This is a genomic window from Kitasatospora sp. NPDC086009, assembly GCF_044540385.1.
In the GTDB taxonomy this organism is placed as follows: Bacteria; Actinomycetota; Actinomycetes; order Streptomycetales; family Streptomycetaceae; genus Kitasatospora.
The window spans coordinates 56,173-144,634 of record NZ_JBITSA010000018.1 but is presented as its reverse complement, the minus strand read 5'-3'; the positions used below and the strand labels follow the sequence as shown (position 1 = coordinate 144,634).

The window sequence follows — 88,462 nt, the reverse complement described above, 5'->3', positions numbered from 1 at the left end:
GCCACGACACCCCCAACGGTTGGACGGACGGACGCCACCGCACATCCAACCGCTGGCACCGCCAACCCGGCGAACTTTCCCGGTCAGAGCACTAGTTCGAAGTGACGGCGGGGATGTGAACGCCGACCATCTCCTCGATCGAACCGCTGCCGAAGGCTGCGACGAAGGCCCGGTAGTCGGCTGGGAATGACGTTCCATGGACCCTCTCCGCCGCACTCCAGTCGACAGCGTCCCCACAGGTGGGCCCGATGCACGACAGCACTTCTCCGATACTCGCCATGGCGGCGATTGCGGCGGACCGATCGTCATTCACGCTACGGCTCCCATAGGGTCGGGGCGTCCTCGCCCATGTTGTGCCATTGTGCATCCTTCAGTCGTACCGGGTTCCGCCCGCCGGATGAGGACAGAACCCGAAGACTGCTCGCAACGTCACACAGGCCCTGGCGGCCATCTCGCTGAGCACGTTCATCTGTAGTCGGCTGGGCACTGCAACGAGTACGCGGACACCGCCCCAGCAATCCTGCCTTCTTCCGAACCGAACTCGGCCTCGCCGCACCCCAATAGCACCTTGGTTTCGGTGAGTTCGCCCGGCCGACACTTCAGGATCTCTGAATCACGGAAGATCGGCTTCGACTTCGCCTACGAGGCCCCGCTGCTGGCGCCGGTCCCGGAGGAGGAGTTCGACGTCGGGCTGACGCTGACGCCGCGGGTCGACAAGACCTCCCGGGTCACGGTCCGTCAGAACGAGTACTCGGTCCCGGCCGCGGTCTTGGAGCTGACCGGCGCCAGGTTCGATGTCATCGCCTTGCGTTACTGAGGTTTTCAGGGTGGAGTCGGTGGGGTGAGCGGCAGGCCGGTGCCGGCCAGGCATCCATCGATAAGGGCGGGTCGAAGTTGGATGTGTCGCAGTCCGCGTCGGAGAGTGCGGGTGAGATGATCCGGATCGGTGAAAGCGGTGTTCGCCGTCGGGCCGCGACGCAGGAGCGACCACAGGCCTTCGACCGGATTGAGGTCCGGTGCGTATGAGGGCAGTTGGAACACGGTGAGCCACTCCTGCTTCGCCGCGTACTGCTTCATGCCGACGGCCAGGTGAGTGTTGAGATTGTCCCAGACCAGGACGATCGGGCCGCCGAGCTGAATGTGAGCACGGACGGCGAGATCGCGGTAATCGGTCCAGGCGAAGCTCTTGCGGGCTCCCTTGAGCGGCATGTGAAAGCGGGGCCGGTAGATCACCCTGCTCTGCTCGCCGGGCTTGTAGCAGCACAGCGCGGCCACCGAGATCCGGCGCCGGGAACGTCCCCGGACCCGGACCACGGGCGTGTGCCCGCGCCGGCCCCAGGTGCGGGCGCGCGGCGGCGTCATCGCGAACCCGGCCTCGTCCTCGAAGACGACCCAGGCTCCGAGCGCCGCCGCGGTGCTTTTACCCGCGGCCACACCTCCTGTTTGCACAGCTCCACCGCGCGCTCGTCCCGCTCGAGCGCCCGGCGGGCCGGGGCCTGCCAGGACCAGCCGTGCCGCTTCAGCAACCGCCATACCGTCGCAATCGACAACGCCATCCGGAACCGGCGGCCGATCACCGCCTGGACCCGGACCAGCGTCCAGCGCTGGTCCTCGTACCCATGGGCGGCCGGACCTCTGCCCAACTCCGCCTCCAGCTCGGCGAACTGGGCCGCCGACAACTTCGGCACGCTCGCCGGACCCGCCGAGCGCAGGGCATCCGCACCACCCTCACGCCAGGACCGCCGCCAACGCTCCACCGACCGCTCGCTGACCCGCAGATCCCGGGCGATCGACGCGGTCTTCTCGCCCGCCTCGAACCGGGTACCGGCCTCCAGCCGCACCTGTTCACGAAACGCCCGCCGCTCAGCGGTCAGGCCCCCACCCTGCGCATACCGCACACCATTGACATACCGCAGGGATCACTACCTGTCACCACCGACAACAGAACGAAAACCTCAGTAGCTTGACAAGTGCAGCATCGAGGTCACCGTCCGGATGATGGGTATCGATGAGGGCACGGTTCGCTCCCTCACTTCGCAGGGCGACCTGATCCCGTCCGCGGCAGCCGGATCGGTGTGGGCGTACCAGGGTGACGCTGCCATGGCTGAGAGGCGGTTCGCAGTATCGTCGCGAGGACGGGGCCGTGGTGGCCGAAGCGGGCGGCGCGGCGGCGGCCCCGGTGACGGTGCCTGACAGGCCGAGGTAGACGCTGGCCAGCGTGACGGACACGAGCTTGCGCGCCGCGGTAGCAGGCCGTTGTCGGGTGGCGACAAGCGGTGGTCCTGCCTGTGGTGCGCCGGTGGTATGCGGCATGCGCGGGGTGGGGGCCTGGCCGCCGGGGAGCCGGCCGCCCACGGCGTCGAGGGCCAGCGGTGGACCCTGGCCCGTGAGTGATCAGTGTGGCTCGGTTTCGAGGGCGAAGCCGTGGAGGAGGGTTCCGGTGGTGTCGGGGTCCTCGAGCATGGGGGTGTGGCCGACTCCGTCGAGGATCTCGATGCGGGCGTGGGGGACTTGGCGGTAGTCCTGGGCGGAGGAGGGCCGCCAGCGGTGGTCCTGGGAACCGAAGACCACCAGGGTCGGCAGGCCGAGGCCGGCGAGCCGGTCGGGGATGGGCCGTTCCTTCAGGTACGCGCTGGACGCCGCGTAGGTCGCGGTGAGGCTGCGGTAGGTCATTCCCCGGACGTCGGCGACGATCCGGTCAGAGATCTTCACGTCGCGGGTGAACGCGGAGCTCAGCGCGGCGCGGATGGTGCCGTCGGTGCGCAGGCGCCAGATGAGTTCCGCCACCACCGGCGTGGACATCAGGTGGGCGGCGAAGCTGTCGCCGATGTACGCGTCTGGCCGCGGGCCGGTGTCGACCAGTGCGATCGCCCCCACCAGGTCGCGGCGCTGCTCGGCCAGCGCGGTGGCGACGGCACCGCCGGTGGAGTGCCCGACGACGGTCGCGCGGTGCACCCCGAGCCGGTCGAGCGCGGCAGCGACCCGGCGCGCCTGCTCCGCCATGCCGTAGCCGCTGGCCGGTTTCGCCGATCTGCCGTGCCCGAGTAGGTCCACCCGCACCACGTGCAGGTCCCGCAGCGCCGGCAGGACCGGGTTCCACCACGCCGTCGAGCCGCCGAGGCCGTGCAGGAGCACCACCGTGGGCGCGTCGGGCGGCCCGTCTTGGAGGACGTGGAGGTCCCCGCCGGGAATGCGCACGATCTGGTCGCCGGAGGCCGCGGCCGTTTCCGTGAGCACGGACACCGTGTTTCCCGCGAGGAGGAGGGCCAGCACGCCGGCGGCCGTCGCGGTGATCCGCCACCGGCGGGTCCGCGCCCGCCGTCTGCGCGGGACGTTGGGTGCCGCGTCCGGGCGGCTGCGGGTGGGTTTGTTCCGCGGGGTGGTCGTCTCGTCCATGGCTCCTCCGTCGGTCGGTGCGGGGTGCCATCACTCTCGCGGTGGCGGGCGCGGGGCGTCTTGGAGAAATGTCGCGCCTCGCACGGTGGTTGATTCCGGTGCCGAGCCGCTCGTACCGTCGGGGTGTGCAACCTTTTGTCCGGATGGCAGACTCCACCGCTGCCTGGGAGATCGCGCGACCGTCGCGGGTGAGCGCGCGGCCCGGTGTCGACATGGCCGGGTTCCGCATTCGGGGTGGCAGCCCGATCGATCTACGGGCCATTCCTCACCCGGCCGTCACCGTGGCTGTCGGATTCGGTGACCGCCCGTTCGACATCGACATCGACGGCGCGGTCGGCCGGATGCGGGCGGAGAGTCTGGCCGCCGGGCTCGGCTTCAGCGCCTTCCAGGTGTGCGCCGAGGACGTCGAGTGTGTGCAGATACGCCTGTCTCCGCTGGTCGCGCACCGTGTACTCGGACTCCCACTCGCGGAGTTGCGCGGGAGCGTCATCGCGCTCGACGACCTGTGGGGCCGTGCCGCGCCGCGCCTGCGGGAGCGGCTCCACGATGCGCGGACCTGGCCGGCGCGCTTCGCGATGATCCATAGGGAACTGATGACCCGGTTCCATGCGGGCAGGGAGGTCGATCCCGAAGTGGTTTGGGCCTGGCGCCGGATCGTCGCCAGCCACGGACAGGCCCGCGTGAGCGAGCTCGCAGGCCGTATCGGCTGGAGCCGGCAGCGCACGTGGTCACGCTTCGGCTCGCAGATCGGCCTGACACCCAAACGCGCCGCCATGCTGGTCCGCTTCGATCACGCCATGCACCGCCTGGTCCGCGGAGACACCCCCGCGCAGGTGGCCGCGGACGGCGGCTATGCCGACCAGTCCCACCTCCACCACGACGTCCGCGCGTTCACCGGAACAACTCCCTCCGCCGCCGTGCGCGAGCCATGGCTGGCCGCCGATGACAGAGCCTGGCCGGCGCGCGACGGCGCGCAGCGCAGGTTCGGGTACTGAGGCTTTCAGGGTGGAGTCGGTGGATCGAGTGGCAGACCGGTGCCGGCCAGGCATCCTTCGATGAGGGCGGTCTGGAGCTGGATGTGTGGCAGGCCCCGGAGATCGGGGTGCCGGTGCTGATGGTCGAGGTCGACCGCTCCGCCATGACGCCGGCCGACGTCGCCGCGAAGTTCCCCCGGTACCGCGAGCTGTTCCACACGAAGGCCCGCGACAACGACCCGGTCCTCGCCGTGAAGAAGCCGGCCGACCGCACGGTGCACTGGTGGCGCCGTACCTGGCTTGCCACACCCGGCCCGGGTACCCGCCGGTAGTGCTGGTCGTCACCGACGCCGGACCGGTCGCCTGCCAACCGCCAGCAGGTCGTCGCGGACCTGTTGGCCCACTGCTGGCGCGGCCGGTGGTGCGGGGAGGTCCGCGGCTACAACGAAGACGGCTGGCGCGCGTACGACGACGCCGTGCCCATCGTCGCGACCACTCTGGAGCTGCTGGCCGCCCACGGGCCGCTCGGGCCGGTGTGGTGGCGGTACGGCCGCTCAAGCCGGCACTACCTTATCGAGGCGCTGGCGCACCCGAACAACCGGGCCGCCTACGACCTGCGCCAGGCCGCCCGCGAGGACGAGGAGCACAAGGCCCACCGCGGGCTGATGGACTCCCTGGTCTGCTCGACTGCGGCGAGGTTCCCGAGGAGGAGAGCACCTGGGAGTACGGCCGTCAGGGACAGGTCGAGTGGACCCGCCGCCCGGGTGGCCGCTGCCGGCCCTGCGACCAGGACCGCGAGGAGCACCTGGGACGGGAGGCCGACGAACAGCGGGAGGCCGCCCGCACGGCCACCGCCGCGCTGCGCCCGTGGGGTCAGGCGGGGAGCAGGAAGAGTTCGTCGGTGTAGCACCAGGCCCAGCCCTCGCCGGGTTCGAGCGATCGGGCGACGGGGTGGCCGTCGGCGGTGTGGGCGTGGCGGTGGGCGTGCTGTCGGGGGGAGCTGTCGCAGCAGCCGACGTGTCCGCAGCTCAGGCACGCCCGCAGGGACACCCAGGTGCTGCCCTCCCGCAGGCAGTCCTCACAACCGGCGGCCGGGTGGGCGGGTACTTCCCGGATCGCGTCCAGGTGCCGGCAGACCGGTTGGACGACGAGTCCCCGGTCGACCGCGACGCGCCATTCGTGCTGGTCCTTCACACCACCCACGGTACCCGGCACCGCTCGGCACCAGCCGCGGATCACCGCGGCCGGTGCCGTCGTGTTGCTTTCCCGGGGGCGGCCATGCCGGCCCGCTGTGCAGCCAGGCTGTGGCTCCGGCCTGCTGCGTCTGGTCGTCGCTGCCGGCCGCCGCCCTGGCGGGGCTGTTCCCTGCTGCCAGGAGCCGTCGCCGCCGGCTGGCACCGGGCTGTCGTGGTCGCCGTGAGGGCGGTCCTCGCCCGGGTGCGGTCCGGGTGGGCGCCGTGTTGGCATCATGACCGGATGACCGCTGCGCTGACCTGGCTCGACCGCACCGACTTCGCGCGTTACGCCCTCCTTCCCGAGCACCTGGTGTGCCGGTGGACCGGGGAGGAGGCCTACGACGCGTGCGGCGAGTACGCGACGGCCCTGCGCTTTGAGGGCCACGACGTGGTGATCCTCGGCGGTGAGCCGCTGCCGGTCACCTGGATCGCGTACGCCCTGGTCTTCGCCCGCTGGTCGTCCGCCGACGACGACCGCTCGCTGCTCCCCGGCGTCGATACGGCGCTGGCCCGCGGCGCCTGGGAGGACGTGGTCACGGTCGAGCTCGGCGGCCGATACGTGCTGACCGACGCCGGCTACGACGGCGAGCGCATCCGCGGACTCGACCACGCCGATCCGCCGGAGCTCCTCCGGGTCACGGTCCCCGCCGGGCGCTATCTGCTCCAGTCGCTGCTCATCCAGCCCGACCCCGAGTCCGAGTACTACCTGGAACGCCTGCTCCCGCTCGGCTGATCAGCCGCCACCCGGTACCGCGGCCGTGTCCGGCGCCCGCTGCGCCTGGCCGGGGCGGTGGCGGTGGTCGGGCTGTTCCCTGCCGCCGGGAGTGGCCCGCCGATCGCCGGCCCCGGGCGGCCCTGGCCGCTGCTCCCGGCCTCCGGCCGGCCGGTCGTGGTGGTGCGCGAGGCGTTCCGGGCTTCGGTGGGATGTCCGCGAACGGCGCAGGGGAGGGTGACCGGGTGTGGGGGCGGTCGTTGCCACGGTATGACCAGTTCCAGGTGTTTTGCTGCTTCTGTTGTCCTTGCCGCCGTCGCGCTGTCGTCGGGCGTCGGCTCGGCGTCCGCTGTCGGGCAGGCCCGGTATCTCACTCCGGCTGTCACCGTCGAGCAGTGTGAGGAGGGTGGTGGCTGGGTTGCCGCGAACATCGCCACGCGTCAGCTGTTCTGCACCGACGGGAAGTTCAAGGACCACCTCGTCAGCTGAACGTCGCGTGGCGCCCTCGCCCGAGGCGGGGCGTTTCGCGTTGCCGCGCGGTTGTGCCGGTGCTGTCCCGGGCCCGCCCTGGTCGCCTCGCCCCCGCGCCCGCCGCGGCTCCTGGCCTGCCGCCTCTGGCTGTGCTGACCGGGGTGGCGGGTGCCTTCCGGTCCTGGCTGCCGTCGCCCATGGCGGGCCCGCCGTCGGGCTGCTCCAGGCGCCGCCAGCAGGTCATGCCTGAGCCGAAGCCAAGCTCTTGGGGCAGGTACTCCCACTGGATGCCGGTGTGCAGCACGAACAGGATCCCGCACAGTGCCTGCCGGTCCGGCACGCGTGGCCGCCCCGGCTTCAGCTTCGGCCGGGTTCGGGCAACAACGGCTCGATCAGCCACCACAGTTCGTCCGACACGATCCACGGACGAGACTCTCTCTTTCCCACGGATGGACTAACGAGCCGATCAACGGACAGTCACACGTCACGAGGCTTCTGTTAGGACCTTTAATAGTGTTCGGTGGCCTGAGCGTCGACAAGGGCTGCGACCTGGGCATGGGAGACCCTCGTCGAGACGCGAGGCGAACAGGCGCTCCAGGCGCCGTGAGCGAAGAGCAACCATCCTGGAATTGTGGCACTGATCACGCTGGTGGTGTCAGTGGACTTCCTCAATACGTCATTGGGCCTACGGCGCTTAAACGTCAAGGGCGTCTCGGGCGTTCTCGGTGAACGTGCGTAGAAGACTGCCGAGCTCATCCAGTGCTTTCTGGGCGCGTCCGGCTTCGAACTCTCCCGGGCGGCCGAAGCGCCTGGCAGCTGTGACGTAGAAATCGATGTCCTCGGTGGCGCGCCCGATGCTCTCCATGACGTCCCGAGCCGAAGCCGCTACATCAGCGGGCCCTTCCACGGCCACCACTGAGGATGCGGCGCGTACCGCCGGGAACTTCTCACTGACGCGTTCCAGAGCCTGTGAAGCGTCGTCAGGGCTGTGCGTTTCCTCCATGAGTGCCATGAGGTCATCAGCCGCGTCTCTATGGGCCGTAACAGCAGCAATGAATGTGCTGTATGCCTCTCGCCGTCCCTGCCGACGCCAATGCTGGTGTTGGGTGCGTCCTTGAGCTCGCCCGGCCAGCCATGTGGATCCCAGGACTCCTCCTGCGCCCAACACGCCCCCGATACCTGCGCCCCACAGAGCAGCGACTCCAGCGTCCATATGCACCATTGTGCGCAGTTGGTTACTGGAAGCTGTGGAGATGGCGCGAGTGGCGGTTGCACCGCGTACCGGCGCCGCCAACCCGAACGGCTCGACCAACGCCATGCACTCCGACGTCATCGGCGCGCTCGGCGTCTTCAAGGTCGCCACCGCCGACCAGCTCCAGCGCCTGCTGCGCCCTCCCGGGCGGCGCGGCCCTGGTCGACCGAGACCGAGTTCCTGCTGCCCGGCGGCAAGCGCAAGGTGCGTCCGGACAGTGTGTGGCAGGCGCCGGGGATCGAGGTGTCGGTGTTGATGGTGGAAGTCGACCGTTCGACCATGGCGCCGGCCGATGTCGCCGCGAGGTTCCCCCCGGGTACCGCGAGCTGTTCCGCGCCAGGGTTGGTGGCAACGACCCGGCGCTCGCCGACCGGGAGAGCGCCGACGGGACGGTGCACTGGTGGCGCCGTACCTGGCCGGTCATACCCGTGCCGGGTACCTGCCGGTGGTTCTGGTCGTCACCGACGCCGGACCGGTGGCTCTGGCCGACCGGTAGGAGGCGGTGACGGAGCTGTCGGTGGAGTGCTGGCGCGGGCGGTGGTGCGGGGAGGTCCGTGACGACAACGGCGACGGGTGGCGTGAGTAGGACGACGCTGTGCCCGTCGTCGCTGCTCCCCTGGAGCTCCTGGCCGAGCATGGGCCGTTCGGGCCGCAGGTACGGGCGTCGGTGATGAAGGAGGCCGGGCCGGGACGGTGTCGGCCGGTGTCCTGGTCGTACAGCCAGTTCCGGGTCTCGTAGTCGCCGTGCCGGTAGACCAGCGGCAGCTGCTCGGCCAGGCCGGCCAGTTCGGTCGACGCGGCCTCGACCAGGGCGAGGCGGTCGTCGGCCAGGTGCGAGGCGAGGTGCTCCAGGCAGTCGGCGGCTTCCTGGGCCTGGTCCTCCAGGTCGGAGCGCACCGCGGCCCGATCGGCGTCGGTGCCGGGCGCGGAGGCGTCGTGCCAGCGGCGCAGCGGGCGTCCGGCGTCCTCATGGAGGGACAGGCGGCAACGGCCCGGTATCCGGCCACCCACGCACCTGTGAGGACCTGGGCGACGGCGTTCACGAGACCGGCCCGCTGCCCCTCCACGTCGATCTTGAGCGGCCAGCCGATGAAGTCGTCGGACAGTTTCGCATCGGGGTTGGGCCCGATGTCGAACTCCAGGCCGCCGAGCTGAACCGCGTACTCGTCGGCCGGAGCAGCCAGAACCGCCGCCAAGAGATCGGTTCCGGTCTGTCGGCCGGCGCCGCAGAAAGATCGCGCAGTAGTCGTTGTCCTCGATACCAGTCATGCGACCTGATCCTGCCCTTCCAACGAGCAATCCGTGGGGGGACCCTGGCACCGGCCCGGACGAGGGCAATCAGCTGGAGTGGGCCGGCGGCGCGCCGTGGCCTGGGTGGTGACCGCGGCGCCGGACGAACGTCACGGGTCCGTGCGCGATGCCCCTCGGCCATGGCGCGCCGTCGGGTGGGAAGCGGTTCAGAAATTGATCCGGGGCTGGAGCCCGGTCCAGGTCTGATTGGCGCCACCGTTGGCACCCCAGGTCACCACCGGGGCGCCGTCGGAGGGGTCGGAGCCCGGTACGTCGAGCACGAGCCCGACGGCGCTGCGCAGGTCGTCGGTCGAGGGCGCATTGACGCCGGGCACCCGCCAGCGCTGGTTCTCGGGCCTGGTCCACCCGGCGCAGTCCCATACGATCACCTGGGTGCCCCATACCGTGCTGGAGGCGGGGACATCCAGGCACTCCCGGGCGTGGACGTTGGCCAGGAGGCCGTTGCTGTTCGCGACCCACTGCTGGTTGGCGCCTCCGGTGCAGGTCCACTGGCGGACGGGGGCGCCCTGGTCGGTGCGCCAGTCAGCGACCTCCAAGCACTTGCCGGTCGCCTGGTTGCGCAGTTCGAAAGCGGGGCTCTGGCGGGGGATCTGCTCGGCGTGGGCAATGCCGGGGGCGGCCACCGGAAGGGCGGTGGCGAGGCCGGCCGCGAGGGCGAACAGGGCGGCGCGGGTGCGGCGTCCGCGGGTAGGGGCGGGATCGGTCACGGCTGTCCTCCTGAGGTGCGGCAGGTGGTGCGGTTGGCCGGGAGAACTGGAAGTCGGTACCAGGACTCCCCAGCGGGATCGAGGTGTTGGACCACCGCAGGCACGGAACGGTTGTGCGGATCGTGAAGAAGGTCATGAACCGTGTGGGCACCAGGATGCGGGTGTGGCCCGCGCTCGATCCGGTCGCCGCCACCATCGACGGCCGTCCGGCCTTCATCGTTGCCGACGTGGAGCGCTGAGAGGGTGTTCGATACCGATTTAGGCTGCTGCGAGGGGTTTCGGGCGGAGGTATTGCCCGGTTCTGAACGTTCCCACACCTGGCCGGAGCCCGTATAAAGGAGGCCGCAGCCGAGCCCGGCGCCCCCCAACGATGGACTCATGGTTCATCTTGGCCCGCACGCCCGCCCGGTCCACGTCCTGCTCCACCACGGCCGCCCGGTCGGCTGGGTCGAGGCCGGGATCCACGATGTCCCGCAGTGGGCCGCGATCCTCCATGGTGGACCCGGTCAGCCGGACCGCTTCGTCCGCGAGTCCCGCCACGGCCAGGTCGCCCTCCACCCCACCGCCTTGGCCGCGATCGCAGCCCTTCGAGGCCGCCCACCGTGACCGCGGCCCCAAGGGCCCTGCCCGCCGGCGCCTGGAGCGACTCGAATCCGCACAGATCGACGGCCTGACCCACGCTCGGCTGCTCCAGAGGCTGCATCGAGCATCCCCCCGCACGTCTTGCAGGGGCGACCGCTCTTCTGGAACGCCGACTCTTAGGACCTCCTGTACGCCCAGGGGTGTTGGAGTGCTGCGCTCGGGTGGCTGCCGAGCCGCAGGACCGGGCCCGCGACCGCAAACCCACCCGGTCAGGGGCCGCCAGCCGAAACTAGGCTTAGGGCCTGTGAACATCCAGACGACTGTCGCCGCCCTGACCGAGGATGCCGAGCGCGAGATCCATGACGGCGCGTGGGTGATCAAGGCGGGGGACCGGCTCCTGGCCCGCAAAGCCGCCGACGCCCTCACCGTAGCCGTCGACATCCCCGCCGACCGTCACAGCCTTCCCGAGACCATGCGCCTGGAAGGCCTGCGCGAGGCCATCGCCGCTCTCGCGATCACCCTGGCCCGTACCCACGGCCACTTCGCCTGATTCCGCGCCGGCGCCGCCAACGCACTCACCCCTGTCCTGAGCTGGCGTTCCCTGCCGGCCGAGCACGGCCACGACTTCAACACCGTCGTCCCCGCTGCGGATCAGTACACCGATGCCGAAGAAGCTGTCCGTCACCTGCACGACGTCCTCCTGCGCATCTCCACCACTATCTGACCCCACGCGACCAGGCCCGGCCGACGCGCCCGTGCCGCCGCCCCAAGGCCCCACTCGCGGGCGTCTGGCAGCACTCGGACCCGAGTTCATCGCCCACCGCGGGCGGCGCTATATCTCTACGCCCACACCACGCCGTGCTCGGCGAGCTGCGCGAGCTGGCCGGGCGTCAACTTCCCCCGACGGGCTGGCTGGTTGTTGGCGCAGGCGCCCAGCGCGGCGACCACTTCGGCCTCCACCTCCCCGCTCCCGTCCGGCCGCTCCGCAGCCTCCAGCACCTCCGTGTGCGCCCGGGGGTGCCCGGGCATGCGCCTCACGCCAGACGAGCGCCGCGAGCGCCGCCCGGCCCTGCTGGAACCGGTCCCCGCGCGACACCGCCCGCTTCGCCTCGGCGGCCTCCTTCGCGGCCACCAGGGCCGGGTCGGCCTCGATGCCGATCGCCGACAGGAGGCCCCGCTGATCGGCCTCCAGGCCGGGCAGGCCGGTGCGCTGCGCGAGGACCCAGTGGCCGAGCTGCTCGCCCTCGAACACCGTATCGACGGGCAGCTGCGCCTGGCCGGCTGACGGGACACCAAGACATCAGCCGGCTGGGGCAATGAGGCAGGTCTCTGACGACTGCCGCAGGTTCGGGGTGGGGCCGATGGCTCCACCCCGTACCCGTCCCGGGAGGGTGGTGTCCGCCGGAGCATGCGGGAGCAGGGCCTGGCCGGGTCATCCCAGCCCTGGCAGGCTTCGCAGTTCGCTGATCTTCAGGAGCCGGGCCAGGCCGACGAAGATGAGCAGCATGGCAACGCCGCCGGCTGCCAGGCTCAGGACCGTTGTCCAGGTGGTCGGTGCGAGCGCGGCGGAACAGTAGTGCGCTGCCAGCCAGCCGGTGCCCGCGGCGGCCGCGGCGGCGGTCGTCAGCCGGCCGTAGGTGTGCAGGACTCTCCTGCCGTCGAGGTGCCCGTTGAGGCGCCGGCGCAGCAGCGTGGCGGTGATGAGCAGTCCGACGGCGTAGGAGACCGCGTAGGAGGCCGCCATTGCGGTGACAGCCCAGCGCGCGGGCAGCCATAGGTGGCAGGCGGTGGCGAGGAGGATGTTCGCGGCGCTGATCCAGAGGGCCATCCAGAACGGTGTGCGGGTGTCCTCGAAGGCGTAGAAGCCGCGCAGGAGGAGGTACTGCGCGGAGAACGGGATCAGGCCCAGGCCGAAGGCCTGGAGCATGTTCCCGAGCGGCCGGGCTGATGCCGCGTCCGCGGCGCCGTGGGCGAAGAGGAGCTGCGCGGTCTGCGGTCCGAAGGCGAGGAAGAAGAACGCGGCGGGGACGATGACGACACCGCTCACCCGCAGGGCGCCCGACAGGTCGGCTCTCATGTCGTCCAGGCGCTGTTCGGCGACTGCCCGGCTCATCCGTGGCAGCAGAGCGGTCACCAGCGAGACTGTCACGATGGACTGCGGCAGCATCCAGATCGTCTGCGCGTAGGTGTAGGCCGAGAAGCCGACGCCGTCGTTGGGCAACGTGGTGTCCGCCGCCGAGGCGTAGCGGGTCACTACGGTGGCGGCGGCCAGGTTGGCCAGCACGAACAGCAACGTCCAGCGGGCGGCGCCGACGCTTTTGCGCAGGCCGGTGCCGCGCCAGTCGAAGCGGGGGCGGAAGCGGAAGCCCGCGGCGCGGACGAAGGGGATCAGGGCGAGCGCCTGGAGGGCGAGGGCGAGCGTGGTGCCGGCGCCGAGCAGCGTCACTTCGGTGGGGGTGATGTCCTGGACCTGCTCGGGTGCGGTCATGAGGCCGAGGTAGACGCCGAACATGGTGATCAGGACGACGTTGTTGAGGACCGGGGTCCACATCATGGCGCCGAACTTGTTCCGGGCGTTGAGCACCTGTCCCAGGATGCTGAACAGGCCGTAGAAGAAGATCTGCGGGAGCAGGAACCGGGCGAAGACGACGGTCAGCTCGAAGGCGGCGTGGTTGTCGGGGGAGTCGCTCTGGTAGAGGCTGATGATCTGCGGGGCGGCCCACACGGCGAGGCAGGTGCCGACGCCGAGCACGCACATCGTCAGGGTGACCAGGCGTTGCTCGAATGCCCGTCCGCCGTCCGGCTGGTCGATTCTGGCGCGGACCAACTGCGGTACCAGGACCGAGTTCAGTGCTCCTCCGATGAGCAGGAAGTAGAGGCTCGCCGGTACGACGTTGGCCTGGTTGTAGGTCGTGGCCAGCAGCCCGGTCCCCAGCGCCCCGGCCTGCAGCACCTGTCTGATCAGCCCGGTCGCCCGGGACGCCATCGTTCCCGCCGCCATCAGCATCGAGGAGCGCAGCAGCCCGCTCTTCGCCTTGCCCGACTTCGCAGCGGCGTGCCGACCCCGGCCCCGCTTCCCCCGCACCCGCGCCGAATCCGGCGTTCCCTCCAGCATCCGACCAACCTACGGCCCGGAGATCACCCGTCCGTACCCCGCCCCCAACCTCCTCCCAGTGGGTCGCAGAGGCGACCGGCGCGCGGGCGCTCCGCGGCCGGCCGAACCGGGTCAGATGCTCTCGTTCACCAGTACCCGTCGGTACTCGGGCGGCGGACTCCGTGACGATCACGGCCAATGCTGCCGGGCTGCCCCACCCACCAACGGAGACCGGGGCAACCCGCCCTACGCCCACTCGACGCCGTGTTCGGCGAGCTTCGCGAGCTGGCCCGGGCCCGACGCCGCGACGACGGAGGCCCCGCCCCGGCACGGGCGGGAGCCACGTCGCCCGGTTCGCGACCGGCCCTTCCCGGGCCCCGTACAGGGCTGCTACGCCCACTCCACGCCGTGGCCAGCTGCGGGGCCGATGTCCTCCAGCAAGTGCCGGGCTTGCTCGCGCAGCTGCGGGGCCTGTTCGGTGGGGCGGGGGCGCCGAGGACTGGTGGAGCATCACGTGTAACACCCGGGGGTGTTCGGCGCGTCCTTGGACCTGTCATGGTGTCGGACCAAGGGATGACGATGAGCCGCAGAAGTGCCGCCCGCCAGGGTGAGGACGCCGACTTCCGGGACTTCGCCCTCGGGCGCTTTGATCAGCTGTACCGCTCGGCCTGCCTGCTGACCGGCGGCGACACCCATCTCGCCGAGGACCTGGTGCAGGAGACCTTGGCACGGATGCATGCGATATGGCGCCGTACGACCTGGCTGCCGGGGATCACCACCAGCAGGCGCATCGACAATCCGGCCGCCTACGCGCACAGCGTCCTGGTCCGCCAGTTCCTCACCCACCGCCGCCGCGGCAGCAGTACCGAGCGGCCGGTCGGCGAACTCCCCGACCTACCCGCCGGCTCCGTGGGCGACAGCGATCTGCGACTCATGCTCCTCAACGCCCTGGCCCGGCTGTCCGACCGGGACCGGGCGGTGCTGGTGCTCCGCTACTGGGAGGACCGCAGCATCGAGGAGGCCGCCGACATCCTCCGCTCCAGCTCAGGATCCGTACGGACGCAGAGCCACCGCGCGCTGCGCAGACTGCGTGCCCAGCTCGGCGACCACCTCGACGATCTCGTCACCCGCTGACGCGCCCTCACCATTCACGGACGGATTGAAAGGCCCATACCCATGGCAGACGAAGACCAGTCGGACCCACGCTTCGAGAGCGGTATCGGCGACGCCTTCTCGGCGCTCGGCCAGAGCTTCCACCCGACGACCGGACCGCGACTCGATGAGGTCACTGCGCGAGGACATTCGCTGCGCCGCCGCCGGATGGCCACTCTCGCGGGCAGCGTCACCGCGCTCGTGGCGATCGGCGTGGGCGGGGTGTTCGCCGTCGGCCACAGCACTCCCGCCCCGTCGGGCGACACCGTCAACACGGCCGCCCTTCCAAGCGTCACCACACCCCCTCCCACGTCACAGAGCACCAGTGCGCAGCCCCCGCAGGCGAACGCCGACCTGCGCCCACCCAGTCCGGAAGCCCAACCCGGAGGCGACGAGATCCTGACCGTCGCCGCCGCTCTGCTGCCCCGCGGGCTCACCGTGGCCGACGCGACTGCGGAGAAGGGCTACGTCAGCTTCAACCTCGATGACGGCCACGGGAAGGCCGAGGTCCAGATCTACGTCGCCAAACAGCCCGCAGGCGCGCCCGACCCCCGCTACGACATCTCCACCACCATGCCCGACGGCAGCAAACTGGTGACCCACCAGCCTCCCCCGAGCACCGGCAGCGACCTGGTCCGCTGGTCGGCGGACATACTGCGCCCTGACGGCACCAGGGTCGTCGTGCAGGCGTTCAACGCCGCGATCCACAAGAGCACAGTCAAGGCCAAGCCCAGCCGCCCCACCCCGCCGCTCACCCTCGACCAGATCACAGCCATCGTGACCGACCCCGTCTGGCAGAAGCACAACGGCAAGTAGTAGCCGACCACGAGGCCCTTCCCCCCCCAGCCCTCGGCTCTGGTCCTGGCCGACGTCCTGCCCGCAGCCTGTGCCTGGTCGCCGCCGGCCCGGTCCTGCTGTTGGCCGTTTTCGAAGCGCCTCATCATTGAGGCTTGAAGGCTGCTGTTCTCGGTCGGGCCTTCGTCTACGAGGGAGGCCCGACCAGCCCTGACCTGCCAACTTCGTTGGTTCACGGGGGTTCGCGGGGGTATCCCGGGAACCCTGTACGTCACCCGTTACGCCCACTCCACGCCGTGCTCGGCGAGCTGCGCGAGCTGACCGGGGCTGAGCTTCGCCCGCCTCGCCTTGGCGTTGTTCAAGAATGAACCCAGCGCCACCTGGTGCACCACGACCTGGTCCTCGCCGCCGGGGCCAGCCTCCACGGTCTCCAACGGTTCACGGTGAAGCCGGGGCACCCGGGGATGACGCTCCCGCTCGACGAACTGGGCGAGCGCGGCGACGCCCTGGGCGAACCTGTCGCCGCGGGACACCTTCGGCTTCGCCTCGGCGGCGGCCTTCGCGGTCACCAACTCCTGGTCCTCCTCGATGCCGATCGCCGTCAGCAGGTCCCGCTGGTCCTCCTCCGGCCTGGAACTGATGACCGCGCTGCGCCCGCCGACCCGGGCGGTGCGTGACGAGGCCACGGACGGGTGGGTGTCGGGGCCGAACCCGGGGGCGCTGGCCGACGTCTACGAGGCGGCGCCGCAGGAGGTGCCGCTCGAGCACCCGGCCGCTCAGGGCTGGACCGGTGGTTTCCTGGACGAGGAGTCGTACCAGTGGATCCGCCCGGTCCAGACGCTCTCCGAGGCGGAGATGGTGCAGCCGTTCGCGGTGGGCATCGACATCAACACCGCCTACCTCGCCGCCGCCGCCCGCCTGAGCGTCGGCCTGTCCGGCCCGGTCCAGGTACGCCAGCCGGCCTTCGACAAGAAGGTGCCGGGCTCCTGGTTCGTGGACCTGCCGCACATCCCGACCGACCCGCGCCTGCCCTCCCCGTTCACCCCGACCGGCCAGCCCCCGACGGGACCCGCCTGGTACACCACCCCGACCGTCGCCTACGCCCTCGAACTCGGCCCCGACGTCCAGCCGATCGAGGCGTACCTGCGCGAGAGCGCCGGCGCCTACCTCGACCCCTGGCACGACCGGCTCCGCGAGGCCTACGTCACCACCATGGCCGAGGCCGGCATCCCCGTCGACAAGGACACCGACGAACGCGCCTTCCTCGCCGCCATGACCGCCCACCGCCTCCTCAAGAGCGCGGGCACCGACCTCGCGGCGCTGCGCACCGCGCTGGCCGCCGAGGGCTTGGGGCACCTGGCGCAGATGAGCGACGACCAGCTGCACGCGGCCGCGTGGCGTCACCACCAGATCGCCATGGTGCTCTCCGCGGTGAAGTCGACGGTGAAGTTCGGGCTCGGCAAGCTGCGCGAGCGCCCGCAGGGCGTCACCTACAAGTCCGGCGAGCCGTGGTCCGCGCTGGAGCGGCCGACCCGGCGCCCGGACATCCGGGCGGCGGTCATCGCCAAGGCCCGGGTGAACATGCACCGCAAGATGGCCAATGTGGCGAAAGCCAACGGCCGTTACCCGCTCGGGGTGAACAACGACTGCGTCGTCTACGCCAGCCCCGGCCCCAGCCCGCTGGACTTCCTGCCGCTCACCGGCGCCGGCCGGGTGCTGCCCGGCACGTTCCGCCTCGGCGCCACCCCCGGCCTGGCGAAGGTCGAGGGCGTCCAGACCATGCTGACCGTCGTCGACTGGCTGGAGCGCGACCAGCCCATCAACCCGGCCCGCCACATCAAGGGCTACGACGCCAACGCCGTCGACGGGAAGTAGGAGCAGACCGTGGAGGAGATCACCGACGCCATCGACCGGGCCGCGCCCGAGCACTTCACCCAGGCCCCGCCGAAGTCCGCACAGGCCCAGATGCAGGCCCTCGTGCGCGCCGCCAAGGGCGACAAGAAAGCCGTCGCCGAGCGCCTGGGCATCGACCCGAACACCGTGCGCCGCTACCTCAAGGGCGAGCGCAAGCACCCCCGCGCCGCACGGCGCGAGGCCCTGCACCGCGAACTGCAGAAGGTGTGGCAGCCCGGCATCCGCCGCCAGGCCCGCAAAAAGGCCGCCAGCACCGGCGGCATCACGGTGGAGGCATGGGCGTACTTCGGCTACACCGCCCCCATCGGCACCACCGACGAGGCCCGGCTGCGGCACCTGACCGTCCACCTCCCCCCGCAGTGGGCCGAGCGCCTCTTCGCCGCCCAGGACGAGGGTGCCAGCGACCAAAAGATGCGCGAGATCATGGCAGAGGGATTCCAGGAAGTGTATTTCAAGGACGGCGGACGCGCCCGGGGACTGGAAGTCGAATTCACCGGAATCCAGGCCATCGACGTCCAGTATTGAGTACCCGATGAGGAAAATAGCGTGAACCATGTGGGCTCGTTCCCGGCATTGGAGCTGCCGGGAACGAGCCCACACCCTTCTGCCCTGCTGGTACCTCGATGCCCGCTCACTCCCCGTCCTGGATGTCGTCCGAGCTGACCTCGTCGCCGTTCGACTCCCCCTCCATCGCGTCCGCGCTGTCTGCGTGCGGCCAGCCGGAAGCGGTTACAGCAATGACCGGTGCGAGTGAGTAGGTAGGCATGGCGGAGGCGATGTCGATCCGAGACATCGCCTCCAGGGCCGGAGCGAAGGATGAGGAAAAAGTCGTACTGCGGCACCAGCGCTGCCGCAGTACGGAGGGCGTCGGCCAGTACCGGCGAGGCCAGAGCTGGTGCTGGGACAGCATGGCGGCGGCAGCCTGCGAAACAGCACCTACGCCCAGGGCGTTGTCCAACCGGACGGGTCAGGTCAGATGGATCAGGTGCAGCAGGGCGCGAGCCAGTCCCGCGACCAACGTGGTGGCCCCCGTTGACGGGAGAACTCCAAGGCCGTTGACACTGCATGTATGCAGTCGTATGCCGAAACGACGACGAGCCCTGCCGAATGGGAATCGGCAGGGCTCGTCGGTCGGTCAGGCTGCTAATGCAGGTGCTGACTTTCCTTCTTTGTCACGGATGTACATGTTGGCGTTCGCCCCGTCAGCCCGAGTAGCGGCGAAAGAATTCCCGCTCCGGCCAGGAGTCGTCAAATGACTCGATGAGGCGTTCGTAGAGGCGATGCCGCCACAGGTCCTTCTCTTGCCTGATGAGATTCTCTGCTTCATAGAGCACCTCATTCCATCGAAGATCATGCATGCAGTACTGCAGAACCTCCAGGCTCCAGGTGTCGATCTCCTGCAGAAGGGCGAAGATCCGCTCGGATATTTCCTGCCTGCAGTTTTCTCGTTCTCTGATCTGGTCGACCAGGTCCTCCAGGAGTGGTTCCACCTGGTCCACCCCGTCAGCGATCCTCTGGACCTTCAATAGAAAGTCGATCTTATCGAAGACTGTGCGGGCCCCGCTATCAGCATTCGGGGAACTTGTACTCAATGTATTTCCCTGTCGCAGGAAGTCCGGCTCTGTTGAAGGCCTCGACGGCTGCAGCCTCGGCATTGGCTCCGTATGGCTTGTAGTGGCCGGACTTGTTGTTAACCTCGGTCATCCTCCCACTCTTGAACCGAACCTCGCCGGCGGCTAGTACATCTCCGCCCTTGGTGAGCGCGATATGGCCGTCACCCTTGCCGATCATCAGGGTTCCGTCGGTCAGAACCACATACTGATAGTTCCCCGTGCGCGACCCGGCCGTGCCGGGAGTGATGATCTTGGTCCAGCCGTCCTTGTCCCTCGGGTCTAGGTTGGGGAAGACCTTCGGGGCTTCCGTGCTGCCGTCGTTGTGGACCAGTACCGGTGTGGATCCGGCGAAGACGTAGTACGTGTGGAGGTTGCTGATAGTGAGGTTGTACGCAGGCTGGAATGATGACCAGTGCCGGGTTGAGATGATCGGGGCGGTTCGCCCATCGGAGGTGCGAAGGAGGTCGCCGACGGCCAGATTGACGGCGTCGCGCCAGGTGTGGCTGCTCTCCGACCAGTAAGAGTGGTGGCTGGTGGATGTGATCGTCTCTGGCGGACCATTCGGCGCCGCGATCGTGAGGCTGGTGAATTCACGGTCATCGGGTGTGTAAATGGTGGCCTCGACCCGTTGCGGTCCGGTAATGCCATTCACCGGATCCGTCGCTGTCACCATCTCACCGGTACGGATCCGCTCGATCGGACGCTGTGTACCGTCAGCCATGAGCACACCGGTCCCGGCAGGGAAGCTGTTGGTGTAGACCTTGCAAACCCTACGGACATCGTCCGCGTACCTGGCCTCAGCCTCGAGGGCCTGGAGCACGGCAGGGTTATGGGAAAGGCTGTTGCGCAGGGAAGCGATCGCCGCTTCTGTTCCTACACCGTCCTTGAGGGAGAGGCGGAACGCGGTAACGACCTCGACGCTGGCGAGAAACGTGCCAACGACTGCGTCGCTGTATCCCTCCAGCGAGGCCTGGAGGGCGAGTTTGGCTTGCTCGAGTTCGACGCCGGTTTCAAGGGCGTAGCGGAAGGCGACGATGCTTTTGGCGCCCTTGGCGAGGGTGCCGTAGGGGATGACGGTGGTGGCGGCCCAGGCGCAGGGGCCGTTGAGGCCGGGGTTGTTCCAGCACTTGACGAAGTCGCCAGTGGCGGCATCCACAGCGAGCCGGCTGGCGGCGCCTTGTGGTGAGTACTTCGTGCGGTAGTCGAACTCTGTGATGTCGACGGTGGTGTCGTACTGGGAGTTGATCGGCTCGCTGCGGAGGAGGAGGGTGTCCCAGACGCTGTACTTGCCGTTGCAGGCGGCGATGGAAAGGTTCGGTTCGGGGCAGGTTTTGAGGAAGTAGTCGCGGGTGCCGGTGATCTTGACCGTGACGTTGATGGAGCAGACGGAGTCGCCTGCGGTGTTGGTGTGCCAGGCCTTGGACTTGGGGAGGGCGATGGGGAAGCCGTTTGACGTCTGCGCGTGGGGGTCGCTGACGACGCACGTGGCCATCGTGTCGCGGACGTTCTCGTATTTCACGTCCGGCCCAGGGATGACCTGGACGTAGGTGACGCGGCCGTTTTCGTCGATGGTGGCAGTTTCGTGCTGCAGTTTGCCGTCGGTCGTGTCGGCTTGCTGCTTGGCCATGATCAGCTGTGCGGCCTCGCGGGCGGCGGTGAAGGCTTCGTCCCGGCTCTTGCCAGCGGCGACTGCCGAGGCTTGAGCTTCGTCGGAGGCGGTTTTGGCGTCGGAGGCGTATGTCCTGGCCTGCCGGGCGTAGCCGGCCGCGGCGCTCGCGGAGACGCCGGCGGTGCGGGCGGATGCCTGGGCTGCCGCCGCGGCGGTGCGGGCCTGCTTGGCGTGGGCGGCCGCCTGGTCGGCGGAGGTTTTGGCCTGTGTGGCGGCGTTGGCGGCCTTGGTCGCCCAGTCGGCTGCCTGTGCGGCGGAGGCCTGGGCCTGGTTGGCGTAGCCGGCGGCTTCGTCGGCGGCGCCGCGGGCGGTGGCGTAGGACTGGGCGGCCTGGGCCGCGTATTCGCGGGCGACGGCGACGTTGCCGTCGATGGCGGCGAGGTAGGAGTTGATGGTGGAGACGTGGGCTGCGGTGAAGGCGTCGCGTTGGCGGGCCAGGGGTAGGCCGGTCTGGAGGAACGGTTCGAGACCGGAGGTGGGGCCCGCCATGGCGGCTTGGGCGGCGGCCTGGACCTCGGGGCCGCCGGTGGTCATGGCCTGGGAGATCAGGACCCGGTTGTCGTGCTCGCGCGCGATGTACTGGCCCTTGGTCAGGAACGCGCGGACGTCGGCGTGGGTGCCGCTCATGGCGGTGTTGGCGGCCTCCTGCACTCCGGGGCCGCCGACTGTCATGATCTGTGAGAGCAGGACCCGGTCGTCGTGTTCCTGGCCGTTGTAGGCGCCGGTGGTCAGGAATTCACGGACCTGCGTGGAGGTGCCGACCGAGGCGGTCTCGGCCGCGAGCTTGTGCTCGAGGTTCGTGGAGCCTTCGGCGATGCCGATGACGCTGCTGCGGTCGTCGTTCTCCCGGGCGGTCGCGAGGTCGGAGCTGAGGAAGGCGAGGACCGCACCGTCCGAGCCCTCGAGCGCCGTCTGTGCCGCTGCCTGTGTCCAGGGGCCGCCGGCGTCCAGCAGGCGGACGGCTGCCTGGCGGCCCTTGGTGACTGCGGTCTTCTGGTTGGTTCCGGCGGCAGTGGCCTCGGAGATGAGCTGTTCGGTGTCGGTGGCGAGCTGGGTGGTCTTCCCGGCCTCCCAGGCCGCCCTTCGGTTCTTCAGGTCCTCGTCGTGGTAGGCCTGCTGGGCGATGGCCACCTCGGCGGCCTGCTGCGCGTCCAGGCGCTCCTGGTCGGAGGCGCGGGCGATGGCCGCGATGTCGTGGGCCTGCTTCGCCGCGCTCTCGGCGGTCACCGCGGCCGCGTCGGCGCTGGTCGCCGCGGCCTGAGCGGTCGCGGCGGCTGACGCGGAGTCGCCGGCGTGCGCGGCCGCCTCTTCCGCTGCCGCTGCCGCCGCGTCGGCATGTGCGGCGGAGGAGTTCGCGGCCTGCTGCGCCGCACGGGCGGCCGTGGCGGCGTCGTCGGCGATCTTGGTGGTGGCCTTTGCCGCGCGGCTGGCTTCCGCGGCGGCGTTCCTGGCTCGGGCGGCCGCGTTCCTGGCCCGGTCTGCGGCGTCTCCGGACACGCCCGAGGCGGTGGCCGCGTCGGCGGAGGCCTGTGCGGCGGCGGCGGCGTTGGTGCCTGCGGACTCGGCGTCCTTTGCCGCTGACTTGGCCTGGGTCGAGGCCCGTTCGGCCCAGCCGATGGCCTCGCCTGCGGTGCGGGCGTCGGCTGCGGCGTTACGGGCGGCGACGGCCGCGGCCCGCGCCTGGTCGGCCATGCGGGCGTCGCCGGCGGCGCCGGCGGCAGCGGCCCGGGCCTGGGTGGCGGCCTTGCCCGCCTTCATGGCGGCTGCAGCCGCGTCGGCGGTGGCGTTCGCCGCCTGCCGCGCGGCCTCGTTCGCCGCCTTGGCCGCGGTCGTCGCGGCCTGGACGGAGTTGGCCGCCCTCACGGCGGCGTCCGCCGCCCGGCCTGCCGCGTCGGACGCCTTCGCGGCGTCGGCCTGGGAAGCCCGGGTCTCCTCCTTCGCGCGCTCCGCCGCCTGCTTGGCCAGCGCGGTCGCCTGGAGCGCCTTTGCGGATGCGTCCTTGGCGACCCGGGCCTGCTCGCCGGCCTGGTCGGCGGCGTTCTTCGTCAGGTCTGCCAGCTGCGCGATCGTCAGGGTTTCCTGGTCGTGGGCCGCGGCGGTCTGGTAGCCGTAGCGCAGGAAGTCCTGGACGTCCTCGGCGCCGCCGCCCATCGCGGCGTTGGCGGCCTGCTGGACCTGGGGGCCGCCCACGTTCATCAGTTGGGAGAGCTTGACGCGGTCGTCGTGCTCCCTGGCGTTGAACTGGCCGACGTTCAGGAACTGGTTGACGTCCTCCAGCGTGCCGGCCATCGCTTTGTTCGCGGCGTCCTGCACCGCTGGGCTGCCGGTCGACATGATCTGTGACAGCAACACCCGCTGGTCGTGCTCGTAGGGGTTCTGGATCCCCTTGTCGAGGAAGGTCTGCAGACCGGAGGCAGGGCCTGCGAGGGCGGCGCTCGCGGCGTCGCGGACGCCTGGGCCGGAGACCGCTATCAGTTCCTCGATGCGTGCCCGCAGGTCGTATTCTGCGGCGACGGCCCTGCCGGTGGTGACGAACGCCGTGACGTCAGCGTCGGAGCCCGCCAGCGCGGTCTCCGCGGCGCGGCGCACGGCCGGTCCGCCGGCCTGCCACGCCGCTATCGCCTTCACCCGGTCGGCGACCGGACCTGTCGCCGCCGGCGGGGCATCGGCCGCCGCGGCCGGAGTCGTCAGCAGCCCTATCAACAGGCTGCCGGCGATCAGGCCGACGGCAGCTCGCCGTCGGCCTGGTCGACTGTTCTCAGTAATCATCATCAAAGATCCGGATCTTCCTTCGTATCGGCCACCGGCTCCCTGGCCAGTGGCTGTGAATCGTTCTGGTCCCGGTGGTCGCGGCGCCCACCGGCCCTGCCGTCGGCAGGGCCGGGCTTGGTGACGTCGTGCACACCGCCGCCACCGTCCGGCGACTGAGTGAGGCGCCCGTCCGCGGATCGGAGATCGGCAGTGCCTGTTCGTCGGTGGGGTGTGGTTCGCCCGTTACTGGACGATGCCGTCTACGGGGGTGGCGAGGCGGGCCATGACGAGGTCGCGGTCCTGACGGGGGACCAGTTCGACGATGTCGGCCTGCTGGCCGGCGCCGGTGGTGAGGTCGGTGCGTCCGATGGTGGCGGTGGTGCGCCACCATCGGACGCCGGCGGCGAGGTTCTGCGGTTGGGCGGGGTCGTCGGCGAAGCAGGACGCCGCGGTGATGATCCAGTTGCGGTCTACCAGCGCGCCGGTGCAGGACCGGAAAGTGTCACCGATCGCGATCTTGGCAGTGAAGGCGTAGGAGCCGTCGGCTGCCGGGTCCGCCGCGACGGCGCCGGCCGGCGTGCTCACGCCGACGGTAAGGGCGCCGACGGCGATGGCCGCGGTGAGCAGACCGCACGCCAGGTGCGGGCTGAGGTGGTGCGAGACATGATGCGGTTCCCTGAAGCCGGATGCGGATGCTGGTTTGCGGGGGCCCAGACCCGTGTTGGTCTGGGCCCCCGGAAACCGCGAGGAATGTGGGTCAGGTCAGCCGGTGGTGGCGGCGGTGAGGGCCTTGACACCGACGGCGCCGCCGGGGACCTCGCTCCACTCGGTCCAGCGGCCGGCGTTGTAGTCCGCGTCGCGCTGGTAGACCTTGTAGTCCTCGTTAATGGCGATGACATGGACGACGTTGTTCTCGGCGCTGCTGGTGATGGCCCTCAGCTTGTTGTCGCTGACCTTGCTCCAGGCGGGGTCCCAGTGGCCGGCGTCGAAGTTCCCGTTGGTGGTGTACAGGGAACCCTCGGAACCGATGATCTGCAGATCGACGATGTTGCCGCGGGCACTGGCGGTGATGTCCTCGACGCCGACGGCGTTGCCGGGGACCTCACCCCACGCGGTCCAGCTGCCGTCGAGGTTGTTGTCGCGGGTATAGACCCGGCGGTCCTCGTTGACGGCGAAGACGTGGACGGCACCGTTGGCGGTGGTGGCGCTGGTGACGGCCTTCAGGTTGTTGGTGTCGACACGATCCCACGAGGGCCTCCAGTAGCCGGCGGCGTAGTCGACGCCGGTGCTGTAGAGGGAGCCGTCGGAGCCGATGATCTGCAGGCTGACCATGGTGCCGCGGGCGGTGGCGGTGATGCCGCTGACTCCCGCCGCGCCGCCGGGGACCTCACCCCACGGCGTCCAGGTGCCGCCGACCTTTCCGTCACGGGTGTACACATGGCCGTCGGAGCCCACGACGAAGATGTGGAGGGTGTCGCCGATGGCGACGGTGTCGACAGCGGCCAGCGTACCGCTGGTGACCGGAGACCAACTTCCGCCCGGCCTGGGGCCCACGACCGTGTCCCATAGCGTGTCGTTGGCCCCGATGACCTGCACGTGGGTACCTGCCTGAACGTCCGCCGAGCGGAACCGCAGGTCCGCTACCCACGCGCTGAGGTCGTCGGTGCGGGTGCTGGAGGCGCCGGTGCGGGTTTCGGTGGCGAGGGTGCCGAGGCAGCCGCCCTGCCAGGAGCGAGCGGCGATGGCGGCGATTTGGGTGATGCCGTTGGCGTTGCGGAGCAGGGGAGCGCCGGTGTCGCCCTGGCAGATGGCGGAGGACCCGGCGGCGGGTGTGGTGTCGACGCCGGTGGCGGTGACCGCGCCGACGGTGTGAGTGACGGTATGAGAGGCGGACGGCCGCCACTGGGTGGCGGTGCGGCCGAAGCCGGGCACGCGCAGGTCTTCCCCCGCCACGGGGGGTGTGGTGGCGAGCTTCGCCGGGGTGATGTCGTCGACCGGGGCGGCCAGGCGGGCCATGACGAGGTCGCGGTCGGTGCGGGGGACGAGCTCCGCGATGTCGACCGTCTTGCCGCCGATCGACACGGCGCCCTTGGTCGCGGGCGCGCCGGCGCCAAGAGAGGCCGGGGTGTCGGTGAAGCAACTGGCCGAGGTGAGGGCCCAGTAGCGGTCGACCAGGGTGGCGGTACATGCCCGCCCTCCGATATGGCCGGGCTGACCGATGACAACCCTTCCGAGGGCCGGGGTGTCGGTGGTGTCGGCCGGTACGGCTGGTCCGCCGGTGGCGGTCAGTTCGAGCAGGGTGGTTCCCTCGGAGGAGGTGCCCTCGCCGACTGGGGCGTAGAAGTTGTTGCGGAGCTCCATGCTGCTGACCGAGCCGCCGGTGTTCAGGGTGGCCTTGACCGCGTGGTCGTCGCCCTTGATGTTGTAGACCTTCGGGAGTTCCAGCGCCAGGTAGCCGCCAAGCCCCGTGACGCGGAAGCAGACCTTGACGGGACCGAGGTCCAGGGTGCGGCTGAACACCTCAACCAGGTTCTCCGTCGAGGCGCAGTCGGCCAGCTGGATGTTCCCGTCCCCCGACTTCAGCGTGACGTGCTGCTGCGCGAGGATCTGCGCGGCTCCTGGATAGGAGAAGCTCTCCGCTGTCGGCGGCGCCGTAGCCTCAGCGGCCGAGGCTGGCATCGAACCGGCCATCAAGGGTATCGCCAGAACGGCGGAAAGCGGCCATGCCGTTCTATGGACCATACGCACAAGAACTCCCAGAAAATGGCATGCCTGGGAGGCCTGGGTGCCCCCCACCGCATGTGAATCGCCGGGCTGACGCTATCCGGTTTGGATCACAAGCGTCAAAGCTCTTCCGATCCGTGGAATCAAGGCCTCTGGCGGCGAGTGTGCCAGTTTCGGCAGGTCGGACCGGCCGCTGTCCTCAAAGGCACGCATCGGGCATTTCAGTGAATATCGGCTCGGTATGCCCCCTTGAAATCTCTTGCGCACAGCGACGGAACTCCCGGCTCGCGGACAGGTAGGAGATAAGCGCATCGGACGTGTCGGGGATTCCTTGGAATAGGTTATTTCTCCTGCGGCTGACCGTCGGCTCCGCCAGGATGAGGCCAGGCGCCGAAACGCGGATGATGAAACCAGCACCGATGGTTCGCCAGTCGCGGGCCTCCGTCCGTTCCAACCCGTGGCGTTCGCAGGACCGGGGCAAGCGGACGGGCCCCGCATGACGACGCATCAGCTCTGGCGGAGACAGCACGAAGCCCCTTTTCCGAGATCGGTGGCACTCCCTGAAGTGAGGGCAACTCGGCTTGGATGTCCCGCCACGTTGCGAGTTCGTGATCTTTCTGGCTGGAAACATCGGTGATAATGCCGCAGACGCGCCGGAGTGGGTCTGTACGGTGACCGGTGTATCTCCCGATCAAGGAAGAGCACCTGATGAGCGACGTGATCGTCTCGGTCGAGGCTGTTGAAGAGGTCCGGTCGAGTGAGTCGTCGGCGGACGTGCTGGATGAGCAGTTGATCGGGCAACTGGTCGACCGGGCCCGCGCGAGGGGGCTCCAGCTGACCGGTGAGGGCGGGCTGCTGCAGCAGCTGACGAAGCGTGTGCTGGAGTCAGCCTCGGAAGGCGAGATCACCGACCACCTCGGCTACGAGAAGCACGACAAGGACCGGGGCCGGCAGCGGCAACAGCCGCAACGGTGTCCGGGCCAAGACAGTGCTGACCGACGTCGGGGGGCGCCACGGCAGCGCCGCGGCGGTGCGCGCGGGAGCACCTGCCACTTCGACGTGCGACCGCCGGTGTCGATGACGACGCCGAAGGAGTGGCGGGTGTGGCCGGCGTCGGTGAAGGTCTTCGCGGCTGCGCCGGGCAGTGCGGCCGCGGCGTCGAGGAGCAGCTGCTGGACGCGGGCAGGGCGCATGGGAGTGTCCTTCGGTGGGGGTGGCGTCACGCTACCGATCGCGGCCGTCGGCGGGTGCCGGCCGGGCGTGTAGCTGACGTTTGATCACTCCGGCAGCTTATCGAACATAGTTCTATGACCTCCGCTGTGCCGTTCTCCGGCCCCCTCCGCTCCCCGGAGTGGCCGGGCGACGCCGAGCGGGCACCGCATGAGCTGATGACGCTGCCCGGCTTCTACCGGGACGAGCGGCGCTGGCGCCTGGTGGAGATTCGTCTCGGCGGGCGGTGGCGGCCGGGCATGCTCACGGTGTGGCACCGCCCGCCGGGCAGCGCGGTGTGGGTCGTCCACGTCACCTGGGGCCCGGAAGGCGCAGGCCCCGGCGAGGAGGCCTGGGGCTGGTTCCTCTTCGACAAGGACCGGATCCGCCCGCTGCCCGAACCCGCCGACCCGGCCCCGACCACCGCCCCCTATCGCGACACCTGGCGCGATGTGGTGTGCGTTCCGGCCGAGCTCGCCGGCCCGGCCGGCACCGATCCGGCCGAGCGGTGCTGGCGCCTGGCGTGGCTCCGCGCGGACGACGCGTGGCGCTCCGTGCTGGTCACCGCCCGCCGCCGCCCCGCCCCCCAGATGCCCTGGATCGCCCACGCCCGCTGGGGCGAGGACAAACAGGCCGCCTGGGTCATCGCCGACGGCACCGCCCTGCGCCCCCTCACCCAGGACGTCCCCGTTGTCCAGGTCGACGTCGACGCCGACGCTGAGGACGTCCCCGGCGTCCAGGCCGACGCCGACGTTCTTCCCGAGCCCGCCGCAGCGGCGGTCCCGTCCGCGCCGGTCGCCCCGGCCGCCCCGGGGGAGTGCGCGTGAGCCTGGCCGCCGCCCCGCTTCCCGAACTGGCCGCGGACCGGCGTGAACGGCTCGCCGACCTCCTCGCCGCCACCTCCCCGGCCACCCGCGCCCGCCAGGCCCAGGCCACCGTCCTGCCCGTCCTCGAACCACTGCGCCGCTTGCTGCCGCACGGCGGCCTGGCCAAGGGCACCATCACCGAGGCCACCGACACGAGCCTGCTCCTGGCCCTCGCCGCCGGCCCCGCCACCACCGACCCCTACGCCTGGACCGCCGCCGTCGGCCTGCCCGACCTCGGCCTCGCCGCGGCTGCCGGCTACGGCCTCGACCTGAAGCGCCTCCTGGTCGCCGACTTCCCCGGCGACCATTACGCCGAGGTCGTCACCGCGCTCGCCGCCGCCTGCCCCGTCGTCCTCGCCGCGCGGCCCCACCGCCCTGGCGCCCCGCGCCCTCGAACGGCTCGCCGCCCAGCTGCGCCGGAGCGGCACCGTCCTGATCACCCCCCCCGGGCCCTGGCCCGGCGCCCAGCTGCGGCTGGAGGTGAGCGCGGGTCAGTGGTCGGGGCTAGGGGAGGGGCACGGGCAGCTGACTGGCCGCCGGGTGCGGGTGACGGTGTCGGGCCGGGGTTCGGCGGCGCGGCCTCGCGCGGCGCAGTTGTGGCTGCCGGACGCGACCGGCAGGGTCGCCGTGGTGGAGCGGCGTGGGGCCGTCGGGAGGCTGCCAGTGGACACGGCGGTTGCCGCATGGGCGTAGCGGTGGTGGAGGGGGCGCCGGCGGCCGTTGTCGGGCGGTATGGCGGGTCGGCGGCCGCGGCTCAGGAGTTGTCGCCGGGGCCGTCCTGCCGGTAGTCAAACTGGTGCGCCCGCGAAGCAGTCCGGGGTGGCGCGAAAGTGTGATGCCAGTCACGTTCGATTGCGGAGAATAGTGCGCCTGGCGGTTTCCGTGACGTCCGCAGTGGACGTCTGAGTTGCCGAAACGTCTCGTCGGAGGCCGATGCGAGGGCTCGACTCGGCACGGTGCGTTCGTGGTCATGAACAAGTCGTGAAATTGGTTCGATTGGCGTGCGTGAACGGCGGGGGGCGGCTGATTGGCTACCACTAGGCCACTACGTGGCTCATGCACGAGCAGAACCATCCTGTTTCCCGACAAAGAGGTTCTTTGTGAACAGCACCGCTCCCCGTCCCGCGCTCAGCCGCCGCAGAAAGGGCGACGATCCTCCACGCCACCGCCGGCGCGCTGGCCGCCGACTCGCGGGCCGTCACCGGGGGGCCTGAATGGATGACGAGCCGTTCGGGTCCCCGATAGGCCCGGACTTCCCCGACCCGGACACGGGAACCTTCGGAGCGGCCGTGGAGCTCCCCGTGGATCTTCCCCTCGACTTCGAGGCCTACGCGCTCCTGCATCGGGAGAGTTATCTGCACTATGCGGAGGAGATGCTCGGGAACCAGGGCGCCGCCCGCTTGATCGTGCGACAGGTGCTGGTCCGGATCGCCCTCGACTGGAAGCAGATCCTGCGCGCGCCCAACGTCGAGGACATCACGTGGGGCATGCTCACCACCGCGGTGGTGTACGAGGTCCGACGCCTGCACGGGGAGGAACAGCTGGCCGTCCGTGCCGACACCGCGCGCTCTCTCCTGGCCCAGATGCGCGAGAGTCTCACCGAGGGCGATGCCGAGGACACCGACGTCGGGCTCATCCCCGCCTTGTGGCTGCTGACCCCCCCCGGCAGTTCGACGTCGTCATCCTGAAGTCCTCGCGCCGCTCAACGCTCTTCATCGCGTGGCTCCTGAACACCCATCCCAGCACGGTCGACCGCAACCACAAGCAGGCCCTCGACAAGCTGGAAGAAGTTCTCAGGCCGCGCCGGATCCTTCTCCACGACACCCCGACTCACCGCAGAGGAGCACGCCGGTGACCATCGATCCCCATGCCAGCCGCGGCAGCGCCGGCTCCCGACAGGCACGACCGAGCCGTCGAGCGGCTGCTCGGTCAGACCGCCGAAGCCGCGGCCATCGCCAGCCGCGATAGGAGCCGCTCGCACGCCGGTGAGGGGCAGGGCCTTTCCCGCGAGGAGGCCCTGCGCCTGTTCCTCGCCGAGACCGAAGGGCCCGGCCGCGACCGCGCGGCAGGCCCTGATGGCGGCGAGGACTTGGCGATCGCCATGCGTGAGATCGCGGGCGATGTGGCCGGCTACCACGCCGACACCTACGTTCCACCCGCCTGGTGGGCGGACCACAACCGTGCCCGGCTGGGCCTGGACTCCCTTGCCCGCGCCACCGTGACACGCCCCAAGGCCGTCGCCCTCCTCGCCCGCTACGCGGACGAGGACTGGAAGCACCGCGCCGGCCGGCCGCCCGGCGACATCGACACGCGTGACGTCGACGACGAGATCGACGGTGCCCGGGTGGTCGGCTGCATCCTGCACCTGGCAGGCCATCCCATCAGCGCCGTCTTCTGGTGGCGTCTCGCCGCCGTCGGCGACCACGTCTCCGCGTTCGCCCTCTACCTCCACCACCCCCACCGCGGAGAGCTGGACGAGTCGGAATGGTGGTTCAACCAGGCGTGCGTCGCGGCTGGGGAAGTCGGCGGCTCTCCCATGCCTCCAGGCCTGCCGAACCTGCCGGGCTACCTCACCAAGGTGGTGCCCGCGGTCCTCCCGCCCTGGCACAGTCGGGAGTCGGTGCGGCCCACGGGCGAACTGGCGGCGGAAGTCAACCGCCTGGTCGTCCACAGCGAGCCCGGCGACCTCCTGGTCATCGACGGAGTGGCAAGCCGGCCCGGCCCCCGCCTGGCCACGCAGCTGGAGGAACTCGCAGGCCGCCGGTGAGAACCGCGGCTCTGTGCCGTGTGCCCGCAGGCGCGACGCCAGAGCCCGAGGCCCCCGGAGCCGACGTCGTCGGCCGGCCGCCCCCGGTCGGGCGACAGGAGCGGTCTGGGCCTGGGGTCCCGCCGGGTACGCGCAACACCTGCCCGGCTTCGAATTCGGTAGCTGCACGGACGACTGCCGCAGATCCTGGGAACCCAGGAACGGCCGGAGTCGGGCCGAAGCCTCGGCGGCGGGTCAGAGCGGGGCACCGCCTGACCGAGCCAGCTGTTCCCGGCCAGCGCGCGGGCAGGCGCTGTGCCCGACGGCGGAGTGGCACCACGCCGTCTCCTGAACTCCGCCACCAGGCCGTGCTCCCGGTCTGCTCCACCGCGCGGGGCGGCTCGACGCCGTCCCGCCCCGCCGCGCCCTGCTCCTCGGTGCGCGGCCTCGTCTCGTGCATGTCCGTCTCCTTCTGCGTCGGGTGCCGTGAACACGAGCTGCGGGAAGGCGGGCCGAGAGGGCAGCGGAGCGCCGCGGGCCCCCCTTCAGGCGGTCCGTGGTGCCGGACGGTAGCCACGTTCAGGGCAGGTCAGGGCTGTCCTTCCCTCGTGCTCGTGGGGTGCGCGTGCTGGTATGTCGGGATGGTGCGGTGGGCGGGAAGAGGCCGGAGAAGTTGCAGGAGAATCCGGAATTGCCAGAAGAAAAAGGCTGAAACAGACATTACGTCATTTCTGACGGTTAATCATCGTTTTGTTATTTGATCGCAACGCCAGTTGGCATCTGAGTGTCAGGGGCGGATGAGAGGTTGGTGCACGCTGCACTTATGTGCGGCTTACGCATGCTCATTGACCTCAGAGTGAAAGAAACTTGATGTCACGACGGTTCCAGGCCTCGCCCGCGTTCGCGGGTGGGGCCTTCTCAACGCGCAAGCTACGCCGGATATCCGGCCTTCTGACGTTGGGGCTACTGGTCCAGACGGGGGTGGCGTTGGACGCGCTCGCTCCGGTGTCTGCCGTGGCGGCTCCAGCCCCTGTTCCGGCTCCTGCCACGAAGGGCAACGAGGCGCCGGACGAGGCGTCGGCTCTGTTGTCGGCGCGGTTGCAGGGCCACCGGGTCGAGGTGACCGGTGCCCGCACCGAGACGGCGACGCTGTGGGCGAACGCCGACGGCACGCTCACTGCCGACAGGTCGACCGGGCCGATCCGCATGAAGGTCGGTGAAGCGTGGGTCCCGGTGGACACCACGCTGGTGCAGACGGCGGACGGTAAGGTCGCGCCGAAGGCGCACCCCGAGGGGTTGGTCTTCGAGGGTGGGGACGCCGGGGTCACGGTGGGGGACAGCCTTCCCGGTACTCCCGCGTCAAAGCCCGCCGCCTCGCCCTCGCCGAGCCCATCGGCCTCAGCCACGCCCCCTTCCCCGGGTGCGGCGGCCCCGAGCAGCTCGGCGTCCCCGACCGGTGCGGCGACGCCTGCCGCGACCGCCTCGGCGTCGAACAGCCCGTCAGCCTCCCCGTCCCCGTCCGTGGCCCCGTCCCCGACGACGAGCGCGAGCGCGACGGCAGAGCGGGCCTCCCGGGGGGCAGCGCGGGCTGCGGCTCCCGCGGCCGACCCGGCCCCGGCGCAGCCGGTCGAGCGCGAGCTGGTGAAGGTCGGTTCGGGTGACCAGCAGCTGAGGTTCGGCTGGCTGGGCAAGCTGCCGAAGCCGAGGCTGGAGGGCAGCAAGGCGACCTATGTCGACGCCCGCCCGGGCGTCGACCTGGTCCTGCAGGCCACGCGTACCGGTTTCGAGCAGTTCCTGGTGGTCAAGGACCGCGCGGCGGTGTCCCAGGCGGGCACGCTGACGCTTCCGCTGGACACCACCGGTCTGACGGTGGCGCCGCAGCCGGACGGCTCGATCCAGCTCCTGGACAAGGCGTCCGGCAAGCCGCAGGTGAAGATCCCCGCGCCCGTGATGTGGGACGCGGCGGTGGACCTGGCGTCGCTGGAGCACCTGCACCGGGCAGCGGTGAAGATGGAGGTACGCGGTCAGGGTGCGGACACCGAGCTGGTGTTCACCCCGGACGCGGCTTTCCTGGCGGACGCCAAGACGCAGTACCCCGTCACCATCGACCCGGTGGTCGACATCCTGAGCACGTACGACACCTACGTGCAGAGCAATGAGAACGTCGACGCCTCGTCGTCCGGCGATCTGAAGCTGGGCAGCTACAACGGCTCGGTCGTGGCGCGCTCGTTCCTGACGATCCCGGGTGGTGAGTTCAACGGGAAGCAGATCCTCGGCGCCACGCTGAACCTGTACAACTACCACTCCTCCTCCTGCCTCGCGAAGCAGTGGGAGGTGTGGAACGCGGGCGGCGCTGCCTGGTGGACCCGTTGGAACGACCAGCCGGTGTGGGGCCAGAAGTGGTCCACCTCGAACGACACCTTCGACGAGGACCCGGACGACTCGCACGACTGCGCGGCCGGTGACGGCTCGGTGTGGGCGAAGGCCGACGTCACCGACATGATCCGGTACTTCGCGTCGCACAACTACGCGGACTACGGCATCGGCCTGAAGGCGGCGGACGAGTCCAGCCCGCTGTCCTGGAAGCGGTTCAGTTCGGCCGAGGGCGGCGCACCGCCGTTCGTCTCGATCACCTACAACTCGGTCCCGGACGCCCCGGCGGCGGTGCAGGTGCAGCCGTCCCAGCCCGGCAGCCCCGTCTACACCCCGGACGCGAACCCCAGGTTCCAGGTGCAGGCCGCCGATGTGGACGGCGACCCGCTGAAGGTCTACCTCGACCTGTGGCGCGAGGGCGCGTTCGTCGGCAGTATCGCCCGCGACGTCCCCAACGGAGCGATCGCCACCGTCCGACCGTCCGACTACGGCCTGACCCGACTCGACGAGGGCGTGCAGTACTCGATCTGGGCCATGCTCGACGACGGCAAGGCCCGCTCCGCCTGGGTCGGCACCAACGTCATCGCCGACACCACCAAGCCCGGAGCACCGTTCGTCACCTCCGCCGACTACCCGTCGGACGGACTGTGGCACGGCGCGGCCGACCAGCCCGGATCGTTCACCTTCACCCCGCCCGCGGGGACCGATGACCTGGTCGGCTACACCTACACGCTGGACGGCGCCGCGCCGGTCACCGTGAACACAAGCGCCTCCATCACCACCTCGATCACGCCCACCGCCGAGGGCCGGCGCGTGCTCAGCGTGCAGTCCAAGGACCATGCGGGAAACCTGTCCCCGCCGGTGACCTACCCCTTCCAGGTCGGCAAGGCGGGCCTGAGCTCGCCGGTCAACGGCACGCAGGCCGCCAAGCGCGTCAAGCTGTCCGTCGACGCGCAGTCACAGTTCAAGCGGGTGCTCTACGAGTACCGCCGCGGCCCCGGCGCGACCGAGTACACCGTCCCCCGGACCAACCTCACCAAGGCCGACAACACGGCCGTCCTCGAGGACAAGCCGCTGCTCGCCGACCTCGGCCCGCACGCCAACTGGACGGTCCTCGACACCCTGGGCAACGTGGGCGGCGTCGTCCAGGTCCGCGCCAAGCTGTTCCCCGAGGACGGCTCCGGCGACGGCTACGCCACCGTCTGGAACACCATCACCGTCGACCGCAACGCCGACGGCGCGGCCGGTACGGGCATCGGCCCGGGCTCGGTCAACCTGCTCACGGGTGACCTGTCCACCGATGTCACGGACGCCAACGAGTTCGGCATGTCGGTGACCCGCACCGCCTCCTCGCGCGACCTCGGTCGGGGCTGGCAGCCGCAGGGCGAGCGACTGACGATCAACCAGCGTCAGATCGGCACGGACCTGACGGGATTCACTCCCGGACCGGCCGACGTCTCCCGCTCGACGGTTCGTGGCCACGACAGCTCGACCGACTCGCTGCTGATCAAGCCCGTCGACAGCTGGGCCTCGTACGCGGCCGTCGGCCCGGAGTACACCTTCGCCCAGGGCATGCAGCCCGGTAAGACGTACCGCCTCACCGGCTGGATCTACGTCCCCGGCGCGACCGGTTTGAACCCCGACCGGGCCGACATCGGCCTGCGCATGGTGGGCGTCTACCGCACGCCCGCCGGCTACGGCGACGTGCTGTCGCCGAAGGCCTCGTTCACGGACGGCTGGCAGCAGCTGACCGTGGACATGGCGGTACCGGGTGATGCCACCGAGGCGTGGTTCCGGCTCGGCAACGGCTTCGACGCGGGCACCGGCAAGGAGGTCTTCTTCGACGACCTGTCGCTGAAGGAGATCGTCGCGCCGTTCGGCCCGCAGTGGGCCGGCGGCCCGGACGCCGGCACCGGTTCGGACTACCGCGCCCTGTCGTTCCCGCAGTCGGACCTGGTTGAGATCAAGGGCAACGACGACACCGCGCTGACCTTCGCCAAGGGCACCGACGGCACCCTGTTCCCCGAACCGGGCGCGGAGTCGCTCACCCTCAAGCCCGTCCCGGCCGCGGCCGGCGCACTGGTGCTGTCCACCTCCGGCCAGTGCCTGGAGGCCCCCAACGGCTCGGCCGGCAACGGTGCCCAGCTGCAGCCGGCACCCTGCACCGGCGGTGCCAACCAGCAGTGGACCCGCGGCGACGACCTGACCCTTCGACTGCTGGGCTACTGCCTGGACAACGCCTGGGGCCAGGTCGACAACGGCACGCGGCTGGTGCTGTGGGACTGCAACGCCGGTGAGAACCAGCAGTGGGAGGTGCGCACCGACGGCACAGTGATCAACCGCCACTCGGGCAAGTGCCTGGACACCGACAACGGCGCGTCGGTGTGGGTGTGCTGGGCCGGACCGAACCAGGTCTGGGACGTGCAGACCGCCGGCACCACCTACGAGCTGTCCGACCTGGACGGCTCCAAGACGGTGTTCGCGCGTCAGGCCGGCTCCTCCATCTACCAGGTGGTGAGCGAGACCGGCCCCGAGGCCGCCTCGACCACCCGCTACCAGTACGACACCACCGACGGCCGCTCTCTGGTCAAGCGCGTCATCCCGGCCGTCGAGCCGGGCGTCGACGACGTCAACCACTGCACCGTCAACCCGCTGCCGCGCGGCTGCGAGGTCTCGGAGTACGACTACGCCAAGGCCACCACCGCCACCGCCACCACCCCGGGCGACTACCTCGACCGGGTACGGGCCGTGAAGGTGTGGTCGTGGAACCCGGCGACCTCCCGGCAGGAGGCCGTCGAGGTCACGCACTACCTCTACGACGACAAGGGCCGCATCGCCCAGGTCTGGGACCCGCGCCTGGCCCAGCCGCTGAAGACCACGTACACCTACGACACCGACGGCCGCGTCACCCGCATCAGCGCCGCCGGCGAGCTGCCGTGGAACTTCGACTACGGCAAGGCCGCCACCGACCAGGACCCCGGCCGCCTGCTGCAGGTCCGCCGCGCGACCCTGGCACCGGGCAGCAAGGACCAGGTCAACGGGGAGATCGCGACCAAGGTCGTCTACGAGGTGCCGCTGACCCGCGGCGTGGGCGGCCCGTACGACATGGCCGGTGCCGACGTCGCGAAGTGGGCACAGACCGACGCCCCCACCGACGCCACCGCCGTCTTCGGGCCCGAGGACGACCCCGGCACCAACACCGCCACGGCCGTCAAGCCCGGTGCGGACGGCTACAAGCCGGCCGCCGTCCACTACCTCAACGCCTCCGGCAACGAGGTCAACACCGCCAGCCCCTCCGTCACCCCCGGCGGTGACATCGACACCAGCGAGTACGACCGCTACGGCCACGTCGTGCGGACTCTGGAGGCCACCAACCGCTCCATCGCGCTCGGCACCCACCCCGACGCCGAAAAGTTCATCGACGAGCTGAACCTGCCCGCGGACACCGCGTCCCGGGCCCGGCTGCTCGACTCCCGGACCACGTACACACCGGATGGCCTGGACGTCACCGAGACCCTCGGCCCGGTCTACCGCGCCTCTCTCGCCGAGCAGGTCGACGGCCAGACCACCCCGGTCACCGTCACCTGGGAGGCGGAGAAGCTTCCGCAGCTCGGCGCGAGTGCGCCGGTGCGGGTCATCAACGACAACAACGCCCTTGTCTGGTCCGGCGGAGCGCAGCTCAGCCTGGCCGGTACCCAGGCCGGCGTGTTCGACACGATGCGCGTCAGCGTGCCCGAGGAGGGCGACTACCTTCTCTCCGGCCAGCTGACCCGGTTCAACGACCACGGCGTCATCCAGTTCGCGATCGACGGCCATGACCTCGGCACGCCGATCGACACCTACGACGCCGACGACAACGGCGCGACCTCCCCGTACACGGTCGGTCAGTCGATTCATCTGGCGCGCGGTGACCACGAGCTGAAGCTCACGGTCACCGGTACCAACACGGCCAGCCAGGGCGAGCGTTTCCACGCCGGCCTGGACACCGTCACCCTGACCAAGACCGGCCTCAACCAGACCCTCCTGCCCGGGACCTCGGTGGTGGCCCGGGACCACAACACCAGCACCTATGACGAAGGAAAGCCCGACGGCCAGGCCTACCACCTGGTGACCACCGCCACCGACGGCGCCCGCATCGAGAACTACGCCGACGACGTCGAACTCCGCGTCACCAGGACCGGCTACGACACTCCCATCGGCGGCACCTCCGGCTGGGCCCTGAAGACCGCCACCTCGGTCACCACCGACGCACTCGGCGCCAAGCTGACCTCCACGGTCAAGTACGACGCCTCCGGCCGCGCCCTCGAGTCCCGAAAGCCGGGCTCCAACGGCACCGACGCCGGGACGGTCAAGTCGGTGTTCTACACCGCCGGCGCCAACCCGGACGACGCGGCGTGCGCCAACCGTCCCGAGTGGGCGGGCCTGCCGTGCGTCACGATGCCGGGCGGCGCGATCACCGGGGCCGACGCCGCTCGGATGCCGACCACCCTGCCGGTGAAGAGGGTCACCCGCTACTCGCCGTTCGGCGAGCCGGAGGAGACCACCGAGACCAACGCCGGCAAGTCCCGCAAGACCGTTACGACCTACGACGGTGCGGACCGGATCCTCTCCACCGAGATCATCTCGGACGAGGGCAAGCCGCTGCCCAAGGTCACCACCGAGTACGACCCGGCCACCGGCGACATCGTCAAGACCAACGCCGGCGGCAAGTCGTTGACCCGCGTCCTGGACGCGCTCGGCCGGCTGATCTCCTACACCGACGCCGACGGCGGCACCACCACCAGCGAGTTCGACAGATTCGGCAAGCCGGTCAAGGTGAGCGACCCGACCGGATCCACCACCTACACCTACGACCGCGCGAAGGAGCCGCGCGGACTGGTCACCTCAATCACCGACAGCGTTGCCGGGGAGTTCACCGCCAAGTACGGGCCGGACGGCCAGCTCGTCGAGCAGACCTACCCCGGCGGCATCGTCCGCAAGGACACCGTCAACGCCGTTGGCGAGGCCACCGGCCGCACCTACACCCGCACCTCCGACAACAAGGTGATCTGGGCGCAGAGCGCCGACATCTCCACCCAGGGCCAGGTGGCCAGGGACACCAGCTCCACCGCCACCCGCACCTACCAGTACGACCGGCTCGGCCGGCTGACCAAGGCCGAGCAGAGCACGGTCGCCACCGGCTGCGTCACCCGCCAGTACGCCTTCGACGCCCACTCCAACCGCCTGTCCAAGCAGACCTCCCCACGCGGGGCGGCCGGCGAGTGCGGCACCGCCGGAGCGGTCGCCGAGAGCCACACCTACGACAGCGCCGACCGGCTCACCGACGCGGGCTTCACCTACGACGCCTTCGGGCGCACCGTGAAGACCGCGACCGGTGCGACCAACACCTACTGGGCCAACGACCGCGTCGCCGCCCAGGAGAAGGGGGACACCAAGCAGGAGTGGGCCGTCGACGCCGCCCACCGCCTGACCGCGTTCACCACCAGCAAGAAGCAGACGGACGGCTCCTGGGCCAACGCCACCTCGAAGCTGAACCACTACGGCGACGACTCCGACGAGGTCCGCTGGACCATCGAGGACACCACCCAGGGCACCCTGACCCGCAACGTCTCGGGCCCCGACGCCGACCTGGTCGCCACCACCAGCAAGACCGGTGACGTCCAGCTCCAGCTCACCAACCTGTTCGGCTCGGTCGTCATCACCACCGACACCGCGCTGACCAAGCCCGTCGTTCTCGACTTCGACGAGTTCGGCATCCCCCAGGACGGCCAGGCCGGTGTCCGCTACGGCTGGCTCGGCGGCAAGCAGCGCTCCGCCGAGGCCCAGGACGGCGACATCCTCATGGGTGCCCGCCTCTACAGCCCGGCCCTCGGACGCTTCCTGCAGATCGACCCGGTCCCGGGTGGCAACGCTAGCGCCTACGACTACTGCACTGGTGACCCGGTCAACTGCACCGACCTCGACGGCAACTGGGGCATGCCCAAGTGGCTGAAGAAGACAGTCGAGGTCGTCGCGAAGGTCGCCGAGGTAGCTGCCTACATCCCCGGCCCCATTGGCGCGGCAGCAGCCGCTGTCTCCTCCGTTTCCTATGCGGCCACCGGCAACTGGGAGAAAGCCACCGAAATGGGGATCATGGCCGTCGCCCAGACCGTTGGTGCTGGTGCCGCCGTAGCCGTGGCGAAGGTGGCTATAACCGCTGGCCGGACTGCGCACATGGCATCCACGGTCGTGAAGACATCAAGGTTTGTGAGCCAGGAGCTCAAGCAAGTGCAGGCGGTTGCCGCGAGGCACAACACCACTGTTGCAAATATGGGTAAGGGGGTGCTGTGGAAGAATAAGGGGGAGAATGCGACCCTTCATACCCTTAAGCATGTGGCCACGGTTCGGAAGTCATACTCCAAGCAGGAAGTCAAGGTAGCTCGCAACTACTTCCGGCAGGTGCATTTGTATAGTAAGTATCGCGGGGATACGAGTCCTAGTGCGGGACCCCGCGCAGCGGCTTTGCACTATGCTGTGAAGAACTGGCGAAAGGCTTCCAGGGGGCGCCATAGGTAGCAGGTTCCCAGGAGTCAAGGACGTTTTGGGGGCATGCATGCAGGTTCTGGCCAGCATGCATGCCCCCTGCGCTGGGAGCTCGCCTCTGTGACTCTGAGGATGCACAATGTAGGAATTCCTCAATGCCCTGCAGAACTTCCTGCGATTGAAGCCTGAAGGAAATCCTGAAAGTGGGAGTTTGATGGAGAATGTAAGCATCAGGGTTGAAAACGAGCTTGATCAGCCGGTGAAGCTCACGCTTGAGCCAATTGGCAGTGATCACTGGATGGCGCCCGGGGAGGCGCTGATTGTTGTATCAGAAGTGCAAGGTTCGGAGGCGTTCGTCCTGGAGGTTAACTCGGAGGGGATTTCAATCGGTGTAAATAATGGCCTTGGGCGAGTGACGGATGAGGATGGAAATGAGCTCGAAAGCGGCTATCGAAGGCCGCATGACTTTCAGACCGAAGCTGAGGTAGCTGCAACTTCTTCTCCGCGCCGAAGGTGGCCATGGCGAATCTTCTCGTGACTGGCGTGCGACTACTGAGCCTCTTCAGGGCAGGCCTCGATCGGGTGATAGCCGCCCAGTCGGCATGCGGGCAGAACGAACGAGGCTCCCGGGCGGTTGAGCGAGATGTCTCACGTCTCAAGCAGCCAGCCAGGGAGCCTCGCTGGCCACCTTCCTGCCTATCAGGATGGACAGTGCCGTTCCGGGGGCAGTTTGGCCCGTATCCAGCCTGGCTGCGTCTTGTGCGCTGAGCACGGGCCTAGGGCGGGCTGGGACGCAGCGGGGCGCCACGGGCCCGTGTCTGGCGGTCCGTGGTGCCGGACGTGAGGCAGCAGAGATGGCGAGTGGGAGTTCGAGCTACGCCTGGTGGACCGGGGCGGGCCGGTCGGGCCTCGGCCGCTTCGGCCGCACCGTCACCCCGGCCGGGCAGCGCCTGTGGCTGGACGACCCCGCCCAGCCCCTGCCACGCTGACCGCACCGACCACCCAGCGAGAGGGGACCGGGCCATGGAGGACGAGCCGCTGAGCGAGTGGGCCACACGCCGCACCCGGCGCCTGCGCCCGGTCGGAGCGCGACGGGTCGTCACCACGGCCGCCGCGCACATCGACCCCACCGCCCCTCGGCTGCTTCAGGAGTGGGACGGGCACGGCTGGGTGGCGGTGGCGCTCACCGACGAACCACCGACGACCGCGGTGGCGACCGGCTCCGGCCGCCACCGCCGACCCTGACCTCCGCACCGACCACACCACCCCCCGATCCACGGCAGCCAGGCGGGCCCGTTCTGCCGCCGGCTGATCCCGTTGCCCGATCGGCGGCTGCTCGCTGGACCCGTGAAGCGCCCGACCAGGGCGTGCGGCTGCGCCTGCTCCACACCGCCCGGACCGGGCACCCCCACCGGATCGGGCGCCGCATGGTGAAGCCTTCGGGTGGCCGGGTCCGTACACGGCCCGGCTGCCCGAAATCCCCTCACGCCGACCGCTGGCTCGCGCCAGAATCGCTGCACAGTCGGAACAGCGAGGACGGGCACGGCATGGACGAGTTGAGGTTCGACGCGGGTATCGGGACGTTCACGGTGAACGTCCGCGAGAACACCCTGATGATCGACCGGGCGCTGGGCACCCACAGCCTGCAGATGCAGCTGGAAGTCGGTGTTCCGAAGGGCGGGGACGCGGGCCGGGTGCTGCAACTGGACACGGCCTGTTCGCACCCCGGGACGCCGGCCCGAGGGCCTGGCTCGGCTCGGCGTCCCAGGCTCTGGCCTCGTGCCCGACACCGGGCTGGAGCGCCTGATCCTGCGCTTCCTGCTGACCGGTGCTCAGATCCTGGCGTTGGAGCAGCACCGCAGTGGTGACCTCCGCCTCGAACTGGAGGTCCGCACCTTCCTGCCGCAGGCCACCGGGCACCCGGGCAGCAGCCAGGCCACCGTGCATATCAGCGTTGCCGAGAGCAGCTGGCGCCAGCAGCTGGCCGCGCTCGGCCGCAACCTCGGCGTGGAGATGACCATCCCCTTCCCCGAGGATGACGGGCCGGGCCGCGGCGCCGCCGACTTCCTGCGGGAAGCCCAGCGCCTGCTCGGGGCTGGCGAGATCGACCGCGCGATGCTCATGGTGCGCAAGGCCCTGGAGACCATCGAGAAGATCACCAGCTGCAACCGGCCGGGCAGCAAGAAGGACAAGGGCCAGATCACTGCGGACGAGCGCTGGGCGCTGATCCGCTGCGCGCTGGAGTCCAAGCCAGCGGCGCCATGCACGGCACCAGGGACTACCGGTACGGCCGCACCGAGGTGGAGTCGCTCATCGCCATGGCCGGCGCCCTGCTACGCCTGCTCCCCTGACTCAAACCCCTCTGCTGCCGACTGGGTAGTCCGGGACCGCTCGCGTCATGCGCTGCGCAGGTGCCGCCGTTTGCTGGCGGGGGCGTGCTCGAGGGCGTGTTGGAGTTCGTTGCGGGTCATGGTGGAGCGGTGGGGGATGTCGAGGTCGGTGGCGCGTTTGTGGGCTCGGCTTTGGTGAGCTAAGGAGAGCTGCTGCTTGCCAGTGGTGCTGGCGCGCTTGGTCGGCTTCTTGCCGGTGGTGGCCCGGGGGGAGGTGCTCTTCTTGCCGCCGGCCGGCTTGGGGGTGCCGGTGGCGCGGGCGGCCGCGCCCCGGCGGCCGGGGGGCTTCTTCGTCTCCTGGGCGGGTTCGGTCGTGCGGGCGGTGTCGAGGCTGCGGCGCAGGGCGTCCATGAGGTCGATGACGTTGGTGGCTTCGGGGGCGGGGCCGGTGGAGACGGCGATCTCGCGGCCGGCGAGTTTGTCCTGGATGAGGGTCTTGACCTGGTCCTCGTAGGTGTCGTGCCACTCGTCGGGTTTCCAGTCGAGGGCGAGCATGCCGATGAGCTGTTCGGCGGTCTTGACCTCGTGGGTGGACAGGTCGGTCTTCTCGGGGAGGTCGTCGATCTCGGTGCGGGGGTCGCGGACCTCGTCGGCGAAGTGCATGGTGTGCAGCTCCAGCAGCCCGCCGTGGGAGCGGATGGCGGTGAGGTACTCCTTGCCGCGCATGGCGAACATCGCGAGGCCGGCCTTGCCCGCGTGGTCGAGGGCTTCGACGAGCAGCGCGTAGACCTTCTGGTAATCCTTGCCCTTGGGGCCGAGGTAGTAGGTCTTGTCGAAGAAGATCGGGTCGACGTCGGCGAGGTCGACGAAGCCGGCGATGTCGATGGTGCGCGAGCGGCCGGGGGAGAGCTGGTCGAGTTCGTCGGGTTCGACGATCACGTACTCGCCCGCGGTGACCTCGTAGCCCTTGACGATCTCCGCGTACTCGACCTCCTTGCCGGTGCGCTCGTTGACCCGCTTGTTGCGCACCCGGTCGGAGGTGCCGCGTTGCAGCTGGTGGAAGCGCACGTCGTGGGACTGCGTCGCGGTGTACAGGGAGACGGGCACGGTGACCAGCCCGAAGGTCAGCACCCCGGTCCACACGGGTCGAGCCATGACTGCCTCCTCGCACCTGGCCGAGCATCGCGGTTCGCCGCGCGCTGTTTGGCGTGGGTCCAGCCAGCGTCGCCGCCGCCTCGCCGGCGCGCACGCGGAGTGGGCCCGTCTGGCGCCACGGCAGCGCCGGCGGCGCAGCGCGGCGGTGCGCGCGGGAGCATGGAGGGGTGAGTGCTGCCAGCCCCCGCTATCGGGCCGGGGCCGTCGTCGAGGAGATCGCCCGGCCGGGTCGGCGCCTGCTCGTGGTGGGGGTGGGGGAGGAGGGCCTGCCTGGTGCGGTGGCTCGACGCGCCGGCACCCGGGCGGCCGGGCTTGGAGCCGTGGGAGAGTGCGTGGGCGCACGTCGGGTGCGAGGCCGCCACCCGTGCGGTCGGGTACCTCGACGAGCTGCCGGGCCTGCGGGGAGCGGACTGACTCGACGGTGCCCGTCCCGGCTCGCTCACCCGGCGCCTGGCCCGGCCGCGTCCCCGCTGGCGCCAGCCCGTCCGGGCCCGTTCGGGCTTTCGCTGTCGGGCTGGTGACCGAGACCGCTTTCGTTCGTTGAACGGGTGAGCGCCCCGACCAGGGCGTGCGGCGATGCCCTTCTTCACGCGGCCCGGTGCGTACACCCCCCGGCACCGAGCCGGCAAGGGCATCGCCCGCCGGGGTGGCCGGCCGCACACGCCGGCCGCCCCGAACCCGCTGCCTGAACCAGCCGAAGGCCGCCACACCCCCCGTGCTGGGGTGGCGGCCTTCGTGCTGCTCGGAAGCCGGGGCGCTGGGGGCCGTCGGGGCGGTGAACCACGCCGCGGCGGCCTTGGGGTCGCGGTGGCGCGGCAGGTCGGCGTGGCGGTAGAGATGCGGTGGGCGGGCCGGTTGCCGAGCTCGTTGTAGAGGAGGACCTCGGTGAACGGCCGGGTCAGGGACTGCTGGAGGACGTAGAGGCCGGCGCGGGCCCAGTCCAGTGCGGCGCTCGCGGTCCGATCGGCGCCGGTCTCGTCTGAGCGCTCCGCCCTCCGACCCCGCCGTATGTAGACGGTCGGCTGCCTGCGCGCCGCGGGTGCGGTTGTCACGCTCGTGCCGAAGGAGCCGCGATGAGGGAGAGGCGGCGGCCACCGCCGCCAATCAATAACTTTCACCACTCCAGTCCCAGAATAGGAATTCGGAAGTCCATTTCCCTGGGGGTGGGATGTCCGCATTGGGTGGCTATTTCATGACCCCTCACCCTGCCGTGCTCAATTCAAGCTCAAATTCTCTCTATTTGATTGCCTCCGATCAGCCTCGCCGCCAGGATCGGACGTGTCCGGGAGTTCCGGGTGCGAAATCAATCGCAGGGGGAATTGGAACGCGGAAGACGATTTCTCGAATGGCGTGCGCGGCGGCAGGCGTGGGGGCGCTGATCGCGTTGGCCGCGCCGCAGGCCCAGGCGGTGCCCGTCTCCGGCCCGGTGTCGGCGGTGGCGGCGGAGCTTCCGGCGGGCGCCGTGCCCGGGCACTGGACCATCGACCGCAAGGCCCCCGTGGTGAAGGTCCCGGACGCCGGGCGGGTCACGCTGCCCCAGGAGTCGCAGAGCACGACGACTGACGACCCGTACACGCAGGTCCGCAACGCGCGCTACAGCGGCCAGGTCTGCGGGCTCGACCGTGTCGACATGGTCACCGGCCCCGGCCCCATGACGCTGACGCTCTCCCAGAGCAGGGCGGTGGCCAGTACATGGTCGGCGAGCGTGTCAGTCGCCGCGTGGAAGGTCTCCGGCACCGTCGGCTTCAGCGTGACCGACACCGCCACGAACACGGAGTCCGGCGCGTTCCCCGTGCCGGCCGGAAAGTTCGGCTACCTCGAGGCCTACCCGCTGTACGACCTCTACAGCTACGACATCTACAACGTCGCCATCGGTGACCGCTACGTCGGCGGTGGGACCGCACAGCACCCGGTAGGCTACTGCTACAACGCCTATACCGACTAGGAGACTTCAGGACATGCGGCGATCCAGTCGGTTCGTAGGCGCGGTGGTGGTCCTCGCCACCGCCGCACTCGCGGGCGCGTGCACCAGCGGCGGAACGACGCCTCAGGCCGAGAACGAGCCGTGGACGTTGGACGGCTTGGCCGCCGCTCCAGTGGACCTTCCGATCCAGGGCAGTGTTGACGCCCCTCCCGCCAAGGGCGTGGCCAAGATCCTCGGCGTCGCCGAGATCGCGGGCACCGACGTGGTCCTCGCCGTCAGGAACGACACCTGCCAGGTCTCGTTGCTGCCGGACCAGCTAACCGAGCCGACCAGCACCACTCCCGCCACTGTCGGGGCGCAGCGCCCAGTCACCGGCGGCGCATTCTCAAATGGCCACCAGGAATTCCCTGGCAGTGTTCTTCTCGGTAAATACACCCAGGTGTCCGGTCAGATTTCCCCCTTCAAATTCACAACCCTCGGTTGCTCCGAAAAGGCGATGGTCGCCAGAATAGAAGGAGTCGGTGGAACGGTGGAGATCCGGAAGAAGACCGGGGACTCACTGAAGTTTTGGCGCGAGGGCCAGGACGCGGTGCTGGCCGTCGGAGACTCCGAGGCGATCCGCCAGTCGGCCCCGGCATCTGACACCTCCTCCTGATCAGAGGGTGAGGGTGCCCACACCTCACATGGGCGCCCTCACCACTGCGGGCGCGGCCGCCCACCCAGCCCCTGCCCGGTACGCCCCCGCTCGACCCACTGCACCATCAGCCCCCCGCCCCCGACCATCCAGTAGCCGCCGGCCAGCGCACCGCGGATATCCGTGTCCGCGAGCAGCGCGAGTACCTGCAGTGCCGCGAACCCCGGCGACAACGCCGACAGCGCCGCGAGATACGCCGCCATCAGCCCGCCCGCGATCCCCACCTCGATCCCCGCCACCGTCGCCCGCTGCGCCCAGGAGGCCAGGCCGGGATGCCGGTCCTTCTCGCGGGAGCGGCCGGGGCCGTGCCGGTCGGCATGCCGGGGTGCCACCAGGGCACGGTCGGCGGTGGGGAGGGGAACGGCGTGTGATCGTTCATGACCGCTCAACGCCCCGTCGGCGGGGCGGGGCACGCCGCACCGGGGCGCGGACCACACCGTGCGCCCCGAACGCCAGACATGCTCACCTGGCATGTTCGCGGCCGAAAGTTGCAGGTCAAAGCCCTGGCTCCCACCGGCGGCGCGGGGCTAGCATTCCCGCCACGGCGGCCCCACCGCAGCATTTACCGGGCCGCCGAGCAGAGCAGCCGCGCCACGCCCCCCGGCGCAGCTGGCCTCCCACCGAAGAAGTCCGACCCGGGCGGACTCAGATCACCGGGACGCAGATCTCGCACAAGTGGTTCTCGACCATGCGGGGAGCAAATCGCTCAAGAATCGGCCGTGCCGAATCCAAACGGAATCCCGCGTCCGCCAGCGCCGGGAGCAGACCGCTCCAGGCGCGCGCCAGGGCCTCGGCCGTGTGGGCCACGGTGCGGACCGCGTACCGCCCGCCCGGCAGCCACGCCTCCTCGATTCCGGCCTCGCCGATCCCGGCGTCCCGCGGCACGACGAGGCAGACGTCGTACCTGCAGTCCTCCGGCGCGACCGCCCCCGGGTCGTCCTGCGCGATCCCGAGGACGACGGAGCCGTCCCGGAGCAGCCCCCTCGTGGCGGCCCACCCCTTGAGGCGTTCCATCTGCTCCTGGTTCCCGGCCCCGTACGGTCCCGCACGCCTCATGTAGGCGACCCTGAATTCCGGAACTTCCTCCACCGAAAACATCACACCGCCCCGTCCCTCGGCCAATTCCGAGGCAACCGTAACAGGGTATAAAAATGCTTCTCGCCGGAATTCAAAGGACGGCGGACAGCCCGGCGGAAGCACCGGACGGGCGCCGTCAGGGGCTGTCGCCCTGCCAGTCCCAGCGGCGCCGGTCCGAGGGGCGCCGCCGGAGGCCCCCGACATCCACCCGCTCGCCGAGGGCCGCGAGGTAGGCGGCGAACTGGTCACCGAGGCCTGGGACTGGCACCGCCCGCTCACCGAGCAGGAAGCCGCGGCGCCGTTCGCGGTCGGCCTGGACGTCAACATGGCGTTCCTTGCCGCTGCGGGCCGTCTGGTGCTGCCGCTGTCCGGGCCGGTCCACGAGCTGAACCCGGTGTTCGACCCGAAGATCCCGGGCTGGTGAAGCTGAACATCCTGCTCAAGACGTCCCCGCGCAGCCAGACCTACCAGCTCAACTCCCGCCGGTTCTGGGAGGGCAGCGGCGAGGCCCAGGTCCAGGCGTGCCGCCGGCTGCCCGGTTGAGGGTGTAGACGGGCGGCATCCCGAGGCTGTCCGGGTCGACCCCGCCGTGGTGGCTGGCCGCCGATCACGCCGGACGCCAAGGCCAGCGCGGCCGTCCTGGCTGGTTGACCTGTCCGGTGTCGACACCAACCCGGGACCGAGACCACGGCGAAGACGGCGCTGGCCCGGCTTGAAGAAGGCCGCGGCCAAGCGCACCGAGAAGGCCGCCACCGAGGCGCCGGCCGCCGTGAAGACGCCGGGCCCGCGCCGCAGTACCCGCAGCATCACGAACGGAGCCGCCCGATGAGCGCCGCCACCCATCAACCCCCGCTTCTACTTCGCCTCCAACCCGGAGGTGCGCCGACTGGTCGCCGAAGCGCTCGAAGCTCCCCAGATCACCCCGGACGCCCGCGCGGAAGGCCCCCGCAAGCTCGGCAACGTCGCGGCCCGCCGACGCCGTACCATCCAGGCCGTCCCCGACCAGGACTGGCGACGGCCCCGCCGGCCGGCCACGGACCCAGCCGCAGGGCGGGGCAGACCTGAGCCACCTCCGTTCCGCCCTGCCGCCTGACCCGCGACGACGCGGCCGACTACTGCTGGTGCGGCAGTGCGATCCGGTCGATCAGCTCCCGCTGGACCACCACGCTGCGGCTTATGCTGTCGGCCCAGGTCTGACGCCGCACGTGGGTGACGGGACGGACGAAGCCGGCGAACGCCGGCAGCGCGTCCAGCGCGTGCAGGACGCCGCGCCAGATGGCCCGCGCCGCGCCGATCGGCGCGCCGGTGTCCTCGTCCACCGTCATGATCCCCACCAGTTGGCCGCCCAGGCCCTGCCCGGTCCGCCCCCGTTCGGTCCACTGGAGCGCCAGCCACCCGCCTCCGACCACCCAGTGCCCACCCACCCGCCAGCGACCCCCGGATGTCCACGTCCGCGAGCAGCGCCAGCAACTGCAGCGCAGCGAACGCCGGCGCCAGCGCCGACAGCCCGGCCAGGTACGCCGTCATCAGCCCGCCCGCGATCCCCACCTCGATCCCGGCCGCCGTCGCCCGCTGCGCCCAGGAGGCAAGGCCGGGGATGCCGGTTCTGCGGGCGGGCGCGGCGGGGGCGCCGGGAAGCCACCAGGCGGCGGCCGGTGGCGGGGCGGGGATCGAGGGGTGATCGTGCATGACCGGTCAACTCCTCATCCCTGGGCTGGGGCACGCGGCGCGGGGCGCGGACCACTACCGGGCGCCCCGGGGGCGGCGGCCGTCTCCGGTCGACACGGGTGCGTAGAAAGACGCAGGTCAAAGCCCTGGTCACCGCCGATCGGCGGGGCTAGCATTCCCGGCACGGCGGCCCCACCACGTGCAGTACCGGGCCGTCGAGCAGAGCAGCCGCGCCACGCTCCCGGCGCTGCTGGCCTCCCACCGGCCGGGCCCGGCGGACGCCCCCCGTCGTCCCGGGCCCGGCCGCCTGCGCCCTGCGCCCGGGGCCGGTCCAGGCCGGGGCACTGGCCGCGGCCTGGCTCACTGGTGTGTCACCGCACCGTCTGCGCGGCGCGCGGATGCAGGACCTCACCCCCGGTGCTGTTGAACTGGCTCTGCCGACAACAGTCTCGTGCGGCCCGGGGCGTATCGGCCGCCACGGCATGAGGGAGGTCTTCCCCGTCCCGGCTCGGCTACGACCTTGGCTGCTTGCCGCGGCGCACTACCGCCGCCTGGAAGACGCTGGGGACGAGGCGCGACTGTTCACCAGGGTTCGCGAAGACCGCCTAAGCTCCATGGCTGCCGCATGCGGGATCTATGTCCCCTCCTGACCCCACCAGCATCGCTAGGCCGGGCGGGGCGGCGGACGAACCCTGCCGGACGTACGTCGCTGTCGCGGGGTCGGTCCACGAGGCGGGGCAGCGCAGCCTGCTGAACGGGGGTGACCTCGTGATCGGGGCGGCGTCCGACGTTAGCGGCTGGGCGGTCGGGCAGGCTCGGCGAGCCCCCGTGGCTGGGCAGGTGGGGTCCCGTCGTTTGCAGGTGCTGGCCTGCTCAGATGGTTGGTCGGTTCGAGCGGCTGGTGAGGTGGGTGTGGATCTGTTGGTACAGGTCCGTGACCTCGGTCGGTACCTTGGGGTGGGCGGCCGCGAATGCGGCACCGATGCGGGGCTTGCTGGAGCGATGTTCGGCTTGGACGGTCTCCAGCAGGGATTTATCGAGTCGGGTAAGGAAGGCTTCGATCTCGCCGGCCTTCGTTCCGCCGGTGCCGAAGGTGTCGGCCAGAGTGAAGACGCCGGCGCGGTTCCAGTAGGTTCGCCAGGCGGCGAAGTCGGCGTCGGCGGCGGGTGGGTCGTCCGGGGCGAGGCGGAGCTTTCTGAGCTGCTTGCCGAGGTTGGCCGTGGGCGCGAACGCCGGGCCGTCGGCGATGACGGCCCAGGGGATGCCGAACGCCTCCAGGTAGTTGATGTACCCGCCGAAGCTCGCATCGCCGTTCACGTCGACCATCGCGATGTTCGCGCTCCCAGGGTCGCCGAGGCCGCCGGGGTTCTGGCTCCACCACTGGCTCAGGGCGCCGAGTTCGGTGGCCCCTTCGCACAGGATCACCCCCGAGGCGAAGAGCAGTGCTCGCACGTCGGAGAGGAGCAGTCGCTGCATCCAGTTGGCGAGCTGGGGGCGGTGTGCGGCGGTCACGGAGCTGACGCGGGTGCCGTCGGTCTGCTGGTTGAGGCGTACGACGCGGTCGAGGTCCTCGATGTCGGAGCAGGGGACCATGTCGGGGCTGTGCGTGATGACGATGCCCTGCACGCCGGCGAGGTGGCGGGACAGACTGCGCTGGACGGTGGGGTGCAGGTTGACGGCCGGCTCGTCGAGGACGAGGACGCGGCCCGGCTCTCCTGCCAGCAGGGTGGCGAGCAGCAGGGACTCCTGGACGCCGGCGCCCGCGAACTGGACGATGCGGGCGCTGCCGGCCGGGCCGACGAGGATGTCGATCGCCATACCCTGGTCGGTGGTAGGGGTGCTTCGCAGGTGCAGGTCGAGACGCGTGATGTCCTTGAAGGTCGTCCGAGCTTGTGCGAAGCGGTGCTGCTCCTCGATGCTGCCGTTCTTGAGGCGGTACAGCTCGGCGGCCACCGCGCTGCCGTCGCGCAGGTCGGCGGGACCCCGCAGCTGTGCGAGGGGGAAGTCGCGCGCGAGGGGGAGTCGGCGGTTGTTGGTGAGCACCAGGCCTTGACGCAGTACTGCGGCGAGGACGGAACGGAAGTCGTAGCGTTCCTGGCCCGTGTGTTCGCGGTCCAAGGCGTGCGAGAGCGCCGCGATGGCGGATGGCTCGATGCCCGAGCCGTCGGTGAGGGCCGGGACGTCGACGGCACGCGCTCTCGTGGAGTCGACGTTCGCCATGACGCGGGCGAAGTCGATCGCCGCAGGTTCCATCTCACCTGTCTGCGGCGATATCTCCTCCCGCAGGAAGTGGTAGATCATCGTCGCCTCAACGGCCCGCTGCTCGGTCCCCGCTTCCGTGAACCGCAGCAGCGGCGAAGCAGAGCGGCCCTCCGTCCAAGGCGGAAGCTGTCCGTGGCAGAGCCAGTCGGCGTGGGGCCCGCGGAGGATCCACTGCATCGGCTGGCCGTCGTGGTCGAACTCCCAGGCAGCCCACCAGTGGGTCCGGCGGCGTGCCGAGAACGCGATCCGCAGCGTGCCGCGAAACAGTGACGTGACGGAGTCCGCTGCAACGTTCAGCCCCGGAAACCGCGCGAGTACGCGTCTCTCAGGATGCCTCATCTCGCCATGAGCGTTGAGCGCGTTGCCGGTTACCGCGGCTTCTACGAACAACCGCACCAACTCCTGCTCACCGGGCTGGTCCAGCTCGATTTCGAGGCTGACGGTGTAGGCGTCGGCACCGAACCGGCCGGCCTGCTCATACAGCTCCAACGGATCGGAGTCGTCTCGGGAGCCGCCAAGTCCTTGCTCCAGGACCAGCAGAGGCAGCGCGACGGCGGCGCCCAGGTTCGACTTCCCGGCACCGTTGGGCCCGGTGACGACCGTCGTCCCGGGCCTCAGAGGGAGGTCGAGAGAGGCGAAGGAGAGGAAGTCCTGAGCCGCTATCGAATGAATCTTCATGAGACGCCGTTCGTCCGTGCCTGGCCGATGCGGAGGAGCATGGCAGACCACAGCGGTTGGCCATGGGCTTTCGCCTTACAAACGGAGCTCACCGTCCATCCCCATGCTTATGTTACTTACTGAAAAGGCGTGGACAGTGCGAGGGGGGACGTAGAGTCGTCCTAGCGTTTTAAGTTAGATGAATAGGCGTAGGGGGTTGTGGGGGTGTTCGTGACGACGGGGCAGGCCGGGACGGCACTGGGGTGCTCGATCCCGACGGTGAAGAAGCTGATGGCCACCGGCGTGGTCCCCGGCGTACGCGAGCAGGGTCGGCAGGTGTTCCCGCTGGCCGCTCTCCAGCGGTTGCAGGCCCGCCCGGTCGCGGACCTGACCGTGCTCGGTACGGCCGAGGTGGCGGTGCTGCGCTCGGACGCCCCGCAGCGGGTGGAGGAGCCGGACCGCGAATGGATCGGCTTCGGTACCGGCCTGGACGCGGCGCAGCTGCTGGCGGCGCTGTCGGGTTGGTGGCGGTGCGACCCGGCGCGGGTCGCGGCCGGCGGAGTGCTGCCGGTGACGGTGGCCGGGTTCGTCGTCGCGGTGCTGACCGGCCTGGCCGAGTGGGAGTCGGACGGCACCGTGGGCACCGCGGTCCGGTACCGGTTCCCGAAGGCGCGGTTGGCCGGCTACCTGACCGACCTCACCGCCCCCGTGAACGTCGCCGCCCCGGCCGACACCGAGGACGCGCGTCTGGCGGGCCTGCTGCTCGGTACCCGCCTGACGTCCGTGTCCGGCGGTCCGATCGCCTACGTCACCACCAACCCGACCACCGACACCGTCGACGAGGGGGAGTAAGCCTGATGGACCGGAAGTCGTACACCGCCGAGCTCGCCGGTCTGCGCGAGTTGCGCACCGAGATCACGGCCGCCGAGAAGCAGGTCGCGGCCGCGCGAAAGGAGCTGGACAAGCTCACCGCCCAGCGTGCGCGCAAGGTGGCCGGGCTGGCGGGGTACGAGGGCGCGCAGGCGCCGGCCATCGCGAAGGCCTCCGGGCTGTCAGTCGGCGACGTGGTGCGGATCGCGCCGCTGCTGGACCCGACCCCGGCCGCCGTCCGTGCCGCCCAGGCCGACGACCAGGCCGCGCCCGCGCTCGTCGAGGCGCCGAAGGCCGTCCCGGCCGCCGAGCCCGCCGTCGCGGTCGCCCCGGCGCTGACCCGCCCCGCCGCCGTCGTCGAGCAGCCGGCCCCGGCCGCCCCGGAGACCGAGGCGCCGACCGAGGTCGAGGACCAGGCCGTCGTCGAGCAGTCCGCCCCGGCCGCGCCCGTCGCTGCTGCGCCGGTCGTTTCGGCGGCTCCGGTCGCTCCGGTCGCTGCTGGGCCGCGCGAGCTGCCCGCCCTTCCCGAAGGCCCGGCGGGCGCGCGGTTCGAGGCCGCGACCACGGGCCTGGTCTCCAAGCGGCCGAACTTCACGCAGCAGGCCCGCAGCACGGTGTTCCTGGACGCGGCGACCGGCGACCTGGCGGTGCGCGACCGCGTGGTTCGCCTGGACCTCGGCGCCCGCACGCCCGGGGAGATCCTGGACGCCGTCCTGGCGACCGCGCCCGGGACCGAGCGGGTCTACATCACCGCTGGCGCCCCGTGGCACGACGGCGGCGAGCGCTACTCCACGCTCAAGGACGCGGTCGCCGCCTGGCTGAACACGCCGTCGGAGCGGTGGACGACCGCGGTCGGCTCGGGCCGGGACAAGCTGGCCGGGCACTTCGTGCACCAGCGCCAGCCGGTCGGCCGCTACGCCCCCGCGAGCGCGCCGGACAGCGCCACCACCGAGATCCGGAGCATGGGGGAGTGGTTCGACCCGGACGGCGCGGACGTCGTCACCTGCCGGGACGCCTTCCGGCTGCTGTGGCAGGCGCTGCGCCGTCACTGGGACGACGCGGTGCTGATGGGCTCCCCCAGCCAGACGGGCCGGGACCTGTGGTCGCGCACCATCCCCACGACCGGCAAGTGGGCCGGGGGTTACCCGGTGCTGTCCGAGGAGCTGCGGGGCCTGCTGCACGCGACCGGTGGTCAGGGCCGGACCGAGTTGCTCCTGCCGCCTCGGGTGCCGGAGCAGTTGCCCGCGTTGGTGGAGTACGACCGGACCTTCGCCTACGCGAAGCACTTGTGGAAGTCGCCGGTTGGCGTCCCGCGCCGCATCACGGCGGCTGCGTTCGCCGCGATGTCCGGGCAGGAGCAGGTGAAGGCGCTGATGTCGTGCTCGCACTGGAACATCCGCGTCACCGTCCCGCAGGGCTGGAGCCACGTCGGCCTCCTCCCGGCCCCGGTCACCGGTGACCGCGCCTGGATCTACCCCTCGGCGCCCGGCGCGACGTTCACCACGTGGGCGGGCGGCGCGGAGGTCCACCTGGCGCTGTCCAACCACCTGATGCCGTGGAAGGTCGAGATCCTGGGCGGCCTGCTGTTCGAGGACGGCAAGCCGCTCGACGAGTGGGGCAAGCGGTTGAAGGCGGCGTGGGCGGACCTGACCAACCTCTCCAAGCTGCACGGCGACGAGCGCCAGCGGCAGGCGGCCTACCTCGCCTCCCGCGCCGTCCGCTCCGTGCTGCTGTTCGGCCTGGGGGGCTTCGCGCAGCGCCCGCGTCTGGTGTCCGGCACCACCCCGCTCGGCGAGACCCTCCCGGCCGGGGTGGAGATCCTCGGCCAGGGCGACAGCGTGGTGACGTGGCAGCGGCAGGCCGGCTTCTCCCGCGACCCCTACGCCCACCCCGAATGGGCGGCCTACGTGTGGTCGGGCGCGCGGGCGGCACTGCTGGACATGAAGTACCGCCAGGGCAAGGAGGTCATCGGCTACGCCGGCGCCCTGCACGCGAAGCCCGGCACGGTCGTCTACTTCGGCACGGACGGCATCGCGTTGACCGAGCGCCAGCCCTGGCCGTACCGGGGCGAGCCTGGCGACTACCTCCTCAAGGGCCACCTGACCGGCCCCGTCGAGCACCCGACCAGCCAGGAGCAGTACCTCAAGCTGCGCGGCCTGGGCCGCGCCGAACTCGCCGCGAAGGGAACTGACCAGTGAGCCCCGCCGACCCGAACCACCCGAACGAGGCCGCCCGCCTGACCCAGGAGCTCATCGACCAGGGCTACACCAAGCGCCAGGTCGCGAAGATGCTCGGGCGCGACGCCTCCCTGGTGTCGCAGTTCTTCACCAAGGGCAAGGGCGCCGCGTTCGTCGGCGCCCTGCGCCAGATGGTGCGGGCGGTGCGCGGCGGCGAACGTGACGAGGAGGCGCTGGCCGGGATCGCGGAGGCGAATACCACCCGCCGCCGCACGAAGACGGGGCAGAAGGCCCGGGTGCGGGGCAAGGACGTGATCGGCACCCCGGGCGGGTCGATGGCCGGGCGTGCTGGGGCGCAGGCGATCAAGTCCGGGGCCGCGCACCTGGCCGCCGTCATCCACGCGGCCGCGGCCGCCGACGGTCGGGTCGCGCTGACGGTGCGCATGCGCGCCCGCTACTTCACCCTGTCCGCCGGGTCGAAGCAGGACTCTCCGGGCATCCGGCGCGGCGTCGTCCCGCGCGCGGACGGCACCGAGGAGCGTACCTACGGCTCCTCCGCCACCGGCGGCTTCCCCGCCACCGAATGGTCCCGCCGGGTCGCCGACTCCCACGGCGACGTCGTCCACGCGGTGCGGACCTGGCTGGTCGAGACCGGCCGCGCCACCGAGGACGCCGAGATCGTCTACCTGGAAATCCGCACCTGGACCCCCGCCGGCCACCAGAGCTCCGACGTCCTGATCGGCTGACATCCACCGGCCCCGGGGACCCGGCCGGCCTCTCCCCATCCATGACCTGGCCCCGGGGAGAGGTCGCCCGCCGCGACCCTGCCACAGCACCGCCCGCCCCGTCGCGCCGTCTCAGTATCCGAAGGAGAAGCACCGCCGTGGAGACCACCACCGCCACCGAGGCTGGCGTCCCGGCCGCGTTCCCCGACCGGCCCGGACAGCCGGTTCCGGCGCAGCCGACCGGCACCGCCACGGTGAACCCGTTGCCGCTGCACTGGTTCCAGAAGGACGCCGTCGCGGCCGCGGTGAAGGCCGTCAAGAACGGCGGCCGCGCCACGATCGTCGCGGCCACCGGCTCCGGCAAGACCCTGATCGCCGCCGGCTGCGCTCGCCGCCTGGCCGCGAAGGGCCGGGTGCTGGTGCTGGTGCCGACGATCGAGCTGCTGGAGCAGACCGCCGCCTCCTGGTCGTTGAAGGGCGGCCGCCGGGGGCTGGCGGTGGCGGCGTGTTCGCGGGCGGAGGCGTTGGAGAGCGCGGAGGCCGGCGGCCGTGTCGAGGCCCAGGTGACCACCCAGGCGGCCCGGATCGCCGACCTGGTCAAGGGAGCCTCGGACGGCCAGCCGGTGACCGTCTACGCCACCTACGCCTCCCTGGAGCGGATCGTCACCGCGCACAAGGAGTTCGGTCTCCCGGTCTGGGACGTCGTGATCATCGACGAGGCACACCGGACGGCAGGCTCCGAAGGGAAGGCGTGGGCGGCGATCCACTCCGACGACAAGGTCCCCGCGCTGCGCCGCCTGTACTTCACCGCCACCCCGAAGATCGCCGACGACACCCGCGCGAAGGCCGGCCTCGCGGACCTCACCGCCGCCGCCGACGGCCAGGGCGCCGAGCAACTGCCCGCGCTCTGCTCCATGACGGACACCCGCATCTACGGCGAAACCGTCTACACCTGGACCCTCGGACAGGGCATCGAGCACGGCTACCTCGCCGACTACCGCGTCCTGGTCCCGGTGGTCACCGACGAGGACCTGCGCGAACTCCTCAACCTCCCCGCCGTCGCCGACCTCCGCTCCCAGCGCTCCAACGAGGAACTCCTGCGCCTCGCGTTGCAGATCGCGGTGCTGCGCGCCGTCGCCGACCTCCAGCTGCGCCGGGTCATCACCTTCCACTCCCGCGTCGCCGCCGCCCGGGAGTTCGCCGCCACCATGAACGCCACCGCCGAGCTGCTCCCGGATGCGGACCGGCCGGAGCGGGTGACCGCCCTCGCGGTGGCCGGCTCCGACAGGCTCAAGGACCGTCGGGCGGCGTTCGCGACCTTCTCGGCCTCCACCGGCGAGCGGCCCGGGGAGGAGGGCGAGGAGTGCTGCATCATCTGCAACAGCCGACTCCTGAACGAGGGCATCGACGTCGAGGCCGTGGACGCCATCGTCTTCGCGGATCCGAAGTCGAGCGTCATCGACGTTGTCCAGGCCGTCGGCCGGGCCCTGCGCCAGTCCTACCGGCAGGGCAAGGTCTCCTGGGTCATCATCCCCGTCTACCTGCCCACCCCCGAGGTCGGCGACGACACCGCGGCCGCCGACCCGGCCGAGATCCACGACGCGGGCGAGGCCGTGAAGGCGGAGGCCGACGACGAGATCGAGGCGTCCTCCTTCCGCACCATCTGGCGCGTCCTGCGCGCCCTGGCCGCCCACGACGCCCGCGTCGTCGGCCGCATCACCGAACTGCGCACCCGCCGGGTCGGCGAGAAGGACCAGGACATCATCACCGAGTCCGAGGAGGGCGAGGAGACCGGCGAGGCCGGTGACGCCGAGCAGCCGGCCACCCCGGAGTCGCCGGTGGACTGGCTACGGATCAACGCCCGCAAGCACGCCACCCAGATCCTCCAGACCGTGAAGCTGCGCGCCTTCAACCCGCGCGCCACCGAGTGGCAGCGCATGCACCAGCTGGCCGACGCGTTCCAGGCCGAGCACCACCACCTCGACCCCACCGACAAGACCCGCGACGGCGCACTGATCTCCTGGCTCGACCGGCAGCGCTACCTCCACGGTGCCGGCCTCCTCGCCCCGGTCCGCATCCACGAACTCGACCAGCTCGGCATGATCTGGGACAAGCACGCCCGCTCCTGGGACCGCGGCTACGCCCACGCCCGCGCCTGGGCCCAGAGGCGCGGGCACCTGGCGATCCCGGCCGCCGAGAAGCTGGACGGCCACGCGGTGGGCGCCTGGGTCGGCCGCCAGCGCAAGAACACCAAGCTCACGGCCGCTCAGGACGCCAAGCTCACCGCCCTGGACGCGATGTGGCGCATCGACCCGGACTGGAACCGCTCCTACCGCCGCCTACTCGCCTACCTCACCGCCGGCGGCACCCTCGACGGCCCCGCCAATCGCACCGGCGGCGACGCCGACCCGACCTTCCGGCCCGGCACCTGGCTGCGCAAGCAGGCGACGGCCCGCGTCGAGGAGAAGCTCAGCGCCCAGCAGATCGCGCTCCTGGACGCCCTGACCGCCGTCGAGAAGAACGGCGCCGGCGCCTGACCCGACCCCGCCCACCTGCTGCCCTCCGGCCTCCACCGGCAGGACCTGACTTTCTGGAGGAGACGCGGGGCCTGTACACCCGGCACCGCCGGCCGGCGTCTCCCTGACGGCCCCGTACGGCACAGGCGGCCGGGTCCGACCAGTTCCCGTGCGTCATCATCGCGCTCGCTCACGCGAAGTCGGACCGGGGCGTGGCGGCGGCGTAGGCCGGCCCCGCCCCCCGCCTTCGAGGGCGGGCCGGTCAGCACCAGCGGGCCGGGTGTGGGGTTCGAGGAAGAGGCCGAGGATGTCGGCGGGCACGGGCTGCTGACCGGGGCCCGCGTCCGGCCGGGCTCGGACCGGGAGCGGGTGCCTCGCTGCTTCCGGCGGGCCGGGGGCTCGTCCGGTCGGGCAGTACGCCGAGCGCCCCGCCCAGGGCCGTCGAGCGCTCGATCACGGCCCGGGTGTGCCGGACGACCAGGGCGAGCCGCTCACCGTCCATGGCCGCCAACTGCTCCAGCATGTCGGCGGCCGGTTCCGGGTTGGTGCCCTCCGGCAGACTCCCGGGCCTCCTTCCGGATCCTAGGCCTGCTCGGCCAGGCGGCGCCGGAGCGGGGTGGCCTGACGGCGTGCCTGCCCGCGGTAGAGGCGGGGGCGGCCGGTGCGGGCATGGGCCGGTAGCCACTGTTTGCACCGTGGGCCGGTGCCGGCCGGACCCGCCGAGGGCGGGCGCTGCGCGTCGCCGGATCCGATCCGGGCGCGGGTTCCCCCGGGCCGTTCGAATCCGGGGCGGGTGTGCCTTTACTACCTGACGGCGGACCGGAAGGTCCTGGAGCGCTACCTGGCCGATCTCTCCACCGATCCGCGCTCGACCCACTCGCGCAGCCGGGACATCAGCTCGCTGAACGCGTTCTTCCAAGCCGTGCGCCGCCACGGCTGGGACGAGACCCTCCCAGCGAGCGCGACCTACTACCCCGACGATTTCCCACGCCCCGACAGGCGGCTGCCCCGCGCGCTGGCCGAGCAGGTCATGGCCCAGGTCGAGCAGGCCGACAACCTCGACCGCTGGCACAACCCGGAGGGCCGCCTGGTGACGCTGGTCCTGATGCGGTGCGGACTGCGGGTCGGCGACGCCTGCAATGTCGCCTTCGACTGCATCGTGCGGGACGCGGACGGCGCCGCCTACCTGCGCTATCTCAACCGGAAGATGAAACGCGAGGCCCTGGTCCCCATCGACGAGGAGGTCGAGGCTGAGATCACCGCGCAGCAGCGCCGCGTCCTGGAACGTTGGCCCGACGGAAGCCGCTGGCTGTTCCCGGCCCCGCGGATGAACCCTGACGGCGCCCGGCCGCTGACCACGCACTCCTACCGGGGTCAGCTCGCCGTCTGGCTGGAGCGCTGCGAGGTGCGCGACGAGCACGGCCGGCCCGTGCAGCTGACACCCCATCAATGGCGCCATACTTTTGGAACCAGGCTGATCAACCGGGACGTCCCGCAGGAAGTCGTACGCGTCCTGCTCGATCACTCCTCCGGGGAGATGACCGTGCACTACGCCCGATTGCACGACACCACGGTCCGCCGGCACTGGGAGCGGGCCCGCAAGGTCAATATCAAGGGCGAGAGCGTCACCGTCAGCCCCGACGGCCCCCTGGCCGAGGCCACCTGGGCCAACCAGCGGCTCGGACGCACGACCCAGGCCCTGGCCAACGGCTACTGCGGTCTGCCGATGCAGAAGACCTGCCCGCACGCCAACGCCTGCCTGACCTGCCCGATGTTCCTCACCACGACCGAGTTCCTGCCGCAGCACCGCGAACAGCGCCAGCAGTTGCTGCAGATCGTCTCCGCAGCCGAGGCCCGCGGTCAGGCACGGGTGGTGGAGATGAACCAGCAGGTCCTGGGCAACCTGCAGCGGATCATCACCACGCTGGAAGCCGAGACCGACGAGCCGGAGGCCACCGCTGATGCGAGCTGACAACAGCCGGCACATCGTCGAGGCCGCCCGCCGCCGCAGCGAGCACACCCGTTCCAAGGCCATCCAGGCTCTGCGCTCCCTCGACGCGGCCGGAGAGCCGGTCACCTTCGATGCTGTCGCCAAGCAGGCGGGCGTCTCGCGGTCCTGGCTCTACGGCCAGCCGGACCTGCGGGCCGAGGTCGAGCGCCTGCGGGCTGCATACCGTCGAGCACCCGCGTCCCCGATTCCAGCACGCCAGCGGACCTCAGATGCCTCCCTGCTGCGGCGACTCGAAGCAGCGAACACCCGCGTCCGGCAACTCACGCAGGAGAACCGCCGTCTGCGTGATCAACTTGCCAGTGCACTGGGCGAACAACGAGCCGACAGAATCACCAGCAGCCAAACGAGGGGACAACGATGAGTGCCGCCGACGAGCAGGACCGACTCCTGCGGGGACCGAGGATCGCTCTCGAACGGGCCCGGCAGGACCGGTCGACGTGGGCGGACCTCGCTTACCACGGTGTTCGGGACACCGACGAAGGTGCCGTGACCGACCGCAACAGAGCCGCCCGCTTCGCGGTGCTGTGGGCGCTGCAATACGACCGCCGCCCCCAGGACCTTCCGCTCCTGCGGTTCCTCCTCCAGCAGCAGACTATCTATTACCGCGAGGCCGTCCCCTCCGGTTTGGCCCCCGACCTGACCCTGGCGGGGTTCCTGGTCGCCGAGCACCGGCAGGTCGAGGACCTGTGGCTGCACTGGGACGCAAAGAACATCAGCTTCGACACGGCCCTGGGCTACCACCTCTACCACCTCCTCACCGCGGGCATCGCCGCCAGCGCCGAGGCAGTGCAAGCCAGCTCCCACCCTGACCGCGACCGCATCCTGGGCAACATCACATCCGACCGCCACACCGACGCTGCCGTCGAAGAATGGCTGGACCAGCAACGCGCCCGCTTCCCCTCCCAGCCGGCCGCCGAAGGACTCAAGGAGTGGGCCCACCACGCCGCCCGCTTGGGCGAGCGCGAGGTATCGCGCCTGTTCATGACCGAGTGGGCGGCCGGCGAGCCGCGAACCGACTCCGTACTGAACACCCTGCAGTTCCACCTCGCCCACCTCGGCTACCTCGCCGAAGCCGTGGACGTGCAGAAGGAAGCCGTCGCGCTGCACGACTCGTGGTCAGGAGAGAGGGTCAGCGAACTGCTCACCCTGGCTCGGCTGCAACGACGAACTGGCGACTTCCCAGGCTCATGGCAGACGCTCCAGGAGATCCAGCGCGTCCTGCCGCCCGACAAGCACGGCTTTGAGCAGGGTAAGTGGCGGCACTTCGTCAAGGAGTGCTTCCTTCTCGTCCCGCTCGCACCTGACACCTCCACCGCGCAGCGTCTCCTCGCCGCGAGTGAGCAGGATCTGCAGGGCATTCCCCGACTCTGGATGGACAGCGTCCTCGACGCCGCCGTCGCGGCTGCCGAACACCTCGGCGATCCGCAGGCACTCCACCGCTACAGCGAACTGCAGCAGGTCGCCGCCGACGAGCGAGCTCAGGAAGTCGACCAGGCAAAGCGCCCCTCAGCGTCAGGATCCCCAACCCCACGGCGAAGCTCCGGCGCCACGGCTTTCCCGTTTTCCAGCTCCGCAACTCAGCCCTGATCACCCTCGCCGCCGACCTGCCGCCCGCGGTGCTCAGCGCCGTGCTCGGCATAAGCCTGACCAGCGCAGGCAACTGGACCCGGCGCGCGGGCCGCGACTGGAACGCCTATCTCGCCACCCGCGCTCAGGAGGACTGACCACGGTCCCGGGGATCAATGAGAACCGAGGCTATCGGGCGGGGGCGTCGGTAAGTCGGATCGGGCTCTGCATGAGAACCTCTAGTAGTCGTTCGCATGCATAGTGTAAGGGAGGCGAGTTCGGTGACTGTCGAGGACCCCGTCGTGCAGGACCAGCTGGTGCCGAATGCGGCGTTCGAGTACGTCGCCACGCAGGAGACCCTCGACCGGGCCGAGCGCGCCCGGCAAGAGCTCGCGGCCAGCGGCTGGGAGGTATGGGTGGAGACCAAGTGGTGGAAGTTCGAGATCCACCTCAACGAGCAGGCCGCCAACGACGCCGCCGAGATCGCCGAACACGTCGGCGCGGTCGTCGCGGCGTTCCTGCCCAAGGGGATCGCCGAGCTGAGCGAGGCGTTCGTGAAGCTGCGGGCGGAGTGGATCCGCCGGACCGCCGCAGGGTCGAGCTGCAAGCTGGTCTCGCCCTGGACGTATTCCGCCGCGCCGCCGCGCTGACCGCCCCGTCGGCTCCGGCCTCGTCCGTGCCCGACGGGGTGACGGTGCCGGACCTGGTGCTCGCAGCGGCCACCGGCTGGACGCCGCCCACCCTGCGCGGCCTGGGCGACCCGCGCCGCGACTACGCCCTCGGCGACGGCCTGGTCCACCTCACCTGGCCCGGCCGCTCCGACGTCCAGGCCCTCGAACAGCGCGGCAACCTGGCGGGCTGGACCGAAGTCTTCGACGACGAGGGCAACTGGATCGCCCTCATCGCCGGCCACCCGGTCGCCGACGCCGCCGACCGCATTCCGCTGCTGTCCGCCAACCCCGCCGACGCCCTCACCCTGCTGCGCCTGGCGATCGACCAAGGCCTGGCCGCCGACGGTCCGGCCCGGCCGTCCGCGCACGTCCACGGGTGATCCCGGTCACGGACAAACCGGGAGGAAAAGGCCCTTGACCTGGGCAATTCGGGCAGGACAAGGGGGCTGGTCAAGGGGTCGGACAAGGGGTGCGGTCAGACCGCGGACAAGGGGGTGGTGTGCAGGGTCGGCGGTGCTCGGGCGAGCGCCCGGGTGCCGGGGCCGGCCACCGCGCTGCTCCGGCCGACCGCTGACGGAAGGCCACCTCGATGACCGCCACCGCATCTGCCGCACCTGACCCCGACGACGACCAGGGCGCCGCCCACCACCGGCCGGAACCCTTGGGCGAGGCCTCGCCCGGCGGTGACAAGGACCCCGCCGCCACCTCCACGGACACCTCCGCCGGCACCTCCACGCGACTCCCGCCCGAATCCGGCGTTTGCGCAGGTCAGGCCGCCAGGACAAGGGGTCGGGCCGTGGCGACAACCCCTCTGCTCTTGCTGTCGAAGACAGCAAGAGCACGCCCTGGAAAAGAGGATCGACTGACCCGGTACGCGGGAAGGTCCTGATGGCGCTCGCGCTGTTCCAGCGGGCGACCGCCCGGGAGCTGTGGCCGCTGGTGGTCCCGAACCAGCGTGTCGACCGCTCCGTGCGCGACGCACTCGGCGACCTGGAGGAGGCGGGCAAGGTCCGCAAGGAGCTGACCCTGCGGGACGGCCGCCGCCTCTGGTGCCTGACCCCGGCCGGCCGCCGGGACGCCACCGCCCTGCTCCCGGCCGGAACGAAGCTCGCCGCGGCCCGCCCGCAGCGCGAGAAGCCCTCGGCCGCCTACTCCGAGCACGCCCTGGACGTCGCCGCCACCGCCGGTCACCTCGCCAAGGCCGGCTTCGGCCACCTCGCCGCGTACGCGACCGAGGTCGAGCACAAGCTGCCCGGCCGCCGCTCCCTGTTCGCCGACCTGGTCCTCACCGACCCCGGCGCGGACGTCCCCGTCCTCCTGGTGGAGGTAGACAGGGACAACGAGGGCAACGGCACCCTGGTCGCCAAGCTCGCCACCTACCGCGCCTGGTGCCAGCTCCCGGCCCAGGGCGTCACCAAGCGGGCCTTCGAGGCCTCACTGCACCGCTCCGGGGCCCGCACCCACGACCTGCGCCTATGGGCTGACACCTACCCGGCCACCGGCCGCGAAGGGCTCCCGCCGACCTGCCCAGCCCCGACCACGCGCTGCGCGTGGCGATCGACGGCCTGCCCAGCGGCACCGACGAGATGTGCGGGCCCTTCAGCCTGCCCACCGGCGACATCGCCCACCAGCTCCACGAACTCGCCGCCCACTGACCCCGGCCCGGGCCCGCGCACTCCGTGCGGGCCCGGCCCTGCCTGCCGAGACCAGGAGAACTTCCATGCCCGTCAGCGACCCCGCGACCCTTGCCCTGGCGACCACGGCCGCCGGCTACCTCGCCACCATCACCGTCATCGCGATCACCGCCGCCGCCGCCCCCGCCCGCCGGTGCGAGGCCCGCGCCCTGCTCACCATCCTCCTCAACCGCCGGACCTGACCTACCGGGCCCGGGAGCTGGTGGAGCAGCCGGTGTTGTCACCGGACGTGGGTGATGAAGATCCGGGATCCCTCGTGGCAGTTGATCGTCGCCCCGTGCCCGACAGCCGGGGGACGGGACAGGTCGGAGTAGACCGCGACCGCGGAGATCTCGCCGGGATCGGCGGCGAGGAGCGCGGCGACGACTGCGTCGCTGCCGCCGTTCGGCCGCCGGCTCGTCCGGCCGGAGCCGGGGCCTGCCCCGGCGGACGTCCTGGCCGGTGTCCGGCCCGCCGCTGGCCCGGCGTGCCCGTCCGGGCCGGTGCTCGCCGTCCGGGCCTGCCTGTCGCCCCGGCCGCCGACGCTGCTCCCGGCCCGGTAGTCGTGACGCCGATCGTGACGCACCATCCGGCGAAACCTTGATGGCCCAGGTCAACCCCCGTGGTGAAAGACCGCTCAAAGCCGACGGGTCACGTCACGAGCCACACTGAGTGCGGCCCGCCCCGCCCACCCGCGCCGGGTCCCAACTGCCGCTCTGGGTATGCCTTCTGGGCTGGCGCTCACAGGACCGGTAGGCTTGCCGTGGATGGCCTGCGCCGTCGTCGATGCGGGGGGTCGCACATGTCGAGCACCATTTTCCTGCTCCTCTCCATCAGCCCGCTCGTCATGGTTCTGGCGATGATCGTCTGGCAGCGGGCGGGCGAGGCGAACGACGCCTACACCGGGGTGGTCACCGGCCGGTGGGTGCACAGTTCGATCGGTACCTACGGCCCGTCGGGCCATCTCATGGTGGGGATCCGCACCGACGAGGGGCGGGAGGTCACCATCGAGGTGAACAGTCGGACGTACCGGTCGCTCGGCGTGGGCGACCGGGTGGTCAAGGCGCCGGGTGCGCGCTGGCCGGTGCGGTCGGACTGACGAAGCGAACAGCTCTGCCGCATCGTCCGGCACGCCTCGCCGCCCGCGACCGCCTTCGGGACACCGCAGACCGCGCGCGGCTCGCGCACCGAAACCGCCGGTCGGGCCGGGCAGCAATCGCGGCTGGCCTGCGTGAGGCCCGGGGCCGGCGGGCCTGCCCGGTTGGTCCGGGCTCGTCCCCGGTACCGGGCCGCGGCGCTCCCCCAGGGCGGGCCCGGGAGCGGCCGGCCCCGGCCCCGTTCCCCGGTTTCCCGGCTCCGGCCGGGGTGCTGCGGCTGCCATGCGCAGCGCCCCGGCCGCACTGCTGCAGCACCTGCTGCCGTCGAACCGCTGCACTCTGCAGCGCTATCCGGGCCCACCGCCACGGCGCCGTCGTCGCCGGCCCCGAAGCCGAGAACGACGCCACCTCCGCCACCACCACCGCGCCGGACGCGCCGGCTGGCGCCGCTCCCCGGCCTGGCAGTCGTGACGGAGATCGTGATGCCGATCGTGACGCGCCCCCTGCGCCGAACCTTTCCGGCCCAGGTCAAAGCATTGGTGACCGCGAACTGGAGCCGACGGGCCGAGGAGCGCTGGCGCGAACTGGTGAGCCGTCAGCGCCAGGCCGAGGTGCCCACCCGGCCCACCGAGCGGTACGGACCGTGGGAGTGGGAGCGCCCGCTCTCGGACGGCTGGGCCCGCACCATGGGGTGCGACCCCGACGCCTCCAGCCCGCGCGGCCGCCCGGTCCACGTCCTGCTCCACCACGGCCAGCCGGTCGGCTGGGTCGAGCCGGCATCCACGATGTCCCCCAGTGGGCGGCGATCCTCCACGGCCACCCCGGCCGGCCGGACCGCTTCGTCCGCGAGCCCCGCCACGACCAGGTCGCCCTCCACCCCTCCGCGCTCCACGCCATCGCCCACCCTCCGGGCCGCCCACCGCGACCGCGATCCCAAGGCCCTGCCCGCCGGCGCCTGGCAGCACCCGAACCCGCACCGACCGAGGGTCTGACCCGCGTCCGGCTCCGGTCGGCGGGGTCGGCGGCGAAGCGACCCTCGATCCCCAGGACCCAGCCGTCCAGGCCGCGCGGGCTCCGCGCGTACCGCACGGCGGGTGCGGCTCCCGCCCCGCACCCGCAAAGGCTGGTGCGGTAGCGGTAGTCGTGCCGCTACCGCACTGCACCATGCGGCCCGCGCCCGCACCGCGCGCCGGCCCGCGCGCGATGGACAGACAGTCCCAGCAGCGCAAGCGGCGCGCCTATGGACAGGCCCTGCAGAGTGCGTCGCGCGGTGGTCCGCTGCACTGGTGCGGTCCCGCCTTCCCCCTGGACAACGGCGCATTTCCCCTGGACAAAGCGCCGCGCGCGATGCCGGAGGAGGCCCGGCGACCGTGCCGCACCGGCTGGTGCGGCGCGCCCCGCACCCGCACCGCCGCACCCGTCCCGCACCCGCACCGCCGCGCGCCCCACACCCGCACCGCGCGGTCCGCGCGCACCGCACCGCGCGCGTCGGCGCCTGGGCGCGCGGCCTGGCGGTCTGTGGTGTCGGTCACGGACATACCGGGAGGACAAGGCCCTGGACTGGGGCGAATCGGGCGGGACAACACGCTGGTCAAGGGGCCGGACAAGGGGTTCGGTCAGGCCGCGGACAAGGGGGTGCCGTGCATGGTCGGCCGCACCCGGGCGCCGGTCCGGGTGCCGGGCCGGCCACCGCGCCGGATCCGGCCTCCTGCTGACGGAAGGCCAACCCGATGACCACCACCTCGCTCGCCGCTCCCGACCCGGACGACGGCGACCAGACCGCCGACCACCCGACCAACCGACAGGCGAAGGCCTCGACCGGCCAGGACACGGGCCCGAACGGCGCCTCCACCGACACCTCCACCGCCTCGCCCGGCGAAGATCCTGTTTCCGCAGGCCAGCAGCGCCGGACAAGGGGTCGCCGCCGTGGCGACAACCCTTCTACCGCTGCTCCTGGAAACCGGAGGCGCAAGCACCGTGCGACGGGTCCGGCCAGGGCGAGGGTCATGGTGGCGCTCGTCCTGTTCCAGCGCGCCACCGGCCGGGAGCTCTGGCACCTGGCCCTGCCCGGCCAGGCCAGCGACAAGTCGACCCGCGACGCGCTGCTCGACCTCCAGGACGTGGGCAAGGCGCGCCCGGACGGCTGGGCCCGCGGCCGCAAGCTCTGGTGCCTGACCAAGGCCGGCCACAAGGAAGCCGCCCGCCTGCTGCCGCCCGGCACCAAGCTGTCCACCGTCCGCGAGCAGGGGGAGAGCGCCGGCTATGACGAGCACGCCCTGGACGTCGTCGCCACGGCCGGCCACCTCGCGAAGGCCGGCTTCGGCCACCTCGGCGCGTACAGCACGGAGGTCGAGCACAAGCTGCCCGGCCGCCGCTCGCTGTTCGCCGACCTGGTCGTCACCGACCCCGGCGCGGACGTCCCCGTGCTCCTGGTGGAGGTCGACCGGGAGAACGAGGGCGTCGGCACGCTGGTGGCCAAGCTCCACTCCTACCGCGCCTGGTGCCGGCTGCCCGCGAAGGGCACGACCAAGCGCGCCTTCGAGGCCTCGCTGAACCGCTCCGGGGCCCGCACCCACGACCTGCGGCTGTGGACCGCCACCTACCCGGCCACCGGCCGCGAGGGCCTGCCGCCGGTCGCCCTGGTCCTGGAGGCCGGCCGCAAGCGCAACCGCCGACCCGGCGCCCCACCCCTCACCGCGGAGCAGAAGAAGGCCAAGGCGAAAGCCGACCACGAGCGACTGCTGAACCACATCCGGCGGATCGAGGCCGCCTCGGTGCCGGCCTGGCGCGCACCCACCCACCGCTGGGAGGAGACGAGTGCTCGCGACTACCACCGCGCCCTGCCTGTGGTCGCCACCACCATGCCGCTGCTGCGGAAGTTCGGCGCCGGCGGGCCGATCTGGTGGCGGTTCGGCGGCCAGGAGTGGAGCACCCTGGCGAAGGCGCTCGACAACCCGGACGGCGACCGGCTGCTGGAGCGGGAGCAGGAGGCCGCCCACCGGGCCCGCGAGGAGCAGGAAGCGGAGCGCGAGCGGGCGCAGCGGGAGCGGCGGCGCCCGGCCTGCACCCACTGCCGGGTGAGGTTCTCGGACGAGCGGTGGGCCGAACAGGAGCGGGCTGACACCTGGGACGACGACGGGCTGTGCGACGGCTGCCGCCAGGACGTGGCCGAGCAGCGGGCGCGGGAGGCCGCCGAGCGTGAGCGGGTCGCCGCGGAAGCCGCGGCCGCGGAGGCGAAGCGCACCCACTCCTGGTGGCGCCGGTCCTGACCCGCCCTCATCCCGGTGCAGGCCGCTGACCTGCACTGGGGAGTTTCGCCACCACCGCTGACCTGCACCGGGGAGTTTCGTCCCGGGCCGGTGAGTTTCACCCCGGAGCCGCCGGTGAGTTTCCCCCCCGGGGGCGGCCGTCCCGGGCCCGGAAACTTTCCATCGCAGGTCAGGGCCGGTGAGTTTCGTTCCGGCGTGGTCCGTTCGGGTGGCGGCCGGGTTCGGCGCGGCGGTCGGGTGGGCAGAGCCTTCGGCATGACGACACCCACCCGGCCCCACCGCCGACGACGCCGCCGTCCCTCCGCACCGGCCGCCGTGCCCGCCCCCGCCGCACCGGTCCGCGCCGCGAGACCGCCGGCCCTGACCCGGACCGGCGCCGGTGGCGGGTGCTGTCGGACCTGGTCGAGCGAGCACCTCGCCCAGGGCGGACTGGTTGTCCGAACGACCTGGCACGAGATGGCCTGCCCGGCCTGGTCCCGGCGGTGACCACCACGGCGCAGGCCCCCGACCCGGTCCGGACCAGGGTGTGCGCGGCCCTGCTCCACGACGACCGCCTCGCCCTGATCCGGCGCGACCGGCCCGACGGCGTACAGCACTCCCTGCCCGGCGGCCTGGTCGCGCCCGGCGAGGACCCGGCCACCGCGCTGCGCCGCGAGCTCCTCGAGGAGCTCGGCCTCGACCTGGACGACCTGCCCACCCCGCCGCGGCTGCGCTTCGCCCAGGACCAGGCCACTGCGCGACCGGGTGAGACGACGCTCTTTCGCCGGCGGCACCTGGTCTTCACCGCCCGCCTGCCCGACCACCTCCACCACGCCGTCGCCGCCGCCGAACTGGACGACCCCGGCCGGGCACCGGTGGTGTGGCTGCCGCTCGCGCAGGCGGCCGGCCTCCACCTGTACCCGGACATCGGCGCCGTCCTCGCCCAGGCCGTCCGGCCCGACACCGCCCAGGCCGGCGGCCCGATGCTGCTCCCGGCGATGACCGGCGCGGCCTACCAGTGGCGCTGACCTGCCGCACGGTGTTCACGGGAACGGACGTCGCGGGCGGGTGTGGCGCGGCATAGTGCGGGGGTGACCGCGATTCCCGCCCGCCTGGACCTGCCCGCACGCCGACGCCGCCACGCCCGGCTGATCGCCGCCCTGACCAGCACGGTCGGGGCCTGCGCTACGGCGGCGGCCGCGCTGTACCAGCCCGTCGCGGACGCCCCGCCCGGGCAGGAGGCGGTCGTGGTGGACCCGCTGCCGGTCGTCTACCTCGGCCGCACCGCGGCCCCGCTGTTGGAGGCGGCCCGGGCCGAGGACGACGCGCAGTGGCCGGCCGCCGTCGCGTGGGAGCGGGAGCAGGCCCGGCGGACGAGCGCCGCGAGGGTGGCGCTGGGGCGGGCCGAGGAGATTGTGGAGGAGCCCGGGCTGTCCTGGCCCGTGCCGCTTCCAACCGCGGAACAGGGTGCGGTCATCGACCTGGCGGGCGCCGGTGAGCAGGTTGCCGAGCTGTGGCGGGCCGACCCGGCGCAGGCCGCCGCCGTGGTGCGCGAGCTGGTGGCCGGCGGGGAGTTCACTGCGGCCGAGGTCCTGGACGCGGCGGTGGAGGCGGCCGTCGGTGCCGGGCTGCTGGCGCTGGCCGACGCGGGCACGGCGTCCGATCCGAGCATGATGGCCGAGCAGTGCCTGGGCGCCGTCCCGTACCTGGTGCTCGCGGTGGCCCTGGCATCCGCCGACCTCGACTGAGTGGCTTTGTACGCGAGGACGGGAGTCGTTTGTCGTCGGCTTCGGGAGTCACCGCGTGGGCCTGTTCCATGATCAATGTCGATGAGTTTGGGAGTCACTCACGGTCCGGCGAGCGATTCAGGGTCCATCCCTCGGTGAAGGCCCTGAGCTGATTTCGCTGCCGTTCCTCCTCTGTGATCCGGTCGGTGAGAACGCGGCGGTCGATGTACGGCGCGACGGCGGCGAGGACCAGGCGCTGAGGCTCGGCAGGGCCGAGAGCCTCAACCTCCCACTGCACCGGCTGTTCGGCGGCGAGTTTGTACCGACGGGCGAACCCCGGCCAACGCGGGTCGCCCGCCTTGCCCGGAGGTTCGGTGTCGGCGGCGGCCGGGAAATTCGCTTTCGGCCGCCGGAGTGCGGTGATAGACAGCCGTAGTGCAAAAGAATCTTGAACTCCCTGACCTGCTGCGACTGATCGACGAGCGGTCGACGGCCTTCCGGGCCGCGATCGCCGCCGCGCCCAGCCTGGACGTGCAGGTGCCGACCTGCCCCGAGTGGACGCTGTTCGACCTGGCGCGGCACCTGGGCTCGGGCCGCCCCTTCTGGGCCGCCGTCGTCGAGGCCGGTCCGGCCGACGCCCCGCCGGCCGAGGCCGTGGCGGCGCGCGCCGAGGCGCAGGCGCCCCGGGAGCGCGAGGCGTTGGTGGCCTGGCTGGCCGCGTCGACGCAGGAAATGCTGGACACCCTGCGGGAGGTCGGCCCGGACGCCGAGTGCTGGACGTGGTGGGGCGCCTCGCAGTCGCCGCGGACCAGCGGTGCCGTCGCCCGGCACCAGCTCCAGGAGATCGCGGTGCACACCTATGACGCCCAGCTCACCGCGGGCGCCGCGCAGCCGCTGCCGGCAGAGGTGGCGCTGGACGGCGTCGAGGACTTCCTGTTCACCTGCTGCGCGTGGTCGGGCGCCTGGCCCCACGAGCCGGCCGTCGTCGACTACCACGCCACCGAGGGCCGCTCCTGGCGCTTCACGGTCGAGGCGGACGGCGCCCGCGCCGTCCGCCTCCCGGCCGCCGGCGAGGCCCAGGCCCCGGCCGACGCCTCCGCCCGGGGCACGGCCGGTGAGCTGGTCCTGTGGTTCTACGGACGCACCCCGCTGGACTCGGTGAAGATCGACGGCGACCGGGCCATCTTCGAGCGGCTCTTCGCCTGGGACCCGAACGCGTAAGGCGGTGTCGACGACGCGGCGCCCGGTCGCGTCGTCGGCTCATCCGACCGTGCCCTGGGCGAAGCGTCGGCGTGGCGTCACCGTCCTGACATGGTTGAGAGCAGGGGTTTCGCGTCCTTCGAGGATTTAACACCCGCCGGTCTGGTCATAGCTGGCGGCTCGCTCGGCGGCCGGCCGAGAGGCCCACCACCGCCACCCTTGGCGCGATGGACGGGCTGCTCCAGCCCTGGCCCGGCTCGGCCCCGAAGCCGCCACCGCGCTGGAACCGGCGCTCACCGCGCCCGCCCGGTACGCAGCCCGGTCACCGACCGCGCCGGCCCGGCCGTGCCTTCGTCCCCGAAGACCCGCCTCGCCCCACGCCGTAGAAGCCGGGGCCGGTGGGCCTTCGCCCGCTACGCTGCTGTCGGCGCCCGCCGAACCCGAGACGCACAATCCGGGCCATCACCGGCGGGCGTCGTGCTGCCGCCGACATGGGACAGGACGAAGCGGTGCGCACCGCGGGCAATGGGATGCGGTGCGCACCGCCCACTGCCGGTGAGTTTGGCCGCCAGGGGCCGGCTGCCCCGGGCCAGAAAGCCTTTCATCGCAGGTCAGGGCCGGTGAGTTTCGTCCCGGCGTGGCCCGTTCGGGTGGCGGCGGGGTTCGGCGCGGCGGTCGGGCGGGACCGAGAGCGGTGTGCCTCTCGCCCATCCTGAACGCCCGCAGGTCAGGCCCGCGCTGTGGGCCGTCCTCGATGAGACCGGACAGCGTCCCCAGGCCTGCCGTGTTGGAGCAGGGCGTCCAGACCGGAGCGGTGTCGGCCGCGCGTCAGGCTGTCTGGCGGATGACGGCCCGGCCGGCGTGCTGGAGGTCCTCGTCGTCGGCGATGCTCCCGAAGTAGCCGCCGCCCCGGCGTGCGAGGGCGAGTTCGGCGTGGATGAGAGGGAGGGCGGGCGCGGCGGAGGGGCCCATCCGTTGCAGGCAGTCCAGGACGCGGCCGACGGTCGTGCTGTTCTCCTCCCACGTCTCCAGCAGCACGGGCAGGACGGTCCCCACCTGGGCAGGGCCGCCGATGTCGTAGATCGCGGCGGCGGCGCAGACCCGGGTTACGGGATGCCCGCCTTCGAGCATCTGCCTCAGGCGGGGTAGTGCTTCGCCCGCCGGCGCCCCGATCCGGCCGAGGAGATCGGCTGCGTCCTGGTCCTTGCCGGTGTCGAGCAGGGCGGTCAGCCGCGGCACCGTGTCGCCGGGATCGCCCTCGATGTCCCACAGGGCCTTGGTGGCTGCGAAGCGCAGGGCAGGGTCCTCGGCGTCGGCGATCGGCCGGATCACCGCCAGCGCGGCTGTGGCACCGGTGCCGATGGAGCCCAGGTTGTAGAGGGCCGCGCCCGCGGTACGCCAGTGCCCCTGCTCCAGGGCGGTGACGAGGGCCGTGGCGAGCGCCGGGACAGCCGCCGGGCCGCCGAGCTTGCCGAGGGCGGCCATGAGCGTGGGCGCGGATCCCCAGGGCCAGGAAGACAGGTCCGCGTCGGCCAGGAGCCGGGTGATCCTGGGCAGTAGTTCCCCGGCTGCTTGGGGGAGGTGTCCGGCGACCTGCAGGGCACGCCAGTCGTCGGTGCCGGTGTCGAGCGCCGTCAGCAGGCTGGGCAGGGCCCGCTCGTCGCCGAGGCCGGCCAACGCTGTGACCGCCTGCTGATGGGCCCGGCGTAGCAGCGGGTGTCGTGCGGCCCAGACGTTCGGGCAGGAGGTGGTGCGGTGGGCCTCCACGAGAGCGGCGAGGGCTTCGCGTGCCGGTTCGGCGAGGGCGGTGGGGAGTTTGCCGAGGGTTTCGGCTGCTTCGGCGGCGGTGTAGGGGTCGTCGGGTCGCAGGTTGTCGGCGAGGGCGAGGACGAGGCCGGTGTGGTCGCCGCGCCAGGAGCGGATCAGGTCCCAGGTCATGGTGATGGCGTCATGGCGGGTGGCCCGGTCGGGGCAGCGGAGTTGGGCAATGAGCAGGGCGGTGCGCTCGGGTACCCGTGCGTCCAGGGCCCGGTGGAGGGTGGTGAGCAGTTCGGTGGTGGGGGCGTGGATACGGCCGTGGCGGTCGAGGTCGTCGAAGATCGCCGCGAGCTGCGGCGAAGCGCCCTGGTCCGGTGCTGGTTCGGCGGCGGTGTTCAAGCAGCCGCACTGCCCGCAGTCCGTCGGCCGGGCTCCGACTTCGAAATCGGCCTCGGCCGCCCCGTCCTCGGGCTCCGGTTCGGGGGTGAGTTGCTGAAGCAGGCCTATCGCCGTCGGGACGAGGCAGGTGTCGATGGCCTCCGGCGTGCAGGCGGCCCGGTGAACGATGGCGGCGAGCCGGATGTCGGCGTCCAGTGCCGGGTCCGTGGCCAGAGCGGTGAGCCAGGCCGTCACCGGGCCGAGCGCGGTCGGCAGCCGCTGGGCCAGGGTCGCGGCGGCCTCGATCACCAGCAGCCGCTCCACGGTGCCGTTCTCGGCGGCCAGTCGCTCGCGCAGCAGGGCGAACGCCCGTTCGGTGTTGTCGAGGAACATCCCCAGGGCCGGGACGGCGGCCTGCCGTACCCGCGGGTCCGGGTCCGCCGCCTGCCGCACGAAGTCGTCGCCCCGCTCGCGCAGTTGCAGCATGGCGTCTGCATCGGGGAACGGCTCGTCGACGGACGGATCGTAGTTGGACAGGCCGTCTTCGTCGACAAAGGACAAGCGCTCCAGCGCTGAGCGCCCGATGCTGACCAGGAGCCCGACAACAGCTGCGCGGTCCGGCGTTCCGGAGTCGTTGGCGAGCGTGGCCAGGAACGGCAGGCTCGCCACCGTGGACTCGTAGACGGAGCCCTGGTGGAGGGCCGAGTTGTAGAAACTGCTGAACGCCTTCTCCCGGACGACGGAGTCGGGCGAGGCCATCTGCTCCAGCCACAGCGGTACGTCGTCGGCCGGACCGTAGGCGTGGCCCATGGACGACCAGTCGATGTGGTCGGCACCGTCAAAATTGTTGATCATGGGCCGCACAGTGCCACGAGACACTGACACAGCAGTCGCGCAGTGCTTCGTCATGGCGCATCATCGACACGACCCTGCATGCAACTGCTGCGCCTGGCCGCCGACGTCGACGACGCCGTCCACGACTACCTCCACACCGTCCAGGCCGGCACCCCGGTAGAGGCCGACCAGGCCCTCGCGCTGCTCCACCAACTGCTGCCCGACGTCCTCGCCCGCATCCTCCAGCAGGCCGAGCTCCACCACCGCCACCGCGGCGCCGTCGTCGCCGGCCCCGAAACCGAGAGCGACGCCACCACCTCCGCGCCGGGCCCGCCGGCTGACGCCGCTCCCCGGCCTGGTAGTCGTGACGGAGATCGTGACGCCGATCGTGACGCGCCCCCTGCGGCGAACCTTTCCGGCCCAGGTCAAAGCATTGGTGACCGCGAACCGGAGCCGACGGCCGAAGAGCGCTGGCGCGAACTGATGAGCCGTCGGCGCGAGGCCGAGGTGCCCACCCGGCCCGTCGAGCGAAACGGACCGTGGGAGTGGGTGCGCCCGCTCGCGGACGGCTGGGACCGCACCATGTGGCGCGACCTCGACGCAGCCGGGCCCCAGGCCCGCCCCGTGCACGTCCTGCTCCACCACGGCCGACCGGTCGGCTGGGTCGAGGCCGCCATCCACGACGTCCCCCAGTGGGCGGCGATCCTCCACGGCCGCCACGGCCTCCACGGCCGCCACGGCCTCCACGGCCGCCACGGCCTCCACGGCCGCCACGGCCTCCACGGCCGCCACGGCCTCCACGGCCTCCACGGCCGCCACGGCCTCCACGGCCTCCACGGCCTCCACGGCCTCCACGGCCTCCACGGCCTCCACGGCCTCCACGGCCTCCACGGCCGCCACGGCCGCCCCGGCCGGCCCGATTGGCCCGACCACTTCGTCCGCGAGCCGCGCCACGACCAGGTCGCCCTTCACTCCACCGCCCTGACCGCCATCGCCGCCCTCCAGGGCGCCCACCGCGACCGCGACCCCAAGGCCCTGCCGCCGGCGCCTGGCAGCACGCGGACCGACGCTGACCACCCGCCAGGCCACCGCTGTGACTGTGCACGGTAGATGGCCGGAGTTTTCGCGCTACATGGCCAGCCGGTCGGCGGCGTGTACAGCCTCTGCCTCAGGCCGGGCGGCGCTCAGCACTGAGGGCGGTGCCCGGGGTAGTCCCGGGCACCGCCCTCGCTGGTCACGTCGGTCGTCGCTCGGCGTGTGGGGTCCAGAAGGCGACGAGCTTGCCGACGCCGTGCTCGACGCTCTTCCAGGAGCCGGTGAAGGTGACAACGGCGATCGCGGACGTGGGGAAGCCGCTGCGGTTCAGCCGCGGCAGCAGATCGCCGTCCGCCTCGCCGGCGAGAGCGTCGGCGAGTGCGTGCAGGCCGGGGTTGTGCCCGACGACCAGCAGGTCGCCGACCTCGTCGCTGGTTTCGTTCAAGATGGTGATCAGCTCGCCGAGTGACGCCTCGTAGAGACGGTCGTCGTACACCGACTTCGGCCGCTGCGGCAGCTCGGCCGCAGCGAGCTTCCATGCGTCACGGCAGCGTGTCGCGGTCGAGCACAGCGCCAGGTCGGGGTTGATGCTGGCTCCGGCGAGCCAGCGGCCGGCGACCGGCGCGTCCTTGCGGCCACGGTCGGCGAGTGGGCGCTCGTGATCGTCGACATCGGACCATTCAGCCTTGGCGTGGCGGAAGAGCACCACGCGGCGGGTCGTCTCAGCACTCATAGCGGTCATCCTCGCCACCCCACCGGCCCTGTTCGAGGCGAACCGCGTGGGAGTCAGCCGAGCGGGTGAATCACCGTGTTATCAGGTTGATGGGGCGACACAAGCCTCTCCTGGACTGAGCGGGGCTGGCCAGGTAGCGCGAAACGGCCGGGCTCAGCGCTGCCACCGGGGCCGGTACCCGGACGGGGCCGGGGTCGTTGGGCAGGGCATGAGGGGTGCCGTCCCGGCCGATCAGGTCGCTGCCCTGGCCCCGGCCGAGCCGCAGTGGGTCGACAGCGGCCCAGGTCGACACCGCCAACCAGTTGCGAGCCCGCCGCCGGCGCCGGTCGTGTGCTGTCTGCTGGCGGGCGGGTTCTTCTTCGTTCGTCTGCCGCTGCTGCGCCGCCCCGGCCGGGGCCGCCCCGCCCCGCCCCGCCCCGGCTGGAGCTGGCCCTGTCCAGCAGTCGGCCCGCGCCCGCCGACCGGGACCTGGGCCGCCCGATCCTCGACTCCCCGCCGGTGCGCGGCTTGATGTGGCTGCGCTGGTCCGGCCACGACGGCACCCGCACCCTCCACCACGGCGCCGGCCTCGCCCGCGGCTGGGTGGAGAAGGACGTGGACGGCCTGGACGGATGGGTGGCCCTGGTCGAAGGCCGGATCGTACGCAGCGCCCGCCCGGGCCCCGCCGTGCCGGAACCCGTGGTGCACGCCGAGGCGTGGGACGCCGACGCGACGCTGCATGCCGCCCTCGCCCAGACCCCGCCCACCCCGACGACGACCAGAGCACGGACGAGGACGAGAGCGACGGCCTCGAGGACGGCCTGCTCGTCGAGAAGCTCGCCACCTACACCGCCTGGTGCGAACTGCTCGCCAAGGGCGCCGACAAGATCAAGGCGAAGGCCGCCCGGCACAACGGGGCCGCCGTCCACGACCACCGGCACTGGCGCACCGCCTACCCGCCCACCGGCCACGAGGGCTACCCACCCGTCGCCCTGGTCCTCACCTCCGGCCGCAAACGCGACCGCCCCGGCACCCGGCCCCTCACCCCCGAGCGCCCGGGCGAGACCACGCCGTTCCGCCGCCGGCACCTGGTCTTCGCCGCTCACCTGCCCGACCACCTGGCGGCGGCCGTCGCCGCGGTCGAGCAGGACGATCCGGACCGCGCGCCGGTGGTGGCTGCTGGTCGCCGACGCGGCCGGCCTCCACCTGTACCCGGGCATCACCGCCGTCCTCGCCCAGGCCATCGGGCCCGACACCGCCGAGACCGGCGGGCCGCTGCTGCTCCCGGCGGTGACCGGCGCGGCCTACCGGTGGCGCTGACCGCCCGCACGATGTTCACGGGAACGGACGTTGCGGGCAGGTGGGGCGCGGCACAGTGCGGGGGTGACTGCGATTCCCGCCCGCCTGGACCTGCCCGCACGCCGACGCCGCCACGCCCGGCTGATCGCCGCCCTGACCAGCACGGTCGGCCCGGCAGCTCTGCTGCGGTGGCGGAGCACACCTGGGGGAGACGTCGGGGGAGGCGTCGAAGGAGTGCTGACATCCCGGGAGTCGCCAGGCTGCCCGGACGCGTCACTTCACAGAAGGGCTCCGGACGTTCCTGTCAGCATCGTTCGCTGGTCAGGGCGGCCATCCCGCTGTTGTAGTTGATGTTCCCCCATCCCGCGGTGCAGGCGGCTGCTGTCAGGGTGCCGTCCGACCAGACTTCCTGGGCGGTCGTGTACTCGTGTCCGCGAAGGTCCCAGCCTTGGGTGCCGGGTATCCTCACTGCCACTCCGGCGCCGATCCACAGGCCCGGGTGTGCGTTGCGAAAGGCCGTCCACTCGTAGGTGTAGCCGAAGTTCGCCTTGCAGCTGGGCGAGTAGTACTGCTTGACGGAAGCGGCCGTTTCGGAGCCGAACTTGATGTAGGCGGTGGAGCCGATCTGGTGCGCGTCCGGGCAGCTCTGAATGTCGATGACCTGGACTGGCGAGGTCGTGCCGGCTTCTTGGGCGCTGGCCGTGGTGCCGGCCGTCACCGTGGTGGTTGCGCTCGCCGTGGCAGCCGTGGGCATCACCAGGCCCGCCACCACGGCGGCCGAGGCGAGGGTCGTTGCCAGGATTCGTCGCTTCATGATGTCCTTCTCCGTTCGGTGGACAGATTCCGGCAGAAGAGCCCGGCCCGGTTCCACCCTGCGGGCGGCGGTGATTGTCCATCAACGAGAAGACGGGAAAGTCCTGGCGGACGCCGGACAATCCCCCTTGTCCGCGGACAGGAGACTGGTAGTCCCCGCCCCGCCTGTGGCGGCCGTGGGCCGGCTTCCCACCCGTGGCCGCCAGGCCCCAGTACTCTGCCGCCCCCGGGTGCGGCCGCCGCTGCTTGGCGTGCCCGCTGGCCTGGCCGCTGCCCGCCCGTCGTCGCGGGGTGCCGTCGCCCGGCCCGGGCGTGTTCTCGGGCCGGTCTGCCCTCGCTCTTGCTGCGTGGCGGTGTGTTCAGTGCCACGCAGGAGTGGGTGAACCGTCTGGATCCAGCCCGTACGGCCACCTCTTGTCGAAGAGGCTGGTGCGCTGACCAGCGTCGGCGGCCTGCCGGTAGAGCGCTTCGGCCCCGTCATGATTGCCGGCCTTTTCCCGGATCTGTGCCAGCTGGGCCAGGGCGTAGTTGTGGCCGGCGGCGGCCCGGTGGGCGACGGCTTCGGCGCCTTCCCGATCTCCGGCTTTCTCCCGAAGTCGCGCCAGGTCGGACATGGCGCCGGCGTCGCCGCCGTCGGCGGCATGCCGGACAACGACGCCCAGCGTGACCTCGATCCGGCCGCCTTCGGCGACTGGCGGAAGCTGCTGGGCTGGACCGTGCAACCGGACGTGTGGCTGGTGACGGCGGAGGGCCACACCGTCGGCTGGGTCGAGCGCGGCGTCGTCGGCTCCGCCCGCTGGGTCGCGGTGTACGAGGGCTACTTCCTCGGCGACCCCGCCACCCAGGAGCCGATCCTGCACGACACCCCCGAGCAGGCCGCCCACACCGTGATGAAGGCGTACCTGCACCAGGTGTGACCAACTCCGCGCCCTGGCCCTCCCGGTGACCGGGGGCGACCGGGCGACGCCGGCGTTCGCCGCGTCGGGGAAGAGGAGAGGATCGGCCTCGGGACTGTCCTGTGCGGGTTACCAGGAGATCCTGACCTCCCCGTCCTGTCTCTCGGCACACCCACCGCGGCAGCCCCCACCATCTGGCTCCGAACATGATCGACCGGACTGGTCATGCCGTCCGCACCGGACAGGGGCCGTCGGACGCCGGCCGAACCACCGCAGGGCCCGCGCAGGTGTCATCGTAGGTCTTCCGCAGGTACCCGTGCGGACGTCCGGGAGTGTGAGCTCCTCGCGGGCCTTCCTCGCGTCGTCCAGGCTGCCCGAGGCGTCGCGGACCGAGCGGTCAACGCGCTGGTTCGGCGGAGGCGGAGACGACCGGCATTTCGAGGCCGCGGGCGGTGACCAGGTGGGCGGTGCCGTCCGCGAGGCGGTAGGACAGGCCCACCACGGCCGCCTTGCCCGCCTCGACGGCGTGGGAGAGGGGGCGGGAGCGCTCCAGCAGCAGGTCGACGGTGTGGCGCACGTTCTCGGCGATGAAGTCCGCGTTGTCGGTGTATCCGGCGGCGCGGGCGGCCAGCACGCTGGGGGTCACCCGCTCGACGACATCGCGTACGAATCCGCGCACCGTGGTGCCGTCGGAGACCGCCGTCTTGGCCGCGGCGACCGCGCCGCAGGAGTCGTGGCCCAGCACTACCACCAGCGGGCAGCCCAGTACCGCCACCCCGTACTCGATGCTGCCGAGCACCTCGGGGCCGGCCACGTGACCGGCGGTGCGGACCACGAACAGATCGCCCAGGCCCTGGTCGAAGATGATCTCGGCGGCCAGACGTGAGTCCGAACACCCGAACAGCACCGCGAACGGCGCCTGCGCGGGCGCGGTCTGACTGCGGCGGGCGGCGTCCTGGTTCGGGTGCTCCGGTATCCCGGTGACGAACCGCTCGTTGCCGGCCAGCAGCATCTCGAAGGCTTCCTGGGGCGTGACGGGCTGCGTGTTGTCGGTCATGCCCGCAGAGTACGGCCCGCTCCACACGCTCGCGCGGGCAGCCCGCGACGGCGGCCACGGCTTCCTGAGCGGCCGCCCGTCCCGCCCGGGCCGCGGGTGGGACGGCGGCCGGTCCGGGTGTCAGCGGTGCACCTCGTGCCTGTAGTCCTTGCCCTTCGACTTCGTGATCGTGACCCCGTCCTCCCGCCACCACCTGGAGATACCCCCGATCAGGGCGTAGAGCCCGGCCGCCGCGCACGCGAGGACGCCGGTCAACACGGTCCCCGAGCCGCCGAGCGCCTCCAGCGTCTGGTCCACGCGGAACACGCAGAGGTAGATGGCGGCCGCCCCGGCCAGGGCCAGCAGGAGCCACAGCGCCCGCCGCACCCGGGTGGGCAGGGTGCCCAGGATCCGGTACGGAACTTCCTTCTTGCAGGCGCCGCAGACGAGGACCTGACGCACCGCCCCCCGGGGCGGTCGGTCCACCGGGATCGGGTAGGTGATCATCCTCGTCTTCAACTTCGTGCCGGTCACGGTGGTCTCGATGATGTGCGCGTGCCTCGCGTGAATCGACGCGCCCAGACTCCTGGTGCCCATGCCACCCCCCAAGGTGCTGTCGGACGACAGCACGCTATCCCCTTGATGGCGACGCGAAACGCCTTTGCGGAAAGGGGACGTGGGTGATTTCCCGGCCTGACGCACCCCACCGCGGCGCTTCCGTCTCTCCCGCCCCACCCGTGGGCAACTACCCCTGCAGCGCGGAGGTTTGGCCACGTTCAGGTGGTTCGAAGTGGCCCGGGAGCGCCGTAGGGACGGCATGATCCCGGCCAGCCCATCTTCGACGGGGAGAGCCGCAGGGTTACGTCCTCAGGGGGACTCGTGAACTACTACCTCGACGTCATCAAGCGGTACGCCGACCTCGTCGGCGGTGCCCCCCGCTCCCGCGAAGCCCTTTGGTCACAGCGGCGGCGGGGCTCGCCGCGCCGGTGCTACCCCGACCGCGAACCCTGCCCCTCGACCGGGCGCTCAGCTCTTGGCGATGGCCATGCCCAGGAAGATGCCGACGATCAGTGCGCCTGCGCCGGCCGCCATCACGGACCAGGTGCCGCTGTGTGCGACGGCCTGCGTGGCCTGTGCGCCGGCCATGTTGGCCTCCTGCACGGCCAGGGCCGTCTCCAACCCGTGAACCTTGCTCTCCAGCTCTGCCGTCTCCACGACGAATCTCCTCCTGTGATGCGGGACCGGTTCGGTGCCGCGGTGAGTCGTCATCCGTTCCCCGCGGGACGTCTACGCGGTGCCCCGCGCGATTCATTCACTCGTTCGTGCACCCCGGAGCCGGTCGACGCGCTGGCGCCGGCCTCGCTCGCTCGCCCGTGCCGCCTGGCTGCCGGGCCTACGGGGTTGCCTCCCGCGGGCAGCCCTCGGCGAGGAGTTCGAGCAGGTGCTCCGTCACCGCCCGCGGTTCGCCGCTTCCCACCCACGTATAGAGGGCGGTGCGGCTCTGCGCGTCGATGCTCTGCAGGACGTACCCGTCGACCAGTGCACCGGCCCCTTCGCGCGCGCGGGCCAGGACTTGCCGGGGCGGACCCGTCTCCTCGACCAGGACTTCCATGTCCCCGGTGCTCGGGCAGTTGCGGAACTGGTGCACCCACTGCGTTGGCATACCGGCCATCCTGGCGTCCGCGGCCGGACTGTTCACCGTCCCTGTGAACCCTGGGTCCTGTGTCGAGGCCAGGCCCGGTTCCCGCCGGCACCACGGATCGCCCTGCCAGGGAGGGTGGTGCGGTTGCGCCGTCCGGGTGGCTGTCACGGACCAGGCCAAACCACCACGTTGCCGGCGTCGAACCGGAAATCAGTGGTGAGGCTCCTTGCAGACGACCGGGACGGTTACCGTGGTACTCAGGGCAGGACGAGCGGTGTGGGTCCGGCCGGCGACCGCCGCGGACGGCAACTCCGTCGCCGAACTCGTGGCGGCCGACCGGCCGCCGATGCTCTCCACCCCGCGGCCACTGCCCCGCACCAACGGAGCGCACGAGGGCCTACGGCGCCTGTACGTGGCCCACGACGGCTCCGGACAGGTCCTGGGCGCGATGGCGCTGCACCGCCACGCTCGCCCAGGAGCATCCGCCGAAGAAGTGACCTGGCTGCACTGCCGTGAGGACCCGGCCGTCGCGGCCGTCCTCGTGCGGGCAATCCGCGACAAGACCGCCGACCGGCATACCGTCGCCGCGTTCAGCCACCCCACCGAGTGGCCGCCCCACGTCCCGGGCCTCGCGCTGCACAACCGCCCCGTCACCACCGAGGCCTTCGCCGAAGCAGGCTTCCGAACCCGCCATCAGTGGCTCCTCCTCCACCGCACTGCCACCCCCACCCTCGCCGACGACCGCGCCGCGAACAAAGATCAGTACGCCCGCCCCGTGCCCTGGATCACTCCCGACGGCACCCTCCACACCACCCGCCCCATTCCCCCGCCCCCACCGCCCGCCGACGTTCAGCACCACCTGCTGCGCCGCTCGCTCGAGGTCCTGGACCAGACCGACGCACACGAGGCGCTGGCCACCGTCGACCTGCTCGCCCCCGACGCCTCCCCACGCTGCGACATCCTCACCCGCTCCGGCTTCGAAGAGGTCGACCTGCTGCGCTCTCTCGCCCTCTACTGACGCCTGGCCACGGCCATGCACCGCCAGCCCCGGAGCGCGACGCTCTCGCCCAGGCCGTCGACGACCTACCGGGGCACCTCGCCGTGCAACCCCCCGGCTGGTAGACGCCGACCTGGTCTACGAGACCGTTCAGGCACGGCTGTCATCAGGTGCTACTTCCATGATCGGGAGTTACGCCGTTCTCTTCACAGACCCAACCCTCGCGTCGGCGGCCGGTCGCCGACGCTGGAACACCTCTATTGGTGCGTTCCGCTCACCGGCCTCGCCGGCTGGGGCGGGGCACGAGGTGGTGGCCCGCTGCCGGCCGGCTCGTACTGGATGCGGTTCTGTGGCTGTGAGGCAGGGTTCGCCGCGACCTGGAGGGAGATTGGTCTGCCGTTCTGCCGTTCTGCCGTTCGGCTGGGGGGTGGGCCGGTCCGGTCGTCACCAGGTTCGGTGTGCGCGGGGAGCGGCGTGTGAGGCCGGCGGGAACGGTGTCGTCGAGCGATTTGGCAGGTGGGCGTGGATGGTTTTGCCGCTTCCGGGATCGAGCGTCAGGGTGAGGCTGTCGGTGAGTGCCGCCACCACGGTGAGTCCCCTGCCGTGGACGTCTTCCAGCGCCAGGCGAGCGGCGGGCAGGGTCCGGCTGGTGTCGCTGACGTCGATGGCGATGCCGTTGCGCAGGGCGGTGAGGGTGAGCCGCCCCGGCCCGTCGGTGTGCTGGACGACGTTGGTGGTGAGTTCGGTGACGACGAGGAGGGCGTCGGCGAGCAGGGCCGGGTCGTGCGGGCGGGTGCGGTGCAGGAACGACCCGGTGGCCGAGCGGAGACGGGCGATGCAGCCGGCGTCGTGGGCGAACGACAGACAGGTGCTGTCCGACGGCCGGGGGGCGTCAGGGCGGACGGACGGGGACTCGGTCACGGTGCTCATGGTCGGGGTCCTTCGGATCCCGCCCGTCGGGTAGGGGCGGGGGGAGGCGGTGATGCGTGAGGCGCGGCCCCCGGGACCGGAGGAGAAGGGGGGCCGCGCGGGCGGGCAGACCGGGACAGGACGGCCCGGGCGGCGATGGCGTGTCAGTGCTGGCAGGTCCAGTAGCCGTTGTGCCAGACCTTCTCCCAGTGGGCGGGCTGCCACACGTTCTTCCAGCCGGCGTCGTGCCAGACCTTGTGCCAGTAGCCGTGGTGCCACTGGTGGTGGCCGTCCCACCAGCCGGCGTGCCACTGGTTCTGCCACCAGCCGTGGTGCCAGGCCTTGGACCACTGTCCGGGGACGAGCTTGTTCTCCCACCAGCCGTGGTGCCAGGTGCACGCGCCATGGCCGTGCTGGTGCGTCTGGACAGCCGAGGCCGAGGCCGTGGCTGCGGCGGGGGCCGCGGACGCCGAGGCGGCGGTGGTCAGGGCCGCACCGCCGGCCAGTAGGGCGCCGGCCATGGCGACGGCCAGCGAACGCCGCGTACGCGTTGCGCGCATGGGGTACACCTCCTTCCTGAGACATGGGTACGGGATGAGGAAGGCCGGTCCCCGGGTCGCGCGTTGTCACACAAGCCGTCCCGCCCCTGAGCCCGGTGGTGCACCGGAACTGTTCGGCGGGGCGGACGACGCCGGGAAACCTTCCTGCCCCTGATTCGCCGTGGCCGCAGGCGCGGATTGGCCGGCCGGTCACGGGCCCTGGAAGCACAATCGTGCGCCGCGTTCCCGGCCGCACCATCGCGGGGACCACCCGGCGGCACAGCACGGCACGCGGCCGGCCCACCCGCCGTCCACCGTCGATGATGAGGCTGGTCGATTTTGGCCAACGCTGCTGTTCACCTCACTGCGTCCGGCTTTGAACGGAGTAGGGAGTCTGAGGAGCGACGAGCGCCATCGTGGGGAGCGATCGGCTGAGTCCTGCTTGATCACGCGCGTGTAGGGTGCGCGCTCATGATTGACAATTGGCGGGACGACAGGATCGGCAGTGCCCTGAAGGGCACGAACCCCACCGTGCTGCGGCGGCTTGACGCCGGCTTCGCGGTGATCGGCGACGTGCAGTTCCTGCCGGGGTATTCGGTTCTGCTGGTCGACGAGCCCGGCGTGGAGCGCCTGTCCGATCTTCCGCAGAGCAAGCGGACGGCCTTCCTGGCGGACATGGACCGGCTGGGTGAGGCCGTGGAGCGGGCCTGCCGGCGCCTGGACTCGGAGTTCCGGCGGGTGAACCTGGAAATCCTCGGCAATACCGACGGTTTCCTGCACGCGCATGTGTGGCCCCGGTTCGAGTGGGAGAGCCCGGACCTCGTCCGTTTCCCGGTGTGGCTGTATCCCGCGGAGAACTGGCGCGATCCCGCAGGCGCGCTCGGACCGCAGCATGACGCCCTGCGCGAGGCGATCGGCCATGAGCTCGATGCGTTGTCGGCCCCGGCTGCCGGTGCGGAAAGCGCGCGATGAGACGCGTCGGGGAGGGGCGGCCTGACGGCCTCCCCTCCCCGACGATCGGTGATTCAGTTCAGGGCGTTCTCGCAGGGGGATGACGTCGGTGCGGAGGTGGGGCATCGTCGGCCGGGCGGCCTCGGGGGTGGCCAGCGACGCGACGATGGTGATCGGCTGCTGGCAGTGCGGGCAGTCCCGGGGTTGCGGTCGGCTCCAGCGGATCGCGGGCCGCTGAGGGCTGTCGCGGGGCGGGGCGGGTCGGAGGTGGCGGTGGAAGTTCGGCGCGGGTGGTGGGCCTGGCCGAGGCGGCGGGCCCGTTGCGCGTCCAGGGCCTGGTCGCGGCGGTGCTCGGCTTCGCGGCGGCAGACCATCGAGCAGTGGACGGTTCGGACGGGATTCCCGGCCTGGAAGAAGTTCTCGCAGTCGGGGCAGGCCCGGGTTTCCATGTGGGCCTCGCTGCGGCGCGAGGCGGTGCGGCACTCGGGCGAGCAGAACTTCCGCTTCCGGCTCAGGTCGGTGGTGAACTCCTTGCCGCACTGGGGGCAGCCCCGCTGCTTGGGCAGGTGCGCGCCGCCCCTGCCCCGGCAGGTCGGCGAGCAGTACTTGCGCCGGCTGGCCTCATTTCGGCCGGAGCCGTCCGTTGCGGCGGGGACGTGCCAATCCGCCCGACCACCGGCGACGAATACAGTGCGAGTGACGAACGACCCGACTGCGAGCAGCACCCGGGAGGCCTCCATGCGAGCCGCACCCGCCCGTCCCGCCGGCCCCCGCCCACGGCTCTGCCGCCCACCTCGTCGCGAACGCAACCGGAGGCGGAGGTCATGAACTCCGTCGTCTTCCTGCACGGCCGCCCCGAGCCACCCGCCGACCTGAAAACGGTCATGGCGCAGGTCACCCGGGGCGACCACCAGGCGTTCACCTCCCTGTACGACGCGCTCTCGGGACCGGTCTTCTCACTGGTACGCCGGATCCTGCGGGACCAGGCCCAGTCGGAGGAGGTGATGCAGGACGTGATGCTGGAGGTGTGGCGCGCAGCCGCCCGCTACGACCCGGACCGCGGCGAGGTGACGGCGTGGGTCATGACCATCGCGCACCGCCGCGCCGTAGACCGGGTCCGGCGCTGCCGCTCGGCCGCCGACCGCGATCAAAAGGCCGCCGCCGCAGCGCAGGACACTCCGTTCGACGACGTCGCCGAACGCGCCGAAGCCCACCTCGACCACCAGCAAGTGCGCCACTGCCTGCGCCGCCTCACCGACCTGCAGCGCGAGTCGGTCCTGCTGGCGTTCTACAAGGGCCTCACCTACCGGGAGGTCTCCGAACAGCTGCGCACCCCGCTGGGGACCGTGAAAACCCGCATGCGCGACGCCCTGATCAGGCTGCGAGACTGTCTGGGAGTCCGGCCATGAGCACCCCCGCCGACAGCAACCTCCACCTTCTCAGCGGCGCGTACGCGCTCAACGCCGTCGACGACGACGAACGGGCGGCGTTCGAGGACCACCTCGCAGGGTGCGACACCTGCGAGGAGGAGGTCGCCGGCTTCGGCGCAGCCCTCGCCCGCCTCGCGACCGCCCACGCCATCGATCCCCCGGCCGCACTGCGCGCCCGGATCCTGGCCCGGACCGAGGCCGAACGCCAGCTCCCGCCCTCCCCCCGGCTCGCCCCCTCCACCGTGACCGCACGAAGAGCGCCCGACCACCGGCCACGCCCGCGTCGCTGGCCCCGCCTCGCTCTGGCCGCCTCCCTCACCGCCGCCACCGCCCTCGGAGCCCTCGCCGTGCAGCAACACGAAGAGGCCCAGCAGAACCGGGCCACCGCCGTGCAGCTGCGCGCCCAGCAGGCGGCCTTCGGTGAACTGCTGACCGCGCCCGACGCCCGAGTGACCACCACCACCGCGGCCGCCGCCGATCCCGGCACCGTCGGCACCGGCACCGTCGTCTGGTCGGCCAGCCGCAACCAGGCCGGCTTCCTCGCCTCCGGCCTCCCCGCCCCCCGCCCCGGCCACGTCTACGAACTCTGGCTCGACCACGGAGGGACCCTCAGCCCGGCCGGCCTGCTGCCGGAAGGCAACGGCGCCCTCGTCCTCACCGCGCCTCTCAACGGCGCCCGCGCCGTCGGCGTCACCGAAGAACCCGCGGGAGGATCCGACCAGCCCACCACCCAACCGGTCATGGCCCTGCGTCTCACCGGGAACCACACCACGTAGCAAGGAAGGCCTTGAGGTCGACTCGGGCCCGTTCGCCAGGTCGCGCTCGGTCCTCTCGAGGGAGCGCCCGCATTCCACCGGCGTGGAGTCGACGACCCAGACGGTGCCGGTCCACAGCGAGGAACCCCCCGCCAGCAGCCGGTCGCCCGTGAGATCAGATCGGCGGCCTTACGCAGTCGCCTGTCTCAGCCCGACCGCCGGGGCAGGTAGGCGAACAGGTCCCGCAGGCGGGAGGAGGTCATGACGGACCGGAGGCGAAGCCGAGCAGGGCCTGCAACACCGCGAGGGTGACCAGTTCGGCGTCGGCCCCGATGCCGATCGCCGACAGCAGGTCCCGCCGTCCGCGGTGATCCGCGCGGTCCAGCCTGCACTACCTCCGCGCGGGCTTGCGAGGTCCGTATAACCCGGGCGCCGGCTCGCACAGTCGCTCCCGGGCGAGGGTCTGGACGGCGCTGGTGCGTCGGCGGCCGTCTCCTTCGTCGTGGCCGCCGTGCAGCCAGCCCGGTGCGTCGGCGTGGGCGGCGCCGAGTTCTTCGAGAAGGTCCCACTGGTCAGGAAGCAGGCTCATGATCGTTCCTCCGGGCGCAGGTTGGCCCTCATCCTGCCGCAGCCCGGCGCCGGCCAAGGGCGATCCCGGGGGAGAGGCCCCGGGGTAGTGATCGAGCCCCAGCGCATCAGTGCGACCAGCATCCTTGCCCAGCTGCCGGACCGCGCATCGGTCGCTCGAACCGGGAAACGCACGGCTTGGTCCACCTCGACTGTGCCGGTCGAATGCCGCCTTCCCTCCGGCGCGAGACTTCCGGACCCAGGACTTCCAACCCGTCCACCAGGCAGGGAGAACGTGCCCAGCGGACCCTGGCACCTGTCGGCGTTTCCGTGTCCTTGCATGGCCGTTGGCAGTACCAGCACAGCACCGCGCCTCATGCTGCTACCGACCTGCGGCGGATCGGTCGAGCGGTGCGTTGCCGAGCCGTCGGGTGCCCGGATGGACTATGTCCGTGGGCGCTGCGCCACTAAGCGTGATCACTTTATGAATGGCATACCCATCGGTCGCGCATCGGACGGCTCGCCACCCATCGGAGGTGCATGCCCGTTCACATGTGGCGCCGGGTCCTGTGCCCGGACGCAGGTGATTCATCGT

Annotated in this window: 78 protein-coding genes and 4 pseudogenes; 48 read left to right on the top strand and 34 right to left on the bottom strand. The window is 71.3% G+C overall.

Going from position 1 to position 88,462, the window contains the following annotated elements; all coding sequences use genetic code 11:
• The first annotated feature begins 577 nt into the window (after positions 1 to 577).
• Positions 578 to 817 carry a Mu transposase domain-containing protein gene (locus tag ACIF6L_RS32050; RefSeq protein ID WP_396492629.1) on the top strand — a complete coding sequence of 80 codons (240 nt, stop codon included), beginning with the start codon at positions 578 to 580 and terminating at the stop codon, positions 815 to 817.
• 5 nt (positions 818 to 822) lie between these two features.
• Here the strand turns inward: ACIF6L_RS32050 and ACIF6L_RS32045 are convergent, their stop codons facing one another.
• The 3 genes from ACIF6L_RS32045 to ACIF6L_RS32035 form a co-directional block, all read right to left on the bottom strand.
• A complete protein-coding gene (locus ACIF6L_RS32045) occupies positions 823 to 1,362 on the bottom strand; it encodes a transposase (RefSeq protein ID WP_396492627.1) in 540 nt (179 codons plus the stop codon).
• Positions 1,359 to 1,898 (bottom strand): winged helix-turn-helix domain-containing protein, encoded by a 540-nt coding sequence (locus tag ACIF6L_RS32040; RefSeq protein WP_396492625.1) that lies wholly within the window; start codon positions 1,896 to 1,898, stop codon positions 1,359 to 1,361. Before ACIF6L_RS32040 ends, ACIF6L_RS32045 begins: the two co-directional genes overlap by 4 nt.
• 496 nt (positions 1,899 to 2,394) lie before the next feature.
• A complete protein-coding gene (locus ACIF6L_RS32035) occupies positions 2,395 to 3,396 on the bottom strand; it encodes an alpha/beta fold hydrolase (protein WP_396490972.1) in 1,002 nt (333 codons plus the stop codon).
• 143 nt (positions 3,397 to 3,539) lie between these two features.
• Here ACIF6L_RS32035 and ACIF6L_RS32030 point away from each other — a divergent pair, with 143 nt between their 5' ends.
• Both ACIF6L_RS32030 and ACIF6L_RS32025 read left to right on the top strand, forming a co-directional pair.
• Positions 3,540 to 4,391, top strand: a complete 852-nt coding sequence (locus ACIF6L_RS32030) for a helix-turn-helix domain-containing protein (RefSeq protein ID WP_396490971.1) — start codon at positions 3,540 to 3,542, stop codon at positions 4,389 to 4,391.
• 83 nt (positions 4,392 to 4,474) lie between these two features.
• Positions 4,475 to 4,702 (top strand): hypothetical protein, encoded by a 228-nt coding sequence (locus tag ACIF6L_RS32025; RefSeq protein WP_396490970.1) that lies wholly within the window; start codon positions 4,475 to 4,477, stop codon positions 4,700 to 4,702.
• Between the two features lie 541 nt (positions 4,703 to 5,243).
• Here the strand turns inward: ACIF6L_RS32025 and ACIF6L_RS32020 are convergent.
• Positions 5,244 to 5,495, bottom strand: a complete 252-nt coding sequence (locus ACIF6L_RS32020) for a UBP-type zinc finger domain-containing protein (protein ID WP_396490978.1) — start codon at positions 5,493 to 5,495, stop codon at positions 5,244 to 5,246.
• 351 nt (positions 5,496 to 5,846) lie between these two features.
• Between ACIF6L_RS32020 and ACIF6L_RS32015 the strand changes: the two genes are divergently transcribed.
• Both ACIF6L_RS32015 and ACIF6L_RS32010 read left to right on the top strand, forming a co-directional pair.
• Positions 5,847 to 6,338: an Imm21 family immunity protein gene (locus tag ACIF6L_RS32015; RefSeq protein ID WP_396490969.1), complete on the top strand. Its 492-nt coding sequence runs from the start codon at positions 5,847 to 5,849 to the stop codon at positions 6,336 to 6,338.
• Between the two features lie 249 nt (positions 6,339 to 6,587).
• Positions 6,588 to 6,806, top strand: coding sequence for a hypothetical protein (locus tag ACIF6L_RS32010; RefSeq protein WP_396490968.1), 219 nt, complete (start codon positions 6,588 to 6,590; stop codon positions 6,804 to 6,806).
• Positions 6,807 to 7,011: 205 nt separating this feature from the next.
• Here the strand turns inward: ACIF6L_RS32010 and ACIF6L_RS32005 are convergent.
• The 4 genes and pseudogenes from ACIF6L_RS32005 to ACIF6L_RS31990 all read right to left on the bottom strand — a co-directional run.
• Positions 7,012 to 7,208: pseudogene (locus ACIF6L_RS32005) on the bottom strand (transposase); the annotation flags it as partial.
• A 274-nt stretch (positions 7,209 to 7,482) separates the two neighbouring features.
• A complete protein-coding gene (locus ACIF6L_RS32000; RefSeq protein ID WP_359839668.1) occupies positions 7,483 to 7,800 on the bottom strand; it encodes a hypothetical protein in 318 nt (105 codons plus the stop codon).
• A gap of 660 nt (positions 7,801 to 8,460) precedes the next feature.
• Positions 8,461 to 9,051, bottom strand: coding sequence for a phosphotransferase (locus ACIF6L_RS31995; RefSeq protein WP_396490967.1), 591 nt, complete (start codon positions 9,049 to 9,051; stop codon positions 8,461 to 8,463).
• 446 nt (positions 9,052 to 9,497) lie between these two features.
• A complete protein-coding gene (locus tag ACIF6L_RS31990; RefSeq protein ID WP_396490966.1) occupies positions 9,498 to 10,058 on the bottom strand; it encodes an RICIN domain-containing protein in 561 nt (186 codons plus the stop codon).
• A 113-nt stretch (positions 10,059 to 10,171) separates the two neighbouring features.
• Between ACIF6L_RS31990 and ACIF6L_RS31985 the strand changes: the two genes are divergently transcribed.
• The 3 genes from ACIF6L_RS31985 to ACIF6L_RS31975 all read left to right on the top strand — a co-directional run bounded on the left by ACIF6L_RS31985 (position 10,172) and on the right by ACIF6L_RS31975 (position 11,190).
• Entirely contained in the window at positions 10,172 to 10,297 is a 126-nt protein-coding gene (locus ACIF6L_RS31985) for a hypothetical protein (protein ID WP_359839663.1), read from the top strand.
• A gap of 139 nt (positions 10,298 to 10,436) precedes the next feature.
• Entirely contained in the window at positions 10,437 to 10,664 is a 228-nt protein-coding gene (locus tag ACIF6L_RS31980; protein ID WP_396490965.1) for a hypothetical protein, read from the top strand.
• 280 nt (positions 10,665 to 10,944) lie between these two features.
• Complete coding sequence (locus tag ACIF6L_RS31975) at positions 10,945 to 11,190, top strand: hypothetical protein (RefSeq protein ID WP_396490964.1); 246 nt, start codon at positions 10,945 to 10,947, stop codon at positions 11,188 to 11,190.
• A gap of 290 nt (positions 11,191 to 11,480) precedes the next feature.
• Here ACIF6L_RS31975 and ACIF6L_RS31970 read toward each other — a convergent pair whose 3' ends face one another.
• On the bottom strand, positions 11,481 to 11,669 hold the full coding sequence (locus ACIF6L_RS31970; RefSeq protein WP_396490963.1) for a hypothetical protein: 189 nt from the start codon (positions 11,667 to 11,669) through the stop codon (positions 11,481 to 11,483).
• On the opposite strand from ACIF6L_RS31970, the gene ACIF6L_RS31965 reads away from it, so the two are divergent.
• Positions 11,668 to 11,925: a hypothetical protein gene (locus tag ACIF6L_RS31965; protein WP_396490962.1), complete on the top strand. Its 258-nt coding sequence runs from the start codon at positions 11,668 to 11,670 to the stop codon at positions 11,923 to 11,925. The two genes, ACIF6L_RS31970 and ACIF6L_RS31965, sit on opposite strands and share 2 nt — an antisense overlap.
• Before the next feature lie 147 nt (positions 11,926 to 12,072).
• Here ACIF6L_RS31965 and murJ read toward each other — a convergent pair whose 3' ends face one another.
• Positions 12,073 to 13,755, bottom strand: a complete 1,683-nt coding sequence (gene murJ, locus ACIF6L_RS31960; protein ID WP_396490961.1) for a murein biosynthesis integral membrane protein MurJ — start codon at positions 13,753 to 13,755, stop codon at positions 12,073 to 12,075.
• A 558-nt stretch (positions 13,756 to 14,313) separates the two neighbouring features.
• Here murJ and ACIF6L_RS31955 point away from each other — a divergent pair.
• Together ACIF6L_RS31955 and ACIF6L_RS31950 are read left to right on the top strand one after the other, a co-directional pair.
• Positions 14,314 to 14,868, top strand: a complete 555-nt coding sequence (locus tag ACIF6L_RS31955) for a SigE family RNA polymerase sigma factor (RefSeq protein ID WP_396490960.1) — start codon at positions 14,314 to 14,316, stop codon at positions 14,866 to 14,868.
• A gap of 42 nt (positions 14,869 to 14,910) precedes the next feature.
• Positions 14,911 to 15,702: a hypothetical protein gene (locus ACIF6L_RS31950; protein ID WP_396490959.1), complete on the top strand. Its 792-nt coding sequence runs from the start codon at positions 14,911 to 14,913 to the stop codon at positions 15,700 to 15,702.
• A 257-nt stretch (positions 15,703 to 15,959) separates the two neighbouring features.
• Here the strand turns inward: ACIF6L_RS31950 and ACIF6L_RS31945 are convergent, their stop codons facing one another.
• Entirely contained in the window at positions 15,960 to 16,367 is a 408-nt protein-coding gene (locus ACIF6L_RS31945; protein ID WP_396490958.1) for a hypothetical protein, read from the bottom strand.
• 238 nt (positions 16,368 to 16,605) lie between these two features.
• Here ACIF6L_RS31945 and ACIF6L_RS31940 point away from each other — a divergent pair.
• Positions 16,606 to 17,556, top strand: a pseudogene (locus ACIF6L_RS31940) (hypothetical protein); the annotation flags it as partial.
• A 9-nt stretch (positions 17,557 to 17,565) separates the two neighbouring features.
• Positions 17,566 to 18,120 (top strand): telomere-protecting terminal protein Tpg, encoded by a 555-nt coding sequence (gene tpg, locus ACIF6L_RS31935; protein WP_396490957.1) that lies wholly within the window; start codon positions 17,566 to 17,568, stop codon positions 18,118 to 18,120.
• A gap of 106 nt (positions 18,121 to 18,226) precedes the next feature.
• On the opposite strand, the gene ACIF6L_RS31930 is transcribed toward tpg, so the two are convergent.
• From ACIF6L_RS31930 to ACIF6L_RS31910, 5 genes are all read right to left on the bottom strand, one after another.
• A complete protein-coding gene (locus ACIF6L_RS31930) occupies positions 18,227 to 18,361 on the bottom strand; it encodes a hypothetical protein (RefSeq protein ID WP_396490956.1) in 135 nt (44 codons plus the stop codon).
• A 436-nt stretch (positions 18,362 to 18,797) separates the two neighbouring features.
• Positions 18,798 to 19,094 (bottom strand): hypothetical protein, encoded by a 297-nt coding sequence (locus ACIF6L_RS31925; protein ID WP_396490955.1) that lies wholly within the window; start codon positions 19,092 to 19,094, stop codon positions 18,798 to 18,800.
• 67 nt (positions 19,095 to 19,161) lie between these two features.
• The gene (locus tag ACIF6L_RS31920) at positions 19,162 to 23,649 is read right to left on the bottom strand and encodes a polymorphic toxin-type HINT domain-containing protein (RefSeq protein ID WP_396490977.1); all 4,488 of its coding nucleotides are present in this window, start codon (positions 23,647 to 23,649) and stop codon (positions 19,162 to 19,164) included.
• Positions 23,650 to 23,871: 222 nt separating this feature from the next.
• Entirely contained in the window at positions 23,872 to 24,213 is a 342-nt protein-coding gene (locus ACIF6L_RS31915) for a trypsin-like serine protease (protein ID WP_396490954.1), read from the bottom strand.
• A 177-nt stretch (positions 24,214 to 24,390) separates the two neighbouring features.
• Positions 24,391 to 26,307, bottom strand: a complete 1,917-nt coding sequence (locus ACIF6L_RS31910) for a trypsin-like serine protease (protein ID WP_396490953.1) — start codon at positions 26,305 to 26,307, stop codon at positions 24,391 to 24,393.
• Between the two features lie 753 nt (positions 26,308 to 27,060).
• Here ACIF6L_RS31910 and ACIF6L_RS31905 point away from each other — a divergent pair.
• From ACIF6L_RS31905 to ACIF6L_RS31865, 9 genes and pseudogenes are all read left to right on the top strand, one after another.
• Positions 27,061 to 27,358 (top strand): annotated as a pseudogene (locus ACIF6L_RS31905) (transposase); the annotation flags it as partial.
• 301 nt (positions 27,359 to 27,659) lie between these two features.
• Positions 27,660 to 28,388, top strand: coding sequence for a hypothetical protein (locus ACIF6L_RS31900; protein ID WP_396490952.1), 729 nt, complete (start codon positions 27,660 to 27,662; stop codon positions 28,386 to 28,388).
• Positions 28,385 to 29,215, top strand: a complete 831-nt coding sequence (locus ACIF6L_RS31895; RefSeq protein WP_396490951.1) for a hypothetical protein — start codon at positions 28,385 to 28,387, stop codon at positions 29,213 to 29,215. The genes ACIF6L_RS31900 and ACIF6L_RS31895 overlap by 4 nt, the downstream gene beginning before the upstream one ends.
• Positions 29,216 to 29,728: 513 nt before the next feature.
• Complete coding sequence (locus ACIF6L_RS31890; RefSeq protein ID WP_396490950.1) at positions 29,729 to 30,115, top strand: hypothetical protein; 387 nt, start codon at positions 29,729 to 29,731, stop codon at positions 30,113 to 30,115.
• Between the two features lie 179 nt (positions 30,116 to 30,294).
• On the top strand, positions 30,295 to 31,194 hold the full coding sequence (locus tag ACIF6L_RS31885) for a hypothetical protein (RefSeq protein WP_396490949.1): 900 nt from the start codon (positions 30,295 to 30,297) through the stop codon (positions 31,192 to 31,194).
• A 1,500-nt stretch (positions 31,195 to 32,694) separates the two neighbouring features.
• Entirely contained in the window at positions 32,695 to 40,101 is a 7,407-nt protein-coding gene (locus ACIF6L_RS31880) for a ricin-type beta-trefoil lectin domain protein (RefSeq protein ID WP_396492623.1), read from the top strand.
• Between the two features lie 181 nt (positions 40,102 to 40,282).
• On the top strand, positions 40,283 to 40,606 hold the full coding sequence (locus ACIF6L_RS31875; protein ID WP_396490947.1) for a hypothetical protein: 324 nt from the start codon (positions 40,283 to 40,285) through the stop codon (positions 40,604 to 40,606).
• Between the two features lie 316 nt (positions 40,607 to 40,922).
• Positions 40,923 to 41,057 carry a hypothetical protein gene (locus ACIF6L_RS31870; RefSeq protein WP_396490946.1) on the top strand — a complete coding sequence of 45 codons (135 nt, stop codon included), beginning with the start codon at positions 40,923 to 40,925 and terminating at the stop codon, positions 41,055 to 41,057.
• A 34-nt stretch (positions 41,058 to 41,091) separates the two neighbouring features.
• Positions 41,092 to 41,313 carry a DUF6087 family protein gene (locus ACIF6L_RS31865; protein WP_396490945.1) on the top strand — a complete coding sequence of 74 codons (222 nt, stop codon included), beginning with the start codon at positions 41,092 to 41,094 and terminating at the stop codon, positions 41,311 to 41,313.
• A gap of 1,151 nt (positions 41,314 to 42,464) precedes the next feature.
• Here the strand turns inward: ACIF6L_RS31865 and ACIF6L_RS31860 are convergent.
• Positions 42,465 to 43,553 carry a Ku protein gene (locus tag ACIF6L_RS31860; RefSeq protein ID WP_396490944.1) on the bottom strand — a complete coding sequence of 363 codons (1,089 nt, stop codon included), beginning with the start codon at positions 43,551 to 43,553 and terminating at the stop codon, positions 42,465 to 42,467.
• 1,345 nt (positions 43,554 to 44,898) lie between these two features.
• On the opposite strand from ACIF6L_RS31860, the gene ACIF6L_RS31855 reads away from it, so the two are divergent.
• Both ACIF6L_RS31855 and ACIF6L_RS31850 read left to right on the top strand, forming a co-directional pair.
• Positions 44,899 to 45,498 carry a hypothetical protein gene (locus ACIF6L_RS31855; RefSeq protein ID WP_396490943.1) on the top strand — a complete coding sequence of 200 codons (600 nt, stop codon included), beginning with the start codon at positions 44,899 to 44,901 and terminating at the stop codon, positions 45,496 to 45,498.
• 13 nt (positions 45,499 to 45,511) lie between these two features.
• Entirely contained in the window at positions 45,512 to 46,132 is a 621-nt protein-coding gene (locus ACIF6L_RS31850) for a hypothetical protein (protein WP_396490942.1), read from the top strand.
• 38 nt (positions 46,133 to 46,170) lie between these two features.
• On the opposite strand, the gene ACIF6L_RS31845 is transcribed toward ACIF6L_RS31850, so the two are convergent.
• From ACIF6L_RS31845 to ACIF6L_RS31835, 3 genes are all read right to left on the bottom strand, one after another.
• Positions 46,171 to 46,503: a hypothetical protein gene (locus ACIF6L_RS31845; RefSeq protein WP_396490941.1), complete on the bottom strand. Its 333-nt coding sequence runs from the start codon at positions 46,501 to 46,503 to the stop codon at positions 46,171 to 46,173.
• Positions 46,504 to 46,816: 313 nt separating this feature from the next.
• Entirely contained in the window at positions 46,817 to 47,269 is a 453-nt protein-coding gene (locus ACIF6L_RS31840; protein ID WP_396490976.1) for a GyrI-like domain-containing protein, read from the bottom strand.
• Positions 47,270 to 47,384: 115 nt separating this feature from the next.
• Positions 47,385 to 47,516, bottom strand: a complete 132-nt coding sequence (locus tag ACIF6L_RS31835; protein ID WP_396490940.1) for a hypothetical protein — start codon at positions 47,514 to 47,516, stop codon at positions 47,385 to 47,387.
• Between the two features lie 152 nt (positions 47,517 to 47,668).
• Between ACIF6L_RS31835 and ACIF6L_RS31830 the strand changes: the two genes are divergently transcribed.
• Entirely contained in the window at positions 47,669 to 47,791 is a 123-nt protein-coding gene (locus ACIF6L_RS31830; RefSeq protein WP_396490939.1) for a hypothetical protein, read from the top strand.
• Positions 47,792 to 48,360: 569 nt separating this feature from the next.
• Here ACIF6L_RS31830 and ACIF6L_RS31825 read toward each other — a convergent pair.
• The gene (locus ACIF6L_RS31825; RefSeq protein WP_396490938.1) at positions 48,361 to 48,657 is read right to left on the bottom strand and encodes an RDD family protein; all 297 of its coding nucleotides are present in this window, start codon (positions 48,655 to 48,657) and stop codon (positions 48,361 to 48,363) included.
• A 32-nt stretch (positions 48,658 to 48,689) separates the two neighbouring features.
• Between ACIF6L_RS31825 and ACIF6L_RS31820 the strand changes: the two genes are divergently transcribed.
• Entirely contained in the window at positions 48,690 to 48,929 is a 240-nt protein-coding gene (locus ACIF6L_RS31820) for a hypothetical protein (RefSeq protein ID WP_396490937.1), read from the top strand.
• Between the two features lie 860 nt (positions 48,930 to 49,789).
• Here ACIF6L_RS31820 and ACIF6L_RS31815 read toward each other — a convergent pair.
• A complete protein-coding gene (locus ACIF6L_RS31815) occupies positions 49,790 to 51,856 on the bottom strand; it encodes a TOPRIM nucleotidyl transferase/hydrolase domain-containing protein (RefSeq protein WP_396490936.1) in 2,067 nt (688 codons plus the stop codon).
• 204 nt (positions 51,857 to 52,060) lie between these two features.
• On the opposite strand from ACIF6L_RS31815, the gene ACIF6L_RS31810 reads away from it, so the two are divergent.
• The 11 genes and pseudogenes from ACIF6L_RS31810 to ACIF6L_RS31760 all read left to right on the top strand — a co-directional run bounded on the left by ACIF6L_RS31810 (position 52,061) and on the right by ACIF6L_RS31760 (position 64,247).
• A complete protein-coding gene (locus ACIF6L_RS31810) occupies positions 52,061 to 52,687 on the top strand; it encodes a DNA-binding protein (RefSeq protein ID WP_396490935.1) in 627 nt (208 codons plus the stop codon).
• Positions 52,688 to 52,692: 5 nt separating this feature from the next.
• On the top strand, positions 52,693 to 54,903 hold the full coding sequence (locus ACIF6L_RS31805) for a hypothetical protein (RefSeq protein ID WP_396490934.1): 2,211 nt from the start codon (positions 52,693 to 52,695) through the stop codon (positions 54,901 to 54,903).
• A complete protein-coding gene (locus ACIF6L_RS31800) occupies positions 54,900 to 55,628 on the top strand; it encodes a helix-turn-helix domain containing protein (protein ID WP_396490933.1) in 729 nt (242 codons plus the stop codon). The genes ACIF6L_RS31805 and ACIF6L_RS31800 overlap by 4 nt, the downstream gene beginning before the upstream one ends.
• Before the next feature lie 137 nt (positions 55,629 to 55,765).
• Positions 55,766 to 58,144 carry a Helicase associated domain protein gene (locus tag ACIF6L_RS31795; RefSeq protein WP_396490932.1) on the top strand — a complete coding sequence of 793 codons (2,379 nt, stop codon included), beginning with the start codon at positions 55,766 to 55,768 and terminating at the stop codon, positions 58,142 to 58,144.
• A gap of 772 nt (positions 58,145 to 58,916) precedes the next feature.
• Positions 58,917 to 60,095 carry a tyrosine-type recombinase/integrase gene (locus tag ACIF6L_RS31790; RefSeq protein WP_396490931.1) on the top strand — a complete coding sequence of 393 codons (1,179 nt, stop codon included), beginning with the start codon at positions 58,917 to 58,919 and terminating at the stop codon, positions 60,093 to 60,095.
• Positions 60,085 to 60,495 (top strand): DUF6262 family protein, encoded by a 411-nt coding sequence (locus ACIF6L_RS31785; protein WP_396490930.1) that lies wholly within the window; start codon positions 60,085 to 60,087, stop codon positions 60,493 to 60,495. The genes ACIF6L_RS31790 and ACIF6L_RS31785 overlap by 11 nt, the downstream gene beginning before the upstream one ends.
• Positions 60,496 to 60,620: 125 nt before the next feature.
• Positions 60,621 to 61,721: a hypothetical protein gene (locus ACIF6L_RS31780; protein ID WP_396490929.1), complete on the top strand. Its 1,101-nt coding sequence runs from the start codon at positions 60,621 to 60,623 to the stop codon at positions 61,719 to 61,721.
• A 260-nt stretch (positions 61,722 to 61,981) separates the two neighbouring features.
• Positions 61,982 to 62,350, top strand: coding sequence for a hypothetical protein (locus ACIF6L_RS31775; protein WP_396490928.1), 369 nt, complete (start codon positions 61,982 to 61,984; stop codon positions 62,348 to 62,350).
• Between the two features lie 26 nt (positions 62,351 to 62,376).
• Positions 62,377 to 62,751 (top strand): hypothetical protein, encoded by a 375-nt coding sequence (locus ACIF6L_RS31770; protein WP_396490927.1) that lies wholly within the window; start codon positions 62,377 to 62,379, stop codon positions 62,749 to 62,751.
• Positions 62,752 to 63,259: 508 nt separating this feature from the next.
• A pseudogene (locus tag ACIF6L_RS31765) lies at positions 63,260 to 63,754 on the top strand (replication-relaxation family protein); the annotation flags it as partial.
• A 337-nt stretch (positions 63,755 to 64,091) separates the two neighbouring features.
• Positions 64,092 to 64,247 (top strand): hypothetical protein, encoded by a 156-nt coding sequence (locus ACIF6L_RS31760; protein WP_396490980.1) that lies wholly within the window; start codon positions 64,092 to 64,094, stop codon positions 64,245 to 64,247.
• Between the two features lie 38 nt (positions 64,248 to 64,285).
• Here ACIF6L_RS31760 and ACIF6L_RS31755 read toward each other — a convergent pair whose 3' ends face one another.
• Positions 64,286 to 64,633: a hypothetical protein gene (locus ACIF6L_RS31755; RefSeq protein WP_396490979.1), complete on the bottom strand. Its 348-nt coding sequence runs from the start codon at positions 64,631 to 64,633 to the stop codon at positions 64,286 to 64,288.
• A 213-nt stretch (positions 64,634 to 64,846) separates the two neighbouring features.
• Between ACIF6L_RS31755 and ACIF6L_RS31750 the strand changes: the two genes are divergently transcribed.
• From ACIF6L_RS31750 to ACIF6L_RS31725, 6 genes are all read left to right on the top strand, one after another.
• Positions 64,847 to 65,143 carry a hypothetical protein gene (locus ACIF6L_RS31750; protein WP_396490926.1) on the top strand — a complete coding sequence of 99 codons (297 nt, stop codon included), beginning with the start codon at positions 64,847 to 64,849 and terminating at the stop codon, positions 65,141 to 65,143.
• A gap of 480 nt (positions 65,144 to 65,623) precedes the next feature.
• Complete coding sequence (locus ACIF6L_RS31745) at positions 65,624 to 66,133, top strand: hypothetical protein (protein ID WP_396492621.1); 510 nt, start codon at positions 65,624 to 65,626, stop codon at positions 66,131 to 66,133.
• Positions 66,134 to 66,871: 738 nt separating this feature from the next.
• Positions 66,872 to 68,410 carry a hypothetical protein gene (locus tag ACIF6L_RS31740; protein WP_396490924.1) on the top strand — a complete coding sequence of 513 codons (1,539 nt, stop codon included), beginning with the start codon at positions 66,872 to 66,874 and terminating at the stop codon, positions 68,408 to 68,410.
• Positions 68,411 to 68,892: 482 nt separating this feature from the next.
• Complete coding sequence (locus ACIF6L_RS31735; RefSeq protein WP_396490923.1) at positions 68,893 to 69,417, top strand: NUDIX domain-containing protein; 525 nt, start codon at positions 68,893 to 68,895, stop codon at positions 69,415 to 69,417.
• A gap of 63 nt (positions 69,418 to 69,480) precedes the next feature.
• Positions 69,481 to 70,137 carry a hypothetical protein gene (locus tag ACIF6L_RS31730; protein WP_396490922.1) on the top strand — a complete coding sequence of 219 codons (657 nt, stop codon included), beginning with the start codon at positions 69,481 to 69,483 and terminating at the stop codon, positions 70,135 to 70,137.
• Between the two features lie 414 nt (positions 70,138 to 70,551).
• Positions 70,552 to 71,337 carry a maleylpyruvate isomerase family mycothiol-dependent enzyme gene (locus ACIF6L_RS31725; RefSeq protein ID WP_396490921.1) on the top strand — a complete coding sequence of 262 codons (786 nt, stop codon included), beginning with the start codon at positions 70,552 to 70,554 and terminating at the stop codon, positions 71,335 to 71,337.
• Between the two features lie 807 nt (positions 71,338 to 72,144).
• On the opposite strand, the gene ACIF6L_RS31720 is transcribed toward ACIF6L_RS31725, so the two are convergent.
• From ACIF6L_RS31720 to ACIF6L_RS31700, 5 genes are all read right to left on the bottom strand, one after another.
• Positions 72,145 to 74,307, bottom strand: coding sequence for a HEAT repeat domain-containing protein (locus ACIF6L_RS31720; RefSeq protein ID WP_396490920.1), 2,163 nt, complete (start codon positions 74,305 to 74,307; stop codon positions 72,145 to 72,147).
• Between the two features lie 60 nt (positions 74,308 to 74,367).
• Positions 74,368 to 75,375: a hypothetical protein gene (locus ACIF6L_RS31715; protein ID WP_396490919.1), complete on the bottom strand. Its 1,008-nt coding sequence runs from the start codon at positions 75,373 to 75,375 to the stop codon at positions 74,368 to 74,370.
• Positions 75,376 to 75,520: 145 nt separating this feature from the next.
• A complete protein-coding gene (locus ACIF6L_RS31710; RefSeq protein ID WP_396490918.1) occupies positions 75,521 to 76,054 on the bottom strand; it encodes a SixA phosphatase family protein in 534 nt (177 codons plus the stop codon).
• A 1,582-nt stretch (positions 76,055 to 77,636) separates the two neighbouring features.
• A complete protein-coding gene (locus tag ACIF6L_RS31705; protein WP_396490917.1) occupies positions 77,637 to 78,146 on the bottom strand; it encodes a hypothetical protein in 510 nt (169 codons plus the stop codon).
• Between the two features lie 358 nt (positions 78,147 to 78,504).
• Positions 78,505 to 78,759: a hypothetical protein gene (locus tag ACIF6L_RS31700; RefSeq protein WP_396492619.1), complete on the bottom strand. Its 255-nt coding sequence runs from the start codon at positions 78,757 to 78,759 to the stop codon at positions 78,505 to 78,507.
• Positions 78,760 to 78,786: 27 nt separating this feature from the next.
• Here ACIF6L_RS31700 and ACIF6L_RS31695 point away from each other — a divergent pair, with 27 nt between their 5' ends.
• Positions 78,787 to 79,062, top strand: a complete 276-nt coding sequence (locus ACIF6L_RS31695; protein ID WP_396492617.1) for a hypothetical protein — start codon at positions 78,787 to 78,789, stop codon at positions 79,060 to 79,062.
• A 376-nt stretch (positions 79,063 to 79,438) separates the two neighbouring features.
• Here the strand turns inward: ACIF6L_RS31695 and ACIF6L_RS31690 are convergent, their stop codons facing one another.
• From ACIF6L_RS31690 to ACIF6L_RS31675, 4 genes are all read right to left on the bottom strand, one after another.
• Entirely contained in the window at positions 79,439 to 80,098 is a 660-nt protein-coding gene (locus ACIF6L_RS31690) for a carbonic anhydrase (RefSeq protein ID WP_396490915.1), read from the bottom strand.
• Between the two features lie 120 nt (positions 80,099 to 80,218).
• Entirely contained in the window at positions 80,219 to 80,707 is a 489-nt protein-coding gene (locus ACIF6L_RS31685) for a hypothetical protein (RefSeq protein ID WP_396490914.1), read from the bottom strand.
• Between the two features lie 396 nt (positions 80,708 to 81,103).
• Complete coding sequence (locus tag ACIF6L_RS31680) at positions 81,104 to 81,292, bottom strand: hypothetical protein (protein ID WP_396490913.1); 189 nt, start codon at positions 81,290 to 81,292, stop codon at positions 81,104 to 81,106.
• Between the two features lie 178 nt (positions 81,293 to 81,470).
• A complete protein-coding gene (locus tag ACIF6L_RS31675; protein ID WP_396490912.1) occupies positions 81,471 to 81,740 on the bottom strand; it encodes a hypothetical protein in 270 nt (89 codons plus the stop codon).
• 253 nt (positions 81,741 to 81,993) lie between these two features.
• Between ACIF6L_RS31675 and ACIF6L_RS31670 the strand changes: the two genes are divergently transcribed.
• Complete coding sequence (locus tag ACIF6L_RS31670) at positions 81,994 to 82,737, top strand: hypothetical protein (RefSeq protein ID WP_396490911.1); 744 nt, start codon at positions 81,994 to 81,996, stop codon at positions 82,735 to 82,737.
• Positions 82,738 to 83,160: 423 nt separating this feature from the next.
• Here the strand turns inward: ACIF6L_RS31670 and ACIF6L_RS31665 are convergent, their stop codons facing one another.
• Together ACIF6L_RS31665 and ACIF6L_RS31660 are read right to left on the bottom strand one after the other, a co-directional pair.
• On the bottom strand, positions 83,161 to 83,646 hold the full coding sequence (locus ACIF6L_RS31665; protein ID WP_396490910.1) for an ATP-binding protein: 486 nt from the start codon (positions 83,644 to 83,646) through the stop codon (positions 83,161 to 83,163).
• A 143-nt stretch (positions 83,647 to 83,789) separates the two neighbouring features.
• Entirely contained in the window at positions 83,790 to 84,185 is a 396-nt protein-coding gene (locus tag ACIF6L_RS31660) for a hypothetical protein (protein ID WP_396490909.1), read from the bottom strand.
• Between the two features lie 450 nt (positions 84,186 to 84,635).
• Here ACIF6L_RS31660 and ACIF6L_RS31655 point away from each other — a divergent pair, with 450 nt between their 5' ends.
• The 3 genes from ACIF6L_RS31655 (at position 84,636) to ACIF6L_RS31645 (ending at position 87,321) form a co-directional block, all read left to right on the top strand.
• On the top strand, positions 84,636 to 85,136 hold the full coding sequence (locus ACIF6L_RS31655; protein WP_396490908.1) for a diadenosine tetraphosphate hydrolase: 501 nt from the start codon (positions 84,636 to 84,638) through the stop codon (positions 85,134 to 85,136).
• Between the two features lie 803 nt (positions 85,137 to 85,939).
• Positions 85,940 to 86,524 carry an ECF RNA polymerase sigma factor SigK gene (sigK, locus tag ACIF6L_RS31650; RefSeq protein WP_396490907.1) on the top strand — a complete coding sequence of 195 codons (585 nt, stop codon included), beginning with the start codon at positions 85,940 to 85,942 and terminating at the stop codon, positions 86,522 to 86,524.
• Entirely contained in the window at positions 86,521 to 87,321 is an 801-nt protein-coding gene (locus tag ACIF6L_RS31645; RefSeq protein WP_396490906.1) for an anti-sigma factor domain-containing protein, read from the top strand. The genes sigK and ACIF6L_RS31645 overlap by 4 nt, the downstream gene beginning before the upstream one ends.
• Positions 87,322 to 88,462: the final 1,141 nt, after the last annotated feature.

Coding starts and splice junctions, on each gene's coding strand:
- ACIF6L_RS31870 (WP_396490946.1), top strand. CDS start 40,923: ATGGCGAGTGGGAGTTCGAGCTACGCCTGGTGGACCGGGGCGGGCCGG.
- ACIF6L_RS32035 (WP_396490972.1), bottom strand. CDS start 3,396: ATGGACGAGACGACCACCCCGCGGAACAAACCCACCCGCAGCCGCCCG.
- murJ (WP_396490961.1), bottom strand. CDS start 13,755: ATGCTGGAGGGAACGCCGGATTCGGCGCGGGTGCGGGGGAAGCGGGGC.
- ACIF6L_RS31675 (WP_396490912.1), bottom strand. CDS start 81,740: ATGCCAACGCAGTGGGTGCACCAGTTCCGCAACTGCCCGAGCACCGGG.
- ACIF6L_RS32015 (WP_396490969.1), top strand. CDS start 5,847: ATGACCGCTGCGCTGACCTGGCTCGACCGCACCGACTTCGCGCGTTAC.
- ACIF6L_RS31755 (WP_396490979.1), bottom strand. CDS start 64,633: ATGGTGCGTCACGATCGGCGTCACGACTACCGGGCCGGGAGCAGCGTC.
- ACIF6L_RS31970 (WP_396490963.1), bottom strand. CDS start 11,669: ATGCCCGGGCACCCCCGGGCGCACACGGAGGTGCTGGAGGCTGCGGAG.
- ACIF6L_RS31750 (WP_396490926.1), top strand. CDS start 64,847: ATGTCGAGCACCATTTTCCTGCTCCTCTCCATCAGCCCGCTCGTCATG.
- ACIF6L_RS31920 (WP_396490977.1), bottom strand. CDS start 23,649: ATGATGATTACTGAGAACAGTCGACCAGGCCGACGGCGAGCTGCCGTC.
- ACIF6L_RS31900 (WP_396490952.1), top strand. CDS start 27,660: ATGACCTCCGCTGTGCCGTTCTCCGGCCCCCTCCGCTCCCCGGAGTGG.
- sigK (WP_396490907.1), top strand. CDS start 85,940: ATGAACTCCGTCGTCTTCCTGCACGGCCGCCCCGAGCCACCCGCCGAC.
- ACIF6L_RS31645 (WP_396490906.1), top strand. CDS start 86,521: ATGAGCACCCCCGCCGACAGCAACCTCCACCTTCTCAGCGGCGCGTAC.
- ACIF6L_RS31695 (WP_396492617.1), top strand. CDS start 78,787: ATGCCGGACAACGACGCCCAGCGTGACCTCGATCCGGCCGCCTTCGGC.
- ACIF6L_RS31850 (WP_396490942.1), top strand. CDS start 45,512: ATGCGGCGATCCAGTCGGTTCGTAGGCGCGGTGGTGGTCCTCGCCACC.
- ACIF6L_RS31950 (WP_396490959.1), top strand. CDS start 14,911: ATGGCAGACGAAGACCAGTCGGACCCACGCTTCGAGAGCGGTATCGGC.
- ACIF6L_RS31740 (WP_396490924.1), top strand. CDS start 66,872: ATGACCACCACCTCGCTCGCCGCTCCCGACCCGGACGACGGCGACCAG.
- ACIF6L_RS31665 (WP_396490910.1), bottom strand. CDS start 83,646: ATGAGCACCGTGACCGAGTCCCCGTCCGTCCGCCCTGACGCCCCCCGG.
- ACIF6L_RS31760 (WP_396490980.1), top strand. CDS start 64,092: ATGCCCGTCAGCGACCCCGCGACCCTTGCCCTGGCGACCACGGCCGCC.
- ACIF6L_RS32045 (WP_396492627.1), bottom strand. CDS start 1,362: ATGACGCCGCCGCGCGCCCGCACCTGGGGCCGGCGCGGGCACACGCCC.
- ACIF6L_RS31955 (WP_396490960.1), top strand. CDS start 14,314: ATGAGCCGCAGAAGTGCCGCCCGCCAGGGTGAGGACGCCGACTTCCGG.
- ACIF6L_RS31910 (WP_396490953.1), bottom strand. CDS start 26,307: ATGCCAGCCTCGGCCGCTGAGGCTACGGCGCCGCCGACAGCGGAGAGC.
- ACIF6L_RS31885 (WP_396490949.1), top strand. CDS start 30,295: ATGCCAGCCGCGGCAGCGCCGGCTCCCGACAGGCACGACCGAGCCGTC.
- ACIF6L_RS31965 (WP_396490962.1), top strand. CDS start 11,668: ATGCGCCTCACGCCAGACGAGCGCCGCGAGCGCCGCCCGGCCCTGCTG.
- ACIF6L_RS31720 (WP_396490920.1), bottom strand. CDS start 74,307: ATGATCAACAATTTTGACGGTGCCGACCACATCGACTGGTCGTCCATG.
- ACIF6L_RS32030 (WP_396490971.1), top strand. CDS start 3,540: ATGGCAGACTCCACCGCTGCCTGGGAGATCGCGCGACCGTCGCGGGTG.
- ACIF6L_RS32010 (WP_396490968.1), top strand. CDS start 6,588: ATGACCAGTTCCAGGTGTTTTGCTGCTTCTGTTGTCCTTGCCGCCGTC.
- ACIF6L_RS31860 (WP_396490944.1), bottom strand. CDS start 43,553: ATGGCTCGACCCGTGTGGACCGGGGTGCTGACCTTCGGGCTGGTCACC.
- ACIF6L_RS31805 (WP_396490934.1), top strand. CDS start 52,693: ATGGACCGGAAGTCGTACACCGCCGAGCTCGCCGGTCTGCGCGAGTTG.
- ACIF6L_RS31700 (WP_396492619.1), bottom strand. CDS start 78,759: ATGTCCGACCTGGCGCGACTTCGGGAGAAAGCCGGAGATCGGGAAGGC.
- ACIF6L_RS31855 (WP_396490943.1), top strand. CDS start 44,899: ATGGCGTGCGCGGCGGCAGGCGTGGGGGCGCTGATCGCGTTGGCCGCG.
- ACIF6L_RS31820 (WP_396490937.1), top strand. CDS start 48,690: ATGTCCACGTCCGCGAGCAGCGCCAGCAACTGCAGCGCAGCGAACGCC.
- ACIF6L_RS31815 (WP_396490936.1), bottom strand. CDS start 51,856: ATGAAGATTCATTCGATAGCGGCTCAGGACTTCCTCTCCTTCGCCTCT.
- ACIF6L_RS31980 (WP_396490965.1), top strand. CDS start 10,437: ATGGTTCATCTTGGCCCGCACGCCCGCCCGGTCCACGTCCTGCTCCAC.
- ACIF6L_RS31785 (WP_396490930.1), top strand. CDS start 60,085: ATGCGAGCTGACAACAGCCGGCACATCGTCGAGGCCGCCCGCCGCCGC.
- ACIF6L_RS31930 (WP_396490956.1), bottom strand. CDS start 18,361: ATGCCTACCTACTCACTCGCACCGGTCATTGCTGTAACCGCTTCCGGC.
- ACIF6L_RS31655 (WP_396490908.1), top strand. CDS start 84,636: ATGATTGACAATTGGCGGGACGACAGGATCGGCAGTGCCCTGAAGGGC.
- ACIF6L_RS31745 (WP_396492621.1), top strand. CDS start 65,624: ATGCCGATCGTGACGCGCCCCCTGCGCCGAACCTTTCCGGCCCAGGTC.
- ACIF6L_RS31840 (WP_396490976.1), bottom strand. CDS start 47,269: ATGTTTTCGGTGGAGGAAGTTCCGGAATTCAGGGTCGCCTACATGAGG.
- ACIF6L_RS31710 (WP_396490918.1), bottom strand. CDS start 76,054: ATGAGTGCTGAGACGACCCGCCGCGTGGTGCTCTTCCGCCACGCCAAG.
- ACIF6L_RS31660 (WP_396490909.1), bottom strand. CDS start 84,185: ATGCGCGCAACGCGTACGCGGCGTTCGCTGGCCGTCGCCATGGCCGGC.
- ACIF6L_RS32000 (WP_359839668.1), bottom strand. CDS start 7,800: ATGGCACTCATGGAGGAAACGCACAGCCCTGACGACGCTTCACAGGCT.
- ACIF6L_RS31690 (WP_396490915.1), bottom strand. CDS start 80,098: ATGACCGACAACACGCAGCCCGTCACGCCCCAGGAAGCCTTCGAGATG.
- ACIF6L_RS31865 (WP_396490945.1), top strand. CDS start 41,092: ATGGAGGACGAGCCGCTGAGCGAGTGGGCCACACGCCGCACCCGGCGC.
- ACIF6L_RS31705 (WP_396490917.1), bottom strand. CDS start 78,146: ATGAAGCGACGAATCCTGGCAACGACCCTCGCCTCGGCCGCCGTGGTG.
- ACIF6L_RS31875 (WP_396490947.1), top strand. CDS start 40,283: ATGGAGAATGTAAGCATCAGGGTTGAAAACGAGCTTGATCAGCCGGTG.